Here is a 111,358-nt window from a genome sequence, read left to right as displayed (position 1 = left end):
TCGAAAGCCTGGCGGTCTTCATCCGCTTCTGGGTCAACACCACACCGGCCTTGCCTGAGCCGGCGGCAAAGGCCGCGAAGGCCAAATCAGCGGAGCGATACGAGGCGTTCATCACCGCGCTCGGTCGCCGCCTCGCACAGGGACCGAAGCTGCGGCAGGAGGTGTCGGAGGATGTGACGGATCAGAGAGTTGAATTTGGCCGCCTTAGTCGTTGACACGAGTTCCCGCTCCCGGTTGGCTGAGCAGTAACAAGGATCCGCCGGAAGCGGCCTTCGCGACTGTCGCGGTCTTTGGGATTTTCGCGAATTATCCTAAGGTGATGGCTGTATATTCACTCGACTTTGGAGGAACAGCCTTGAGACTTGCCATTGCCAGCCTGTTCGCCATCGGTCTCGCCGTCCCTGCCTTCGCCCAGACGGAACCGCCCGCAGATTTTGACGAAGCCGCATGGCAGGCCGAATGGGACGCGGGCGACACGGATGGCGACGGCAAGCTGAGCCGGGAAGAGGCGAAAGCCGGGAATCCGAACATGACCGATGAAGTCTTCGACCAGATCGACACCGATGGCGACGGTTTCATCAGCCCCGCGGAAGACAAGGCCGCGCTCTTCGAAGCACGCGGCAAAACCACAAATGAATAGGGTATGGGCGGGGGCTTTTGGCGCAACGGTGTTTGTCGCGGCAGCATCCGTGGCAGGCGCGGAGGCGCCCACGTCCGCCAGACCGGCCGGGTTGCCTGAGAACTATGTTCCTGAAATCCCCTCGCATGAGATGGAGCCGGACACCGGCCCGCTTTCGGCCGCCCTACAGGAGCGTTTCCGCGACCGTATCGCCGGTATCTTCATCGAGCGCGAGCCCGATTTCCATGTCGTCGTCAGGCTAACGGGAGACCGGGATGCGGGCACGCTTCAGTACCAATTGGGCGAAGATCGGGTGCGTGTCGAAGTCCTGACAGGCGCATCCCATACCGTCGATCAACTGGTCGCCGCGTTGGATGACCGCCAGATGATTACGCGCGTTCTTCCCGATGGCTACGGCGGATATGTCGATGAGCGCACCGGATATGTGGTTCTTACGGTTCTCCCCGGAACAGAGCTTGCCGGTGGCAGCGAAGCATCCCTTTCGGCTGCTTTGGGCGTGCCGATCCGCATCATCGAAGGGGAACCCGCTACAATCGGTCCAGCACCACAGCAGCGGGAAGAGCGGTAATCCATTGCGGCCCGGATTCCGGGCCGCGACGTGTCGCAAAAATCAGTCGCACAATTTTGACTTTCGCACGCGACATTTGCGACAGAAATTCCCCTGAAAATTCAACGTTGGCCTGACCTGCTACAAAAATCAGGGATCTTCGTGACGGCTTCTCAAAACTTATCGTTGCTTCCCGCTTCTCCTTTGATCGGCCCCCATAACAGCGCGACGAGGGCGAGATTGGCGATGGCGAGAGCTGCCAGCGCCACAAGAGTTTGATCGGTGCCCCCGACCGAAAGCAGGATCGCACCCACGGTTGGGCCGGCAGCTTGGGCGACGAGACTGGGCCGGGCAAGCCGCCCCATGATCGGCGCATAGCGGGAAGGTCCGAACAGGGCGAGCGGGAGCGCACCCTTGGCGATCGAGAAGATGCCATTGCCGGCCCCGTAGAGGATGAGCGACAGGCCGATGATGAGAAAACCTGCCGCGAGCATCGTCACCCCTGCCGCGCTCAGGACGGAGGCGGCCGCGAGTGTCCAGAAGGGATGATGCCTCCCCCCGCTCGCCATTTCGCCAATTCGGCCGGCGACTTGGGCCGGGCCTATCAGCGCGCCGAGGGCTACAGCTTCGCCCAGCGACAGCCCGCGTTGCTGCAACAGGGTCAGCAGATGCACCGATATGATGGTGACGCCCAATCCGGCCAGCACCACGATCGCCATCATGATCAGATAGGCCCGGCGCTCATGGTCGCGCAGCTTGATCGCAGGAGCTTGGTCTTTGCCACCGATCGGCCTGGGCTTGCCGTTGCTCGGAAGGACCAGCAGCACGAGCGGCAGGCAGATCGCGAGATGAATGCCGGCATAGGCCATGCAGGCCCCGCGCCATCCCAGATGCTCCAGAAACAAGGCCGAGAGCGGCCAGCAGACCGTGCTTGCGAAGCCGCCCCACAAGGTCAGTGTAGTGATGGCGGATCGCGCGGAACGGCCATAATAGCCCCCGAGCGTGGCAAATGCCGCATCATAAAGGCCGGCCCCCATGCCGATACCGAGCACGATCCATCCGGCGACGAATACCCATAGGGACGGCGCAGCCGCAAGGATGACGAGGCCGGCAGCGAACAGCAGGCAAGCCAGAGCAAGGATGGGACGCCCGCCGTGCTGGCCAATGGCGTCACCCACGCGCGGGGAAACGACGCCGGCCGCGAGCAGGCCAATGGAGAGAGCGCCGACGATCCATGAAAGCGGCCAACCCGTATCGGCCGCGATCGGGGCGGCGAGAACGGCGAGCAGGTAATAGGAGCTGCCCCATGCAAATATCTGTACGATGCCGAGCGCGGAGATGACGGGCCACCTTCTCGCGTCGGGAGACAGGCCCGTTTGAGCCGGCAGGTTTGTCGTCACCGGACGCGCTTGAGCGCCATACGCTCTTCCAGCTTTTGGGCGGTTTCCTTGCGCTCGCTGTAGCGGTCGGTGAGGTAAGGAGCGACGTCGCGGGTCAGAAGCGTGAACTTCACCAGTTCCTCCATCACATCGACCACCCGGTCGTAATAGGATGAAGGCTTCATTCGACCCGCTTCGTCGAACTCCTGATATGCCTTGGCGACCGAGGACTGGTTGGGGATGGTGATCATCCGCATCCAGCGGCCGAGGACGCGAAGTTGGTTGACGGCGTTGAAACTCTGCGAGCCGCCAGAGACTTGCATCACGGCCAATGTGCGGCCCTGGGTGGGGCGAACTGCGCCAACCGCGAGCGGTATCCAGTCGATTTGCGCCTTGAGGACTCCGCTCATGGCACCGTGACGTTCGGGGCTGGTCCAGACCTGCCCTTCGGACCATTCCGAAAGTTTCCGAAGCTCCTGCACCTTCGGATGATCAACGGGCGCACCATCAGGCAGCGGCAGGCCGTGCGGATCGAACACACGGGTTTCCGCGCCGAAGTGGTTGAGGAGCCGTTCGGCTTCGAGCGTGAGCAGCTTGCTATAGGAGCGTTCACGCAACGAGCCGTAGAGCAGGAGAATGCGCGGCGGATGAGCAGAGGGCGTCGTTCGTAGGCGTTCAGCCGATGGGCTGTCGAGCACCGCGCGGACCACATTAGGAAGGTCGGAAACCGTCATGGCTTGGCCTCGGCCGGAACGGCAACGGGCGTCCCTTTCTCGGGAAACCACTTCGCGCCGAGCCTGAGCGCGACATGAACGAGCAGGATCAGTGCGGGCACTTCCACGAGCGGGCCGATGACGGCGGCGAAGGCCACCGGCGATGCGAGACCGAATGCCGCGATGGCGACCGCGATGGCCAACTCGAAATTATTGCCGGCAGCGGTGAAGGCGATGGCCGTGGTGCGCGGATAATCCGCCTCGATCAGCCGGCCCATCGCGAAGCTGATGAGGAACTGGATGACGAAATAAAGCGCCAGGGGAATGGCTATGCGCAGGACATCGAGAGGCAGCGACACCACGTCCGCGCCCTTGAGGCTGAACATGGCGACAATGGTGAACAGCAGCGCGGCTAGCGTTATGGGGCTGATGCGCGGCAGAAATTCGTGCTCATACCAGCCCGCGCCTTTGCGAGCGATGAGGATGCGGCGCGTCAGGAACCCGGCGAGGAAGGGAATGCCGAGATAGATCAGCACCGCTTCGGTAATGGTCCAGAAGCTCACGTCTATGACGCTGCCCTCAAGGCCGAAGAGGGGTGGCAAGACGGAAAGGAAAAACCACGCATAGGTGGAGAAGAACAGAATCTGGAATATCGAGTTGAAGGCAACCAGACCGGCGACATATTGATTGTCGCCGCGCGCGAGTTGGTTCCAGACCAGCACCATAGCGATGCAGCGGGCGAGTCCGATCAGGATCAGTCCTGTCATGTATTCCGGGTGGTCGCGCAGGAAGATCACGGCCAGCGCGAACATCAGCGTCGGGCCGATGATCCAGTTTTGTACCAGCGAAAGGATCAGCACTCGCTTGTCGGAAAAGACCCGGTGCAGTTCTTCGTAGCGCACCTTGGCGAGCGGCGGATACATCATCAGGATCAGGCCGATGGCGATCGGTATGTTGGTGGTGCCGACCGACATGGCGTTGAGAGCTTCCGGCAAGCCGGTGAATATCGTGCCCAGCACGACGCCGAGTGCCATCGCGGCGAAAATCCACACCGTCAGATAGCGGTCGAGGAAACCAAGGCGGGAAGCTGGCTTGAGGGAAGCCATCAGTATTCTCCAATCGCAGGCTGAAAGTCAGGCGGAAGCAACGCGCCGTCCATGTTCGTCAATGATCCGCTCGCCATCCTCTTTGACGAACTCGCCCCGTTGTGGGGGCAGCAGATCAAGAACGGCTTCGGACGGTCGGCAGAGCTTGACCCCTTGGGGGGTGACGACGAGGGGGCGATTGATGAGGATCGGGTGCGCCATCATGGCGTCGAGCAATGCGTCATCGCTCAATTCTGGATCGCCAAGGCCGAGGTCGGCATAGGGCGTTCCTTTCTCCCGCAAGATCGAGCGGGCCGTCAGGCTGGCGCGCTCGATGAGTTGCGCGAGCAGCGCCCGTGAGGGCGGGGTTTTCAGATATTCGATGATATGCGGCTCGACGCCGGAATTGCGGATCAGGCCGAGCGTATTGCGCGAGGTGCCGCAATCGGGATTGTGGTAGACAATGACATCCATGGATTGCCTCACGCCGCGCCAGAGCGGGGCGAGGCTGCCCCTTCGGATTGACCGATTTCGTTGAGCTTCATATTGAGCGACGATTTATCGAGGCTGGCGACGGGCAAGGCCACGAAGACCGAAATCCGGGTTTTCATGTAGCGAAACGCCGTGACAAAAGCCGCCATGCGCTGAATCTCGGTGCCCTCGACGGTGGCGGGGTCTTCGATACCCCAATGCGCGGTCATCGGCTGGCCCGGCCAGACCGGACAGGCTTCGCCGGCCGCGTTGTCGCAGACGGTGAACACGAAATCCATCACCGGCGCGTCGGGGCCGGAGAATTCTTCCCATCCTTTCGATCGGAAGCCTTCAGCCGGGTAGTCGTAGCTTTCGAGTACCTTCAGGGCGAGCGGGTTCACTTCGCCTTTGGGCTGGCTTCCAGCCGAATAGGCCCGGAAGCGACCCGCACCATCCTTGTTCAAGATGCTTTCGGCAAGGATCGAGCGGGCGGAATTTCCGGTGCAAAGAAACAGCACGTTGAAGATTCTATCGGAGTGATTGGCCATAGGCTCAGGCATGGGTGACGCCTTTCGTCGGTTTGCAGCAGGACAGCGCGGCGACTGCCGGGTTGCACACGTCCGGGTGGCCTTGGCAGCAATCGCGCATGAGAAATTCGAGCAGGCCGGACAGCGCCGGATAGGAGGCGCTGTAGATGATCGAGCGCCCGTCGCGCCGCGACTCGATGAGGTCGGCTTGTTCAAGGTGGCTCAGGTGGAAGGACATGCGCGACGACGATGCGCCGTCCATCGCTTCCCCGATCGCGCCGGCCGGCATCCCTTCCGGGCCGGCCGTCACCAGCAGGCGCACGATGCGCAGCCGGGTTTCCTGCGAGAGCGCCGCGAAGGCAGAGAGGGCTTGCTTTTCGTTCATGTATGCCTCAACATCTCAAGAGTAGTTGAATCATGGATACACGGACATGAACGCTTACGCCAGCCCCTTAATCACAGAATTTCCTGATGTTGCCTCGCTCGGGGCGATCCTCGATATTTTGGAGGGCCATGCCGACAAGGTTCTTGTGCTCGCCTATGGCGACGGGCAGCAGGTGCAGGCCGGCTATCACATCACGGAGGTCAAGGCCGGTTCCTTCGTCACGCTCGATTGCGGCGGCAATCCCGATGCGTGGCGGGAGACGGTCTTGCAGGTCGAGGATATTCCCCCGACCGAAGGCAGCATGCCGATGACCGTCGCCAAGTTCCGGTCAATCTTGGGAAAGGTCGGCAGCAGGGTCCAGCTTGACACGGACGCGCGGTTGACATGGGAGGTGAGCCGGCCCGGTGAGCCGATGCAGGTCTATGACGGGGCCGGAATCGAGATCGAGAAAGACCGGACGATTGTGCGTCTCAGCCCGCGCCCCGCAATCTGCAAGCCGAGGCATCGCGCGCAGCAGACGAGAGCGTCTGCCTGCTGCGGCTAAGCCCGCCCGAGCCATTGCCATGTCGCACTACTTCTAAAGCCCGCTACGTTGCAGGTTCCGGGAATTTTGCGGCGATAGTTTCGGATAGCTGGCGAGGACTTCTGTTCATGCAGCCTTTGTTTTGCCTCGTGCCAGAACGCTCTCCACCAGCAAAAGCCCGACCCCACAGACAATCGCCACGTCGGCAAGGTTGAAGGCGGGCCAATGATAGCTGCCAATGTAAAAATCCAGGAAATCCGCCACCGCACCCTGCCGCAGCCGGTCGAGCAGATTGCCGAGCGCCCCCCCAACCACGAGCCCGAGGGCGGATGCCGTCAGGCGGCTGTCGCTTCGATGGATCCAGACAAGGAGGCCAGCGACTATAGCGAGCGTGAACGCCATCAGGAGCCAAGCCGGCGCCTGGCCGAACAATCCGAAGCTCACGCCGGTATTGAAGCCGAGCACGAGATTAAAGAAGCCGGTGACGGGGATGACCTGAGGCGGGTTCATAACATGGTTCAGGACCCACCACTTCGTCGCCTGATCAAGGAAAAATCCGCCAAGGGCGATGGGAAGGCCGAGCCTGAGCATGTCCAAATGTCCTTTAAACTCCGGCTTAGCCGATCCGGCCGAGGGCCGGGAAAGTCTGGAGCAGCCATATCGCAAAGCTGGTTAGATGGCCGGTGATCATGGCGATGCCCATCACCACCATCACCCCACCAGCGACGATTTTGAGCACCCGGCCAGTACGGCGCATCGACATCATCCGCGCCATGAACCCGCGCATGAACAAAGCGGCCAAGATGAAAGGGAGGCCAAGGCCGAGCGAGTAGACGGCGAGCAGCGTCGTTCCGCTTGCGACCGTGGCGTTGGCGGCGGACAGGGTCAGAATCGCGCCCAGCACTGGTCCGATGCAGGGAGTCCAGCCGAACGCGAAAGCGAGACCGAGGAGATAAGCCGCGCCGGCGCTTCCGCTGCCCGGATTGGCATGGAACCGCGCTTCACGATTGAGCCAGGGCATTGGTACGAGGCCTGTCGTGAACAGACCGAAGAGGACGACGATTACGCCTCCGATCAGGTTCGCTTCGAAAAGATACATGCGCAGGAGCCGGCTCAACACGGTTGCGCTGGCCCCAAGGAGGACGAACACGGTCGTAAAGCCGAGCACGAAGCAGAGGCTGAGGCCGAGAGTTCGGCTTGCCGCCTTGAATTCGGCATCGGCCGCAGTGCCATCCGGGCTAATCGTGCGGCCTGCGACGTAGGAGATATAGCCCGGCACCAGCGGAAGGACGCAGGGCGACAGGAAGGATACGACACCTGCGGCGAAAGCCGTCGCTATTCCGATACTGGAGAACTCCATCAGCCAATCTCGCCCGCCAGGCGGCGGAGCTTCTGCAATCGAATCTCACGCGGCTCGTGCATGTCGAGCGTGCCGACGAATTGGCTCTCGGCATCCATCAGGTAAACGCCGGCGGTATGATCCATTGTGTATTCGCCCCCTTCCAGAGGCACTTTTCGCGCATAGGCCGCAAAGGCCTTCACCACAGCGTCCGTTTCCTGTCGATTTCCCCGCAGTGCGAGGATGCGGTTATCAAAGGCTGTCATGTACTGAGCCAGCAATTCTTGTGTGTCCCGTTCGGGATCGACGGTGAAGAACAGGACGTTGAACTGGTCGGCCACCGGCCCGAGCTCGTTCATGAGATCGCTCAGTTCATAGAGCGTCGTCGGGCACACATCGGGACAATGGGTGAAGCCGAAGAAGGCGAGATAAGGCTTTCCGGCCAGCGCAGCATTGTCGATCGTTTCGCCTCGATGGGATGTGAGCTGGAACGGGCCGCCGATGGCTGCCGTGCCTGTCGAGGACGCGACCGCCACGGTTTGCTGTTGCCAAGGCTTGGATACGGACAGGCCGATGAAAAGCCCGCCGACAGCGGCGACGGCAACCCATGCAACAAGGCGGAAAAGTTTGACGCCGCTCATTGGACAGCCTCTCCGTGTCCGTCATGTTCGTTCGCAGATTCCGGACGAGCGCCCATGTTCTGCACAACGAACTCAACGTCGATCGCACCGGCCTGCTCGAACACAAGAGTCGCGGCAAACCGCTCCCCATCCTTCAAAGGGCGCGATGGCTTCAAGAACATGATGTGCATACCGCCAGGTTGAAGCTCGACGGTCTCGCCAGCTCCAATTTCGATGCCATTTTGCACAGGCCTCATGCTGGCAACCCCATCGCTCACGGTCGTCTCATGGATTTCCACCCGGTCTGACAGAGGTGATGAGATTGAAACCAGGCGATCGGCCATATCGCCATCGTTTGTCAGCGTCAGATAGCCGCCGGCTACCGGCGTGACCGGCGGAGTCGCGCGTGACCACGGGTGATTGATGGTGATCGAACCAGCTTGGAAGTCGTGACCCACAGCAGGAGAGATCGACACTGCAAGGGCAAGGAAGGCGGCGGATAGGGCTCGCAAACTAGTCATGTTCCTTTTCTCCTTTTCCAGCTTCGCCGGCCTTCTCAAGGATTTCGAAGCCGCTTCTGACAACGACTACAACCACACCCAAGCCAATGATCAGATCCGGATAAGGCGAATTGAAAAGAATTACTGCAAGACCAGAAACAGCGATCGCCGAGTTCACGAGCATATCGTTTGTCGTGAATATCCATGAGGCTTGCAGATGCACGCCACTTTCCCGATGTGATTTCAGGAACCACATGCAGATCATATTCGTAAGCGCGCTCGCGATTGCCACGGCGATCATGACCGGCCCGATCGGATCGGAGCCAGTGAAGAAGCGTCGGCCAACCTCAAACAGAAGCAAACCGGCGAATACTATCAGGAGCATACCCGACAGCCGCGCAACGCGAACCTTCGCCGCCAAACCGCGACCTACGACGAAAAGGCTGATGGCGTAGACACCGGCATCGCCAAGATTATCGAGTGCAGAGCCCATCAATCCTGTTGACTGAGCCCACCAACCTAATCCTCCCACAATGGCTGCCTGGGCAGTATTAATCGCAAGTACCCATGCGAGCGCCCATTGTTCGCTCTTCTCGGATGAATTGGCACTGCCCTGGGACTGATTACTCATAAATTATACCTCGGCTTTCTTGGCGAGAAGTGGAAGCCGCGACCTGCATGTGCGCACTGTTCAAGCTCATTTGTCGCGGGTGCCGCGCCAGGTCAGCAGGCGCAGCGCATTGGCCGTAACGAGGACAGTAGCGCCCGTATCGGCGAGGATGGCCATCCAGAGCGTGGTAATGCCGAATAGAGTCGTCACGAGGAAGACAGCCTTCAGACCAAGCGCTATTGCGATGTTCTGCCAGATATTGCCGAGCGTCGCCTGCGACAATCCGATGAGATCAGCGATACCCGTCACCCGGTTTCTGAGCAGCGCGGCATCAGCGGTTTCCAGCGCGACGTCGGTGCCCGCACCCATGGCAACGCCAACGGAGGCAGCAGCGAGCGCCGGAGCGTCGTTGATACCGTCTCCCACCATGGCAATCGGTCCATCAGCCCTGAGGCGGCCGATCTCGGCGAGCTTGGCGTCGGGCAGAAGTTCGGCGCTCGCCTCAAGGCCGAGATGAGCCGCAATGGCGTCGGCCGTGCGCTTGTTGTCGCCGGTCAGCATCAGAGGGCGCACGCCGCGATCTGTCAGCCGCTTCACACCTTCGATAGCGTCGTCGCGCGGCTCGTCGCGCAAGGCGATCAATCCCTCGATGGTCTTGCCCTTGATGAGCACGACGACCGTCTTGCCCTGGCTCTCCAGCCCGGTGATCGTGTCAACGATGCTCTCTTCGAGGCCCGTTTGTTCGGCGGCGTGACGGGGAGACCCGACCGAAGCGAAGCCGTCCTTCAACCGCGCTGTGACCGCTTTGCCGGGTGTGGCAACGCCGCCCCCGAAGGTGGCGGGCAGTTCGAGCCCCCGCACCTTTGCCGCCTCCACGATTGCAATCCCGAGAGGATGGCTGGTGCTGCGCTCGACGGCCGCCGCGATGGCAAGGACGGAGTTCTCATCACCATTGATCGGCACAATGTCCGTCACCTGGGGGTGGCCACGCGTCAGCGTTCCCGTCTTGTCGAAGGCAACGGTTACGACCTTGCCAAGTGTTTCCAGCGTCGCGCCGCCCTTGATCAACAGTCCCTGACGCGCACCGGCGGCAAGACCCGAAGCAATAGCCGCCGGTGTGGAAATCACGAGCGCGCAGGGACAAGCAATCAGCAACGTCGCGAGACCCCGATACACCCATGTCATCCAGTCACCGCCGAAGGCGAGCGGCGGCACGACAACGATCAGAGCCGCGACGACCATCGCGCCCGGCGTGTACCAGCGGCTGAAACGGTCGATCATACGCGCCGTCGGGGCCTTTGATTCCTGGGCTTCCTCGACCATGTGGATGATACGGGCGATGGTGTTGTCGGCCGCGACATGGCTGATCGACACCCGCAACTCGCCATTTGCATTGATGCTGCCGGCATAGACGTTTGCGCCGGCTTCTTTCAGCACGGGCACGGATTCGCCTGTCACCGGGGCCTCATCGACCTCAGAAACGCCGTCAATCACCGTGCCGTCAGACGGCACACGGTCACCAGGCCGAACAACGACAACATCACCGACGGCCAGATCTTCTGCGGCGACCTTCTCAACAACACCATCACGCTCGCGGAACGCGGCCCGAGGCACGAGATCGATCAGTGCTTCAATGCCAGCGCGCGCACGGCCGGCCGCCACGGTTTCAAGCAATTCGCCCACTGCGAACAGAAAGATCACGACAGCAGCTTCTTCGGCCTCGCCGATGGCGACCGCGCCGAGTGCCGCGACCGTCATCAGCGTCTCGATGGTGAAGGGGGAGCCGGACATCGCGCCGGCGACCGCCCGCCTCGCGAACGGGATGATGCTGATCAATGCAGCGCCCGAGTATAGCCATTGCTCCGATTCGGGCAGGACACGCGCGAGGGCGAAGGCAAGGATGAACAACGCGCCGGTAAGGAGCACAAGCCGACCCTTGCTGCCTTTCCACCACGCCTCCGTGCTGCGTTTCCGAGGTGGGCTCGCCTTTGCCTCGGTCTGCTCGATCACTGGTGTGTAGCCGAGCGCTCGGATCTTTTGCTCAATGGTGCCGAGAGCCGTACGGTCCTCATCCAGTTGCAATGCGAGCGTCTCGTTGGCGTAGCTGACATGAATGTCGCTAACGCCCGGCAGGCGTTGCATCACCGTTTCAATTTTCAACGCGCAGGAGGCGCAGTCCATGCCTTCTACACGCAGTCTGTAAGGGCTCGCTGCCGCCATGATGTCACCTCGACTTTCCCGATGTGACATTGTAGATAGACCCTGTAGTAACTATAGGGTCAAGAGATGAACGACAGAATTCTGATGATCGGCCAATTGGCTAGACGAACGGGGACCAAGGTCGAGACGATCCGGTTCTACGAGAAGAACGGTCTCCTGCCCGCACCCTCGCGTACCGATGGCAACTACCGTGCATATGAGCCGGGCCACCTCAACCGCCTCAGCTTCATCAGGCGTGCGCGCGAGCTTGGTTTCTCGCTCGATCAGATCAGGGAGTTTCTCAAGCTGGCCGACGATCGTTCGCAGTCCTGCGCGGCGATTGATGCGATTGCAAAGGAGCACCGGAAGGAAGTCGAGCGAAAAATCGAAGACCTAACTGCGCTCAAGTCGGAACTGGACAGGATGATAGACCAGTGTGGATGCGGGCTGGTCGCAGATTGTAGGATAATAGAGAGCCTGTCTCCGCTGCCAGCCAGAACCTAATGACTGCTCACCGCAGCGCCGGGCCTCTCGATGCCAAAATCTTTGCGGCGATCGGTGACGTAATCATCTGGATCACAGCGAAGAAGGCGGCAGGCACGGCGATTTCCGAGGGCAACCCGGACGCCGCTACGAACGCCGCCGCAATGGAGAACTCCTTTTTGCTCACCGTGAACAGGTAGGCGATCAGCTCTTGCCGGTCGGCCACAAAGACTTTTGCGATGGACCCGACCGCATAGCCGATCAGGTTCAGCGTGAGCGCGGCCAGCGCGATTAGGAGGGCGAACCAGCCATAGCCGAGGATTGTTTCGGCGTTTGGACCCACGACCGCCAGAAGCAGGAGCAGGTAGAGCACCGAACCAAGAGAGGGATAGAGGCCATCGTGTCGGCCGACCGCTTCCGGGTATCGCGTGCGTAGGTAGACCCCGATCACGGTCGGCAGCACCACGATCAGCACTAATTCCATGATGATCGCCCCGATGGGAACTTGCAGCTCGATTCCGGTGAGAAGCAGGAACAGGATCGGCACGATGAAGGGCGAAAGCACTGTGTTGACCGCATTGAGGACCGCCGCGAGGGCGACATTGCCGCGTGCGAGCAGGACCAGCAACGGAGCGGAAACGTCAGTCGGCAGAGTGCCGACAAGGGTTTGACCGGCGGCCAGCGGCCCAGAGCCGAAGAACAGCCGCCCGGTGAGCCATCCGGCGAGCGACATGGGACCATAGACGAGGCCAAGCGCCCAAAGCTGCCGGCTCGGCTTCCGGAAAACCAGCTTCACGGCGTGAGCGTCGAATGTCAGGCTGATGACCAGCATCAGCAATGCCAGAAGCGGGCTTATGCCGCTTTCAAGGACCATGCCGAGCGAAGGGACGAGCAGGCCAAGCGCGGCCGTTACAACGGCCAGCAGCAGGAGATTGTTTTCAACAAAGGCGAGGGCTTTCTGCATCGGCAGTCCTATTCGCAGCGGATCGTACCGGTTGGGCGGCCCTCGCATTTCGCGAACAGGGCAATCGCTTGATCGCAATATTTGCAGTGACCTTGGCAGCAGTCGTGCATGAGGAAGGCGACGAGATCGGAGAGCGCCGGCCAGTTGGCGCTGTAGATGATCGACTTGCCATCTCGCCGCCCCTGCACGAGTCCGGCACGCTCCAGTTCCTTGAGATGGAAGGAGACGCGCGACGGCGGCGCATCATCGAGCGCGCCGGCGATGGCACCAGCGGCCATGCCGTCAGCCCCCGCGACGACCAACATGCGGATTATCCGCAAGCGGTCCTTGTGAGAGAGCGCGGCGAAGCCCGCGAGCGCGTCGTTTTCGTCCATATCATTTCAACGTTTCATGTTTTGTTGAAATTATTGCTTATAGATGGAGCGCGCGCGCCTCAATCTCGCGCAATTCCTGAAACCCGCAATAGATCGGCTGCACCCGGAAAGTCGCGGCTATTCGTTTCACAAGACTTTATCGCAAGTGCTAAGCCACTTGCGACATGATTTCCGAGAGCGGACCACCTGGGGCGAACGTCGGCTCGGTCCCGGCGAGGCGGCCTGACGCCACGGGCCGGTCGAATCAGTCGAGAGCATGCCGGTGTGCCTGCAGATCATCCGACTGGTCAGGCACACCGCCGTTCTCCTGTAATTTTATCCCACACTACTACGACGACCGAAACTTGTTGAAACGACCTGTTTTGTGTCTCTTTTAGTGATCCCCATCCGGGGATCGTCTCTCGCCTCCCCGGTGGAACGGGGACGAGATGCCAGGCATCAACCACAAACAGGCAAATGTGGACCGCGGCGCGCGCATGCTCCGGACAGCGCTCGGGCCTGCCATCTCAACCCTGCTGCAAGACCCGTCTGTCGTCGAGGTCATGCTGAACCCGGACGGACGCATCTGGGTGGACCGGCTGTCCGAAGGGTTGGCCGATACGGGCGAAATACTGTCCGCCGCTGACGGTGAGCGCATCGTGCGGCTGGTCGCCCACCATGTCGGCGTCGAAGTCCATGCGCGCAGCCCGCGCGTCTCGGCCGAACTGCCCGAAACCGGCGAGCGCTTCGAGGGGTTGCTGCCGCCGGTCGTGTCCGCACCCGCCTTCGCCATCCGCAAGCCCGCGGTCGCAGTATTCACGCTAGACGACTATGTGGCCGCCGGCATCATGTCCGCCGATCAGGCGGAAACGCTCCGCGCGGCCGTCGCGTCCCGCGCCAACATCCTTGTCGCAGGCGGCACGTCCACCGGTAAAACGACGCTGACCAATGCGCTGCTCGCCGAGGTGGCGAAGACGCAGGATCGGGTCGTCATCATCGAGGACACCCGCGAACTGCAATGCGCAGCGTCGAATCTCGTGGCGATGCGCACCAAGGATGGTGTCGCCACCTTGTCGGAACTGGTGCGGTCTTCGCTGCGCCTGCGTCCGGACCGCATTCCGATCGGTGAGGTGCGCGGCGCCGAGGCGCTCGATCTCCTCAAAGCCTGGGGCACCGGCCATCCGGGCGGCATCGGCACCATCCATGCTGGTTCCGGCATCGGCGCCCTGCGCCGCCTCGAACAACTCATCCAGGAAGCCGTCGTCACTGTGCCGCGCGCGATGATCGCGGAGACCATCGACCTCGTGGCCGTCCTCGCTGGCCGCGGCTCCGCGCGCCGGCTGGCCGAACTTGCCTGCGTCGAAGGGCTCGGCCCCGACGGCGATTACCGGATTTCCCTCGCTTTTCCCGACACCTCAATCCCTCACGTTCCAGGAGAACCTGCATGATCCGTTGCGCCGTTCGTATCCGTCATCATCTGGCGACCGCCGCCGCCTTCACCTGGGCGAGCCTGATGACTGCCCCCGCCCAAGCGTCTGGCTCCTCCATGCCCTGGGAAGCGCCGCTGCAATCCATCCTTGAATCCGTCGAAGGCCCGGTGGCCAAGATCGTGGCAGTGATCATCATCATCGTCACCGGCCTGACGCTCGCATTCGGCGATACCGGCGGCGGCTTCCGTCGCCTCATCCAGATCGTCTTCGGTATCTCCATCGCCTTCGCGGCGTCCAGCTTCTTCCTCTCGTTCTTCAGCTTCGGCGGCGGAGCGCTGGTCTGATGGCGGTGAGTTTCGAGGCGCTCGACGCGGATCCGGGATTCAGTGTGCCGGTTCACCGCGCCCTGACCGAACCGATCCTGCTTGGCGGAGCGCCACGCTCCGTCGCGATCCTCAATGGCACGCTGGCCGGAGCCGTGGGCCTCGGCCTCCAGCTCTGGCTGGCCGGCATCCTGATCTGGGCCGTCGGTCACATCGCCGCCGTCTGGGCCGCCAAGCGCGATCCGCTCTTCGTCGAGGTCGCGCGCCGCCACCTCCGCATCCCCGGTCATCTTTCGGTGTGAGGAAGCCCATGATGAATCTCGCCGAATACCGCCGTACCGCATCCCGCCTCGCCGATTACCTTCCCTGGGTAGCGCTGGTCGGCTTCGGCGTTGTCCTCAACAAGGACGGCTCGTTCCAGCGCACCGCGAAGTTTCGCGGTCCCGATCTGGATTCCGCCGTCGCGGCCGAGCTGGTCGCGGTCGCTGGCCGCCTTAACAATGCCTTCCGTCGCCTCGGCTCCGGCTGGGCGATCTTCGTCGAAGCACAGCGGTCGGAAGCCGCCACCTATCCGGCGAGCCGCTTCCCCGATCCCGCATCGGCGCTGGTCGATGCCGAGCGCAAGGCCGATTTCGAGGAGAAAGGCAGCCATTTCGTCTCTGGCTATTTCCTGACCTTCCTCTGGCTTCCGCCCGCCGAGGATGCCGCCCGCTCCGAGTCCTGGCTTTACGAGGGCCGCGAAACGTCGAGCGTGAACCCTTGGGAACTGGTGCGCGGCTTTGCCGACCGCACCGACCGCGTGCTGGCGCTGCTCGACGGTTTTATGCCGGAATGCCGCTGGCTCGATGACGCCGGGACGCTGACTTACCTGCATTCGACGATTTCGATCAACCGGCATCGCGTCCGCGTGCCCGAAACCCCGACCTATCTCGATGCGCTGCTGGCCGATCAGCCGCTGACCGGCGGGCTGGAGCCGCGCCTGGGCAATCAGCATCTCCGGGTGCTGACGATCACCGGCTTTCCGGCAACCACCACCCCCGGCCTGCTCGACGAAATGAACCGGTTGGCCTTTCCCTATCGCTGGTCGACCCGCGCCATCCTCATGGACAAGACCGATGCGACCCGGCTGCTGACGAAGATCAGGCGCCAGTGGTTCGCCAAGCGCAAGTCGATTGCCGCCATCCTGAAAGAGGTGATGACCAACGAGCAATCCGCGCTCGTCGACACCGACGCCGCCAACAAGGCGGCCGATGCCGACATGGCCCTGCAGGAACTTGGCGCCGACATGGCGGGCATGGCCTATGTCACGGCGACCGTCACCGTTTGGGACGAGGACGCCCGCCGCGCCGACGAAAAGCTGCGGCTGGTCGAGAAGATCATCCAGTCCCGCGATTTCAGCGTCATGGTCGAAACGGTCAACGCCGTCGACGCCTGGCTCGGCAGCTTGCCCGGACATGCCTATGCGAATGTCCGGCAACCGCCGGTCTCGACGCTCAACCTTGCCCACATGGTCCCTTCGTCCGCCGTGTGGGCGGGACCGGAACGGGACGATCACTTCGGCGCGCCCCCGCTGCTGTATGGCAGGACCGAAGGATCGACCCCGTTCCGGTTTTCCCTCCATGTCGGCGATGTCGGCCATACGCTTGTCGTCGGGCCGACGGGTGCCGGCAAATCGGTGCTGCTGGCGCTAATGGCCTTGCAGTTCCGGCGCTACGCGCGCTCACAGGTCTTTGCCTTCGATTTCGGCGGCTCGATCCGGGCCTGCGCCCTCGCGATGCAAGGTGACTGGCACGATCTTGGTGGCGAGCTGACCGACGCTTCCGAAACATCCGTCTCGCTGCAACCTCTGGCGCGCATTCACGAGACGGCCGAACGCGCCTGGGCCGCCGACTGGATCGTGGCGATCCTGACGCGCGAGAACATCCAGATCACCCCGGAGGTGAAGGAGCACATCTGGACGGCCCTGACCTCGCTCGCCTCCGCCCCGGTCGGGGAACGCACCATCACCGGCCTCGCCGTGCTGCTCCAGTCGAATGATCTGAAACAGGCGCTCCGCGCCTATTGCGTCGGTGGTCCCTATGGCCGGCTGCTCGATGCGGAGACCGAACATCTTGGTTCAGCAGACGTGCAGGCATTCGAAATCGAGGGCCTTGTCGGGACCGGCGCGGCGCCCGCGGTCCTCTCTTATCTCTTCCACCGCATCGGCGACCGGCTAGACGGGTGGCCCACGCTGCTGATCATCGACGAGGGCTGGCTGGCGCTCGACGACGAAGGCTTCGCGGACCAACTCAGGGAATGGCTCAAAACCCTGCGAAAGAAGAACGCCAGCGTCATCTTCGCCACGCAGTCACTGTCCGACATCGACAATTCAGCCATCGCGCCGGCGATCATCGAAAGCTGCCCAACGCGGCTGTTGCTGCCCAACGAGCGCGCCATCGAACCCCAGATCACCGCGATCTATCGCCGTTTCGGCCTCAATGACAGGCAGATCGAGATCCTCGCACGGGCCACGCCCAAGCGGGACTACTACTGCCAGTCGCGGCGCGGCAACCGCCTGTTTGACCTCGGATTGTCGGAAGTCGGGCTGGCGCTTTGCGCCGCATCGGCCAAATCCGATCAGGCCCTGATCAGCGAAATCCTCACCGAGCATGGCCGCGACGGGTTCCTCGCCGCCTGGCTCAAGGCGCGTGGCGTCGAATGGGCCGCAGAACTGATCCCGGACCTCAGCAATCTCGCGACCGAAAGCGAGGATCTGCCGTCCGTCATTTTCGATGAGGACGCGTTCGAGCTCACCCTGGAAGAAGAGGAAAGTACCCCATGACGCGCACAAAGACCCGGATTTCCCGCATGGCCAGCGCTTCGGCGCTCGCCCTTTCGCTTGCCGCGCCGCTGGCGCTCGCGCCGGACTTCATCACCCCGGCCCATGCCTTCTTCGGCGGGTTCGGCCGGATCGTCTATGATCCGACCAACCACGCGGAGAATCTGCTGACCGCCGCCCGTACGCTGGAGCAGATCAACAACCAGATCACCTCGCTTCAGAACGAGGCGCAGATGCTGATCAACCAGGCACGCAATCTCGCGAGCCTGCCTCACAGCTCGCTTCAGGCGCTTCAGCAGAACGTCCAGCGGACCCAGCAGCTTCTCGGGCAGGCCCAGAACATTGCGTTCGACGTTCAGAACATCGATCAGATGTTCCAGCAGGACTACGGCAAGCTGTCTTTGACCGCGACCGACACCCAGATGATCGCCGATGCGCGCTCGCGCTGGGAAAACACCGTCGGCGGCCTGCAGGACGCCATGCGCGTCCAGGCCGGCGTCGTCGGCAATATCGACAGCAATCGCACGCAAATGTCGGAGCTTGTCGGCCAAAGCCAGGGGGCGACCGGCGCGCTTCAGGCGACCCAGGCTGGCAACCAGCTTCTCGCCCTCCAGTCGCAGCAGCTTTCGGACCTGATCGCTGTCATCTCGGCCAATGGCCGGGCGAATGCCTTGACCGAGGCCGAACGCGCCACGGCAGCCGAACAGGGACGCATTCAGCGCGAGCGTTTCCTGACGCCGGGGTCAGGCTATCAGCCCGGCAACGCGCGAATGTTCAACTGAGGAAAGGAGGCGGAGTATGGAGGGGAAGGTGCTGGCCCGGATCGCGGCCATTGTGTTCGTGGCCGTGGCCATCACGGCGGCGATCATCGAGATGTCGCGTGAGGAAGGCCCCGCGCCAGCACCTTCCGTCCCAGCGCTTCAGCCCGCCACCGATCCGCTGCGTCTGGAACAGCGGCGTTGCCAGGCATTGGGCGAGGCGGCGGCCAATGATGCCGACTGCCTCCGAACCTGGGCCGAGACCCGCGATCGCTTCCTCGGCAAGACACCCGCGCCAGCGACCCCCGCACAGAACGGGAGACCGTGAGCCATGGGCGGAACGGGGGTCATCGATAATTTTCTCGGCATCTTCACCAGCTATATCGACTCCGGCTTCGGCCTGCTCGGCGGCGAGGTGGCGTTTATCGCCACGACGCTGATCGTCATCGACGTGACGCTCGCCGCACTGTTCTGGGCCTGGGGCGCCGACGGCGACATCATTGCGCGGTTGGTGAAAAAGACGCTGTTCGTCGGCGTCTTCGCCTATCTCATCAGCAACTGGAACAATCTCGCACGGATCGTCTTCGAGAGCTTCGCCGGGCTCGGGCTCATGGCGTCCGGCACTGGCTTCTCGGTTGCCGATCTGCTGCGCCCCGGCCGCGTTGCCCAAACCGGGCTGGACGCCGGTCGCCCGCTGCTGGAATCTATTTCGGACCTGATGGGCTGGATCGCCTTCTTCGAGAACTTCATCCAGATCGCGTGCCTGTTGTTCGCCTGGGCGCTGGTGGTGCTGGCCTTTTTCATCCTGGCAATCCAGCTTTTCGTCACGCTGATCGAGTTCAAGCTGACCACGCTGGCCGGCTTCGTGCTGATTCCATTCGGCCTGTTCGGCAAGACCGCCTTCATGGCCGAGCGGGTGCTGGGCAATGTGATCTCCAGCGGTATCAAGGTGCTGGTCCTCGCCGTCATCATCGGCATCGGCTCCACGCTCTTCGGCCAGTTTACCGCAGGCTTCGGCGGTGCGACCCCGACAATCGACGACGCCATGGCGATCGTGCTGGCAGCCCTTTCCCTTCTCGGCCTCGGCATCTTCGGCCCCGGCATCGCCACCGGCCTCGTCTCCGGAGGCCCGCAACTCAGTGCCGGCGCCGCCGTCGGGACTGGCCTTGCGGTTGGCGGCGCTGCGATCGCAGCCGGTGGCGCGACCATGCTCGCGGCGCGGGGTGGCGCAGCCGCACTCTCGGGCGGGGCAGCACTTGCCCGCGGCGGTGCCTCGGCCGCCGGTGCGGCTTCGTCCGCCTATACCCTCGGCTCCTTGGGCGGGTCCGGCACGGCCGGGGTCGCCTCCGGCCTTGGCGGTGTGGCGCGCGCCGGAGCCTCCGCCGCCGTTTCACCACTCAAGCGCGCCGCCTCCCGCGCCAGCGACAGCCTGAAATCCAGCTATTCCGATGGTGCGAAAGCCGGATTCGCGGCATCCGGCGGCACGTCGACCATGGGCACCGTCGGCAGAGATTCGTCGCCTGCGCCGTCAACCCCCTCAACCCCTGATGGGCCGCCGGCCTGGGCGCAGCAGATGCGGCGTGGCCGGGCCATGAGCCACGGCGTCACGGCTGCTGCTCATGCTGTCCGATCCGGCGACAGCCACGGCGGCGGCTCCTCCGTCAGCCTTTCCGAAAGTGACCGCACATGAACATCTTCAAACGACCGACGACCCATTACGGCAAGGTGCCGGAACCCGAGACTCCCTATCAAAAAGCCGCACAGGTCTGGGACGAACGCATCGGCTCGGCCCGCGTGCAGGCGAAGAACTGGCGCTATATGGCGTTCGGCTGTCTGATCCTCTCGGCCGGCTTTGCCGCCGCGCTCGTCTGGCAATCGGCGCGTGGAACCGTCGTGCCCTGGGTGGTGCAGGTGGACAATCTCGGTCAGGCGCAGGCTGTCGCGCCCGCGAACGCCGATTATCGCCCGACCGATCCGCAGATCGCCTTCCATCTCGGCCGCTTCATCGAGCAGGTCCGCGCGATCCCGGCGGACGCGATCATCGTCCGGCAGAACTGGCTTCGGGCTTACGAGTTCACCACCGACCGGGGCGCGGCGGCCTTGAACGATTATGCGCGGGCCAACGATCCCTTCACCAAGGTCGGCCGCCAGCAGATCGCCGTCGAGGTGTCGAGCGTCATCCGGGCTTCGCCGGACAGTTTCCGCGTCGCCTGGACCGAACGCCATTTCGAGAACGGCCAGCTTTCCACGACCGAGCGATGGACCGCGATCCTGACTGTCGTGATCCAGCCCCCGCGCGATGCCGAACGATTACGCGCCAATCCGCTGGGAATCTACATCAACGCAATTTCATGGTCGCGGGAGATGAGCCAATGACCCGCACGACTTTCCGTAGAGCCGGTTTTCCGGTTTTCCGTAAACCCGCTTTCGCGGCTTTGCTGCTTTCCGCGACCATGTTGGCCGGCTGCGCGACCAACCGGACGCCGCAATTCAACTATGACGCCGACGTGCCGCCGCTGCCCACCGTGCAGACGGTCGCCACCGACGACCGGCCCCGGCCGCTTCACACGCCGCCGGCCTGGACGGTCGCGCGGGGCGGAACTGCTGCCAGCACTCCGGACGGCCGTGTCGAAAACGCCAATGCCGCCGCCCGTGTCGAACCTCGCCGTGAGGGCTATTACAACGCCATCCAGATTTATCCGTGGAGCGAAGGCGCGCTCTATCAGGTCTATGCGGCCCCCGGCCAGATCACAAATATCGCGCTGGCGCCGGGCGAAAGCCTGACCGGCGCGGGACCTATTGCGGCCGGGGATACGACACGATGGATCATTGGCGACACCGAATCCGGTTCGGGCGCGAACCGCCGCGTCCACATCCTCGTGAAGCCGACACGCCCGGACATTTCCACCAACCTTGTCGTGACCACCGACCGGCGCACCTACATGATCGAGCTGCGCGCGCGGGAATCGCTCTACATGCCTTCCGTCGCATGGGCCTATCCCGCGGCGCCGGCGGGAAGCCGTGCCACCACGCCCGCCGCGCCCATCATCCCCGCCGAGGCGGCGCGGAACTATCGCTACGGATTGCAGGTGCGGGGCGACAGCCCGCCATGGCGGCCGCTCTCCGTCTTCGACGATGGCCGCCGCGTCTATGTCATTTTCTCGCGCGGCATCGTGCAGGGCGAAATGCCGCCTTTGTTCGTCATCGGGTCGGACGGAGAAACGCAGATCGTCAACAGCCGTGTCCACCAGAATGTCCTGATCGTGGACCGCCTGTTCGGTGCGGCCGAACTGCGCCTTGGCAGCGGCGATCGGCAGCAAGTGGTCAGGATCGTCCGCATCAACCCGACGCAGGCCGCAGCAGAACCAGCCAGCACGACCACGGGAGGATCGTCGTCATGAGCGATACCGATACCGCCGCCCCCATGCGCCTGCGCGCCGAGCCGCCTCGTGTCACCCGCCTGTCCCGAAAGTTGCTGGCAAGCGTTGGCGCGGTCGCGCTTCTCGGCATCGCCGGAACCTTGATCTATGCGCTCCAGACCCGCGATGCGGGGCCGGGTGGCGGCGAACTCTATTCGACCGAAAACCGACCCACGGCTGACGGCCTCGCCGGTCTGCCGCGCGACTATACCGGCCCCGTCCTGGGACCGGCATTGCCGGGCGACCTTGGCCGTCCGATCCTCGACGCGCAGAACCGGGGGCAGCCAGTCGCGCCTCCGGCAATCACCACACCAGCCGTCGATCCCGAAGAGGAGCGCCGCCGCGCCGAGGAAGAGGCCGCGCGCTTGAGCAACGTGTTCTTCCAGTCCGGGTCGCGTTCTGGCGGGACAGCGGGAACGGCCATGCCAGGAATAGCCGGGATAGGCTTGCAGCCGGACGGCACAGGGCAGAACAGGCACGCGGCTTTCCTCAATAGCCCGGTCGACCGACAGACGGTTGCGCCAGATCGCGTCACGCCGCCGGCATCGCCCTACATCCTTCAGGCTGGAGCCGTCATTCCGGCCGCACTCATCACCGGAATCCGCTCCGATCTGCCGGGCCAGATCACCGCGCAGGTCACCGAAAACGTCTATGACAGCCCGACCGGCTCGCTGCTTCTGATCCCGCAGGGAACGCGCATCATCGGCCAATATGATGACGGCGTGACCTTCGGCCAGCGCCGCGTCCTGCTGGTGTGGAATCGCCTGATCCTGCCGGGCGGCCGCTCCATCGTTCTGGAGCGCCTGCCGGGCGCGGACGCTTCCGGTTACGCCGGGCTTGAGGATGGCGTCGATTATCACTGGTGGGATCTGATGAAAGCGGCAGGGCTTTCCACACTGCTCGCGGTCGGTACAGAGCTGGCGACCAGCGACGAGGACCGGTTGATCCGCGCCATTCGCGACGGCGCACAGGATACCGTCAATCAGGCCGGGCAGCAGATCGTCCAGCGCCAATTGCAGGTCGCGCCGACGCTCACCATCCGGCCCGGCTTTCCGGTCAGGATTATTGTGACCCGCGACCTGGTATTCGAGCCCGCAGGAGGTTGAGCATGACAAAACTGAAACTCGGTCCCATCGTCGAGGACAAGCCCGTCAAGGTTACGGTAGAGCTGCCGGGGCCGCTTCATCGCGATCTTGCGACCTATGCCGAGGTGCTGGCCCGCGAGACCGGCCAACCCGCCGCTGATCCTGTCAGGCTGATCGTGCCAATGTTGGAGCGCTTTATCGCCACTGACAGGGGGTTCACGAAAGCACGGCGCTCCGTCCTGTCTCCGAAGTCGCAGGTCTGACGGCCATTGCTTTCGCCAGACTGAGAAAGCGACGGAAGGCGGGATTGTCGTTGCTCGCCGACCAGACGGCCGAAAAGGGCAGAACCTCGCCGAGGATCGGTCGGTAAACCACACCCGGAAATTGTGCGACGGTGATGGCTTCGCTCACCAAAGTCAGCCCTCGGCCGAGGGCGACAAGCGGCACCAGATTATCCCGACCGACATATTGCACCTGGATCTCGGGATGCCTGCCGAGATCCGCCAGCCGCCGCACCAGATGATCGTAAATTTCCTGTCCCGGAGCAGTCTCGCTGACGATAAAGGACTCGTCGGCCAGATCGCGCCATACGACTTCCTCCCTGTTGGCTAAGGCATGATGGTCAGGCAAGACCACGAACACACGCTCCGACCACAAGAGGACGCGTTCGCAATCCGGCCAGTCTCGTGTTCCAGTGATGAAGGCGACGTCGAGATTGAGTTGCCGGATCGCTGCGACATGCTCTGCGGGGTTCCCGTCAGCCACTTCGATTCTCACCGCGCTATGTCGCCTGCCGTAAACTTCCAGCAACTCCGCCAAAAAGCCGGAAGCGATCGAGGAATAAATACCGATCCGGACACGTCCCTTTTCAGAACGACCTGCGGAGGCAACCTCTCGAGCGCCTTCTCCAACAGTCCTGATGACCCTGCGGGCGTGTACGAGGAATCGCTGGCCGGCATAGGTTTGCGATACGCCCCATGTATGCCGGTGAAACAAGGAGGCGCCAATCTCGTCTTCCAGCTTGGCAATGGACCGACTGATTGCAGCTTGCGACCGTCCAACCGCAGCTCCTGCTTTGCGAAAGCTGCCATGCTCGACCACAGCCACGAAATAGCGGAGATGGCGAAGCTCGACTTTATCCGAACACTTGACCCCTTTCCGCATTATGCGGCCACCTTGCTTCTGGTCGCCAACATCAATGTCTGGAGAAAGCCCAAACGAATCCGTATGTCGGCACCATCATCGAGGTCCGCGGCATCATCTGCATAAACGTACCCTTCCGCGATCAGCGAGCCGAATAATTTGTCGACGGACGAACGGTTCTTCGCTTGGTCCTTCATTTCTGCCGCCTTGCATTGACGAAACGGGTATCAAGCAAGATCGTGCAGCCTCCAACCATTGGAAGGTCAAGACCGAAATTGCTTAAGTCCCGGTCTTAACCGCAGCGTGAAGATTGCCGTGTCGGCGATAAGTGCTGCTGCCTGCTTCAACGAACGCATTAGCGGCCCGCTCTTCAGCGGTACAGGCATCACATCGCCAAGAAGCCTTGTTTGTCAGTCATCAAAGTGCTCCTCGTCGATGTGGGTTGCCATGTCGATCAGCATGTCGCTCACGTGACTGTCTGCCACTTCGTAGAAAACCTGCTTTGACCGACGCTCCCCCCTGACGAGCCGTGCACCTCTGAGCAGGCGTAAATGGTGGCTAACCAGTGTCTGCGACAGTCCCAGGCTCTCAACAATGTCGCCGACGGACTTTGGACCCGGCAGGCAAAAGAGCAGAATTCTCAGCCGTGTAGGATCGCCCAGCAGGCGAAAAGTCTCTGCCAGTACGGTTACGTCGTTCTGCGACAGGGACGGGGCTTGCTTCAACGTTCATGCTCCTGCTTGCTGTGGACATGCTCAGGCCCATGGTTGTGGTGATGCCCATCATGGTCGTGTCGATCCCCATGCGCGTGCCCCGTCAAGGCAGAGGCTTGCGACAGGCTGCACGCGTCCGCATCGTCATTCCAGTCGATGGCGATGGTCGGATGTTCGATCTTAAACTGTGACTTCAACTCACGCTCGACCGCGCGCATCACCGAGCGAGCATCGACATCGGCTTTCGGCCGCACATGTAGGGTGGCCAAGGTCCGCCCGGACGTGATCGACCAGACATGGATGTGGCTCACCGACGCCACGCCAGCGATGTTCTCGACAAGATGGCGTTCGATCTTCTCGGGCGTCGCGTTATCTGGCGCACCTTCAAGCAGGATATGTATCGACTTGCCGAGGAGATTCCACGCGGCGCGCAGGATCAGCAGGGAGACAAACACCGAGAGGATAGGATCGATCAGCGTCCAACCCGTGTACATGATCACGATGGCGGCTGAAACCGCTGCCACAGAGCCGAGGAGGTCGCCCAACACATGAAGGATGGCACCCTTGATGTTCACGTGCTCGGTATCTCCGCGCGTCAGAATCCAGAACACGAGAATATTGATGAGGAGCCCCGCAATGGCGACGCCAAGCATCGGACCCGCGAGGATAACATGCGGTTCCTGAAAGCGCTGCCAGGCTTCATAGACAATCCAGACGACGATCGCGAATAGCGTGATTGCGTTGATAAAACCGGCAAGGACCTCGAAACGCAGATAGCCAAAGGTCCGCTTGGAGTCTGCCGCCCGCCGTCCGAACCGAAAGGCGGCATAAGCTAGCGCCAGCGCAGCCGCGTCGCTCAGCATATGTCCAGCGTCGGCGAGCAGCGCCAGCGATCCTGAGATCAGACCGCCGATCACCTCCACGATCATGAACGTGAGGATCAGGAAGAACGAGAGAAGGACCTTGCGCTCATTATCGCTCGTGACGGTCGGCGCATGGGAGTGATCATGGGAATGGTCATCATGAGAATGACCATGGCTGTGTGAATGGGACATTTCAGGGCTCATGCGGTTGACATACAACACATGAATATGTGTTCATATGTTGTATGTCAACCGCTCCGCTTGCAATTCGTCCAAGCAGGCGTCTGCGCAAGGCCTACGGCGGGTAGCGCGCCACGGAACCGCGCCGTAGGCTTAATGACTATCCTGTCAATGGACAGCGATCGTGCCGGTAGAAACCTGTCCCCTCTTAGCGTTGACCAGAACCGCGGCAATGACTGCGGCAATCACGAGGGCAGCTCCAGCTCCCGCAAGCGCAAGACCATAACCGTGGATCAGCGCATCGCTGGCCGATCTCACTAGCCCGGCGTCACCCGTCTCCCGCCCGCGATAGAGGGCGGCGAGTGCACCCGGCAACCTGCCAGCCGTGGCAGAGACTGCGATGGTCGAAAGGACGGCCAGCCCCAAGGCGACGCCGATCTGTTGCGAGGCGTTGAAGAGCGCCGATGCGATGCCCGTCTCCTGTGTCTGCACGCCTTTGACGGCGGTCAGCGCCAGTGCAATCACGGCCCCCACGAAACCGAAAGCGGTGAGGAAGGCCGCGGGCATGAAGTGCCACATATAGTTGAGTTCCTGTCCGATATTGGCGAGCCAGAACAAGGCAGCGCCGCCTATTAGTGCGGCGGGCGCTGCCACCTCGCGCGGCGCAAACCGCGTGACAAGCTTGGAACTGACAATGGCCCCAACGATAATACCCGCACCGAATGGCAGGAACGCCAGCGCGGTCATGATCGGGCTGTAGCCGAGGATGTGCTGCAAATAGAGCGTCAGCAGATAGATCATCCCCATCGGACCGAAGCCCAGCAGCAGCATGGCGAGGTAGGAACCCGCCCGGTTGCGCTCCTTGAACAGACGTGGCGGCAGAAGCGGGTCTTTGCTGCGCGACTGCAAGATCAGGAACAGCGGCAGCAGGATCGCGGCGGTAGCGAACGAGGCGAGCGTGATGCTGTCCGTCCAGCCATGTTCGCCGCCACGGGTGATCCCATAGACGAGCGCGGCCATGCCCACAATGCTGGTGAGCGCGCCGGTGAAGTCCGGGCGGCCTTTGTGCAGTTCCGCCTCGACAAGCGTTCTTGACCCCGCCAGCACAGCCAGGCCGATGGGAATGTTGATGAAGAAGGCCCAGCGCCAGCCCAGCAGCCCCGTCAGCAGCCCGCCGAGGATCAGCCCGGCGATGATACCAAGGCCGGACATTGCTCCGTAAACGGCCATCGCTCCGTTGCGCGCCTTGCCTTCGGGGAAGGTCGTCGCGATCAAGGCAAGAGCATTGGGGGCCGTCAGCGCCGCACCCACGCCCTGTAGACCGCGTGACGCGATTATGCTCATGCTGTCCTGGGCAAGCCCGACGAACAGGGAAGCAATGGTGAAGATCGCCATGCCCGCCTGCAGCATGCGCCGCCGGCCATAGATATCGCCCAACCTGCCGCCGAACAGCAGCAGTCCACCAAAGGCGAGAACGTAGGCGTTGATCACCCAAGGCAGGCTCGCAGCCGACATTCCGAGTTCGTTCTGGAGTGTCGGCAGGGCGATGTTCGCGATGGTATCGTCAAGCACCACCATGAGCTGAGCCGTCGCAATGACGGCCAGCGGCAATGTCGTGCTTGCAGGTGACGAAGCCACCGGAGGCTTCGGCGTTTGGGGGGAGAGCGTAGACATCCGGAGTTCCTGTTATTTTTCATGGGGCGTTCAGATGTCGCAGACCCCTAATCCTTCCAACGGCTGGAAGGTCAAGAACAAATTGCTTCCCAAATCCGCTGAAACTTGATCTATAAGCCGATGAGCTGCACATCGCCCACATTTTGCATGCGAGAAGCGCCGATCAGGCAATGGCGATCAGTGGTCTAGCTGGCCATGACATGACCAGATTCGTCGTTCACGGACGGGCCGAGCGGCCTGGCGCGGCAGGAACGGGCGGCGGTCAGACGGTCCTAGCAGCAAATTCGCCGGAACAAGGTTCGTCTTGACATGCTTCCTTCCTGATCCATTGCACCCCAGATGGGGCTTCCAACAATGGGAAGGTCAAGGCCGCCTTGGCCGCGATATCATTTTTCCTCGTTGACCCTTGACCTTGCCAACGTGGCAAGGACCAGATTTGTCCGTGAACGCCCAACAGAGGAGAGTTCGCATGTTCCGATTCACTGCTCCCGACATGACTTGCGGCGGCTGCGCGCGCCGGGTCAACAACGCGCTTCTGAGCGTCGATCCGGCGGCTGATGTCACCACCAATCCACCCACCCGCGAAGTGACGGTCACCACGAAGGTGGACGAGCAGGTACTCCCCGCCGCCTTAACCGAGGCAGGCTATCCGGCCGAACGCAAGGACCAGTCGGCGGCCGCGTGAGGCTTCTGGGCGCGGTGGCGGCTCGGCTGCGCCCCTTCGTCTCCGCCATTCTCAACAGCTCGACTCGACGTGCAAGTACACTCAAGAACCGCTCCACCAGAGAAATGCGCCGGCGACAAAGAGATAGCGTGCCGCTTTGCCGATCGACACGAATATGAGAAAACGAGAAAGGTCAACTCGCAGTGCTCCTGCCACAACTGTCAGCGGATCGCCGATAATCGGCAGCCAGGACAAGAGTAGAGACCACACGCCATAACGTCCGTACCAATCTGATGCACGGCTAAATGACCTGTCGTCAATCGGAAACCAGCGATGGTCTCGAAACCCTGAGAGGAACCTGCCCAGCGCCCAGTTCACCAAGGAGCCGAGCACATTTCCTGCCGTTGCGACGCCCACTAGGGTGACGAGGTTGGCCTGTCCCATTGTTAGAAGAGTCAGGAGCGCTGCCTCGGACGACCCTGGTAGGAGGGTCGCCGACGTGAACGCGCTTACGAAAAGGGCGGCATATGCGACAAGATCAGTTCCGATGTCTGCAACCAATGCCGTGCTGCCTCGAAGTTCGTCATGCACGCCGGCTCTGCTCATCGACGCCAATAGCTATTCTCAATTCTCAAGTCTGGCGCCAGAGCTGTTTCGCTCCGGCGCCGCGCTGCTTACTGGTTCGATCCGGCGTAGACTATGCCGTTCGGGCGATCGCCGACCGGCACGGTCTTGAGCACTTCCTGGCTCGCCACGTCGATGATCGAAACGCTGTCATCGGCAATGTTCGTTACGAACACGAATGCCCCGTCAGCCGATGCCGAGACGCCGTGGGCGCCGCTCCCGGTGGTGATCGTCTCGATCACGTTTCCGGACTCAATCTCGATCACGGAGACCGTGTCGTTCGGTTCCGCCTCGGTGCCCTGATTGGCCACATAGACGTAGGCTCCATCCGGGGTGGCGAACATCTGGATCGGGTTCGGCCCGACGTCGATCCTGTTCGTCACCTCGCGGGATGCGGTGTCGATGACGGCCACCCGGTTCTCGTCTCGAAGAGAGACGTAGACCTGATCGCCCGAGGGCGTGAACCCGACCTGAACAGGCGCTGCGCCCACCGGAATGCGCGCAACCTCGGTCAGCTCCTGCGTGTCGATGACGGAGACCGAGCCGTCCTCGACATTGGCCACATAGAGCTCGCTCTCATCCGGGTTGAGGCGCAGCCCGTGCGGATAGGCTCCGGTCGTGATGTGCTCGATCACCGAAGCCGCTGCGAGATCAACGACCGCAATCTCGTTCCCGCCGGACAGCGAAACATAGGCGCGGCCGCTACGATCGGCGACGACATGCGCCGGATGCGCACCGACTTCTACAGTGCCGACGGGTTGTGACAGCTGCTGCGGATCGAGCACCACCAGAAGCCCGTTGCCGGCATCGGCATGTCCCTGGTCATCCGATCCGTGAGCGTGATCGGAGGCAGCGCTCCCGACGGCGAGCAACAGCCTCCCGTCCGGTGTCCGATCGACATTGTGCGGTGAGACTCCGATCTGCACCGTCTCGACCGAACCCGTGCCGAGTTCGATGGCGCTGATCGAATTGTCGCCCTCGTTGGCGGAGTACACGGTTCCGCCTGTCTCGACCAAGCCGGCAGGCTGCTGGCCGGCATTCCTGTCCAGCCACGCCTGCATTTCGGCGATCTCACGTTCCTGTGCTTCAATGATCTGAGACGCCCACTCTCTTGTCTGCGGGTCATCTCCGTATCGCTGCACGATCTTCGCCATGTCGACCGCACCCTGATGGTGCGGGATCATGCCCCGGATGAAAGCGACGTCCGGGTCCTCGGCCATGACGCCCTCCATCATCGGACCGTGCATCTCCTCCATCGCATCGACATAGGCCTTGGTGAAGTCGGCGACATCGGCGTCGGCTGGAGCCGACTCTCCGCCTTGGGGAGCGGCCATCCCACCGTGCATCATGCCGCCCTGCATCATCTGCTGCATGGCGTCCATGCACGCTTGGGGCATGGTCTCCATCATGGCCCGGCATTCCTTCGGCATGTCCTGCATCGAAGGCATCTGTCCTGAAGGGGACATGGAGGCAGGGGCCCGTTCCTCCTGGGCCTGCGGCGTCTGAGGGTGATGGGCGTCATGCTCTGCCTGCTGCGCCAGAGCAGCGCCGGAGACTCCCATCAAGAGACTGGCAGAAAGGGCAACTATTGTTCGGTACGTCATGGTTCATCCTTTGGCACCGGAGAGCCGCGTCTAATTTCTGGACGCGCGCCTACCGTGGCTTCGTCTGACTGTTTGCTGCTTGAGTGCCGAGAAGAACACCTCCCGGCCGATGCGTTCACTACGCAGGGGCGGTCAGACGCGGTGGTGTCAGGAGGACTGAAGGATTTCGGCCCAGATCGCTGGCCTGGAAACCGAGCAATGGCTCGCCGTCCGAGGATGGCATCACAGGCGGCGCCTCGGGTAGCAGGGCAACAATGGTGCAGAGCTGGCCGCAATCGCGGTCCGGCGCCGTTTCAGTGTGACAGCATCGTTCGTCCGCAGCCTTGCTTCGGTCGTCGGAGTAATTCGAATGGGCCTCATGCTGTGCACCCGCAACGGTCTGATCCTGATACGAGCCGTGTGTGCCCGGGCTGGCATGCGCCGCTGCCAGGAAAACAAAAGCGCTGAACGCAAGCAGCAGCAGGCCTGTCAGGAACTGGCGGAGCCAGTCGCCTTTCGATCCGAAAGCCGCAGTCGAGCTCCTGCTCATGGCTTGGCTTCTTTGTCGAGGTCGGGATGGAGAGTTGCCACGCACCAGATGACATCCTTGCGGCCGTCAGTATCCGAGCCCAGGCAACCAGAGCTCCTGACAAAGGCAGGGTCTGCCCCGCAGGCCCGGTTCTGGATCGGACTGATGGCGACCGGATGGATCATGAGCACCGTTCCACTCAGATCTCCCGCGCGCCGCGGAAACGCCCGAAGGTTTTCTGGACGGAAGGGCCGAACAGGAACACCTCGTATGGCTCGGGGACCACGCCGGGAAAGTCCATGCCGGGGGAGCCGGCGGGCATTCCGGGAACCGCAAGCCCTGTCGCGAGCGGGCGCGCGGCCAGGAGGCGGCGAAGCGCGGCGGCCGGCACATGTCCTTCGATGACATAGCCGTCCACTTCGGCCGTATGGCAGGAGTACAACGCCGCCGGGACGCCGAGCCGCTGCTTGAGGCTTTCGACCTCGCTCGATTCCACGACGCTCACCGGGAAGCCGGCCGCCTCGATATGCTCGACCCATGCGCCGCAGCACCCGCAATTCGTATCCTTGGTGACGGTCACCAGAGGCAGTCCTGCCGAGCGAACCGTTCCCGCCGTTGAGAGCAGGAGGGGGAACGCGGTGGCGCTGGCGAGGAAGGAGCGCCTGCTGATCATATGGATGGTTTGCATCTCAGTTCCTCCATCTGGGCCGCAACTTCGTCAAAGCTGGATCACCGGAAAAATACGTATTTGATCAAAGCGGCGGCGGTAAGGAGCACGAGCACCAGAAGAACGATGCCCCACATCATCCCGCCCGACATCATGACATTGCATCATGGCCTGTTCTGCCCTTCCGTCGCAAAGATACTCATAGCGGCCCCCTTCGCCGCAGACTTTGACTTAGCGCAAGGATGGGACGGTATCCGGGCTGTTGGCGCCACCATCGTCACCAATTTTTCCAGATGGAGGACCTTCGCCCACGTCAGCCTCCTACAATCTCGTGACCCGCAGCCGGGAGGCGTTCGCGATGACGCTCACCGACGACAGCGCCATGGCGGCGGCCGCGATGATCGGCGACAGCAGGATGTCGAAGAACGGGTAGAGCACCCCGGCCGCCACCGGCACGCCGAGCGCGTTGTAAATGAAGGCGAAGAATAGGTTCTGGCGGATGTTGCGCATGACAGCCTCCGAGAGCCGGCGCGCGCGGACGATGCCCGTGAGATCGCCCTTGAGCAATGTGACGCCTGCGCTTTCCATTGCCACATCGGTACCGGTGCCCATGGCGATGCCCACATCGGCCGCCGCCAGCGCCGGTGCGTCGTTCACGCCGTCGCCTGCCATCGCCACCACCTCGCCTGCCGCCTTGTGACGCTGCACGACCGCGCTTTTCTGGTCGGGCAGGACCTCGGCCTCGACCTCGTCGATGCCGAGCCGGCGGGCGACCGCCTTGGCCGTGGTCCAGTTATCACCCGTAAGCATGACAACGCGGATTCCCTGCGCCTTCAGCGCGGCAAGCGCCTCGGGCGTCGAGGGCTTGACCGGATCGGCGATGGCGAAGATGGCAGCGATGCGGTTGTCCACTCCCATGAAGATCGCGGTTGCCCCGTCCTCGCGCAGCCGGTCGGCCTCATCCGCCAGTGGGGCGACATCAACGCCTTGCTCGGCTAGGAACTTGGCATTTCCAAGGGGAATGCGCTTGCCTTCGACCGTGCCGTAGGCGCCTTTGCCGGTCGGCGAGTCGAAATCCGCGACCGGTGCGGTCACGATCCCCCGCTCCTCGGCAGCGCGAACGATGGCCAGCGCCAGCGGATGCTCGCTGGCCCGCTCCACGCTGGCGGCAAGCCGCAAAGCCTCGTCCTCGGTGAACCCCGGCGCCGGCACGATTGCGGTGACGGCGGGTCGTCCCTCGGTCAGCGTACCGGTCTTGTCGACTATGATGGTATCGACCTTCTCCATATGCTCCAGCGCCTCGGCGTTCTTGATCAGCACGCCCGCCTGTGCGCCACGCCCGACGCCGACCATGATCGACATCGGCGTTGCCAGCCCGAGCGCACAGGGACAGGCGATGATCAGCACGGAAACCGCCGCGATCAGACCGAAGGAGAAGCGCGGCTCCGGACCCCAGATCGACCAGGTTATGAAGGCAAGGATTGCGACCACGATCACCGCCGGCACGAACCAGCCCGACACCTGATCGGCGAGGCGCTGGATCGGCGCGCGACTACGCTGCGCCTCGGCGACGAGCTGGACGATCTGCGACAGCATGGTGTCGCGGCCGACCTTCTTCGCCTCGATCACCAGCGCGCCGGACTGGTTCATGGTGCCGCCGATGGCGGTGGCGCCGACCTCCTTGGTGACCGGCATCGACTCGCCAGTCACCATCGATTCATCGACGGCGCTGCGTCCTTCCAGAACTTCGCCATCGACCGGCACCTTCTCGCCGGGACGCACCCGCAGGCGGTCGCCGACCCGAACGGTGTCGAGTTGAACCTCCTCCTCGGTGCCGTCGTCACGAATGATCCGGGCGGTCTTGGGGGCGAGGTCGAGCAGCGCCCGGATCGCGCCGCTGGTGCTCTCGCGCGCCCGCAATTCCAACACCTGCCCGAGCAGCACGAGCACAGTGATGACCGCGGCCGCCTCGAAATAGACCGCGACCGAGCCGTCATGCTGGCGGAATGCATCTGGGAAGATGCCCGGCGCCAGCGTGGCGACGACGCTGTATATCCACGCCGTTCCCGTGCCCATGGCGATCAGTGTAAACATGTTGAGGCTGCGGTTGACGAGCGACTGCCAGCCACGCTGGAAGAACGGCCAGCCCGCCCAGAGAACGACCGGCGTTGCGAGGATCAGTTGCAGCCAGTTCGAGACCTGCTGCCCGATGGCATGAGTCAGCCCGAACAGATGCCCGCCCATCTCGAGAATGAACACCGGGATCGCCAGAACGAGGCCGATCCAGAAGCGGCGTGTCATGTCGATCAGTTCGACATTGGGCTCGGCCTCAAGGCTGACCAGTACCGGCTCCAGCGCCATGCCGCAGATCGGGCATGATCCGGGGCCGTCCTGCCGGATCTCAGGATGCATCGGGCAGGTATAGACCGTCCCCTCGAGAATCGGTACTACCTCCGCCGCCGCCGGATCGAGATAGCTTTCGGGCTCGGCCAGGAACTTCGCGCGGCACCCGGCCGAGCAGAAATAATAGGGCCGGCCCGCATGCTCGGCCTTGTGCTGGGCCGTGTGGGGATCGACAATCATGCCGCAGACCGGGTCCTTGACCTTGTGCGTGTCGTCCTGCGCGACGGCCCCGTGATCATGCGCATGACCTTGGGCGGAATGAGCGTGACTCTGATTCTGGTGATCGTGTTCGGTCTTGCTGGCCATTTTCACGCCTCCTCGGCGTCTTATCCTAAGCTTGCTCTTCGCCTATTCTGCGCCTTCCAACCGTTGGAAGGTCAAGAGGTGATCGGAATCCGGGGTTCCTGCCAATCAGTGATTGTCGTGGATCTTTCCGATGCTGGTCCGTTCTTGCCCCGTCTGAGACTGCATGATGTCAATCTCGGCCGCAGAGTCCTCGCCGTCGAGGCAGTATTCCTCGATCTGCAACGTCGAGAAGTAGATGTTGAAACGCTCGCGCAGGAGATTGCTTGCTTGTCGCAGCACCCGTTCGCCTTCCTGAAAGTCCCCAACGCAGACGTGGCTTGAGAATACATTGCGCCCGGATGTCAGACTCCAGGCATGGACGTGGTGCACGTCGGTAACCCCCTCTAGCTGCCGTATGGCCTCGATGGCGGCCTCCAAGTCGAGGTCTTCGGGCGTGCCTTGCAGCAGGATGTGCAATGCCTCGCGCATAATACCCCAGGAAGCCCAGAGCAGCAGCAGTCCGAAGGCCATGCCAAGCAGCGGATCGATGGCCACAAAGCCCGTGAATCGGATCACCAGCGCCGAGACGATGATGAGGAAGCTGCCGACGAAGGTCTGCAGGATGTGCCAATACGCACCCCGCATATTCAGGTTGTCCTTCTGGCGCTCGTACATGAGCCAGAGCGCGACAAGCTCGGTGGCGATGCCGCCCGCTGCGGCGATCAACATCGGCGTCGTGGCCAGTTCGATGGGCTCCATGAGGCGCATCGCGCCCATCCACAGCACGTAGAGAGCCATGGCGACGAGGAAGAGGCCGTTGAAGAGGGCCCCCAGGATCTCCGCCCGAATGTAGCCGAAGGTGCGCGAGGGGCTGGATTTTCGCTCACCCAGACGCATGGCGACCAGCGCAATGAGCACGCCGCCCACGGCCGAGAAGGTGTGGAAGGCATCCGACATGACGGCGACTGAGCCCGTCCAGATGCCGATCCCGAGTTCCACGATGAAGTAAAGGCCGGTAAGCCAGCCCGAAATGACGAGCGCTTTGCGATCACCACTCGCCGGCATGTGGCCGGCATGACCGCCGTGAGACATTGACATAGGGTTCACCTCCTTGTTGCACAGGAGGACGCCGGTGCCGGCGTCCTCCTGCCAGCACGCTGCCTATGCGCTGACCGCGAATTCGGTCATCATGCCTGTTTCAAGATGCGGCATGTGATGGCAATGCAGCATCCAGCGCGCGGCTTCTCCGGCATCGAGTGCCACGTCGACCATCGACATCGGCGGCACATACACCGTGTCCCGCTGCGCGCCCGTGACCGCACGTCCATTCAGCCCGACGACCTGGAACACATGGCCGTGGAGATGCATCGGGTGACCCATCATCGACATATTGTGGAAGGACAGCACGATCCGTTCGCCGCGCCTCGCGGTAACCGGGCGATGCTGGCCCCAGACGGCACCGTTGATCGTCCACACATAGGGCTGCATCGAGCCGCCCAGCATCACCATGTGGCTGCGGTCCACCGGCCGCTCCGGCAAGGATTCGGAAGCGATCAGGCGCGTCTCCTGCGCAAGGTCGGTGTCAAAGGCCGGTGCTTCGGTCTCTGCCAAAGCATCAATGTGCCGTATCTCGGCGCCCGGAGTGGCAAGGATCAGACCGGTGCGCTCCCGCGCGCCTTCTCGCAGCGCGAGGATCGGCCAGGCACCGCCCTCCGAAGGCAGGTCGATCTCAAGGTCGAGCCGTTGGCCCATGGCCAGACCGAACCTCGTGCCGGAGAGCGGCTGAACGGCATGGCCATCAACCGCGACGAGCCGGGCCTGCGCTTCGCCGGTGTCGAGCCAGAACACCGTCGCCGCAGCGGCGTTGATGACCCGCAGGCGGATACGCCCGCCGCGCTCGACCTGCACCACTTCCGGGTCCGAGAGCGTACGATCATTGGCAAGATAGGCGTCCCAGTCGTAGTCGTTGAGGTCCATCGTCATGCCGTCCATGGTCCCCATTCCCATCATGCCGCCCTTGGCGCCGTGATCCATGCCAGTCATCGGCATGTTTCCCATCGCGCCGTGGTTCATACCTGACATTCCGCCCGTGCCTGTGCCTGTGCCGCTTCCGTGATTGCCCGTGGCACCATGGCCGGACTTGATCTCCGCCATCACCTCTTCGGGTGCCTTGAATGAGAAATCATGCAGAAACAGTACCACCTCCTGCCGGTCAGCGGCGACATCCTCGGCGCTGCGCACGATCAGGGGCGCGGCCAGAAGGCGCATCTCGTGCAGCGGAACATGCGCGTGCATCCAATAGGTGCCGGGCAGCGGTGCGAAGTCATAGGCGCGAGTCTCGCCGGGGGCGAGCATCGGCAAGGGCATGTCGGGCACGCCATCCTGCGCATTGGGCGGGATCTGGCCGTGCCAGTGGATCAGTGTGGCGGTGTCGAGTTCGTTCGTTAGATCCACCCGGAACGGCATGCCGGGATCGAGTGTCAGGCCCTGTCCGGATGGCCCGGCAAGGCCCCAGACAGTGGCGGCGCGTCCGTCGATGTCGAGCGTGCGGCTGGCGGCGCGAAGCGATAGCGGCGTGGCGTCCTGCGCTGCCGCCATCCGGGGCACCTGAGCGTAGGCCAGCATGGCCGCGCCAGCGGCGAGAAAGCCGCGTCGTGAAAGGGTATTCATGGTCGTCTCCTCGGGACCGCAGTCCCGTTCCTCAAAGCTGTCGGAAGGCCGCGGGCCGAATGCCCGGGCGCGATCAGAGGAGACGGATCTTCGGAGGGCGTTCGTTCAGTCCGAGCGCCCGACCGGGAATGCTGGCATCAGGCGGCAGAACATAGGCGGTTGACGTGTATTGGTTTCCAGAACCACCGCTCGGTGATACGAGAAAGATTGAAAAACCTGCACAAACCAGTTCACAGGTTCCCGCATCCATGTCTGCCGATCCGCAGTGTTTGCTGGTGCATGCAGGCTCAATGCCGGCTGCAGAGTTTGTAATCTCGCCCACATGCACAGCCTGTTCCGGCGGTATGCTCATTCGTGCCGCGTGCGCGGAGAATGCCATCGTCATGACGGCGACGCCGATTATGGCAAGCATGGAGACAACGCGCGCAAACATACTGGAACGATAGGTACTACTCACCGGAATGTCTATTGCAAATGGTGTCGCACCACTGGCAAATCCTCCTTGCCATCTCGTGCGTTGCAATTCCTCGTTACTGAACATGCGTGCCATGCGAAAGAAGCTCCTAAATACATTCTGGGCAGGGTCGCTCCTCGCAGGTGCGATCGTGGCGACATTGGCTGGGTGGCATTACGCCCGTTCCGAATCCATCGCTGCGGCATCAGCGGAGGTCGTCGAGCAGGGCCGACAAGTCTATGCGGATCAATGCGCGTCTTGCCACGGTGCGAATCTCGAAGGGCAGCCGGACTGGCGCTCGCCGCCTCCCTCCGGTCGGCTGCCCGCACCGCCGCACGACGAGAGCGGCCACACCTGGCACCATGCCGATGAGATGCTGTTCCGCATCGTCAAGGAGGGTACAGCGGCCATCGTCGGAGGGAGCTATGAGAGCGACATGCCTGGTTTTGCCGATGCCCTGAGCGACGGCGAGATCCGGGCTGTCCTCGCTTTTATTAAGAGTACTTGGCCGGAACGAGAGCGCGGATATCAGGAGGAGGTCTCCCGCCGCCGCTGAGTTTCGGAGTCCCGCCTACGCGGGCAGTTGTTGACCTGCGAAGTCGGCATTGACCCGTCCCGTTTCCGGCTCATCCATCCTTGGGCCTCATTGAACGGATGATGTCCTAGTGATGCCGCTGACATTTTTTCGGAGGCACAGGAAGTTCTCCGATAGCCAGATAAGCTTGAGACAACGGCTTGTGCGAAGCTGCGACGCCGAGCCCTCGCGCATCAATCAGTTCAAGAGCCTGCAATAGCTTCTCGGCAACTTCCATGTCGCCGTCCGAACATGCCCGTTTGAACAGGTGCAGGATTTCGCCGGCAAGCGTCATGGCTATTGCTCCCTGGCACCGTGACCGCTTCTTTCCGCCTTCGCCGACACGACGGGCCTCGTGTGCTCGAACCTGTTCCCTGTCGCGCCGGAACGATCGCGGGTGTGTGTGGGGCTGGTCTCAGGGTCATCAGTCGTCGCCAACTCATCGATGATCGGGCAGTCCGGCCGGGCATTGCCCCGGCAGTTCTCGGCAAGGTGCTTGAGCGTCATGCTCATCTCCCTGAGTTCACGCGCCTTCCGTTCAAGTTCTTCGACATGCTCGAGCGCCACGCGCTTGACGTCCGCGCTCGCCCGGTCTCGGTCTCGCCAGAGCGCAAGCAGTTCCGTCATTTTCTCGACCGAGAAACCGAGATCGCGCGCACGCCTGATAAAACGCAACGTATGCACGTCCTTATCGGAGTAATCCCGGTATCCGCTATCCGTCCGCGACGCTTCCGCGATCAATCCGATCGATTCGTAGTAGCGGATCATCTTCGCCGAGACGCCTGATGCCGCCGCTGCTTTACCGATGTTCATCGCTGGTTCCTTTCTTCGACTTATGTAGGCGCTTCTTCGGGCGTAAAAAACACGTCCGCATGTATGTCCTCGCCGCGCAAGCCCAGTTCGCGAAGCATGATGCCGGAAGCATCGATCATGGCAGGCGGTCCGGCCATATATGCCTTCCAGCCATTGAGGTCCTGCACGTCACTCACGATCGCATCCGTTACCAGGCCGGTTCGGAAGTGATCGGATCGGCTCACCTCCGAAAGCACGGGCATGAAGGTGAGGTTGTCGTAGGTGCTCGCCAGAAGACTGAAATGATCGACGAGATAGAGATCACGTTCCGTCCGTGCCCCGAAATAGAGATGGATCGGCTGCCGCAGGCCGCTTGCCAGCGCCGTTTCGACAATCGACTTGATCGGCGCCAGTCCCGATCCGCCGGCGACCGCCAGAATTGGACCCGTATGCTGTTCGCGCAGAAACGAACTGCCGAGCGGCCCGCGAACCGAAACCTCGTCGCCGACCTTGAGTGACCTGGCGACGTGTTCGCTCGTCGCTCCACCGGGCACATGCCTGATGTGGAATTCGAGATGGTCTCGACCCGGCTGGTTCGCCATCGAATAGTCGCGCGCCGGAACGCCATCGAACGTCACCTGCGCATACTGGCCCGCCTTGAACGCGACGGCCTCTCCCGTTTCGACCTCCAGCCTGATTTGCCGGATGTCGTGGGTTGCGTCATCGATCGCGACAACCCGCGTGCGATAGGTGCGGACGGGAAGATCAAGCTGTTCTTCCTCCTCATCGAGCCATGCGACCGTGCAATCCGTGAGCGGCTGCGCGCGGCATGCAAGGATCAGTCCCTGAGACCGCTCATCGTCCGTCAGGGCAAAGCGCGTGTGCGGCAGAAGATCGACCTCGCCGCTGACCAGTCGGGACTTGCACGAGCCGCAGCGGCCCGAACGGCATCCATGAGGATATGCGATCCCTTCTTCTAGCGCTCTCTCCAGAATGGTTCGGCCATCCGGCACGTCGATGATGCGCCCCGCCTGCCGAATTTCGATTTGTCTTCCCATGACAATCTCCCTCAGGCGGCGCCCGATGACAGGGCTTCCGCCAGACGAGGTTTCTGGTCAGCAAAGGTGCCATAGAAGACCTGTTCGTTGACAATCGTGATCGGGGCAACGCGCACGCCGGTCCGCGCTTTCGCCTCTTCGGCGATCTGCGGATCTGACAGGTCACGCTCTTCGAATGGGACACCCTGGTCAGCAAGCCATCGCTTGACGGCATGGCAATCGGGGCAGGTTGGCGTGGTATACAGCACCACTGACGGAGTTCCCGTATTGGTCATCGCTTCATTCCTTTACATGTGGCGAGCCTGCCGAAGCAGGCTCGCCTGTTTCTCATTCCGCAGGCGCAAGTTCAGGCTGACGGGGCCGGACTGCGCCGCTTTCCGTCTGCGCGGGCGCGCGGAAGGTCTTGAGCCTCAGCGCGTTGCCGAGGACGAAGACGCTCGACAGGGCCATCGCGCCGGCGGCAAAGACCGGCGACAGCAGGATGCCGTAGGCCGGATAGAGCAGACCGGCGGCAACGGGGATCAGAGCCGTGTTGTAGGCAAAGGCCCAGAACAGGTTCTGCCGGATGTTGCCGATCGTCGCCTTGGACAGTGCGATCGCGTTCGGCACGCCTTGCAGGCTGCCCGACATCAGCACCACGTCGGCTGCCTCGATGGCAATGTCCGTACCCGTGCCGATGGCAAGGCCCACATCCGCTTCGGCCAGCGCCGGAGCGTCGTTGATGCCATCGCCGACGAAAGCGACCTTGCCATGCTGGGCTTTGAGGCGGCGTACAGCGTCGACCTTGCCGTCCGGCAGCACTTCCGCCACCACCTCGTCGATCCCCAGCCGAGCCGCGATGGCTTTTGCCGTGCGGGCATTGTCGCCGGTGATCATCGCGACCTTGAGGCCGAGATCGTGCAGCGCCTTGATCGCTGCGGGCGTCGTCTCCTTGATCGGATCGGCCACGGCGATAATCGCCGCGAGCTTGCCGTCGATGGCGGCATAGAGCGGTGACTTGCCCTCATTGCCGAGACGTTCGGCAATCTTGGCGAAGGCAGCTACGTCGTGGCCGAGGTCTGCCATGTAGCGGTCAGCGCCAATCTCGACTTGGCTGCCGCCGACCATGGCCTTGACGCCGAAACCCGTCACCGACTCGAAGTCCGACACGGCCGGCAGCGGGATGTCCTCCCCGGCGGCCGCATCCACGATCGCACGGGCGATCGGATGCTCCGACTTCGCTTCGACGGCCGCAACCAAACCGAGGACATTTGCCCGGTTGAATCCGATGGCCAGTTCCAGATCGGTGAGCGCAGGCTTGCCTTCGGTCAGTGTGCCCGTCTTGTCGACGGCGACGACCCTGGCGTCCTTGAGCAGCTGCAACGCTTCGCCCTTGCGGAAGAGCACGCCCAGTTCCGCACCGCGGCCCGTGCCCACCATGATCGAGGTCGGCGTCGCCAGACCCATGGCGCAGGGGCAGGCGATGATCAGGACGGCGACGGCATTGACCAGAGCGAAGGTCAGCGCGGGCGACGGGCCGAACCACATCCATGCGGCGAAGGTGAGGATCGCTACCGCAAACACCGCCGGCACAAAATACATCGTGACCTTGTCGACCAGCGCCTGGATCGGTAGCTTTGAGCCTTGCGCTTCCTCGACCATGCGGATGATCTGCGACAGCACCGTGTTGCCGCCGACCGCCGTCGCACGGATGGCAAAGGCGCCCTTCTGGTTCACCGTTCCGGCCACGACCTCGCTGCCATTCGTTTTGGACACCGGGATCGGTTCGCCCGTGATCATCGATTCGTCGACATAGCTCTGGCCTTCGATGACCTCGCCATCCACCGGGATGCGATCGCCGGGACGAACCTCGACGATGTCTCCCGACAGCACGGCGTCGATCGGCAGTTCGATCGTCTTGCCGTCCCTGCGCACGCGCGCCATCTTGGCCTGAAGGCCGACGAGACGCTTGATCGCCTCGGAGGTGCGTCCCTTGGCACGAGCCTCCAGCAAACGGCCGAGCAGGATCAGCGTAACGATGACGGCGGCAGCCTCGAAATAGACGTTCACCGTTCCGGCAGGCAGGAAACCGGGCGCGAAGGTCGCGACCAGCGAATAGCCATAGGCGGCGAGCGTGCCGACCGCGACCAGCGAGTTCATGTCGGGGGCGAGCCGCCACAGGGCGGGCAGCCCCTTGTCGTAAAAGCGGATACCCGGAACGAACAGGACGATGGTCGTCAACACGAACTGGATATACCAGTTCGTCTGCATGCCGATGGTTGAAGCGATCAGGTCATGCATGCCCGGAATGACGTGTGAGCCCATCTCCAGGATGAAGACAGGCACCGTCAGCACCGCCGCGATGGTGAAATCGCGGGTCAGTTCACGACGTTCCGCTTCCTTCTTTTCGGTACGATCATCCGTCTCGCCCTGGCTGGTTCCTGCCGCCGTGGCGATCACCCTGGCGTCGTATCCCGCGCCCTCGATGGCAGCCACCAAAGCCGCCGCATCGGCGCTGCCCTGGATCGTGGCCTTCTCGGTCGCGAGGTTGACGACGGCATTAGTGACGCCGGGTACGGCCTTGAGCGCCTTTTCGACGCGTCCCACGCAGGATGCGCAGGTCATGCCCTCGATCGCCACTTCAAGCGAGGCTGCCGTCGGCGCGGAGAAGCTTGCCGCAACCTCATAGCCTACATCCTCCACGGCCTTGACGAGAGTGGCAGGATCGACCGCAGCGTTCGTGGTGATGCTCGCCTTTTCGGTCGCCAGATTGACGACCGCATCGGCGACGCCAGGCACGGCCTTGAGGGCTCTTTCGACACGACCTACGCAGGATGCACAGGTCATCCCCTCAATGGGGAGTGATATCGTTCCAGACAGGTCTGTTGCTCGAACGGGGGCATTCATAGCCGCCTCCTTTTTTGTCCCGAAATTCCAGTTCGGACAGAAGATGGGATTTCCAACCATGGGAAGGTCAAGAGGACAAACAGAGAAAAATCGCCATTGACCTTCCCATGGTTGGAAGCCCCACATTTGGCAACGTGAGACCAAACAAGGAGAATTCTCATGGAACTCAGAATCGAGAACATGACCTGCGGTGGCTGCGCAAAATCCGTCACCAAGGCGATCCAGTCAGTCGACCCCACCGCCAGGGTGGAGACGAATCCGGAGGCGCGGGCGGTCAAGGTTGAGACGACTGCTAGTGCGGGGGCTATTCAGCAGGTTCTCGAAGAAGCCGGCTATCCTGCAACTGTAAACTGACCAGGAGCTGTGTCATGAACAAGCTCACCCCGATCTTCATTGCCGGCGCGTTCGTCATTGCTGGCGGACTCGCCTACGCACAGTCTCAGATGGACGAGCAAGGCCAAGGAGCGACCATGAATCACGGCGAACATGCCGGACACGGCGCCACCGCGCCTTCGGATAACCCTGTCATTCGCGCCTACCAGCAAGTCAACGACAAGATGCATGCCGATATGGCGATCGAGTTTACGGGCGATGCGGATGAGGATTTCATGCGCGGCATGATCCCCCATCACCAGGGCGCCATCGACATGGCTCGTGTCGTTCTCGAACACGGATCAGACCCCGAGGTGCGAGCACTTGCTGAGGAGGTCATCTCCGCCCAGGAGGCGGAAATCGCGCAGATGCAGGAATGGCTGGCCAAGCGCAGCCAATGAGACGGTGAAGGGCGGATCAATTCCGCCCTTTTCCTTTGCCGGTCATCAGCACGAGGACGGTTGCCACCGCGAAGGCGACAAGCGCCCCATCGGTGCGCCTTCGGTCAAGGCAAACGGCTCGCGTGGACGCTGAACCACGTCTGGAACCCTGTTTCGAAAATGGTGATGCGTCCGCGGGCCTCGACCAGGGATAACAGCGTATCGGCCAGATCCCTGACCGCAAGCAACCCGACCCGAAGCTCTCCAACTGCGGCGATCAGATTCTCGGCTCTGATCTTCATGTCCATCTCCTTCGTTTGGCCCTCCAAGATGAGGGTTCCAACCATTGGAAGGTCAACCCCACTGATGATCGCGACAATGGTGCAAAGCAGACAGAAAGCGCCGGCGAGATTTTTTGATCGGAGGGAACCAAGATGGCTCTCGAACCTTAAATATACCCATACGGGGTATTTTACGGCCATGTGCCAGAAGGACAACAAAGCCCTCCGCGCGAGGCTCAAGCGAATCGAAGGACAGGTGCGAGGGGTCAGCCAGATGGTGGCCGATGACCGTTACTGCATCGATATCCTGCATCAGATCCACGCCATCAAGGCGGCGCTGGCCAAGGTCGAGACCGAAATCCTCAAGACCCACGCCGCTTGCTGTGTCGAGGAAGCGATAGCGGCAGGTGATGCGGACGCGCAACGCCGCAAATTCAGCGAGTTGGTCGAGGTGTTCGCAAAAGCAAAACTCTGAAATCGAAGGACTGACGACATGGCCACTTCCACCGCAAAACGCGCCGACCTGCACAGGATGGTGACCCACGAACATACCTGTCCCTACGGTCTCAAATCGCTCGACCTCCTGAAACGGCAGGGCTACGAGGTCAACGATCATGAGCTGACGTCGCGCGCCGAGATCGATGCTTTCAAGAAAACGCACGGCGTCGACACCACACCGCAGACCTTTATCGGCGGCAATCGCATCGGCGGCTACGACGATCTTCTCGCCTTCTTCGGCAAGGAGGTAAAGGACAAGGACGCCACCACCTATACGCCGGTGATCGCGTTGTTCGCGATGGCTGCGTTGATGGCGCTAGCGACGAGTTGGGCCGCGTTCGGTACCCTTGCGACCGTTGCGGCGGCAGAATGGTTCATTGCCATCGCCATGTGTCTGCTCGCCCTGCAGAAGCTCAAGGACGTGGAAAGCTTCGCTACCATGTTCCTCAACTACGATCTGTTCGCCCAGCGCTGGGTGCGCTACTCCTACGTCTATCCGTTCGCCGAAGCGCTGGCGGGCATCCTGATGATGGCCGGCGCGCTGATGTGGCTGTCGATCCCCGTTGCCCTCTTCATCGGCACTGTCGGAGCCGTATCGGTCTTCAAGGCGGTCTATATCGACAAGCGCGAACTCAAATGCGCCTGCGTTGGCGGTGACAGCAACGTTCCGCTCGGCTTCGTCTCGCTGACGGAGAACCTGATGATGGTCGGAATGGCGATCTGGATGCTACTCAAGCCCATGGGCATCGGTCTCGGACATTAAGCGAAAACCAAGGAGCCACGAGATGACCCAATCGTCCCATAATGGCAAGCACGAACACGCCGATCACGGCGAAGGACGTCCCTACCTGATGTTCTGGATCAACATGGCGCTCGGCCTGATCGTCATGTACGTCGTCATGTTCTCGATGATCGACGGATTTCAAGATTTCCGAAACAATCTCAACATGTTCTACATGGCCGTGACCATGTGGGCGCCGATGGGCATCTTCATGCTGGCAACGATGCCCGGCATGTTTCCGCGAAAAGGGCTCAATATCACCCTCTACGCCGTCTTCCTCGTCTTGACGATCGCCTCATTCGCAGCCACACGAAGCCAAACCCTGATCGGTGACGGGCAGTTCATCGATTCGATGATCCCGCACCACTCGGGCGCGATCCTCATGTGCCGGGAAGCAGACCTGCGCGATGCTGAATTGCTGACGCTTTGCGAAGAAATCATCGCAGCCCAGCGCAGCGAGATCGAGCAGATGGAGACAATTAAGGCTCGTCTCGATCAAAGGCCCTAAGACCTGTTGCCTTGCCCAATAGCGTCCGAGAGTGGCAGGCTCAATGAGGATTGCATGACAAAACATCATGAGGATGGTCGCAGCTTCGTCACGGTCGTCAGCAAAAGCCAGCCGTGCCGGACCTGCGGCGGCTATTCGAGACCTTGAATGCCGCTCACGAGGGCTTCTCTTGAGATCTCGCCCATGTGTACCGATTGCAGCGTCCCGTCGCTCTTGAGGAACAACGTAGCCGGCAGGCCCGGTACCTCGTAATGACGACCGAACTCACCGAGTCCGTCGAGCACCACATGCTCAAGCTCAAGATTCTCGGCTGTGAGGTAGCGCTGAATGATCTCCTGGCCTTCACCTTGGTTGACGAAGACAAGTTCGGCAGCGTCCGTATTTGCGGCAACGTCCGCCATCATCGGCATTTCACGGCGGCAGGGCGGGCACCACGTCGCCCACAGGTTGATGACCACAGGTTGACCTTCGAGTTCACTTGGATTGAACCGTTCTCCGGCCAGCGTGCGGTAGATGTCTCCGGTCGGCAGCGGTGTCGCCGGCACGCCGGCGCTGAGCTGCAGTACGAAGAACGCGACATAGGCCGCAGCGGCGCTCGGCAGGGCCGTCCACAATGTGAGCCGCAATTCGCGCCGGAAGCGAAAGAACGTGTAGGCGAACGCCAGCGCAATGCCGGCTTCGATCATGAAGCCGCCCTGCCACATGTAGAATACGCGCAGCGGCTCGGCGAGGAAACTGCTCGCGTGCTGGATGACGTGCCCGACGCGCGCGCCGACCACGAAAGCGACGGTCGCGCCCCAGGCCCAGGACGAAAAGCGCTGATCGACCTTGCGGGCGAGGATCTCGCTCAGCAGGAGAAAGGCGGCGATGGCGAGGATCGCGGCGAAGCGGTCGGGTGCGAAGACGAAAGGCCCGATGGCGACTGCGTTCATCTCACTGCCTCGCCTGAGAGACCGATGTCAGCAACGTATCGGTTGTCACATCGCCGATGAGGCGGGAGCCGTTTGCCTCCGAGGCATTTCGGTTGAAGAAGATCATGGTCGGTGGGCCGACCACAGCAAGATCGCGCATCAGACCCTGACTGGCCTCATCCAGTCCGGTCAGATCCACCTTGACACGCTGGAAGTCGTTCAGTGCGGCAACGATTTCCGTGCTCGAAAAGACGTCGCGTTCGATCGTCTTGCAGATGACGCACCAGTCGGCCGTGAAATAGACCAATGTCGGACGTCCGTTGGCAGAGGCAATCGCTTGCTCGACCTGCGGCGTCGAGTTTGCCTCGATGAATGTCATCTCGGACTGGGCGATCTGCTGGCCCGAACCGGTCATGACGAAGTGGGCGAGCGGACGTAGCGGGTCGGTCCCGCCCGACGCCGCCCCGATCGCCAGGATGACGCCGCCGAGGGAAACCCCAAGTCCGGCGGCTTTGCGGAAACGTGGCCAGGCACCCGCATCGGCCAGGAGCCGATCAGCGACGCCGATGAAGACCGCAACAATCAAGAGGAGGCCCGCCCAAAGCGCCAGCGTCACTTGCGGCGGCAGGATTCGGGAGACCATCCAGATCGCCGCGCCGAGAAAGACGAAGCCGAACGCGTATTTGACCTGCACCATCCACGCCCCCGCACGCGGCAGAGCGCGGCTCCCCATCGTGCCAAAGGCGATCAGCGGAATGCCTTGGCCGAGCCCGAGGGCAAACAGCGCACTCGCGCCGATCCAGGCATCGCCCGTATGTGCGATATAGAGAAGTGCCGCGGCGAGCGGCGCGGTGACGCAGGGACCGACGATCAGCGCGGAAAGGAAGCCCATTCCGGCGGCTCCGCCCACCGAGCCGCGCGTGCCGGCCTGTACCCCTGCCATCCGGCTGACCCAGGTGGTCGGCAGTTGCAGTTCGAACAGGCCGAACATCGCCGTCGCCAGCACGACGAACAGCGCTGCGACGGCGCCAATGGCGTAGGGCGATTGCAGCACCATCTGGAGGTTTTGGCCGGACCACGCGGCAACCACGCCAAGCAGGCCAAACGCTGCGGCCATTGCCAGCACATAGGCCAAAGACAGGATGAAGCCGCGCCGGGCCGTCAATGCCTCGCCCTCGCGCGCCAGGGTCGCGCTCAGGATCGGATACATGGGCAGCACGCAGGGCGTGAAGGCGAGCAACAGCCCGAAGGCGAGGAAACTCACGATCACCCAGATCGCACCGCCGCTGGCGAGAAGCGAGCCGACCATGCCGCCGTCCTGCGTGTCCTCAGCCAGGCTGAAGCCGCCGTTTCCCGTCCCTCCGGCAGGGGCGGCCGGAGTTGGACCTATGCCAAAGCCGACAACGGGTTCGGAAACCTGAAGGTTTGCCGTGTTGACCGTCAGGGTCAGCGGCGGATAGCAGATCGAATCCTTCTTGCAGCCCTGATAGGTGACTGCGACCTGCCCGGGCGCTTCAGTGCCGAGACGTGCCACCGCTTCAAGATAATAGACCTCCGAAGGACCGAAGTTGGCATCCTCTGTCTCCACGACGCCCGGTCCAGTCGACAGCGGGATCGGCTCGCCGGTCGCGGCATCCTTCGCTTCCAGATGATCGCGATAGAGGTAATAGCCTTCCTCGATTTCCCACCGGAGTTGGATCTGCTGATCCGCATTCCGCTCAACCGAGAAACGGAAGGCTTCCTCGGCTTGCAGGAGATCCTCCTGTTGCGCCGCGGCGGGCAGCGACAGGAAGACGAAGAACAGGCCAGCAAGGAGGCGGAGTATGGGCATTGAGGACATGAAATTACTCGGATGATCGCGATCGGGATGCATCAAGACGCTTCGCGAGCGTCTGCGACAACCTGGCGGAAGCCGTCCTCGTCGAGGGCGGAGGCGACGAGAAACCGACCGATCAGAAACACGGGCGTGCCACGCAGACCGAGCCCCTCGGCCTGCGCGTTATTGCGCTGAAGCAAGGCGGTGATCTCGGCGTCGCGGCGGTTGGCTTCGGTCTCGAGACCCGCCGTGTCGAAGCCGGCACCTTCCAATGCCTGTCGCATCTGCTCTTCTGGCACCCGCGACCCTTCGATACCCATCAACGCCAGATAGGCTTCCTCGTAGCGGTTCTGATACCCGGCCGCCAACGCCAGCTTTGCGCCATAGACCGAAGACTGCGCGAGGATCGGCCAGTCCTTGTAGACGTGACGCACATTGCCGTCCGATTCCAGCACCGTATTCAGCGGCTCGACGGTGCGCTTGCAGAAAGGACAGTTATAGTCAAAGAACGAGACGATCGTCAGGTCGCCGTTCGGGTTGCCGCCGACCGGCGCCTCCGGGTCGTTCAGGATCATCTCGGCTGACATGTCGTCGGCACGCACGGGCATGGCAAAGCCGGCGGCAGCGAGCGCCGCCAGGCCCGAGAGCAAGGTCCGCCGACTCAATGCACCGCGGAACGGCGGCCTACCCATAGCGAAAGGATGAGGTCTACGTGTGCAGAGGCGCCGATCGTGCATGGTCTCAAAGCTCCAGATCATGGATATTGAAGCGAGCGCACTCTCCCGAGCTTAAGACAGTCTTAAGGACCGCATTGAGCCGAAGATGCGACGGCAGTTTATCCTGACTCCGGACTATCGGGTGAACGGCCGCAACCGCCGCATGAGATCGCGCCTGCTGAACGGTCCGACCGAACGGGTGCCGTTGTATTCCTGTCCGGTGGCTGCATCCACGACGAAGAATGTCGGCGGGCCGCTCGCTCGAAGGTGGGAGAGGAGCTGGCGGTTTCCCTCGTCCATCGCCGTGACGTCCACCTTGACGAGAGGGACAGCCTCAAGGTGTTGCAGCACAGCAGGGTGGGCGAGGATTTCCCGCTCAATGCGGTGGCACACCGCGCACCAATCCGCACGGATGTCGATGAGCGCGAAGCTATGTGTTCGTGCGATCTGCTCCAGTCTCTCCCGGTAGGAAGCGACGTCCGTGACCATTGCAGCCGGATTGGCGGCGGCCATCCCGCTGGGAGTCGCCAACAATCCTACCGGCACCACCAGGCCCCCGAGCAGAAGCTCGCGGCGGGTCCATTGGTCATTCTTGCGTCGAGCATCAGCATCGATGCCGCATCCAACACCTTCCGCGGACGCTACGGCGTTGTTTCTTAAAAGTCGCGTCCGCATCCTCGTCTCCTTCACAGGACCGGCGGCAAAGCGGGCGTTCCTTAAGGCCCGCTTAAGGGCGGAAAAGTGCTCCTCGCCTGCGACGCAAGCCCGCGTTTCCAACAAAGTGCCCCCACCCAATCGAAAACCTGTTCGGCCGGATCACTTGAGCCGCAGGCCGGCGCCTGAAGTCCCCGCCGCTTCGCTATCTTCGGCCGCGCTTACCTTAAGCTGCTCTTAAGATGGGCATCGTGCTGTGCGGCCTGATTGATCGCAAAGCAGAGAGCGTACGAAACGTGAGCAAGCTACCGACACCCGCAATCGCGCGACGCGCTTTCCTCATTGGCGCCAGCGCAATGACTCTCGCCGGATGCGTTTCCACGAGGCAAACACCGCAAGTCGCGCAGCCGGTCTCGATGCCTCCTCCGCCGCCGACGCCCCCGATGTACTACGCACTGCCGAACGAGCGCTTCCCGATCCCGGAAGTCGACGTTTCCAAGGTCGATCCGAAATGGTGGCGGACGGAAGTCGACTATCCAACCGATGAACGAGCCGGAATCGTCATCGTCGATACGCCAAACCGTTACCTCTACCACGTTCAGCCTCACGGCCGCGCAACCCGATACGGTGTGGGTGTCGGCAGGGACGGTTTTTCGTGGGCTGGTCGAGGGCGTCATATCGCATACAAGCGGGAATGGCCGCGCTGGACACCTCCCGATGAAATGGTTGCGCGCCAACCCGAGTTAGAGCCCTACTCAATCGCCAATGGCGGCATGGACCCGGGGCTGAAAAATCCACTTGGAGCACGCGCCCTCTACATTCATGAAGGAAACCGGGACACGATCTATCGCATCCACGGAAACCCGGAATTCTGGACCATCGGCCAGGCCGTTTCATCAGGATGCATCCGGATGATCAATCAGGATGTCATCCACCTCGCCGACAACGTTCGCGACGGGAGCCCGCTGGTTGTGATAGCAGATCCGGCTATGGGGCATCTTTTGGTGGGATAGCTTCGTCGCGCGGCGAGAAGATCACTCCCTGCGTTGGCGCATCCTGCTGGCACTCCATCTTCTTGAAGATGAGTTGGCTGCGCCCCGCACCATGTATGTGCAACGGGTCACGCGGCGTTCGCCATCACCGCTTGCAGCCCTCCGCAATCGCGATTCTGAAGTCGTAGGTGCCAACCACTCCGCCCGAGCGCCAGTTCGACGATCGCGAGACCGAGACCGCTGCCGACCGGTACTTTGTTGCGGCCGCGAAAGAAGCGTTCGGTGACGCGGGCCAACTCCTCCTCGGGGATACCGGGACCATCATCCTCGATGATCATCTGGCCCTCTTCGGCGGGGCCGGCCACACGACACCTGACGACGCCTCCGGGCGGCGAATGGTTCACAGCGTTCTCCATCAGATTCCGGGCAGCAAGAGCGAACAGATCCGGCTCGATGTCCAGCTCGATGCGGTCAAGATCAGGGGAAACCTCGACCGCAACGCCCCTGGTCGGATCTGCTAATTCGTCCGCGAGCGCTCTCAGTATACTCCCGGGCCATACCTTCCCACTACGCTCGCCCTGGTCGAGCGCCTCAACCGCCGACATATCCAGCAATTGCCGAACGAGCCGGCCGGTGCGGTCTACGCCAACCATGATCTGACGCAATGCCTGCTCGCGGATCGTGCCATCGCCGCTTGCAAGCGCGACCTGCGCCTGCGTCTTGAGGCCGGCCAACGGCGTGCGCAGTTCGTGGGCGGCAAAGGCGGTGAAGTTGCGCTCGCGTTCCCGAAGCCCGGCCACGCGTGCAAACAATCCGTTGAGCGACTGCAAGACCGGCGCAATCTCCTTCGCGGTCTGCACGTCCTCGATCGGGCTGAGGTCGGAGGCGGGTCGTGCTTCCAGGTCGCCTGCGATCTTCCTTAGCGGCTCAAGGCCGCGCCTGACGCTGAGCCAGATCAGGACAGCAAGAACCGGCAACATCAGCAGGACCGGCAGGAGAAGACCGCGGATGACGTCGTTCACCAACCCGTTACGGATACTCAGATTGTCGCCGACCAGAACGCGAACACCGCGCTCGGTATTGGTGATTGCATAAACCCGCCACCGCTCACCATTTATCACGGTTTCGGAGATCCCGTCGGTGTGCTCCGACATTGCTTGATCGGGCGCCGCATCCGATCGCCCGATCAATGTCCCCTGCAGCGACCAGATCTGGCACGAAAGCTGGCGGTCATAGGCGCTGTGGCCGCGCACCGGCAGATCGGACGTGATCGTTTGCGTCGGATCGATGGCGATCTCCTGGCTGACGATCAATGAGGAAACCATCCGGCCGGCTTCCATCAGCCGCGCGTCGAGAACCCGTTCCACCTCCGCGCGCGTGGAAAGGAAAATCCAGACGACCGCCGACAGCCAGACGAGACCGGTGGTCAGGGCGAGGATCAGGAACAGCCGTTTGGAGATCGACGGCATCACGGTTCGTCTCCGAGGCGATAGCCGATCCCACGGACGGTCTGGATCATGCCCGGTCCCAGCTTGCCGCGAAGATGATGGATGTGGACCTCGACAGCATTGCTCTCGACCTCCTCCTGCCAGCCGTAAAGCTTCTCCTCGATCTGGCTCCGCGACAGGATCCGGCCGGGATGGATCATGAGGGCATGCAAAATCGAGTATTCGCGCCGCGACAGGCGGATGGGTTCGCCTTGGTGTTCGACATTCTGGTTTGCAGGATCGAGCCGCAGGCCGCGCCATTCGATAAGCGCCTGCGGCCGGCCAGCGGCACGGCGGACGAGCGCGCGCAGCCGCGCCGCGACCTCGTCGAGGTCGAACGGCTTGCCGAGATAGTCGTCGGCCCCCGCATCCAGTCCGTGAATCCGGTCGGCGACCTGATCACGCGCAGTCAGGAGGAGGACGGGCGTGGCGTCCTGCCGTTCCCGCAGGGATTTCAGCACGTCGAGGCCGGAACCGTCGGGAAGCATCAGGTCAAGCACCAGCGCATCGAACTCATGGTTCGTGAGAGCTGCGCCGGCTTCTTCGCAGGTTTTGACCGCATCGGCGGTGAAGCCGCCAATCGAAAGGCCCACCGTCAATCCGTCTCTGAGGACGGCATCATCTTCGACTATCAGCACGCGCATGGTTATCACCCGAGGTTCCAGGTCGCATTTCTATACGAGGCTTAAGGCAGCCTTAAGGATCGAACTTGAGCGCGCTCGATATCGTTCGGGGATTGGGCGCCTGTGATGTACCTCATCTTACCTGAGCCAAGAGTCGGACGTCTTCGAGACTTGGAATCGCGCCGGCAAAAACGCCGTTCTCGCCCTGATCCTTATGGGCATCTCCAGCCCAGCGCCGAAACAAAACGCTGGCATGGCGGCAGTGTACCCGTCATTCCGGCCCTCCTGTCCATCGGGCTGTTGCTGGTCGCGGTGAAGGAACTCGCCCGGCCTGAAACGATACGCGGGTCCACTTGTCTGCCCGAGCCAGTTGGGCAATGCGCATTGGAGACGGACTCGAATCAGTTCGGCTCGCCGAGGCATCGTCCGGCTGGTGTTCAGGCGATCATCCCGTCCTGCCTGCTCAGGCGTCATTCGTGTTGACCAGGTGTTGGCCAAGCCCAAAAAGGGAAGGGCCACCCGAAGATGGCCCTTACTCAATCCTTTGATTTCCTTTAGAAATCTGAAGAGAGCGAAGGGATTCGAACCCTTGACTCCAACCTTGGCAAGGTTGCTATGCGGCGGCCCGAAACAGCAAGTTATGATGGGTGCGCCCTCCCGCAACCATCTTTACCGGCGTCGATCGCAAGTTATGATCGACGCCGGCCCCCGCAACCAAATTCCCACGAAAATACATAAATCTCTCGATCATATCCGATGTTCGTATCTTTGCGAGCTGGCTCCGGCTTCTCGCAGAAGACCGTTCGACCTAATATCGATGCACGGAAGCGAGTTCTATACGCACGCACCGCAGCGCGCTCATAACCCCAAGGGTGGGCAGCAAAAAGAAACGATCCAGCGTAACAATCCCCCGACAACGCAACCAGGCACCAGCCAAAAACCAAATCAAAACCCGCCGCAACGCGGGCTTTTTTTGACCAAAGCAGCCTAGGCAGCTGCAAAACCTCCCCGTCCCAACCATAACGACAAACTGATCTGCTTAAGCTATCAAACAGCCTCGTTATCAAAGGAAGACAATCGTGAACCTCGATCGCTCCGCGCTGGCTGATCTCAACATATTCGTGACAATCGTACGCCGCAAAAGCATGAAAATGGCTGCAATCGAGCTCGGCGTAACAACCTCAGCTATCAGTCATCGTATGAAAAAACTGGAGGCGGACTTGGGCGTGCGATTGCTCAACCGTACCAGCCGCTCCCTCACGCCGACTGAAGCCGGTGCGGCACTCGCGACACAACTTGAAAGCGGACTGCGGACGATAGGGGAGGCCTTGGAAGCTCTGACCAGTCAGCGCGACTTTCCATCGGGGCGCATAAGGCTCAACGCGCTGCGCGATGCTGCACGACTGATCATCGCGCCCATCTTACCGCGCTATACGCAAACCTATCCCGATATGCATCTCGACATCACTATAGATGACCAGATGGTTGATATCGTCGCTGAGGGCTTCGATGCGGGGATCCGTTATGGTGATCGGGTGCCGCAGGATATGATTGGCGTTGCGCTGACCGGTCCCTTGCAATGGATTGTGGTCGGATCTCCGGCATTGATATCAAGGGCAGGGTGCCCCGAAACGCCGGACGATCTGCTCCGCTTGCCGTGTATAGAGACGAGGCTCGGGGACAATTCCCGATATGCATGGGAATTGGGGAACGGTGCTTCCTTGCGCCGGGTCGATGTGAAAGGACCGATTTGCGCCAATGAAACCGAACAGGCTGTGGAAGCCGCTTTGGGCGGGATCGGCTTTGCCTATTGTCTGGAGCCATTGGTCAAGAACTACCTGGACGCAGGTGCACTTGAAGCCGTGCTACCGGACTGGGCTTCGGAAGGTCCGCCCCTGACCATGTATTATCCGAGCAGACGACAGGTTCCATCTGGTTTGCGACGGCTGATTGATCTCATCCGCGAAAATCAGGGCCTCGCGAAATTGGTGGTCGCTGAGGAAGTCGGATCACGTTAAGAGCCGTTGTTGATTATTCGTCATTCTTTCGTTGAGTAACACTCAGCAGATTAGCATTGCCTCGGCTCCCCTTCGGGATCAAATATGCGTCACACCTGTTATGCATGGGATCGGCGCTGTCTTCCATGCGTGGTCAAACCATTTCACTCATGGAGATGCGTTATGCATTATTCTGCAGCGGCTGATCGCTATCAGTCAGATATGATCTATCGCCGCACCGGTCGGAGCGGTATCGACCTGCCAGCGATATCGCTTGGCCTCTGGCACAATTTCGGTGGCCGGGATGTCTACGAAAACGGTCGCGCGATTCTCCGTCGCGCCTTCGATCTGGGCGTGACCCATTTCGATCTAGCGAACAATTATGGCCCGCCTCCCGGATCTGCCGAAGAAAACTTCGGTCGCATCATGACCAGCGATTTTCGACCTTATCGCGATGAGATGATTATCTCATCGAAAGCCGGTTGGGACATGTGGCCGGGGCCTTACGGTGGCATTGGCGGCAGCCGCAAATATCTGATTGCCAGTCTCGACCAGTCGCTGCAGCGGATGGGTCTCGACTATGTCGACATCTTCTATTCGCACCGTGTCGATGCCACGACGCCTCTGGAAGAGACGATGGGAGCGCTCGCGCATCTGCATCGCCAGGGCAAGGCGCTTTATGTCGGTATTTCGAGCTATTCGCCGGAACTGACGCTGAAGGCGGCGGCGATCCTGAAGGAAGAGCGCGTGCCGCTTTTCATTCACCAGCCGAATTACAACATGTTCAATCGCTGGATCGAGAATGGGCTTCTCGATACGCTGGATGAACTGGGCACCGGTTGCATCGTGTTTTCGCCGCTGGCTCAGGGTTTGCTGACATCGCGCTATCTGAACGGCATTCCGGAAGGTGCGCGGGCGAATCAGGGCGGCTCCCTGAAAGCCAGCGCAGAGAACGAAGAACTGCTGGGGCGCATCCGGGCATTGAACGTCATTGCGGAGCGTCGTGGACAGACTTTGGCCCAGATGGCAATTGCGTGGACGCTTCGCGATCCGCACGTCACCTCTTCGCTCATCGGGGCAAGCTCGGTCGCGCAGCTTGAAAACTCTTTGGGTGCTTTGAAGGGACTGGAATTCAGTGCCGAGGAACTGGCTGAAATTGACCAGTATGCGCATGATGGCGGAACCGACTGGTGGAAGAGCTCGACTTCGCTTTGAGCGTTAAGTTTAACGAACAAAATGATAAAAGGCCGTACGCTTTGCGTGCGGCCTTTTTGCTGGAGCGCATCCCGAAAAGTGTGAAACGGTTTTCGGGATGCGCTCCAAAACAAATATTGAGAGCGCCGATCTGATTCAATCAGATCGAAATGCGCTCTAGGAATAAGATGCGGCGAAAGCAATTCACGTGGCGAGATGAAATTGCTATAGGCGAGAGGGGTTCACGGCTGGCGCACGATCCCGCGCCAAGTCTGGCCTTCGGGGGAAGTATATTCGAGAAGATGTCGCTGCGGTCTATTAAGGGCAGTTTGAAATATCCGCTGATCCGTGCGGGGCTGGAGGCTATTGCCTTTTCCGGTGCGTCGGCGCTTTTCCCTTCTGCCGGTGGGCGCGGTGTCGTCTTCACGATGCATCACGTCAAACCGGAAGATGCGACAGATCGGTCAGACCCCAACGCCATTCTTTCGATTACGCCGCAAACGCTTGAAATGGCGATAGAAGCGGCATTGGAAGCGGGCCTTGTGCCGGTGCATTTGCATGACTTGCCGAGGCTGCTTTCCGAACAAGGCAGCACCCGGAAATATGTCGCCTTCACGCTGGACGACGGTTATCGGAACAATGCAGACTTCGCGGCCCCTGTGTTTGCCAGATACAGCATTCCCTACACGATTTTCATCACGACGGGTTTCGTGGAACGCAAGCGATCCATGTGGTGGCGGACCATTGCGGCTCTGGTGACGGAGGCCGACAGTTTCCAGTTCGACTTTGGCGGCGGTGTTCTCGATGTGCGCGCAGCAACTCCGGCCCAGAAATCAGCGGCCTTTGCCCAGCTTGTGCAGTTCATGCAGTGTTTCGACGAAGACGAGGCAGTAGCCCGCATAGATGCAGCTGCACAGACGGTCGGGATCGACGCAATTTCCCTTGTCGATGAATCGGTGATGAACCCATCGGAATTGCGCGCTCTTGCGCTCGATCCGCTTGTGCATCTTGGCGCGCACACTGTCACTCATGTCAATTTACGTCGTGTCGACGACGAAAGACTGGCCAAGGAAATCGCTGACTCGACCGAATCAGTAGGAGGCTATGCTGGTTACAGGCCGCGATCCTTTGCCTATCCATATGGATGGAAGGCGGCCGTTGGCGAACGCGAGATCAGGGCGGTTTCAGAAGGCGGGTTCGATGTGGGCGTGACCACCCAGCCCGGTGTGCTGCAGCAAACAGGTGTTATGCCAGCCGCAGCGATTCCGCGTATTTCACTCAACGGCTATTTTCAGAAGAAACGCTATATAAAGGTGCTTGTTTCAGGCCTGCCGTTCAAGCTGCTCTAGCAATAGTCCATTTCCAGAAATACTGCCCTGAAACACGAAAGGCCGCCTGTCGGCAGCCTTCGTAAAACCTGAACTAAAGAAAAACTGGAGCGGGCGAAGGGATTCGAACCCTCGACCCCAACCTTGGCAAGGTTGTGCTCTACCCCTGAGCTACACCCGCTCGCGCCAGTCATTCCGGAAACCGTTCGTTTCCGTCAGGCAGGCGCTATATGGACCAACGCTCCGGAGATTGCAACAGGGAAATTTGCTTCTTTGTGCAAGATATTTTCCGGTTCCCTCCAAAGCTGTGGATGAAGTCAACGCCCGAGACGTGTGACGCTGATCAGCGAGGCAAACAGCGCGAAGCCGGACGCGAAGAAGAGAATATAGGGTGTCCCTTCCACTCCCCATTGCGACAGCAGAAAGGCGACGAAAGCCGCCCCCAGCGATTGGCCGAGAAGGCGCGCCGTGCCCAGCATGCCGCTGGCGGCCCCGCTGCGTGAGCGCGGTGTCGAGGTAATCATCATGCGATTGTTCGGTGCCTGAAAGAGGCCGAAACCAATTCCGCAAATTGCCATGCGCCAGCATATATCCGGGATCGACGGATGTTCCGGCAGCATGCCGACCAGAGCAAGGCCGATGGCGAATATGATGAGCCCAAGCAGGCCCAGAATTGCCGGTGAATGCTTGTCGGACAGTTTTCCCGAAAGCGGTGCGACGATGGCAAGCGCAATGGGCCAGGGCATCATCAGGAAACCAACCTCGATCGGCCTGAAGCCAAAGACGACCTGAAAGAGGAACGGCAGTGAGATGAATGCCATCATCTGCGCCAGAAACGACATGATCGAAGTGCAGATGGAAAGCGTAAAGACGGGAATGCGCAAGAGGTCGAGCGGCAGCAGCGGATCGGCCATGCGCAGCGACCGCCGTGTGAGAAGAACAGCTGCGGTTACGCAGCCCACCGCCTGCAACAGTACGACGAAGGAACCGATTTCGTTGCCTGCACTGTCAATAGTCGTGACCAGAAGGCCGAAGGTGAGCGCTGACAGGATGGCGCTGACCACGTCGAACTTGCGTGCGGAGCGCTCATTCTCGGGCAGGCTTTTGAGGCCCATCAGGACGGCAGCAACGCCGAGTGGAATATTGATGACGAAAAGCCACGGCCAGCTCAGGGACGATAGCATGACACCGGCAAGCGTCGGCCCGATGGTCGATGAAACGGCGACGAAGAGTGCATTGAGGCCGATGGCTGTACCGAATTTCGCCTGCGGCACCGTATAGCGCAAAAGGGCGGTGTTGACGCTCATCAGGCCTGCTGCACCCAGTCCCTGTATGATGCGGGCGAAAGTGAGCGCTTCCAGTGAGCGTGAGAAAACGCAGGCGACGGAAGCGACGGTGAATAATGCCACGCCGCCAAGATAGACACGCCTGTAGCCATAGATTTCGCCAAGTGCTGCAAGCGGAAGCAGGGTGACCACAATTGCAAGCTGGTAGCCGTTGACGATCCAGATTGAGGCTGCAGGACCGGCCGAAAAATCGGCGGCAATCGTCGGGAGGGCGACATTTGCGATAGTGCCATCGATGACGGCAAGCGTCAGGCCCACCATCAGGGTTGCCCATGCCCAATAGATTCTCGGCTTGGGCAAACCGTCCGGAGCGACGGACGTGCCTTGATGGATCGCGGTTTCGTGCTTCATATTATGACCAGTATTCGGATTAATATGGCTGGCGCTTCCATGTTCGCCGGAACCGCTTCAAATGCCAAAAATAAAAACAGGTTTCCTATAACCTTAACCCTATTGGGAAGGTCAGCAAGCTATCTAGCCGAAAATTGCCTGCCGAAAACCGTTTTCGGGCCATAAACTGGCCGGGTAACGCTATTGTGTGCCACTTTCCGCTGGAACCGGCAGTTTCATCACATGCGCATATTTGTGCGGATTGAAGCTCAGATAGAGCGGGCAGATGCTTGCGACCAGAACGAGGTGCAAGATCCAGCCGGAAGCAAAAGAGCCGGTCAGCCCATGCAGGAAAGCGGTTGCGACGGGACCGAGAGCTGCGATCAGAAAGCCACCGCCCTGCATCATGGCAGCCAGTGCGCCTGCTTCTTCCGGTTTGGGCAGGTGATCGAGCGATGTAATCATGGCGAGTGCGAAGCTGCCGCCGAGACCTGCGCCGCAGATCGCAGACCAGAAGAAAGGCGAAAGCTGGGGTGCCAAGGCAAGGCCTGCAAAGCCAACTGCCTGCATAGCCAATGTCAACAGCAGCCACGGGCGGCGGTCGGTACTGTGGCGGGCGACGAGCGGCAGTCCGAAAGCCGCTAGCGCCTGTGCAACAGCCATCGCCGCGACGAGATTGCCGGTGGTGGAGGCAGCAAGCCCTAGCGATTGATAATAGGGCGCGAGCCAGGCGACCATGGACGAGTAGCCCGCATTGACGAGACCGAAAGCAGCCATCAGCACCCAGGTGCGAGGGCGCTGCAGCAGGTGCCCGGTTATTCCGGATTTTTTGCCCGACGATGACGTTTCGCGAAGAATGGGCAGTGCCGTTAGCAAGGCCAGCACTGCGGGAATTGCAAGGACGGAAAGGGCGAAGCGCCAGTTATGCTGGCTGCCTGCAAGCCATGGTGTCAGCCGCGCGCCGAGAGCTCCGCCGCCCATTATCATGGCAGAATAGAGCCCTGTCACGGTGGCGATGCTTGACGGGAAATTGGCCTTGATGAGGCCGGGCATCAAGGCCTGAATCATTGCAACGCCAGCACCGCACAGAACGGCGGTTAGCACCAGCGAAACGCCGTCCGGCACAAAACCGCGCAGGAGGGAGCCTGCTGCAAGGATGGTAAGTGCTGCGAACATGCTGCGCCGGGTGCCGAACAGCGACTGGATGCGCGGGGCGGCGAAAGCGCCAAGCCCCATCAGCATCATTGGCAGGAAGGTGAGCAGGGAAAGCGCACCAAAGCCCATTCCGGTATCGGCTGCGATATTCGAAAGTACCGGCCCCGGCGCGGTCAGGAACGGACGCAGGTTGAGGCCGATCAGGACGACGAGCGTGATGAGGGCGAGGCTTGCTGTGTTCTTGCTGCCGGTCGCCGGATGAATGGTAGTCTGCATGTTTCAGGCGCCAGTCTTCTTCTTGCTTTCCCATACTTGGTAGAGGTCAGGATCGTTTTCCGGTGGGGAATGTTCGAAACTGATGCTGGTCTGCGCGCCGAGGGGCTTGGCGAGTTCAGCGGCGATTTTTGCGGTTGAAAGGCCGAAGGGTTCGGCCTGCTCATTGGAATAGGCGAAGCGGATTTTTTCAATACCCGCCATGCGCATCGCGGCAAAGCACATGGGGCAGGGCTGGCCGCTGGCATAGACTTCACAGCCGTCGAGACGTGGCGATTGCAGCGTCTTGCCCGCCGCGCGCAGTGCCAGCATTTCGGCATGGGCGGTGGGATCGCAATCGGCCTGCATGCGATTGACGCCTGTGGCGATGACCTTGCCGCCCTTGACGACCACGGCGCCGAACGGGCGTCCGCCTTGTTCGACATTGTCGAAGGCGAGCCTTATGGCCTGATCGAGATATGTGCGGTCGTTGCTCATTTCGCGCCAGCCTTTTCCAGCATGGTCACCATCGGCGCAAAGCCGCGGCTGCGGGCATGCTGAAGCGGCGTGACGCCGTCATTATCTGCCAGATTGACGTCGGCCCCTGCATCAATGAGAAGCTTCACGATATCGACGTGGCGCTGGCCGCCGTCGCCGAGCATGATGGTTTCGAGGAGCGCCGTCCAGCCAAGATTATTGACGTGATCGACCTTGACGCCCGCCTCGATCAGCGTGCGCACCGTTTCGACATGGCCGCGTTCGGAGGCGGGAATGAGTGCAGTTCCGCCATAGCGATTGGTGCTCTTCAGGTCCGCACCGTGCGCAAGCGTCATCTTGAGGATTTCGAGGTGTCCGCGCGCGCCAGCATAAAGATAGGGGCTGTCCTTGATGGCATCCTTGGCATTGACGTCGGCGCCAGCATCAATGAGCGCATGGGCGACATCGACATGATTGGCATGGGTGGCCGCCAGAAGCGCCGTCTCGCCATTCTTGCCGTGCGCTTCGAGGTCCGCTCCGGTCTTGATGGCTGCATTGACCGCAGCCAGATCGCCAGCTGCTGCGGCCTGAAGAAGAGACGTTTCGGTCTGTGCATGGGCTTGGGCTGCCGCGTGGTGGCCCGGCAATGTCGGTTCGGTCATAACTATCGTCCCTGCAATCAATGCCAAGGCACTCAAGCTGAATATTGTTTGACGCATCGGCTGGTTCTCCTGCTTGTTGCGTTCATACAAGCAGGGTGTCATATTTGGAAATTAAATGTTGAACTGATATCCAGTGGGTTCATGAATACTTCTTTCAATCTCGATCTTTTGCGGGCCTTTGTGGCTGTTGTCGACAGCCGTAGTTTTACGGCTGCGGCCTTGCAGCTGCACTCGACCCAATCGACCATAAGCCAGAAGATCATGCGGCTGGAGGAAGCTGTTGGACAGGCGCTTCTGGAACGTGCCCGGCATGATGTGCGCCCGACGGATGCAGGCGAAAAGTTGCTGGGCTATGCGCGCCGTATTCTGCACTTGCATGACGAGGCGGCAGCCGCGATGACCGGCACAGCACTTGCTGCCGTGTTCCGCCTCGGCCTGCCGGAGGATTTCGCCTCACGGCTGGTTACGCCTGCGCTGGCGCGTTTCATGCGCACACATCCCAACACGAAACTCGAAGTGACGAGCGGTCTCAGCCGTGACTTGCAGAAAGGTTTCGAAACCGGTGAGTTTGACCTTGTCATGGTGAAACAAAAACGTGGCGAAACGGTTGGGACCATGCACTGGCCGGAGCCGCTGTCCTGGCTCGATAGCGCCGATTTTCCCGTTTCCCACGTTGATCCGCTGCCACTCGTCGTGTTTCCACCGAACGGGCTTTATCGCAGCGACATGACGGAGGCTCTCGATCGGGTGGGCAGGCGCTGGCATGTGGTTTTCACCAGCTCCAGTCTGGCGAGTATTCAAAGTGCGGTCGCCGAGGGGCTGGGTGTCAGCCTGCTGCCGACGCGTGTTGCGCTTCCCGGTCATCAGGTGGTGCCTGCCGCAGCAGGATTGCCGTTCGTCGAGCCGATGGAAATTGTCATCCGGCACATGGACAACGGCCCCGACCAGATCCGTCAGCTTGCCGAAATGCTGGCGGAGATTGTCGGAGACTGAGAAGGTTTCAGACAGGCCGCCGACCCGTGCTTTCCCTCGACAATTGCTTGCTCTGATTGATTGTATCGTTTCGAGTGCCTTTCACGAAATTTCCGGTCTTTCATTCTCTGTTTAATTTCTGAAAAGCACATCCGTTTTCAGATTGACTGATTTTGTATCCAGGATATTGTTTCCAGAAAAGTTGGGAGGCTTTTCTATTGGCGGCTTTTGAATGGCGCAGTCAGACCCGTTTGCTGGACGAAGTGGCAGAGGCACTTCGTGAGCGAATCTATGCTGGTGACTATGCGCCGGGCGCGATACTCAGGCAGGAACATATAGCGGCTGAGTTCGGCATCAGCCGGACGCCCTTGCGTGAAGCCTTGCGCGTTCTGGAGCGTGACGGGCTCGTCATTCACCTGCCAGGTCGGGGGGTGCGTGTCGCTTCCGCCGATCTCACCCGTCTGATCGATGCTTATGCCGTGCGCGAAGTGCTGGACGGTGTGGCCGCGCGCTTTGCCGCCGAGCGGGCGAGCGATGCGGATATTGCAAAACTGCGTGCGCATGTTGCGGGACAGGGCACGGTCGTCGATCCATGGGATGCGAAAGCCTATACCCAGTCCAATGTTGATTTCCATATGGCGGTGATGAACACCGCGGGCAATGCCTCGCTGATCGCCTTCGTGCCGCTTCTGCGGATGACATCGCAGGTTTTTGCGCCTTCGTTCTCGTTGTCCGTCGACAGGGCGCGCGATGCGATCCGCGAACATGGAGCCATTGTCGAAGCCATCGCTTCGCGCGACGGCGAAGAAGCCGAGCGGCGGGCGCGGGCGCATATCCGCGCCACAACCGCGAGACTTGAGGCGGAAATGCCTCTTCGGGAGAATGAAAATGAAACATGAGAACAAGACGGGAGGAGCCGGCTTGCTCCGTTATGGCAATTTCATCGCAGGCGAATGGCAGGATGCCGTTGGCGGCGAGCATATCACGCTCCGAAATCCTTCCGACGGCAGCGATCTTGCGCTGATTGCGCGCGGCACCAAGGCTGATATCGATCTGGCGGTGGCTGCAGCCCGTAACGCGCTTTCCGGCGATTGGGGCAAGCTGACGGCGACCGAGCGCGGTCGTGTGCTGCACCGCATTTCAGAAGAGGTGTTGAAGAACATTGATCTTCTCACCGATCTGGAATCGAAAGATGTCGGCAAGCCGGTCACACAGGCGCGTGCCGATGTGGTGGCGCTGGCGCGTTACCTCGAATTTTATGGCGCTTCTGCCGACAAGGTGCATGGCGACACGCTGCCTTATCAGAATGGTTTTACGGTTCTGTCGATTTATGAGCCGCATGGCGTCACGGGGCACATCATTCCGTGGAACTACCCGATGCAGATTCTGGGCCGCAGCCTTGGCGCAGCGCTTGCCATGGGCAATGCAGCCGTGGTCAAACCTGCTGAAGAAGCCTGCCTGACCATTCTGGAATTTGCGAAAATTGCCGAAAAGGCCGGTCTGCCGAAGGGCGCGCTCAATGTCGTGACCGGACTTGGTGTAGAAGCGGGTGCGGCGCTCTCCGAACATCCAGACGTCAATCATATTTCCTTCACGGGGTCAGTGCGTACTGGCGAGCTCATTCAGGCAGCGGCTGCGAAGAACACCGTGCCGGTGACGCTGGAACTTGGTGGCAAGTCTCCGCAGATCGTTTTCGCTGATGCCGATCTCGACCGCGCTTTGCCGTTTCTGGTCAATGCAGGCATTCAGAATGCCGGTCAGACCTGCTCGGCGTCGTCGCGTATTCTCGTCGAGCGCAGCATTTATGAAGAAATCGTGGCTCGTATGAGCGAGCGTTATCGCGCATTGAAGGTTGGCCCGGCAGGCGACGATTTGTCAGTTGGTCCGGTTGTCTCGCAGCGCCAGAAAGCAATTATCGAAGGCTATCTAGATCTTGCGAAAGAGAGCGGTCTGGCGATTGCTGCGCAAGGCGTTTTGGCAGAAGACGCGCCGGAAGGTGGCGCCTATGTCCTGCCGACCCTGATCCGTGACGTGCCTGCCAATCATCGTCTGGCGCAGGAAGAAATCTTCGGTCCGGTGCAGGTCATCCTGCCTTTTGATACCGAAGAAGAAGCCATCGCGATTGCCAATGGCACATCCTATGGCCTCGTCTGCGGCATCTGGACCAATGACGGCGGACGCCAATTCCGCCTCGCGCATGCCATCCATGCCGGTCAGGTGTTCATCAATAATTACGGCGCTGGCGGCGGTATCGAACTGCCGTTCGGCGGCGTCAAGAAATCCGGCCATGGCCGTGAAAAGGGTTTTGAGGCGCTTTACGGATTTGCCTCGCTGAAGACGATTTCCGTGTATCACGGTTAAGGAGAAGCATAGTGTCGCTTGAAGGTAAGGTCGCGCTCATCACGGGAGCAGGTTCGGGGTTTGGCGAAGGCATGGCAAAGCGCTTCGCTGATGGTGGCGCGAAAGTCGTCATCGTTGACCGCGACAAGGCGGGAGCCGAGCGCGTCGCAGGCGAAATCGGCGATGCGGCGCTGGCCGTGGCGGCCGATATTTCCAGGGAAGCCGATGTCGATGCGGCGGTAGAGGCTGCTCTGTCGAAATTCGGCAAGGTCGATATTCTGATCAACAATGCCGGTATCGGTCACAAGCCGCAAAATGCCGAACTGGTGGAGCCGGAAGAGTTCGACCGCATTCTCGGCGTCAATGTGCGCGGCGTTTATCTGATGACGCGCAAGCTCATTCCGCATTTCAAGGGCAATGGTGCCAAGGGCGAAGACTGCGTTATTCTGAATGTCGCTTCGACCGGCGCTGGGCGCCCGCGCCCGAACCTCGCCTGGTACAATGCCACCAAGGGCTGGGTCGTTTCCGTGACCAAGGCGCTGGCTATCGAGCTTGCTCCAGCAAAGATTCGCGTGGTTGCACTGAACCCGGTTGCCGGTGAAACGCCGCTTCTCACCACCTTCATGGGCGAAGACACCGAGGAAATCCGTAAAAAATTCCGCGATTCCATCCCGATGGGCCGCCTGTTGAAACCCGACGATCTGGCTGAAGCGGCGGCTTTCCTTTGCTCGCCCGCTGCCTCTATGATTACCGGGGTTGCGCTCGACGTGGATGGCGGGCGTTCGATTTAAAAAAGAGACGAGGGGAGCCAAAGAGGAACAATGGGTAAACTGCTGAAAGCCGGGCTGATAACAGCCGCGATGCTGGCATCGATCAACGGTGCATTTGCGAAAGATACGCTGGTGGTCGGCGAAGTGCTTGAGCCGCCGGGCCTCGATCCGACCGCCAATGCCGCCGCCGGTATCCGGCAGGTTACCTATGCCAACCTTTATGAAGGTCTGGTGCGCATCGTCGAAGACGGCACGGTGAAGCCGCTTCTGGCCGAAAGCTGGACTGTCTCCGATGACAAGAAAATCTATACGTTCAAGCTGCGTCAGGGCGTGAAGTTTCATGACGGCACGCCATTCGACTGCTCGGTGGTGAAATTCTCCTATGAGCGCGCTGTCGCTCCAGATTCCACCAATGCGCAGAAGGGCCTGTTTGCGCCGATTGAAAGCACGCAATGCCCTGACCCGGCGACCGCCGTTGTCACGCTGAAGCGCCCGACCTCGAATTTCCTGTTCAATATGGGCTGGGGTGACGCGGTCATGGTCGCGCCGAATTCGGCTGCCGACAACAAGACCAAGCCTGTGGGCACGGGTCCGTTCAAGTTCAAGCGCTGGGTGCAGGGCGACCGCGTCGAGCTGGAACGCAACGCGGATTATTGGGGTGAGCCTGCAAAGCTCTCTGCCGTCACATTCCGCTTCGTCAGCGATCCGTCGGCTGCTGCGGCTGCCATCCTTGCCGGTGACATCGACGTGTTCCCGATGTTTCAGGCGCCGGAGCTTATCAGCCGCTTCAAGAGCGACGACAAGCTGCAGGTCGAAGTGGGCGATACGGCAGGCAAGGTGCTGCTGTCGCTCAACAATGCCAAGGCGCCTTTCGATAATGTGAAGGTGCGTCAGGCGCTGGCTCATGCCATCGACAGCAAGGCGCTGATCGAAGGCGTTTATTCAGGTTTCGGTACGCCCATTGGCTCGCATTATGCGCCGGTCGATCCGGGCTATGTCGATCTGTCGGAAACCTATCCGTATGATCCGGCCAAGGCGAAGCAGTTGCTGGAAGAGGCTGGCGTTCCGACTGGCACATCGATCACCATCACGCTTCCACCTCCGGCCTATGCACGTCGCGGCGGTGAGATCATTGCGGCCATGTTGGCGGAAGTTGGCATTCAGGCCAATCTCGTACCGATCGAGTTTGCACAATGGCTGGATCAGGTGTTCAAGCGCTCGGATTTCGATGCGACGATCATCGCGCACACCGAAGCGCGCGATCTCGATATCTATGCCCGCGACAAATACTACTTCAACTATAACAACCCGGAATATAAGGCGCTCTACAAGGCCTATGCCGAGGCCGGAAGCGACGAGGAACAGCTCGAACTCGTGAAAAAGTTGCAGGAAAAACTTGCTGCTGACGAGCCGAACATCTTCCTCTATGCGCTGCCGAAAATCGGTGTGTGGAACAAGAACGTGAAGGGTCTGTGGAAGAACATGCCGATCCCGGCTGACGATCTGACGCAAGCCTATTGGGCTGAATAAAAAGAACTCCGCCCCGGCGCGCAGGCAAAGGGGCGGGAAACAACACGAATGGCCGTGCACCCCATAAAGATAAGGGGAGGGCGTGCGGTGAGTTGGAATGTGGAAAGCGGGTATCCGTCTTTTCAAGGAGGTCGCTTTGCTGGCTTACATATCCGGGCGGTTGGTTTCGCTCCTGCTGACGACGCTTGCGGCTTCCGTCATCGTCTTTCTGCTGATGCAGGTGCTGCCGGGTGATCCGGCGGCGGTTATCCTCGGCATCAATGCGCAGCCTGAAACGCTGGCAGCCCTTCACAAGCAGCTCGGCCTCGATCAGCCGCTCTGGTGGCGCTATCTTTCGTGGATTGGCGGTTTTCTGAAAGGTGATTTCGGCACGAGCTACACATACTCCGTGCCGATCAGCGAATTGCTCGGACCTCGCGTCATGGTCACGCTGCCGCTGGCTTTGCTTTCCATGATCCTGTCCGTTGCTGTTGCTATTCCGGTTGGCGTCTATGCGGCATCCAAGCGCGGCAAGACCGGCGATGTGCTTTCCATGGGCGTGGCGCAGGTCGGCGTCGCCATCCCGAATTTCTGGCTTGGCCTGCTCTTGATCCTCCTGTTTGCCTTGCAGCTCGGCTGGTTTCCGGCCTCGGGCTTTGCGGGGTGGGAAGGCGGCTTCTGGAACGGTATCCGCTCGCTGTTCCTGCCTGCGCTGGCCCTTGCCTTGCCGCTTGCTGCAATTCTTGCTCGCGTGACACGCTCCGCCGTTATTGAAACACTCGGCGAAGACTTCGTGCGTACTGCACGCGCCAAGGGGCTCACACGCAACGCTGCACTCTGGCGTCACGCAGTGCCCAATGCACTGATCCCGGTTGTCACCATCATCGGCCTGCAATTCTCCTTTCTGCTGGCGGGAACCATCATCATCGAAAACGTCTTCAATCTGCCCGGCCTTGGAAGGCTGGTATTTCAGGCCATCGCGCAGCGCGATCTCGTCACCGTGCAGTCGCTGGTGACGCTGCTCGCCGCTTCCGTGATCGCGGTCAATTTCATTGTCGATCTTGTCTATGGCTTCATCGATCCGCGCCTTTCGACGGGAGGCAGCCGATGAGTGAAACGCAGACTCTCCCGAAACCGGGTGTGTTCAAAACAGTGCTGCTGAGCCGCAGCCTGGCTGTCGGTACACTGATCACAGTCATCCTCGTCGCGATGGCCGTCATCTCCTATGTCTGGACGCCATATTCGCCGACCGCCATGAACTTCCGTGACAAATTGCAAGGTCCGAGTTTCAGCCATCTGTTCGGCACGGATAATTTCGGGCGCGACGTGTTTTCCATGATTATGGTCGGCGCGCGCAATTCCATCGCGGTGTCAATCATCGCCGTGCTGGTCGGTGCCGGTATCGGTATTCCGCTTGGTGCCTTCGCGGCTGCACGTGGCGGCATGGTGGACGGCTTTGTCATGCGCATGACCGATCTCGCCTTTGCGTTTCCGGCGCTTCTTACCGCCGTCATCATCACCGCTATTTTCGGGCCCGGCGCCGTCAATGCGATGATCGCCATCGGCATTTTCAATATCCCGGTGTTTGCGCGTGTCACACGTGGCGCATCACTGGGCCTGTGGAAGCGGGAATATGTGCAGGCTGCGCGTTGCGCCGGGCGTGGCGATGTGTCGATCACGCTTTTGCATGTGCTGCCCAATATCAACCATGTGCTGATCGTGCAGGCGACGATCCAGTTCGCACTCGCCATCGTTGCCGAGGCGGGCCTTTCCTATGTCGGGCTTGGCACCCAGCCGCCAATGCCAAGCTGGGGCAAGATGCTCAACGATGCACAGACCTTTATCTATGATGCGCCATGGCTCGCCATTTTCCCCGGCCTTGCTATCACGCTCGCCGTGCTTGGTCTCAACATGCTGGGCGACGGATTGCGCGATGTGCTCGACCCGCGCGTCAGGAGGCAGAGATGACAGCACCCCTGCTCGAAATGGACAATATGTCCGTTGAATTGCCTATCGGTCTCAAGGTTGCGGATATCGTGTCCGATATTACACTGACGCTCAATCGCGGCGAACGCCTTGGCGTGGTGGGTGAGTCCGGCAGCGGTAAGTCGATTACCGCCCTTGCCGCCATGGGGCTGTTGCCTGACCGGATGCGCGTGCGCGGCACGCTGCGTTTCGACGGTGAGGATCTGGCAAGCAAGCCGGAAGCGGAACTGTGCAGGATGCGCGGACGGCGCATGGCGATGATCTTTCAGGAACCGATGACCGCGCTCAATCCGGTCAAGACCATCGGCGCACAGATTGCCGAAGGTCGCCGTCTGCACTTAAGCGAAAGCCGGGCCGATGCGGAGCGTAAGGCGCGCGAGCTTCTGGATCGCGTGGGGCTGCCTGCGCCGCGCTTCAATCTTGATCTTTACCCGCACCAGCTTTCCGGCGGACAACGCCAGCGCGTGATGATCGCCATGGCGATTGCCTGCGAGCCTGATTTGCTGATCGCCGATGAGCCGACCACCGCGCTCGATGTGACTGTACAGGCGCAGATCCTCGATCTCATGGATGAACTGATCGACGAAACCGGCACGGCCCTGATGCTGATCACCCATGATCTCGGCGTCGTTTCGGAAATGACTGATCGGATTGCGGTCATGTATGCGGGCCGCATCGTTGAGACCGGGCGCACGGAAGCCGTCTTCCATCGTATGGCGCATCCTTATGCTAGGGGGCTGTTCCAGGCTTCTCCACATGGGGCGGCACTTGTGCGCAGCCATGGCACGGGACGCCAGCGCCTTGCGGCCATCCCCGGCGTGGTGCCTGATCCGCTGGCGCGTCCGCCCTATTGCACCTTTGCTGACCGCTGCGCCTTCGTGCAGGACGATTGTCGAAAGGCGATACCGGGGCTGGATTTCATCGCCGAGAATGACGGCATCGCGCATCGCGCCGCCTGTATTCACCCGCGAGACGGCGAGGTGGTGTTATGAGCAACATGATCTTGCAGGTGCGCGATGTGGTGCGCGAATATCAATTGCCGCGAGCATCCTTCTTTTCACGAACGAGCGCGTTGCGCGTTCTGCATGGTGTGAATGTGGAGATTGAAGCAGGGCAAAGCCTTGGCATTGTCGGCGAAAGCGGTTCCGGAAAATCCACGCTGGCTCGCGCCGTGATGGGGTTGGAACGCCCGCAATCGGGGCAGATTCTCATCAACGGTCAGGATATCTACGCGCTGGATCGCTCGGGCCTGCGTGAGGCACGCAAGGGCTTTCAGGCGATTTTTCAGGACCCTTATGGGTCGCTTGATCCACGCCATACGGTCAAACGCATCATCTCCGAGCCGATTGTTTCGCTGGAGCGTGGCACAAACGCCAAAGAACGTGACGACCGCGTGGCTGAAGTGCTGGAAGCGGTTGGGCTGCCCAAGGCTTCGGCGGAAAAATATCCGCATGAGTTTTCCGGTGGGCAGCGCCAGCGCATTGCCATCGCGCGCGCCCTGATCACCAAGCCGGCGCTGATCGTTGCCGACGAGCCGGTTTCCGCGCTCGATGTTTCCATTCAGGCGCAGGTGTTGAACTTGATGATGGATTTGCAGGAAAAGTTTGGCCTGTCGTATCTTTTCATCAGCCACGATTTAGGCGTCGTGCGCGCCATCACCGACCGCGTGGCTGTCATCTATCGCGGGAATATCGTTGAGCAGGGGCCAACGAATGAGGTCTTCGACAATCCGCGGCATGAGTATACGCGCGCGCTGGTCGATGCCGTGCCAAAGCCTTTCTCCGGTCGCCGCAAGCGCGTGCGGCGATCCGATGCCACACTGAAATTGCCTGAGTGATTTGAGGAAATATCCAATGTCGAATCTCGCCGATTTGTCAGCTGTTGAACTCGTGTCCGCCTATAAGACGAAGTCGCTTTCGCCGGTCGAGGTCACGGAAGCCGTCATCACCCGTATCGAAGCCTATGAGCCGAAGCTCAATGCACTCTGGGCTTACGATCCGGATGCGGCGCGGGTTTCGGCAAAGGCTTCGGAAGCGCGCTGGTCGAAGGGGGAGCCCGCCGGACCCATCGACGGGGTGCCGCTGACGATCAAGGAAAATATCGCGACCGAGGGAACGGCGGTTCCGCTTGGCTGCGCAGCGCTGCCGCTGAAGCCTGCCGTCGCCGATGCCCCGCCTGCGGCGCGCACCCGCGAGGCTGGCGGCGTGCTGCTCGCCAAGACCACCATGCCCGATCTCGGAATGTTGTCGTCGGGCCTGTCGAGCTTCCACAAGCTTGCGCGCAATCCGTGGGATTTGAACACCAATCCGGGTGGATCGAGCGCTGGTGCGGGCAGCGCCGGTGCGGCCGGTTATGGTCCGTTGCATATCGGCACTGATATTGGTGGCTCCATCCGCCTGCCTGCGGGTTGGTGCGGTCTTGTTGGCCTGAAGCCGTCCTTCGGGCGTATCCCGATCGATCCGGCCTTTCTTGGTCGCGTTGCGGGGCCTATGACCCGCACGGTTGCCGATAGCGCGCTTTATATGTCGGTTCTGTCGAGACCGGATCGCCGCGACGGCATGAGCCTGCCCCCGCAGGATATCGACTGGATGAACCTCGGTATCGATGTAAAGGGCTTGAAGATCGGCCTTTGGTTGGATGCCGGTTTTGGCGAAGAAGTTGGCGAAGAAACGAAAGCTGCCGTGGAAGCATCGGCAAAGCTTTTTGCCGATGCTGGTGCGATCATCGAGCCGGTTGCACCATTCCTCAATCGCACCATGATCGACGGTCTTGATCGTTTCTGGCGCGCACGTTCCTGGTCGGACATCAAGAAGATGACGCCGGAAAACCGTGCGAAAATCCTGCCTTATATCTATCAGTGGACAGAGACGGCGGAAGGGCTTTCCGGCGAGGAAGTCTATCTCGGCTTTGCCCAGATGGACGCCATGCGCAATGCAGCACTTGCAGCTTCCAAGGGCTTCGACTTTATCATTTCGCCAACGGCACCCATGCCAACCTATCCGGCGGAATGGGCATCGCCGGTCAATGATCCGCAGCGCCCGTTCGAACATATCGCCTTCACCGTGGCGATGAACATGTCGGAACAACCCGCGATCTCGATCAATTGCGGCTATACATCGACGGGGCTGCCAATCGGCCTGCAGATTTTCGGCCAGCGTTTCGACGATCTCGGCGTGCTGCGGTTGGCAAAGGCTTATGAAGAGATGCGGCCAGCGCAGAAGCCGTGGCCAGTTATTGCATGATTGCCAAATCCTGCCCCTCATCCTGAGGAGGCGCGAAGCGCCGTCTCGAAGGGCGAGGGGCCATCTCCTATCCTTCGAAACGGTGATCTTCGACAAGCTCAGGTCACCTCCTCAGGATGAGGGAGATGGGGCGGGCGCTTGAGATGTGGGCGCGGTTATTTCTTCGGGCGAAGCGGCGCGCGTTCCTTGTAACGGTCCATGGCGGTGAGCTTCTGAATCAGCGGATCGGCGTCGCGCCATCCATAGATCTCGGTGCGCAGATATTCGAGTTCGGCTTCGAGTTCCTCTTCGCCGATTTCCGTCCACCACGATTTCGGACGTCCATCTGTGCCATCCGACCAACGATAGCCACGCGTCTTCAGGTGGTCTTTCATTTCGAACGGGCTGTTTTCTGCATAGACACGCATCCGCGCGTGCTGGCTTGCTTTCAGCAATTCGGCAAAGGGCGTGGTGTCGCCCGACTGTTCTTTCAGTACCGCGAGCAGGGCCTGACAGTCATCTTCGGCCCGATGGCCATTATGGAAATAGCCGCTCTGGCCGATCAGGTAGCCAAGCTTGGTGCCTTCAAAACCGCGTGCGGTCCAGTCGATTTCCTTGACCGAGCAGGCCCAAGGCTTGTTGGCGAAAGCGATTGAGAAACGCTCGAGAAACGGGCGGTCAAAACCGGCATTATGCGCGATGATGATATCGGCTTCGGCGATGAGTGCGTCCAGCTTCTCACGCGGGATCGTCTGGCCTTTCACCATGTCGTCGGTAATGCCGGTGATACGGGTAATGTCAGCGGGTATTGGCTTAGATGGCTGCTGCAGCGCACCGAACGTGGCGCAAACATCGCCGATGGAGCCGTCGTCCGCATAGCGGAAAGCAACGGCACCGATCTCGATGATTTCTTCCTGCGCGGGATTGAGGCCGGTCGTTTCCGTGTCGACGACGACGCCCAGTCGCGGAAAGGCGATCCGGTCGGCATCCGGTACTGTCGGTGGTGGATCGAGCCGCTGCAGGATGCGGTAACGTCCGCTGTCTTTCAGGCGCTGCACCATTTCCGCTTCATCGATGCCGGTCGTCTTGCCGGGCTTGGCGCGGGCAGGGCGCAGTTCTGCCCGTTCCTCTCCTTCCGCAGGGGAAAGAGCAAAAAGGTCGAACTGATGGCGCATGGAACTTCTCCGCATGGGGGAACGGGTTTGGCAAAGAATGCCATTTTGCGGTGCTGCAACCAAGGCCGCAATCGTATAAGTAACAGGTAATCATCCTGTCGAGCGGTAGCAAGGCGGGGCGCTGCGCCGGGAAAGGCATGAGGAGGGACTTCGTGGCAGATTATGATTATTGCGTCATCGGCGGCGGCATTGTCGGGCTTGCGACAGCAAAAGCCATGCAGGAAGCGGAGCCGGGCGCAAGGATCATCCTGCTGGAGAAGGAAAGCGATTTCGCGCGCCACCAGACAGGACACAATAGTGGCGTCATCCATGCCGGTATCTATTACCAACCGGGTTCATTGAAGGCGCAATTGTGCCGGGCAGGTGCGGAAGCCACGAAAGCCTTCTGCAAGCAATATTCCATTCCTTTTGAAACATGCGGCAAGCTTCTGGTCGCGACCTCTCAGCAAGAAGTCGACCGCATGGAGGCGCTCGCCAAGCGCGCGGTCCAGAACGACATCACCTTCCAGCATGTGGACCAGCAGGCTTTGCGCAAGGTCGAGCCTGCGGTTGCAGGCCTCGGGGCACTGCTCGTTCCGGCGACGGGCATTGTTGATTATGCGAAAGTATCGCGGGCGATGGCTGCGGAAATCATTGAGCGCGGCGGTGTCGTGCGGCTCAATGCGCCGGTTACGGCAATCCGGGAGGATGGCAAGGGCGTTACGGTAATGGCAAATGGCGAGACCTTGCGCGCTTCCAAGCTGGTCGCTTGCGCCGGGTTGCAGTCAGACCGCATTGCGCGGCTTGCCGGGTTGGATATCAGCCATCGCATCGTTCCTTTTCGCGGTGAATACTACACCTTGCCGAAATCGAAGGCGAATATCGTCAAGCATTTGATCTATCCGATCCCCGATCCCGACCTGCCATTTCTCGGCATTCACCTGACTCGTACGATTGACGGCGGTGTCACGGTCGGCCCGAACGCAGTTCTGGGTTTTTCGCGAGAAGGCTACGACAAAGGCAGTTTCCGTGCAGGCGATGTCGCGGATATGTCGACATTTCCCGGCTTCTGGAAGATGGCGATGAAGAACTGGCGCTCGGCTCTAGCCGAATTCAGCAATTCCGCGTCTCGCACACGCTATCTGAAAGAGTGCCGCAAATATTGCCCGACGCTGGAGCTTGCCGACCTTGGTGCGCCGGGCGCCGGAATCCGGGCGCAAGCCGTTCTTGATGACGGTACGCTGGTGCATGATTTTCTCTTCAAGGAAACGGAGAGAATGCTGCATGTGTGTAATGCGCCGTCACCGGCCGCGACGTCTTCCATACCCATCGGCCGCATGATCGCCGAAAAGCTTCTGGGGATAAATCTGAAGGTAAAAACGACATAAAAAGAGATCGTCGCCGAAGGATGTTGTTTTCAATTTATTTTTAGCAATCGCTTATTCTCAGTGTTGCTCTTTTAGGTTTTAGTGTTCATCAATATTGCAAGCTTACAACTTGACTTTGACGCTGGTTTGTAATTGCACATTGGGTTCAATTTGAAATAGCGTTTTAGCATTCTCATTTTCAACCGATTTAGGGCCTGTTCGTGAAGTTTGTGCCGCCGCTGGTAGTATTGCTGTTTGCTGCGACGATGTTAGGCATTTGGATGCTCGACACGAAGCGCAGGCATCTTTTGCTTTTCGGCCTGAGCTTCGCCAGTTTTGCTTTCGGGCTTCTGGTTCCTATCTCGCTGGTCTCGGACCGCCTGGCCCTGACCTCGCCGATTGCCACGACTTTCCATTTTCTGGGCGGCTGGCTGCTTTGCGAGGGTGTAATGATACGCATGGGCGGACGTTATTCCCGCCTTGCATCAGGCCTGATCGGGCTCGGTCTTCTTGGAGCCATGGCCTATTTCATTGCGAATGATACGAGCTATTCGCGGATTGCGCCCACTGTCCAACTGGCTCTGGGCAGTCTGGTGGCCGTGCTTTGCATTCAGGCGCGCAATCTTGCACGCCGAAGCTGGATTGAGCGCGTGCTGTTTGGTGCATTGTTGTTGTTGATGGTGCATTTCTATGCACAGGCTGGAATGGCGCTTGGGCTCCCCGCCGACATCACGCGGCCGTCAGAACTCATTCATTCGCGCTATTGGCAGGGCATCATGATATTCGGTGCCTTTGCGGGTGTCTTTGCCGGTCTGGTTCTTCTGGTGGTGACGACTTCGGATGTGGTCAAGGAATTGCAGGCAGAGCGTGACTCCGATCCGCTGACCGGTGTTCTCAATCGTCGCGGCCTTGAGCGTCATGCGACTATGCGTTTGGCCGAGGCCCAGCGTGGTGATCATGGGGTCATTATCGCGGATATAGATCACTTCAAGTCGATCAATGACGAGCTGGGTCATGCAACTGGCGATCAGGTGCTGGTTGAGTTTGCCTGCATTCTGCAAACAGTGGCAGCAAATACAACGATTGTCGGTCGCGTCGGTGGCGAAGAATTTGTTCTTCTGGTCCAGGGGGATGCCGAAACATGTGAGCGACTGGGCGATAGGCTTTGCGGGCGCGTGGCCCGACACAGTTTTCCCATGTTGCCTGCAGACCGCCGGATGACATGCAGTTTCGGCATCGCCATGGTGCGCGGCGCTGAAACATTATGGGAAACAGCAGCACGTGCCGATCTTGCCCTGATGCGGGTAAAGCACCGTGGACGCAATCGCGTTGCGGTGGAGGGGCTGGAATTCCCGAGCGCCAAACAGGGCGCTTATCTGCTGACCGCTTGAGTTGGTTTCCGAAGCCAGCTGAACCGGATTTTTTCATTCCGTAAAGGATTTGGTTACCATAATTGACGATGCTGGAGACGACCTTCCAGTCACCGCTTTGCCATGTCTTGTTCGTCTTTTTGCCGAACTGACATGCAAAGCGGTGCCGCGAAAGTTGATTTCCACTCGGATTTTGTATCATGGCGTGTGTAACAGAAGTGTATGGCTACGCAGCTCCGCGCAGCAACGGCATCAGACTTCCGCTCGGTTTCAAAGGTTTTACGCGCGTTGCGATTTTCGCTGCGACGGGACTTGTGGCCGGAAGCTGGATGATGACCGCGCTCGGCACGCTGGAAACGGTCGTGCCGGCCTTTGCGCCTGTCGCCCCGATCATGCGCCGTGTTTCCCTGACCGCGCCGCAGGCACTTGCCGTCGTTGATCACAAGATCGCGCCATCGCGGCGGATCAGGCAGAGCTTCATCGATGCCTACACTGCTGATGCGGCCTATTCCAACCTCGACTGGCACCGGGCCAAAAACGTAAACGATCAGCCGATCATTGCTGACATCGGTCCCGATTCCGTGATCGAGGACAAGCCTGTCGATACGGCATCCCTCATCGAATTGCGTGCTGATCGCGTCAGGCGCGACGAGCCTGTTGTGGCGAGTGTCGAGCAAGAGCAACCTGCCGCGACGGCTGGCGTGACTGTGGCTGCCTATGCGCCAGTGCCGACTGCACCGAACACTGCGGCGGCCTTCAACAAGATTGATCCGCTTTCGCAAGCTGAAGAAATGGATGCCGCTGAAAGGCAGGCACATCTTCCTACCGGCAATGCGGTTCCCGTTCCGCAGCTTGCTCCGGATCAGAAAACCGACATGGCCGCAGAGGATGAAGCCAGCCGGGATGCATTCCTGCCCGATGATGTGCCGCTGCCGGGCGCGAAGCCGTCGCTGCGCCGCTCCCGCATGCATGAGAAGACCGAACTCGCCTATGCGCCGGAAAGCGGTGCAACCGAAGAACCGCGCCCCGGCCTGTTCAGCCCACTTCTCAATCAGGCTGCACGCAGCAAGGTTGCTATCTACGATATTTCTGCAGCCACTGTTTACCTGCCGAGCGGCGAGCGCCTTGAAGCCCATTCCGGTCTCGGTCCGATGCGCGACAATCCGCGTTATGTGAACCAGAAAAACCGCGGGCCAACGCCGCCACATACCTATGATCTGCGCATGCGCGAGGCCTTGTTCCATGGCGTCGAGGCGATCCGCCTCACGCCTGTCGACGGCAACAACCGCTATAATCGCGATGGCCTTCTGGCGCATACTTTCATGCTGGGGCGCCGTGGTGATTCCAATGGTTGTGTCGTGTTCAAGGACTATCCGCGCTTCCTGCGCGCCTTCAAGCGCGGCGAGTTCAACAAGATGGTTGTGGTGACACGAATGCAGTCTTCGAAGCCTGCGCGGATCGCATCGCTTTTCTGATAAATTGTCCGTCAAAACAAACAGCTAGAGCGCCGATCTGATTCAGTCTGATCGAAACATGCTCCAATGCAACTACGCAAGGAATTGTGATCCCCAATTCCTTGCGGGGCACACCAGAATTGATAGAGGTCTTTCATCGAAACTGATGGGAGATTTTTATGAAGCTTTACTACAAGGTCGGCGCTTGTTCGCTCGCACCCCACATCATTCTGAGCGAGGCGGGCCTGCCTTATGAGCTGGAGGCCGTGGATCTCAAGGCCAAGAAGACAGCGGACGGTGGCGACTATTTTGCAGTCAATCCGCGCGGCGCGGTTCCGGCGCTGGAAGTGAAGCCCGGCACTGTCATCACGCAGAACGCGGCAATTCTCCAATATATCGGTGATCATTCCGACGTTGCGGCATTCAAGCCCGCCTATGGTTCAATCGAACGCGCACGCCTGCAGGAAGCGCTGGGCTTCTGTTCGGATTTGCATGCGGCCTTTAGCGGCCTGTTCGCGCCCAACCTGAGCGAGGAAGCGAGGGCGGGCGTCATCGTCAACATCAATCGTCGTCTGGGTCAGTTCGAAGCCATGCTGTCGGACAAGAACCCCTACTGGCTTGGCGATGACTTCACTCAACCAGATGCTTATGCGTCGGTGATCATCGGTTGGGGCGTTGGTCAAAAGCTCGATTTGAGCGCCTATCCCAAGGCGCTGAAACTGCGCGAACGTGTGCTGGCCCGCCCAAACGTGCAGAAGGCATTCAAGGAAGAAGGCCTGAACTAAAAATCACAGCCGGAGGTCCAAACCTCCGGCTGTTTTATTGCCTGGGTTGCGGATGCGGTAACCAGTCTACCGTCTTGAAAGAGGTAACTCGCGTCTGTTGTGGGGAAAATCAAATGGCGGAGAGAGAGGGATTCGAACCCTCGATACGGTTTCCCGTATACACGCGTTCCAGGCGTGCGCCTTCAACCACTCGGCCACCTCTCCGTCTGCCTTGCTGTCGGGAAACCGTGTCTCACGGTGAAAACTGACTGCAAACGTGACACCGCTTTTCGAAACAGGCGCTGGTTAATCGCCAACTAGCGGGTGCGGCGCGAATATAGCCAGAAAATGCATATGTTCAACAGCTATTTGCAAGTTTTTGCGTCTAAATCGCAGAGCCTGTGCAAAGAGCGATATCAACGAGATAACTGTCTGAAATTATTATATTTTATTTTAATCGTGCAATAGTGTTCCAGCTTGGCTTTGAGCCTGACGGGTTCTGTGTGCTATGCTTTAGCAACATCAAAAAGACAAATCTTCGGGAGACCGGTCAGAAAACCGGCGTCGAAATCAAGGTAGGAAATCCGGGGCAGAGAATCGTGATCCGATTTGTATTGCGTAGTTTTGCGGTTGTTTTTCTGGCTTTGGCGGTGATTTTCGCGGTCCTTGATGGCGCGCGTTCCGTCGGCGCGTCGCAGTTCATAGCGAAGCCGCTTTTTTCCATGTGGTCGCGCAACGCGCCCGAGACATTGGCCGATGCAGAAACGTTCGTGACACACTATATAGGGGCAGGAGTCTGGAATGCCGTCTGCATCCCTTTGCTTGAGCGACCGGGTTGGCTTCTTTTCGGCATTCTCGCCCTTTTATTCTATGCAATCGGTCATCGTCGGGAGCGCCCTCTGGGACGCTTCACCGCTCGATAATCAGGAGGTGGATACCATGAGTTTCTTGGACAGCTATCGCAAGAAGACGCAGATGCCTTCGACGGATGAAGCTTTGCCGGGACGCGCGCAACCGATCCCGACATCTACGACCCACTTCGTCAATGGTCGTCCGCTGAAAGGACCATGGCCGGAAGGCTATAAGCAGGTTCTGTTCGGAATGGGCTGCTTCTGGGGTGCCGAGCGCCTGTTCTGGCAGGTGCCAGGCGTATATGTAACGGCTGTCGGTTATGCGGGCGGGGTCACACCCAACCCCACCTATGAGGAAACCTGCACGGGGCTGACCGGCCATGCGGAAGTTGTGCTGGTCGTTTACGATCCGAAGGTGGTGAGCCTTGACGAGCTGCTGACCCTTTTCTGGGAGGAGCATGATCCGACGCAGGGCATGCGGCAGGGCAACGATATCGGTACGACCTATCGTTCAGTCATCTATACTTTCGACAAGACAGATCGTGATGTGGCGGAAAAGAGCCGGGAAGCCTATTCGCAGGCGCTTGCCGGTCGTGGTCTCGGTCCGATCACCACGGAAATCGAGGATGCGCCGGAGCTCTATTATGCCGAGGATTATCACCAGCAATATCTGGCGAAGAACCCGAACGGTTATTGCGGATTGCGCGGCACTGGCGTGAGCTGCCCGATCCCGCTGGCACAATAAGCGGGCTGTAATCAACAGATCGCGCGGTCCTTACCGCGCGATTTTCTTTTTCATGATCAGCATCCCGGCATAGTCGCCTTCCAGATGCTCGAAATCGCTCCAGCCGATCTGGCGGTAAAGGTCGGGCTTGTCTGTGTAAAGATAAGCTTCCGCATAGCCGAGTTCCCGCGCGGCATCCTCGATGGCGTCAACCAAACCTTTGGCAATGCCTTTACTGCGATAGTCAGGCGCGACGAACACACTTGCCACCCATGGCTTCAGATGCGGATGTGTTTCCAGATCGTTGTGGATCAGAAGGGCAAGACCGGCGGGTTGTTCGTTCCAGAGGGCAACTCGCGCCACCTGTCCATCGTCTTCGCGGGAGATGTCGTTAAAAGCCTTGACGGTCTGTTCGAGGGTGGAGCCGCTAAATTCACCCCATTCCGCATGGTTCCACGCGGCACAAATGGGCACGAGATCGGGGCGGTCGGCGAGGGAGGCAATCTGAAGCATGGTGTTACCAGTGCGGTGGTTTGGTGACCGGTACGTCCGGAGCAGTCTGTTCTTCCAGTTCCAGAAAGCGGTCGGTCAACGCGCCGAGCTTCTTGGAAAGCCGGTCTATGGTTTTCCATTGTTCGGCCAGAACGGATGACAACTCGTCGATTGTCTTTTCCTGTTCGGCTACGCGAATTTCGAGCTCGGTCAGGCGCTGGTCCGGTGTCATGGCTGGCTTCCATTGGTATTTGGGCGTCGGTGGTCAGCGGGGTTTAGCCGCTTTCGATCCATATCGGAAGTACGGTATCACATCATTGCGTCAGCACGAGTACGCCGTTTGAAACTTCATAGTGACGCAGACGTTTCAGAAAGCTCATGCCGAGAAGCGTATCGGACAGGGCATCGTCGCGCAGAACCATGGCCTCCACATCCTCTACACGAATACGCCCGATTTCGATGCTGGGCAGGATGGCGGATGCAGCGACGGTTTCGCCATTGGCGGTCGAAACGCGATACTTGAAATCATCGGGTTTGAGCGACAGGCCGATGCGTCGTGCAGCGTTTGCGTTGATCGCAACCACGCTCGCCCCCGTGTCCACCATTGCACGAAGGGATTGCCCGGCAATTTTTATGTCCGTGATGAAATGGCCACGACTGTCCGGTGTGATCTGCGTGCGGCGTCCGCTATAGGCGGCGGGGTTTTGCGAAGGAGCAGTTGAAGCTGTGGCTGACGTGCCTGAACCGGATTCTGGCTGTTGCCTGAATTTTTCAAACAGAAGCGGGAAGGCAATTGCCAGTCCCGCAAATACCAGAAGGATCGTAAAAACCCGCGCCATACTGCCCCCGTTTCCAGGTACATTAGCAGGCGCGGGTTAATGCTTACTTCGTACCGTACATACGGTCGCCGGCATCGCCGAGACCGGGAACGATATAGCCCTTTTCGTCGAGGCGTTCGTCGATGGAGGCCGTGAACACGTCGACATCCGGGTGGGCTTCGGTAAAGCGCTTGATGCCTTCCGGTGCAGCCAGCAGACAGAGGAAGCGGATATTGGTCGCGCCGCGTTCCTTCAGCTTGTCGATGGCTGCAATTGCCGAATGTCCGGTGGCGAGCATCGGGTCGACCACGATGATGAGGCGGTTGACGATGTCTTCCGGCGCCTTGAAGTAATATTCGACCGGCTGCAGCGTATCGTGATCACGATAAAGGCCGATATGGGCGACGCGCGCGGCGGGCACCAGATCGAGCATGCCTTCGAGAAGACCATTGCCTGCGCGGAGGATCGAGGCGAAGACAAGCTTCTTGCCTTCAAGGACCGGCGCATCCATTGGCATCAACGGGGTTTCGATCGGCATCGTGGTCAGTTCGAGATCGCGTGTCACTTCATAGCAGAGCAACAGCGATATTTCCTTCAGCAGCCGCCGAAAGCTGGCTGTGGACGTTTCCTTCTTGCGCATGATGGTGAGCTTGTGCTGGACAAGCGGATGGCTGACGACTGTAACGCCCATGATCTTTCCACTTTTCTTGTTATCTTTTTGACTTTAGCGGCAGTTTGCGCCGGAGAAAACGCCGGGCCAAGCGCGCGCACACAGTTTTATGTCTCTTTGGCCATTTTTAAACGCTAACGCAAGACAGTTCACAAGTGCCGGATCACAAAAGGGGTAGTGGAGGACGGTCTCTGCTTGTATCGTCTGGCACAAGCTTTATATGCATTACGGAAATCGTTTTCGTCTTAATATTCAAAAGCAGGATGAGCTATGAGCCAGCAGAACGGCAATGCGGACCGCGTGGGCGCACAAGGTGGCATGGAGCATTCATTCGGCTTCAAGGCGGTTGACGAAAGCGAAAAGCAGGGTCTGGTCAACGACGTTTTCCATAAGGTCGCCAGCAAGTACGACGTGATGAACGATCTCATGTCGGCGGGCATGCACCGCGTTTGGAAAGATGCGATGATCGCATGGCTGGCACCATCGAAGCGCCCAGGCTGGACCTCGCTCGACGTTGCAGGCGGCACCGGCGATATTGCTTTCCGCATTGTGGAGGCTTCCGGTCGTCAGGCCCATGTCACCATTCTTGATATCAATGGCTCGATGCTCGGCGTCGGTCGTGAACGGGCGATCAAGAAGGGCCTTGCCGACAATCTTGAATTTGTTGAAGCCAGTGCCGAAGAGCTGCCATTTGAAGATGCGAGCTTCGATGCTTACACGATTTCGTTCGGCATTCGCAATGTTCCACATATCGACAAGGCGCTATCCGAAGCTTATCGCGTGTTGAAGCCGGGCGGTCGTTTCCTTTGCCTCGAATTCTCCGAGGTTGAACTGCCGGTTCTCGACAAGGTTTACGACCAGTGGTCGTTCCACGCCATTCCGCGTATCGGCAAGATGATTACCGGCGATGCCGATTCCTACAGCTATCTGGTCGAATCGATCCGCAAATTCCCCAAGCAGCAGGATTTTGCCGCGATGATCGAGAAGGCTGGTTTCGAGCGCGTGAGCTATCGCAATTTCACTGGTGGCATTGCCGCGCTGCATTCCGGCTGGAAGCTTTGATTGTGCCTGTGGTGAGTTGGGGTCAGGAACGGGGCATCGGGGCATGAGTAATCTATCCGCCGCTTTCCGGCTGATGCGGGCCGGATGGGTTTTGACACGTGAAGGCGTTATCAGCGCCTTGCCGGTGGAAGGGCTCTCTGGCCTTCCGGCATTCGGACACAAGATTGCCGGTCTTCTGGCGCGTCCGCGCGCACGCCACATGCAGCGTTCCGAGCGTATGTCGCGGGCCATGAACAAGCTTGGTCCGTCCTATGTGAAGCTCGGCCAGTTTCTTGCAACACGGCCCGATATTGTCGGGCGCGATGTCGCTGCCGATCTCGAACTTTTGCAGGACAGGCTCGACTTCTTCCCGCAGGTCGACGCAGTTGCTGCTATCGAAGGTTCGCTTGGCCGCAAGATTGACGATCTTTACCTGCATTTCGATGCGCCGATAGCAGCGGCGTCGATGGCGCAGGTTCACCCGGCTGAAATCATGAAAGACGGAACGCGCCAGAAGGTTGCGGTCAAGGTCATTCGTCCGGGCGTGCGCCAGCGTTTCGTCCGCGACCTTGAAGGTTTCTACATGGTCGCGCGCATGCAGGAGCGTCATGTTCCGTTTACGCGCCGCCTGCGCCCGGTTCAGGTTGTCGAGACGCTGCAGCAGACAACCCGCATCGAGATGGATCTGCGTCTTGAAGCGGCAGCGCTGTCCGAGATTGCCGAGAATATCAAGGGCGATGCTGGGTTCCGCGTTCCACAGGTGGACTGGGAGCGCACCGGTCGCGATGTGCTGACGCTCGAATGGATCGACGGCACCAAGATGTCGGATATTTCGGCGCTGGCCGCTGCCGGTTTTGATCTCAAGAAACTGGCCGAAACGTTGATCCAGTCTTTCCTGCGCCATACGCTGCGCGATGGCTTTTTCCATGCCGACATGCATCCGGGCAATCTGTTCGTCGATCCGCAAGGCATTATCGTTGCGGTCGATTTCGGCATCACCGGGCGGCTCAACAAGCAGCAGCGGCGTTTCCTTGCCGAAATTCTCTATGGCTTCATCACGCGTGATTATATGCGCGTGGCGGAAGTGCATTTCGAAGCAGGCTACGTGCCGCACACCCACGATGTGGCAAGCTTTGCGCAGGCCATCCGCGCCATTGGCGAGCCGATCCATGGTCAGCCGGCGGAAACCATTTCCATGGCCAAGCTGCTCACGCTGCTGTTCGAAGTGACCGAGCTTTTCGACATGGAGACCCGACCGGAACTTCTGATGCTCCAGAAAACAATGGTCGTCGTGGAAGGGGTGTCGCGTACGCTCGATCCGCATTTCAACATGTGGAAGGCTGCGGAACCGGTGGTGGGCGACTGGATCGCCAAGAATCTCGGACCGCAAGGTATGCTTGCCGATGCGAAGGACAGCGCTTATTCGCTGCTGCATTTCACGCGCAAGACGCCGGAACTTGTTGCGCGTGTGGAACGGGTTTCCGTTGCTCTGGACGATATGGCAGCGAACGGATTGCGCTTTGACGAAGCGACGGCAGAAGCTATCGGCCGGGCTGAAGCGCGCCACTCACGTTGGGGTCGCATCGCGCAGGTGGTGATTGCGGTCTCGCTCGCAGCGATAGCGATTAAGCTTTATATTTGGCTGTAGGATCAATTTTAAGGTGACATCTACCTTCTAAAGTGATTTCAATGATTGCACTTGTAACAAGCAGGTGCAATCAAATGGCCAGCATTACCATCCGTAATCTCGATGATGACGCCAAGGAACGGCTGCGTATCAGGGCAGCGCAGAACGGGCGCTCCATGGAAGAGGAAGCGCGCATTCTGTTGGCGGGGCAGGATATAGCTCCACAGGCTGTTGCAGTGTCTCCCGGCGCGGGTGCGTCGCTGGCCGGGCAGCGCATTCTTCTCATTATCGGTGGTGGCATTGCCGCCTATAAGACGCCGGACCTCATCCGCCGTCTGCGTGAACGTGGCGCGCATGTGCGCCCGTTGATGACGGCTGCAGCGCAGCAATTCGTGACACCGCTGACCATTGGCGCCGTTTCTGCCGATCATGTCTTCACCGATCTGTTCTCGCGTGAGGACGAGCAGGATGTCGGGCATATCCGGCTTGCCCGCGATGCGGACCTGATCGTCGTCGCGCCCGCGACCGCTGACCTGATGGCGAAGATGGCGAACGGGCTTGCCGATGATCTGGCCAGTGCGGTGCTGCTTGCTCGCAAAGTTCCAGTGCTTGTTGCGCCTGCCATGAACCCGGCCATGTGGGACAATCCCGCGACGAGACGCAATCGTCTGACGCTCGAAAAAGACGGCGTTCGCTTCATCGGCCCGGAGGGGGGGGAGATGGCGGAAAGCGGTGAAGCCGGAACCGGACGAATGAGCGAGCCACTGGCGATTGTCGCGGCGATCGAGAACCTGCTTGCTCCGCAGGCAAAGCCGCTTGCAGGCAAAACCATTGTCATGACGTCCGGCCCGACGCACGAGCCAATTGATCCGGTGCGCTATATCGCCAACCGTTCGTCGGGCAAGCAGGGCCACGCTATTGCGGCGGCGCTGGCGCGGCTTGGTGCGACGGTGCATCTGGTGTCCGGCCCGGTCACCATTCCTGACCCCGAAGGCGTCGATGTCATTCATGTCGAGACGGCGCGTGAAATGAAGGCTGCTGTGGAGCGGCATCTTCCTGCCGATGCGGCAATTATGGTTGCAGCGGTTGCCGACTGGCGCACGGCCAATGAAGCCGGACAGAAGATCAAGAAGAAACCCGGTGAAAGCGCGCCGACGCTTGCCATGGTCGAGAACCCGGACATTCTGGCCGGTGTCGGCCATAGCGACAAGCGTCCCGGCCTCGTCGTCGGCTTTGCAGCAGAAACGCAGGACGTGGCCGAAAACGCGAGAGCCAAGCTTGAAAAGAAGGGCGCGGACTGGATCGTCGCCAACGATGTTTCGCATGCGCCGGATGGCAGTAGCGTCATGGGCGGCGACCGCAATCGTGTCCGCATTCTAAGCCGTTCCGGCATCGAGGAATGGCCGGAAATGAGCAAGGAACAAGTGGCTGAAAAACTGGCGGAGAAGATTGCTGAGCGGCTTTTGGAAACGAAAGGCTAAGCGTTTTTGGGCGATGCCGGTTTAGAAAAACTCGTCCAGCAAACGGTAATAGGCAATTTTCGTTTCGTCGATTGCCGGGCCGCCATAAATGTCGAGAAAAGGCTGTACCCATTCGTCGCCCAGATTGTAGCGAATGCTCCAGCAGGCTAGTGCGAGATCCTGATGGCGGTCTGCACGGCCGAGCCTGCCACAGTCGATAAAGCCGGTGAATGCACATTCGCTGGCCATGAAATTTGGCAAGCAAGCATCGCCGTGAGTCACGACCACATCTTCCTGTGACGGTTTCAGGCGGCAAAGTTCGGTGAACAGGTCTTCGGCGCTGCGGCCTTCGCGCTCGTCATCGAAATCATCTTCATCGACGGCACCGGCTTCGACCCGCTTGCGCGCGTCTTCAATGCGACGGTCCAGCCGGTGGTCGTAGGGACAAGCGGCGGGATCGACGCTGTGCAGCGCCTTCAAGGCTGTCGCGAGAATGGAGACGATGCTGTCCGCCGGGAGAGTGCCGACAGATGAGGCGAGGTCCGATCCGGCAAGGCGCGTCATCAAAAGAAAGTGGTGGTCGGCCTGCGTCTCGTAAGCGACGACCTTGGGGCAAGGCAATCCCTGCCTTGCGAGCCATTCGAGCCGGGCGCCTTCACCGGCAAGTTCGCTGACGGTGCTGGCCGGTTCGATTTTCAGAACGAGCGGTTCATGTTCGTCATGATCGAGAAGCAGGACATTGGCGGTCGAGCGGCCAAGCTCATCCTGCTGGCTGCTATAACCGGCAAGCCGATGCAGCAACGCATCGGGCAAATCGAGAGCAGCCAGAACAGGATCGGTCATATCACCATACCGTATCAGGCCTTGTCGCGGACCTGATAGTCCTTGACGGTGGCAAAGCGAATATCCTTCCAGCGTTCGGCTTCGTAATTGAGAGAGAAGCCGTTCTGGGCAAGGAAGACCGGATCGTGATCGAGGTCATGGGCGATATCGGCACGATGCGAGGCGATGAAACGGTCGAGTTCGGCCGGATCATCTGCCGTAATCCACCGGCAGACCGAGAAGCGCGACATTTCAAAGCCGACCGGCAGCGAATATTCCACTTTCAGGCGTTCGGTCAGAACGTCGATCTGAAGAGCGCCGACAACGCCGACAATGGCTGGAGAACCGTCATCAGGCACGAAGAGCTGTACAACGCCTTCTTCAGCCATCTGCTGCAGCGCTTCACGCAGCTTCTTGGCTTTCATGGCGTCGTCCAGACGCACGCGGCGCAGGATTTCCGGCGCGAAGTTCGGCACGCCACGGAACAGGATATCTTCACCCTCGGTCAGCGTGTCGCCGATGCGCAGCGTGCCGTGGTTCGGAATGCCGACCACGTCGCCCGCAAAGGCTTCGTCGGCAATCTGGCGCGAACGTGCGAAGAAAAATTGCGGCGCAGACAGGCTCATTGGCTTGCCGGTGCGCACCAGCTTTGCTTTCATGCCGCGCGACAGCTTGCCCGAGCAGACGCGCAGGAATGCGATGCGGTCGCGGTGGTTCGGGTCCATATTGGCCTGAATCTTGAACACGAAACCGGTCATCTTGTCTTCGGTAGAGCCAACCATGCGCGTGTCGGCCTGCTGGTCGCGGGGTGAGGGGCCGAAATCGCAGAAAGCTTCGATGAGGTCGCGCACGCCGTAATTCTTCAGCGCCGAACCGAAATAAACCGGCGTCATATGACCTTCGCGGAAGGAGGCGAGGTCGAACGGACGGCAGACGCCGCGTGCCAGTTCCACACCTTCCAGCCATGCCTCGCGTTCGTTTTCAGGCAGCAGTGCGGCGGCTTCTTCCGGGCCGCTGACCTTGGTTGGCTGCTCTTCATTGTCCTGACGACGCATCGTGTCGTTATGCAGGTCGAAGGTGCCTGCAAAGCTCTTGCCTGAGCCGATAGGCCAGGTGATCGGGGCCGTGTCGAGTGCCAGCTTTTCTTCGATCTCATCGAGGATTTCGAGCGGGTCGCGCGCTTCGCGGTCCATCTTGTTGACGAAAGTGACGATGGGAATGTCGCGCATACGACAGACTTCGAACAGCTTCAGCGTGCGCGGCTCAATACCCTTGGCGGCGTCAATGACCATGACGGCGGAATCCACGGCAGTCAGCGTGCGGTAGGTATCGTCCGCAAAGTCTTCGTGGCCCGGTGTATCGAGCAGGTTGAAGATGCAGTCCTTGTATTCGAAGGTCATCACCGAGGTGACGACCGAGATGCCGCGGTCGCGCTCGATGTTCATCCAGTCCGACCGGGTCTGGATGCGGTCCTTCTTGGCCTTCACCTCACCGGCGAGCTGGATGGCGCCGCCGAACAGCAGCAGCTTTTCGGTCAGCGTGGTCTTACCGGCGTCCGGGTGCGCGATGATCGCGAATGTGCGGCGCTTGGAAACGGGATGGTCAGCGGGCATGAAGAAACTCGTGATGGCGAAACGTTGGGCTGCGCGTGAAAGCGCGCCGCGAAGATGTTGGGGAGCATCTAGCAGGACTTGGCCGAAAGGTCGAGTTCAAATGAAAAAGCGGCGCAGTGCGCGCCGCTTTGCCAGTGATCTGTGATGTTTATCGGCTCTTGATGCCAAGGCCGAAGGCAATAAAGGACCAGCCCTGGAAGATCAGGTCTATCGCCAGGAAAAGACCAAGAATGAACAGGCTGTTGACCGGCCATTGCATGGCGATGATAAGACCGAGCAGCATGGTGATGACACCGGCTGCGACGATCCAGCCCCAACCGGCGGACGGTTTCGATTTGAAGCCTAGCCAGATGCGGAAAGCACCGGAACCGAGAAGGGCTGCCGCCAGAAGGAAGGTCATCACGCCAGCCGCTAGCACCGGATTGATGAAGGCGACGATACCGGCTGCCGTGTAGAGCAGGCCGCTCAGGAGCCAGAAGAAGAAGCTGCCCCATGTTTTGACGCCGAAGGCGTGAATGATCTCGATGACGCCGCCAATCAGCATCATCAGGCCGACATAGTAGACCGAGACCACGGTGGCCAGAACGAGATTACCGAAGGCGATGCCTCCGAGGATCAGCAGTGCGACCCCAAGGGCGACGAACCACCCCCATTTGCTGGAAAGTTCCTTTGGAAAGGTCGGGCGGTCGAAATCATTATGAGCTGTTGCCATGAGACGTCCCTCAAATTGTCATGCCTCGGGAACAATATAAGGCATGTCCGGGATTTGACCAGCTTTTGTGCGAGGCGGGTGGGATCATCGTTGTCTACTCTGTTCGTTCGCTCGACCGCGCATTATATCTCTTTGCTATTGCAGTCGTTTTCCGCTTAAAGTTCATGTGATGTTCGATCTCGTTTCCCACTACTGGCCGCATATCCTGTTCGTTCTGTCGGGCGTTCTGGGCGCGATTGCCGCCATTCACGCGACGATGACGAAGGACGAGGTACGCACGGCCATCGGCTGGGTAGGCGTGATCGTGCTGTCGCCCATCGTCGGGGCGGTGGTCTATGCCATTGCGGGCGTGAACCGTATCCGGCGGTCGACGCTCACCCACCAGCGCGCCAATATGGGCAAGATCGCGCTCTATCACCTGTCGCATTTCGATACGACGAACGACCTCGTGCGCGCCGCCTTCGGACGCCAGTTCGGGGCGATGAAGATATTGGGCGATGCCGTCAGCCTCTATGATTTCACCAGCGGCAACAGCATCGAGATGCTGGAAACGGGGGACGAAGCCTACGCCGCTATGCTCGACGCGATAAGCAGAGCCGAGCGCAGCATCATGCTGGAAACCTATATTTTCGACCGGGATGCCATTGGCGAAAAATTTGCCGATGCTCTGGGTGATGCGGTCAAGCGTGGTGTGGAAGTGCGGGTGCTGGTCGACGCTGTCGGCGCGCGCTATTCCTTTCCGAGCATCGTGAAGCTTTTGAAGGACAAGGGTGTTGCCGTCGATGTGTTCAACGGCAACATCATCATCGGGTTGCGCCTGCCTTATGCGAACCTGCGCACCCACCGCAAAATTCTCATTGTTGACGGCAAGATCGCCTTTACCGGCGGCATGAATATCAGAGCGGGTTTCGTGCGTGCGATCGCGGGCAAAGCGGTTGCCTTCGATACGCATTTCAAGCTTGAAGGCCCGGCGATTGCCGATCTCTTCCATATTGCATCCGAAGACTGGCGCTTTGCGACCGGCGAACTTCTGACCGGCGAGGCATGGAAGATAGCGCCGCCGGAAAACCCGCCGGGAACGGGAACGCTGGTGCGTGTCGTCGGGTCAGGCCCCGACAAGAATGTGGAAACCAACCAGCGCATGATGATGGGCGCTTTCTCGATTGCCGAGCAGCATATTCTCATCATGACGCCTTATCTTCTGCCGGACCGTGAACTGATCAGCGCGCTGGTGACGGCGGCGCGGCGCGGCGTGTCAGTCGATATCGTCGTGCCGGGCGTCAACAATCTGAAGCTGGTGGATCGCGCCATGCGTGCGCAGTTCGACCAGCTGTTGAAGGATGGTTGCCGCATCTGGCGGGCAGGCGGCGCTTTCAATCATTCGAAACTGATGACCATCGACGGTGCTTGGTCTTATGTCGGATCGTCCAATATTGATCCGCGCTCGTTGCGACTGAATTTCGAGGTCGATCTTGAAATTCTCGACCGCGACGTGGCGCGTCAGGTGGAAGAACGCATCGGCAAGGTGATCGAGGGTAGCCGCGAGGTCAATCTTGCGCGTCTCAAGAACAGGCCATTTCTGGAGCGGCTTCTGGACCGGATTATATGGCTGGGTTCGCCCTATCTCTGAGAGTTATCCCGTCCTGCTCGTGAATATTTCCGGGCTGAATTCTTCCAGCAGGTTCGTTGCCGATTTGAGGTCAAGATGCGCCTTGATGGGCAGGTGATCGGATGCCAGGCGCGCCAGTGGCGTGTTGTGTACTTCAACCGATGTGACGAGATTGTGCGGTGCTCCGAGCACGCGATCCAGCGCAAAAACCGGGAACCGCGACGGGAAACTCGGGACTGCTGTGGCGACATGGTTGAATGTCGGCATGAGGGCAGCGAGCGACGAGCGCTTGCCGATGCGCCATTCGTTGAGGTCGCCGATGAGCAGGGTCGGCACCGTATCGGCTTCCTGCAAGGCGGTAAGAATACTTTCGGCCTGCTGCTCACGGGAGCGTTTCAGAAGACCAAGATGCGCGGCAATCACGCGCAGGGGGCCTGCCGGAAACTGCAGGTCCGCAACCAGTGCACCGCGCGGTTCGACACCGGGAAGCTTGAGCTGCTGCACATTGCGCACCACACCTTCACGGAACAGAAGCACATTGCCGTGCCAGCCGTGGCCCTTGGGCATTGTTGCGGTAATGGGGACTGGAACGAGCCCATGGCGGCGCTCAAGCAGGCCGAGATCAAGCAGGCCGGAACGCTCGCCGAAACGCCTGTCGGCTTCCTGCAGGGCAATCACATCCGCGTCGATTTCACTGATGACTTCAGCCGTTCGTTGCGGGTTGAACTGTTTGTCGATACCGATGCATTTGTGGACATTGTAGGATGCAATGACGATATCACCGCCGGTAATATTGGCGTTGAGCGGCCTGAAACCCGGCCTGTTCCGGATAGCAGTCAGGATGGACTTCGATATCCGGTTTGGTTCTTTCTTTTTCAGCACCCGTTTTTCACCTGTCAGGTATTCTGTTCTGAAAGACTATGACTATACCGGAGGAATGAACCGGCGATCAGTCTTTATATAGTCAGATTGTATCTCTGTTTGAATAGCAATCCCCTACACAATCAGGCGATCTCAATATCCGAACGCGGAGGATGTTGGCATAGTTCCTAACCTCATCTTGCAATGAAACGGATCAGCCTGTCAGTGAGGCCGGTATAGGGCGGCTTGATGAGGTCGCTCGGAGCCGGGGCATATTTGGTCAGGACGGGCATTGCCTTGGAAAAGGTCAGAAAACCGTCATGGCCATGATACTGGCCCATACCGCTTGCACCCACCCCGCCGAATGGCAGGCTGCTGCAGGCGAAATGGTAAAGCGTGTCGTTGACGCAGACGCCACCCGCAACGATACGAATGAGCATCATTTCAATTTCTGCAGTGTTATCGCTGAAGCAGTAAAGCGCCAGCGGACGGTCAAGCTTGAGAACAAAGCCGATTGCATCGTCGAGCAGGCGATAGCTGATGATCGGCAGATGTGGACCGAAAATCTCCTCCTGCATGATCGCGCTGTCTGTGGCGGGTTCCAGCACGAGCGCAGGCGCCATTGATCGCGGCTGTTCGGAACCTGCCGGAAGCTCAATGACGGCCTCGCTCCTGTTTGCGGCATCGGCCAGGAGTTTCGACAGCCGCGCTTCCTGAGCATCGTTGATGATCGTCGTGCGGTCTTTTTCCGCTGATACGCTGCCGTAACGTGCCTGCATTTCGCCACGCAGAAGGTTCACGAATTCGTCGCGCTTGCTGTGATGGATCAGAACATAGTCAGGCGCGATGCAGGTCTGCCCCGCGTTGAAGAATTTTCCCGTCGCGATCGCTCGGGCGGCGCGTTTGAGATTAGCGTTTTCGCTGACGATGGCAGGTGACTTGCCGCCAAGCTCAAGCGTCACCGGGGTCAGGTTTGGTGCCGCCGCCGCCATGATCTTGCGCCCGACAGCAGTGGAGCCGGTGAAAAAGAGATGGTCGAATGGCAGCGATGCAAATTGTGCTGACAGGGAAGCATCGCCAAGCGCCACGGTAACACGATCCTCCGGGAACACATCGGCAAGCAGGCTTTGCAGGAATTCGGCGGTGCGTGGCGTGTGTTCTGATGGTTTCAGGAAAACGTGGTTCCCGGCTGCAATTGCCGCGACAAGCGGCGCCAATGCCAGATTGACCGGATAATTCCACGGCGCGATGATCCCCACCACGCCGAGCGGAACATAACGGATTTCGGCCTTGGCGGGCCACATTTTCCAGCCTGCCTTACGGCGTTTCGGTTTCATCCAGCGCTTGAGATTGTGCAGGGCATCATCAATTTCGGAAAAGACGACACTGGCTTCACCGAGCAGGGTTTCGTGCAGCGAGCGATTCCCAAAATCCGCGCTGATGGCCTTCGCCATTTCATCCAGTCTTGCTTCGAGCCGCTCGCGCAGGCGCTTCAGGTCGTCCAGACGCTGCTCATAGGCAGGGCGGTCTTCAAGCCATGCGTGACGCAGGCGCTCGAATGAGAGCTGCAATGCCTGTTCTTCAGTTGTCATAGGCAAAATCCTCCGTTGAACGGGCAAAGAGGAATTGCGCAGCATAATAGGTTGCAAGCACCCACAGACCGTTCAGCGGAATGTCGAGGCTGAAGCGTCCATAAGCAAGCAGCGTGTCGCTTGCCATGAAGAAGAGGCCGCCTGCTGCCGCGAGCCATGCGGCATAGCGCTGTGGCGTTTCCGGCTCGGTGCCGAGCGCGCGGCTCATCGCCTGCGCCGCCATGATGCCGAGCGCTGCGGCATAGATGACGACCGGGATTTTCATCGACGTCGGCAGCGACGACCAAAGGCCTGCTATGATGGCCAAGGCCGCGATGGCAAAAAGGACGAAAACGCCTTTATGCGCGGCAAAGCGCGTATGGCGGCAAAGCGCATAGATATAGGCGCAATGGGTGATGAGAAAGCAGATCAGGCCCGCCATGAAATAATCGCCGGGCAACATCAGGAAAAAGTCCCCGAGTGCTGCAAAAGCCAGGCCAAAGGCGACGGCAAAGCCATAGGATTTCGATTTGGGGCGTTCGGCGCAAAGGACGGCGGCGAGCAGCAGCAGGGTTGCGGTTGGCTTGGTCAGATAGTGCAGCCAGCGCCAGGCGGAATCCTCGCCACTATAGCCCATGAGACTGCCCGCAATGGCGCAGATCGCGCAGAACAGAAACAGGCCGTAAAGCGTTCTGTTTCTCCCGAATTCCAGCAAGCCTTTACGGCGCATATTCGCTCCCCGTTATTATATTTGTAAGCAAATGAATTTGAGCAAAGGACGTCGGATTGTGCCGCCAATTGCGAGATCAGCGCAATAGGCACAATTCATAGGGCTGTTGACAAAGCCTTGCCGAAGGGGCGGGTTCTCTACTCCAATGGTTCGGGAAGCCCGGCTGGAATCAGGAAAGGTTCTTACGTCGCTCGATTTCTTCTTCCGATGGGTGGTCCATCGCAAAAGATCCGGTCTTGAGTTCGCCTGAACGCTGATAATTGGCAATGATGACGCCGCTGGGCGATGTGGTGGAGCTGACCAGCTTGAAGGCTGATGGCACGGATTGCCCGTCGAAGAGACGCTTACCTTTGCCAAGGATGACCGGATAGATCAACAGCCGCAACTCATCGACCAGATCGCTGGCAAGTAACTGATGGACCAGTTCGCTGCTGCCCGAGACTGACAGGTCAGGGCCTTCGGTGGCCTTGATGGCTCTCAATGAGGCGATGATATCGTCGCCCAGCAGTTCACTGTTCTGCCAGTTCAGGCTTTCCGGCCTGTGCGTCGCGACATATTTCGTTACATCATTGAACATTCTGGCGATCTCGCCTTCGCCGGATACGAAGCCGGGGTCGTTGGGGTCTGTTACCTGATGCGGCCAGTGGGCAGCAAAAATATCGTAGGTACGTCTGCCCAAAAGCAGGTCGAACGGCTTGGAAAAGCTTTCACCCATGGCTCCGGCAACCACATCGTCCCAATAGGGCACTGTCCAGCCGCCATATTCGAATTGGCCGGTACGATCTTCCTCCGGCCCACCCGGCGCCTGCATCACGCCGTCGAGGCTCAGGAACGTTCCAACAATGATCCGTCGCATGATTTTCCTCCCAGAAAGCCCGCCACGCGGGGCCTACCTTACAAGGTAGGGGCGGATCAGGATAGATGCGGGCTGTCAGGAGGTATTTCTGCTGCCTTGCGCCTCTTGCCCTCTAGAAACGATGCCAGATCGTCGCTTTGTTTTTCTGCCAGCCGTTTCGGTGCAGCAGGGGTGTGTCGTCATCAGCCAGTGGCCAGCCGATGCACAGATAGAGGCTGAAGTGCCAGCTGGGCGGAGTCTTGAAAAGCGTTTCCATTGCATGTGGACCGAGAATGGAAACCATACCGACGCCAAGCCCGAACGATCTTGCCGCCAGATTGAGATTCTGGACCGCCATTGCCGTGCTGTGCTCCAGGGTAATGGCCATGGATTGTCTGCCGAGGCCTTGCCCTTCGACGGGCGCAGTCTCGGTAAAAATGGCAAGCTGCACTGGAGCAACGCTGATGCCTTCCAGTTTCAAATCGCGGTAATGCTCTGCGCGCGCCCCTTCATAGATTTGTGCGGCCGACCGGTTGGCTTCCAGAAAGTTGTCATACACCGCTGCACGTATTGCAGCAGTTTCAACTGAAATCACGCGCCAGGGGCGGGCATTGCCGACGGAGGGAGCATAATCCATCGCTTCGTGCAAAGCATCGATGATTCCGCCGTCTATGGCTCTATCGCTGAAGTGACGGACATCGCGCCGCCATTTCAGCAATTCGAAGAAAGCGTCGCGTTCGGAGGGAGAAAACTGCATCGACTGCCAAATCTGTTGGTCGGATTAACCGGCTTGAAGCTTGATCCTGTCGGGACGACAATCCAGAAACAAAAAAGCCCGCTTGCGCGGGCTTTTTGAGGTGCTTCTGGACCTTGGTAGTGGTCTGAAGACTTGGAAATGGTGCCCAGAAGAGGACTCGAACCTCCACGCCCTTGCGAGCGCCAGCACCTGAAGCTGGTGCGTCTACCAATTCCGCCATCTGGGCGACGAGGACCCATCTAAGGGGTCGACCTGTCTCTGTCAATCGCGTTTTCGACATTCAGCCAGCTTTTTTTCAGCCAATGCTTTTTTCGCGTTGAAATGAGGGACGAGCGCGCTGGCGCGCCCGACGAATTCACAGCCAAACAGCTATCAGGCTTCGAGAATTTCCTTCGAAGCGACAGTCGAATCGGCATTGAGCCGATAAACGACCGGAACACCGGTGTTGAGCTCCTGCTTGAGAATCTGTTCCGGTGTCAGACCATCGAGCGCCATGATCAGTGCGCGGAGCGAATTGCCGTGGGCTGCAACCAGAACGGTTTCGCCGCGCAGCACGTGTGGCTGCACCGTGTGCAGATAGTACGGCCAAACGCGCGCGCCGGTATCCTTCAGGCTTTCGCCGCCCGGAGGCGGGACGTCGTAGGAACGGCGCCAGATATGGACCTGTTCCTCGCCCCACTTGGCGCGGGCATCATCCTTGTTGAGGCCGGACAGATCGCCATAGTCGCGCTCGTTCAGGGCCTGATCGCGGATCGTCTTGAGATCAGACTGACCGAGCTGGTCCAGAATGTGCTGGCAGGTCACCTGCGCACGCGACAGCGCAGACGTATAGGCGATGTCGAACTTCAGACCGGCAGCTTTCAGGCGCTGGCCTGCGGCCTTGGCCTCGGCATGGCCCTGTTCGGTCAGGCCCGGATCGCGCCATCCGGTGAAGAGGTTCTTGAGGTTCCACTCGCTTTGACCGTGGCGGACCAGGACGAGAGTACGAGACATATGCAACGCTCCGTTAGAGAGCGCATCCCGAAAAGTGTGAAGCGGTTTTCGGATAAGATGCGCGATAAGACAAAACTCTGGAGAGCTGATCTGAACAGGTCGGATCGGCGCTCCGGTGGAAACGATCAGTCGTTCAGCCCGAGAACATCGAGCATCGAATAGAGACCGGGCTTTTTGCCATGGGCCCAGAGTGCAGCCTTGATGGCACCACGTGCAAACACCGACCGGTCTTCGGCATGATGGGAGAGAACGACGCGTTCACCGGGACCGGCCAGAATCACCGAATGATCGCCGATGACCGAACCGCCGCGCAATGTTGCAAAGCCGATGGAGCCGGTTTCGCGCGGGCCGGTATAACCGTCACGCACGCGCACGCTGTTTTCCGCCAATGCAATGTCGCGCCCCTTCGCTGCCGCTTCGCCGAGAAGCAGCGCGGTGCCGGACGGTGCATCGACCTTGTGCTTGTGATGCATCTCGAGAATTTCGATGTCGAAATCCGCAGGATCGAGCGCTTGGGCTGCTTTCTGCACCAGAACGGACAGAAGATTGACGCCGAGGCTCATATTGCCGGATTTGACGATGGTGGCATGGCGGGCGGCGGCGCGGATTTTCTCGTCGTCTTCAGCCGAGCAGCCCGTCGTGCCGATGACGTGCACGATGCGCGCTTGCGCAGCAAGCCCTGCAAATTCCACGCTTGCCGCAGGGCTTGTGAAATCGAGGACGCCCTGCGCCTTGGCAAAGACCGGCAACGGATCGTCGGTGATTGTCACGCCGAGCGGGCCAATGCCGGTGACTTCGCCCGCATCCCTGCCGAGAAGTGGCGAGCTGGAGCGTTCGATGGCACCGACCAGTTTCGCGCCTTCGATGGTCTGGATGGTCCGGATCAACGTCTGGCCCATGCGTCCGCCAGCGCCGACGACGACGAGGCCCACTTCGCTGTTCTGCGTTTCTCCGCTCATCGGGGTTCTCCTGTCCGCAATTCTTCTGCCGTTTTTTCGGTGATGATATCGCCGTTGCCGCTCTGCAATTGATAAAAGCGGGCATAAACGCCGTTCTGGATGCCGATCAGATCGTCGTGACGCCCTTCTTCCACCACACGACCAGCTTCCATCACCACGATGCGATTTGCATTGACCACCGTGGAAAGACGATGGGCAATCACGATTGTGGTGCGGTTCTGCATGATGCCTTCCAGCGCTTGCTGGACCCGCTTCTCCGATTCGTTGTCGAGGGCGGAAGTCGCTTCGTCGAGCAGGAGAACCGGCGCATTGCGCACGATGGCGCGAGCGATCGAGACGCGCTGGCGCTGGCCGCCAGAAAGCGTCACGCCGTTTTCGCCGACCGGCGTGTCGTAGCCCTGCGGCTGTTGCAGGATGAATTCATGCGCATGGGCAAGTTTCGCCGCCTCGATGATTTCCTCATCCGTCGCGTCCGGGCGGCCATAGCGGATATTGTCGGCAATGGTGCCTTCAAACAGATAGGGCTGCTGCGAGACATAGGCGATGGCATGGCGCAGCGACTGCTTCTTGACCTGTGCGATATCCTGTCCGTCGAACAGGATCTTGCCGCTGTCGAGATCGTAGAAGCGCTGGACAAGATTGATGAGCGTCGATTTGCCCGCGCCTGACGCGCCGACCACGGCAGTGGTTTCGCCCGCCTTGGCGACGAAGCTGACGCCGTGAAGCACCGGCGCGGTCTCGTTATAGGAGAAATAGATATCCTCGAAGCGGATTTCGCCAGGACCGGCTTTCAGTTCCACGGCGTTTGGAAGATCGCGCTGGCGCGGCTCTATATCCAGCACTTCATAGATCATGCGCGCATTGACGAGCGCCTTTTCCAGCCCGACCTGAAGGCGGGCGAGGCGGCGAGCCGGATCGTAGGCAAGCAGCATTGCGGTGATGAAGGCAAAGGTCGCGCCGGGAGGCTGCTGTTCGAGAATTGCGCGATAGCCGCTATAGGCCAGCACGCCGGAGACGGCAAAACCTGCCAGCATTTCAGAAATGGGCGTCGTGCGCTCGGAGACCTTGGCGATCTTGTTGCTGCGGCCTTCGGACTGGTCGATGAGCTTGCCGATCTTGGCGCGTAGCTGATCTTCCATCGTAAAGGCTTTGACGATGGCGATGCCCTGAATCGATTCCTGCATCGCACCCAGCAAATGGGAATTGAGATGCACGAGATCACGGGTGACGGAGCGAATGCGGCGTGAAATATAGGCAACGGCGAGAATAAGCGGCGGTCCGATCAGGAAAATCGCAACGGACAGAACCGGGTCCATGTAGAACATCATGCCGACGAGACCGACGAGTGAGATGAAATCGCGCGCGATCGACGAAATCGTCATGTTGAGCAGATCGCGAATGCCGGAAACGTTCTGATTGATCTGCGCTGCCAGATGACCGGAACGGGTGTCGTTATAGAAATCGAGACCGAGCTTCATCAGATGGTCGAAAATGCGCTTTTGGTAGCGCGCGACCAGATTGTTACCGATCTTGGCCAGTTCCACAGCCTGTATATAGCCGGAAATGCCACGCAATACGAAGATGGCCAGCAATGTGCCACAAATGACCCAGACCAGAGCGAGATTTTGCTCATAGAAGATCTTGTCGATCATCGGCTTCATCATATAGGCCAATGCGCCATTCGATCCGCCGACGATGAGCGATGCCAGAATGGCGATAATGTAATTCTTTTTATATTCGCGGACGTTTTCCGACATCATGCGCCGGATTACGCGGGTGGCTTCGCCCGTATCGATCTTCTTGTTTTTCTTCTTAAATAGACTCACGTGCAAAAGCGCTTTTTGTCTCTTAGCCCTCCGGCAGGTCCGGCGGCTATCGTTGAAAAATACGACTTCCCATACGGAAACGCTGCACTGAAAAAGCCATCGGCAATTTCAGTGCAGCGTTTCTATAACGTTATCCGTGCGGCTTGACCATCCTCAAGCTTTGCCGGTCAGAGCGGGATGTTTTTAAGCTGAACCATCATCCCGCTCTAAGTTTTTGTTTGAGCATGATTTTACCCGAAAACCGGTTCCCACTTTTCGGAATCATGCTCTAATGCGCCAGCGGCGTCCTTCGGTCGAAACTTCGAAACGGGCGGGGGCCTGCGCAAAGGCGGAAAGCCCTGTGAGGGCTGCAAGCTGGTGCGTGATCACGCGGACAGGAATGTCGCGCATGATGGCCTTGTGCGGGGCTTTGTCTTCGAATGCTTCGCGAAAAGCGCCGGACTTGAGCGCAGAAAGGATGCGCTGCGGAATGCCGCCGGAAAGATAGACACCGCCATGCGCCATGAAGATCAGCGCCAGATCGCCTGCAACGCGTCCGAGATAGGTGACGAACAGATGCAGGGTTTCTTCCGCCTGCGCATTGCTGCCATCGAGCCCTGCTGAAGTGATGTCGGCAGGTGTTTCCAGCGTTGGCGTCACCTTGTCGGCGGCGCATATGGCAAGATAGAGATTGCGCAGGCCGCGGCCGCACAGGATCTGTTCGCCAGCGACGCGGCCGTCGATGCGTTCGATATGCGGGAAGACCTGATAATCGCGTTCCGTGCGTGGGCCGATATCGATATGGCCGCCTTCGCCAGGCACCGGCACCCATGCATGGCGCGTGCGGACAAGACCGGCAACGCCAAGCCCCGTGCCCGGTCCGAGTACGACGCGGGTGGCAACCACTTCTTCCGGCTTGCCGCCAATCTGTTCCAGATGATCGCTGCCGAGAGACACGACGGCAAGCGCCTGCGCCTCGAAATCGTTCAGCACGGTCACGTCCTCGAAACCGAGATCGGCGATCATCTTCTTCGGGCGCACGACCCAGTCGCAATTGGTGAGGTCGATTTCGTCACCGTCGACGGGACCGGCCACGGCGAGAATTGCGGAGCGTGGCCGGATCGAAGTGTGATCAAGAATGGCGCTCTGTATCGCCTCATCGATGGTTGCATAATCCGCCGTCTGGAGAACGGGAAACTCCTTCGGCTCTGCATTGGAATCCACCAGGATAGCAAAGCGGGCATTGGTGCCGCCGATATCGCCGACGAGTACTGGAAACCGGAACCCCTGTTCGACCAGCTCTATCTCTTTGTTTTCATGCATGTCTTTGTCCCAAAGCCGGTTCCCACTTTTGGGAGACATGCTGTAGTCGCCAGCATGCCCTCTCCCTGGTCATGTCTTCCGCCCGCGGTGGTCTTCCGCGGGCGAGCCTGTCTTGTGCAGGATTAGAGCGCGTTTCGATCTGATTGGATCAGATCGGCGCTCTAATCATCTGTTTTTACGCGCATCTTTTCCGAAAACCATTTCACACTTTTCGGGATGCGCTCTAATCAAGCGCCTTGATCAGCTTTTCCGCTGTCGCGCGATTGAGCGCCATTGGAATATCGTAGACGCTGCCAAGGCGTGTCAGCGCCTTCACATCGACATCGTGCGGAAGCGGGGACAGCGGGTCGATGAAGAAGATGAGCACTTCCACCGTGCCTTCTGCGATCATCGCGCCGATCTGCTGGTCTCCGCCGAGCGGCCCACTTTTCACACGCTGAATGCTGAGTGAAGGACAGGCATCCAGAATGAGGCTGCCAGTTGTCCCCGTCGCCACGATGTCAAAGCGGGCCAAAGCCTGCTCATGCGCTTTGGCGAAGGCGACCATGTCATCCTTCTTCTGGTCGTGGGCGATCAATGCGATGCGCAGGCGTTCCGTCATGAATGAGCAACCTTACGAGTTGATAACCTTGTCATTAGCATTCTAAATCGTTTTAAATCTATAGCGAAGTGCCAAAGACCTGAAAAGCGCTAAAAGCCGTTACTGCACGCCGTAGGTGACATCCGCAACCGAATTCGGCGCAGGGCCGTTGAGGACGGCGGCACAGGCCTTCGGCAGATCGGAAACCATCACCGGACGCGGCTTTTTCGGCGGTTCCTTCGACGGTTTTGCAGGTTTCCATGGCTCGTCGGTAAACCACCAGGCGAGCGACTTGTCACAACCGTCGCCAGCAGCCACTTTCGGCTGTCCCTTGCATTGAGGCGAACCGGGCTGGCAGGTCAGGCGCACATGGAAATGGTAGAAGTGCCCCCAATAGGGGCGAACCTTGCCGAGCCAGCTTCGGTCGCCCGTCACTGTGTCGCAAAGCTGCTTCTTGATGCCCGGATGCACGAAGATGCGCTCGACTTCCGGATAGCTTGCGGCATGCTTGATGAGGGCCGTGCGGGCAGGGGTCCATTTTTTCGGGTCCACATAAAGCGAATCCGGCTTCAGCATCGAAACGGCGGAAACGCTCTCGCGTTCGGCATCGGAAAACCGCTTTTTCGGCATCGGTGTCAGCCAGATATCTGCATCGAGGCCGACCTGATGCGAGGCATGACCGGTGAGCATCGGGCCGCCGCGCGGCTGCGAGATGTCACCGACGAGCAGGCCGGGCCAGCCGTCCTGTGCTGCATCGCGGGACAGTTTTTCCAGAAGACCGATCATGCGCGGATGACCCCAGCGGCGATTGCGCGAAAGGCGCATGACCTGCCAGTTCGGTCCATCCGTCGGCAATGCCACAGCACCGGCGAGGCATCCTTTGGCATAAAAGCCGATGGACTGCGGCTGCTGCGCCAGCACAGGAAGCCTTTCACCGCCGAAAGCCTGTTTGGCCGGCATGTCTTCCGCCATGGCCATTGGCGCGAAGTCGGGTGCGATCATTGCGGCCAGCGAAGCTGCGAGAATGATCTTCTTCAATCTGTTTGCGATCATGGGGCAGTTCCATGTTTTGCCTACAGCATCGTCTTTCCGAAAATCGATTTCGATTTTCGGAAAGACGATGCGTAGATTCGATCGGTTAGAGCATCCTTTGTGCGTCCATATGGACGCATGGCGCTCTAGGGGCTGCGGCTGCGAATCAAGGCAACCGGATTGCGGGTATTATGCTGTGTCCACGGCAGGGCTTCAATGGCGGTCGACAGTTTGTGCTGCCGACCGCCATTTCCCTCAGCTCTTTCGTAGCCTTGCAAGCATGGCCAGAACCAGCAACGGCATGAAGGTGCAGAAGGTGATCAATGGCCAGGCAGTATCGCCAGGCAGGAAAATGACCAGTGCGGTTCCTGCGAGACTGACGATCAGGCTCTGAACACAGAAATAGACAGCGACCGCCATGCCCGCATTGTCGTCAAAAGCTGCAAGCGCACCATTTGCCGTCATCGATGCGGTGAGAACGATCCCGATAGCGGCAAGCCACATCGGGACGATGAGGCTTGTGAATGATGGTTGCAGCAGTGTCTCTCCCGCCAGAAGCAGGAGCGCGCTGGCAAGGAGCACGACCATGCCAAGGGCCACGCTAGTACGGGCACCCCATTTCTGCGTCTGGCGCGGCAGGATGCGCGTGGCGGCGATCATGACGCCGGCAACGCTTGCGAAGGCAAGGCTGAATCCTGTTTCACCGAAGCCGCTGCGTTCGATCAGAATGCGCGGTGCGGTAGAAAAGAATACGAAGAACGTGCCCATCGCCGTGGCAAAGCCGAGCGTGTAGGTCCAGAAGCGGAAATCCTTTATGATCCGCCCCAGACTGCCGGCGTTTGGCGCATCGCCGGTCGGTCGTGTCTCGTGCCAGTGGCGCAAGGCGCGCCATGTTGCGATGAGACCGAACAGGCCCAGCAATGCGAAGATTGTCCGCCATCCGAAACCCTTTGCAATCAGTGCACCGGCAATCGGGCCAAGCGCAGGGACGAAGGAAAGCATGGCGCTGAAAAGGCCGTAGATCGTCGCGCCTTCGGGACGCGTCGCATAGACGTCGCGCACCGTTGCGAAAGTGGCGACAAGTGCCGCCGAGGCGCCCGTTGCCTGTACGAAGCGAAGCGCCACGAATAGCGCGGCATTGTCGGTAATCGCCAGCGCGAAGGACGAAAGGGCGAAAACCAATCCGCCACCAAGCAGGATGGGCCTGCGTCCGAAGCGGTCCGACAACGGGCCGAACAGCAGTTGCCCGACACCCAGCATCACCATGTAGAGGCTGAGCGTCAGCTGCACCATGGCGGGTGTCGTTTGCAGGATGGCGGGCATGGACGGCACGACCGGCAGGTAGATGTCCATGGCCAGCGAGGCGAGAATGTCGAAAGGGGCCATCAGCGCGAGCGCAAATGGCAGGGAGTAGCTCCAGCGTGGAGTTTGTTTGTTATCAAAAGGCATGACGAAGCATCCGCTCGAGAAAGAATTCGGGGGCGGCGATCTGCCTTCTTTACAACGCGTGTCTTATCCGAAAATCATTACACACTTTTCGGGATGCGCTTTAAGGGAAATTGGTCCGGGGCAGATGCCGCAACAGGTCGGAAAGGCTGTTGCGGCTTATCTGGTTGCGAGTTCGGTGCTGCTCATTCTGTTTTGTCCCGGTTCAATTGCGGACGCATTTTTAACAGCCGCATCTGAACAATGCAAATCAGTGCCAGCTATCGTCGCGCCACATCGCCGAAAAGGCGGTCTTGTAGTCGGGATAGGCAAATTCATAACCGAGATCCCTGATGCGCTGGTTGGAGACACGCTTGTTCTCGCCATAGAAGGAGCGCGCCATCGGCGTCATGTCGGCTTCCGCGAAGGGGACTTCCGGTGGCGGCGTCACGCCCATCAGTTCGGCTGCATAGGTGACGACATCCTGTGGCGGGCTTGGTTCATTGTCGGTGATATTGAAGATGCCGCCCGTGTTGGTCCCCGCCAGAAAACGCAGGCTACCGGCGATGTCATCTACGTGGATGCGGTTGAAGACCTGATTGTCTTTGATGATACGCCGTGCAGTACCGCGTTCCAGATTAATGAAGGCGTTGCGGCCCGGCCCGTAAATGCCGGAAAGACGCAAGATTGCGAGCGGCGTTCCGTGCCGTTCGCTCAATTGTCCCCATGCTTCTTCGGCTTCCACCCGCTCCAGACTGCGGCGGGACGCAGGCTTGCAGGGAGCAGTCTCGTCCACCCATTGGCCCTGATGGTCGCCATAGACGCCGACCGTCGACAGATAGCCGATCCAGCGAATGGTGTTGTCGGGGCGACGAAGCGCTTCTTCTACAACGGCGACCGCCGGGTCGCCGCTTTCGCCGGGCGAAATCGAAACGACCACATGGGTCGATTGGGCAAGCCGGTCCAGAAGGTCGGGCGAAGGTGTTTCACCGTCAAAGAGCATTGGCTTTATGCCCGCCTTTTCAAGGAGCGGGAATTTCTGCTCGTGCCGCGTTGTCCCGTCGATGCGTTCCGCCTCACCTGTCATCCTTTGAGCAAAGGCCTGGGCAGAATAACCGGCTCCGAACAGAAAAACGCGCATCAAACTTCCTCCATAGAGCGCCGTGCGCCCGTTGGGACGCACAAAGGACACTCTAATCCATTGAATCTACGCATCGTGCTTTCCCAAAATCGCTTCCGATTTTCGGGTCGATGCGGTGGTCCACTCTGCTTGCACCGTAGCATCCTCTTCCGATGAGGCCAGACGTTTCTGCATTTCAGCCACACGGTCGGGATTGGCCAATTGCTTCAAGGCCCATATTGCTGCGCCGCGCACGACAGGCGCTTCGTCTTCCAGCAGTCGTTCGACATCTGGCAGAAGCGTTTTATCACCGGAATTACCGGTGGCGATCAGCACATTGCGGAGGAAGCGGTCGCGCCCGATCCGTTTCACCGGGGAACCCGAAAACAAAGTGCGGAAAGCGGGGTCATCCAGTGTCAACAGGTCGGCCAGACGCGGCGCTTTCAGATCGTCGCGGGCTTTCAGCTTCATTTCGCTGGTTGCCTGCGCAAACTTGTTCCAAGGGCAGACGGAAAGGCAGTCATCGCAGCCATAGATGCGGTTGCCCATGACTTTACGGAATTCGTGCGGGATCGGCCCCTTGTTCTCGATGGTGAGATAGGAAATGCAGCGCCTTGCGTCGATGCGATAGGGCGAGGGGAAGGCCTTGGTCGGACAAGCGTCGAGGCAGGCGCGGCAGGAGCCGCAATGGTCGCGGTCAGGCGCGTCGGGCGGAATTTCCGCCGTTGTGAAGATGGAGCCGAGGAATAGCCACGAGCCAAGCTCGCGGCTTACCAGATTGGTGTGCTTTCCCTGCCAGCCGAGCCCCGCGGCCTCAGCCAGCGGCTTTTCCATGACGGGCGCGGTGTCGACGAAGACTTTGACATCCTGTCCGGCGCGCGCGGCAAAACGGCTCGCCACATGCTTGAGCTTGCCCTTGATGATGTCGTGATAGTCGCGGTTTTGCGCGTAGACCGATATGGCCGCGCGATCCTGTTGCTCCAGAATGGCGAGCGGGTTGGCATCCGGCCCGTAATTCATCGCCAGCATCATGATGGAACGGACTTCCGGCCACAGCACGCTTGGATCGCTGCGGCGCGCCTCGGTTTCCTCCATCCATTCCATGTCGGCGTGGTGGCCATCGGCAATATATTGGCGCAGCCGTTCGGGCGCTTGCGGAATTGCATCCGGCGTAGTGAAGGCGACGGCATCGAAACCGACCGCCTTCGCCTCTTCGATCAGGAAGCGCTTCAGCTTTTCGGTTTTCGAATTAGAAGTCGAGGTCGCCATAATGGGCCACCGGGGCAAGCCCGCGCACGCGGTCAGAAAGCAATGGGCGGAAGGCCGGACGCGATTTCATGCGTGCATACCAGTCACGCGCCGCTTTGGTTTCGCCCCACTCGATTTCGCCGAGATAGTCCAGCACGGAAATGCATGCTGCAGCAGCCATGTCGGCATAGCTTGGATGCGCGCCACCCAGCCAGTCGCGTGTCGCGGCCAGCCAGTCGATATATTTCATGTGCTGGCGGATATTGGTGCGGGCGGCGCGGATAGCGGTCGAATCCGGCGCGCTACCGCCCATTTCGGCGGCCATCTGCAGCTTGAACACACGTTCGCGCGCGATGTGGCGTGTGACTTCATTTTCGAATTTCAGCAGAAACCAGTCAACGAGGCGGCGCACTTCGGCGCGCTCCATCGGGCTTTCCGGCAGAAGGCGGCGGCTGCGTTTCAAAGCGCCACGGGTTTCGTCCAGATATTCGGCAATCACCGTCGCGCCGACGACCGGAAGGTCATTTTCAGCCAGAAGAACGGGCAGGGTGCCCGCCGGGTTCAGCGCCAGAAATTCTTTGCGACGTGACCACGGTCGTTCCTCGATCAACTCCGCTTCAACGCCATACTCGCCGAGGATGAGCCGCACATAGCGCGAACCCGAAGACATGGGATGATGAAAAAGCGTAAGCATGATCGACGCGATACTCTCGACTGAAGCTTGAATTGAACGTCCGGAGATAGCACGGCGGCTGGCGTTTGCGCATGCAGCAGGCTATTCCTGCTACCGAGCGATTCGACACCGCCTCAACGGAATATAAAGTCTATAAGGGCTATGTCTGCGTGAGACAAGCAATCGCTGGAAGTGCTCGTTTTTGCCTCGGCAACCGCAATCGCGGCCCGGTCTTGCTGCCATCATGGTGCCCAATATTCTAAGGTGCTGACTTCATGGATGTTTTTAATCTGCTGGAAGCCGCGTTTCTCGGTCTTATCGAAGGCTTGACCGAATTTATCCCGGTTTCCTCCACCGGGCATTTGCTGCTGATCGGCCATTTTCTTGGTTTTGAATCCACAGGAAAAACCTTCGAGGTTCTGATCCAGCTTGGTGCCATTCTGGCCATCTTGACCGTCTATTCGGCAAAACTTTTGAAAATCCTGACCGATTTTCCCCGCGATGCCCGCACGCGGCGCTTCGTCTTTGGCATTCTGGTTGCCTTCCTGCCCGCTGCCGTCATCGGCGCGCTGGCGCACGGCTTCATCAAAAGCGTGCTGTTTGAAACGCCGATGCTTGTCTGCATCATGCTCATCATCGGCGGTTTCATCCTGCTCTGGGTGGACCAGCTCAATCTGCGTCCGCGCTATCATGATGTGATGGATTATCCGCTGCCCATGTGCCTCGCCATCGGCTTCATCCAGTGCCTGGCCATGATACCAGGCGTGTCGCGCTCCGGCTCCACCATTGTCGGCTCGCTTCTGCTGGGGGCCGACAAGCGCTCGGCGGCGGAGTTTTCGTTCTTCCTCGCTATGCCGACCATGGCAGGCGCTTTTGCCTATGACCTCTACAAGAGCCGCAATATCCTGTCGCTCAACGACGGTGCGCTGATCGGGGTCGGCTTCGTAATGGCTTTCATCTCGGGCGTTTTCGTCGTGCGCTATCTGCTGGACTATGTGTCCCGCCACGGCTTCAAGCTGTTCGGCTGGTGGCGCCTGATCGTCGGGTCGGTGGGGTTGGCTGCGCTTCTCGTCTGGGGATGAACGTCGTCAAATTCAGACAAAGTTCGGCGTATAAAAAGTCGGGCAAAAGAAAAGGGGCCTTTCGGCCCCTTGTTCATTTTCCGATGAGCGGAATGTCTCACGCAAAACCGGTTTTGGTGTACTGGCCGGCAACGCGGTAGCGCCACAGATAGGATGGCAGCACGGCGTCGACGCCTTCCGGCGTGATGCCCATGCCTTCCAGCGTGCGGCCTTCCTTGATCGCCTTTTCGGAAACGACATTGTCGAATTTCAACAGCGTCACCTGATCGTTGGTGAGCATCGGGTTCGGCAGCAGGCCGAGGATCGATGCCTGCAAACGGGCAACCCACCAGGGCATGGAAATGATGAGGCGCTTGCGGGCGATAACGCCGAGCATGTCCTTCATCCAGTTCTTGAACGGCTGCACATCCGGGCCGCCGAGTTCATAGACGCCACCCGGCATCAGCTTGCCATCGACGGCGCGGGCGACGGCTTCCGCAACGTCACCGACATAGACCGGCTGGAGCTTCGTTTCGCCGCCGCCGATAGCTGGCAGGAACGGCGAGAAGCGCGCCATGTTGGCGAAGCGGTTGAAGAAGCGGTCTTCAGGACCGAAAATGATCGAAGGGCGCAGGATGACGCTTTCCGGCAGAACGGAAAGAACTGCGTTTTCGCCTTCGCCCTTGGTGCGTGCGTAATCCGATGGCGAATTGACGTCGGCTGCGAGCGAGGACAGATGCGTCATGCGAATACCTGCGGCCTTGGCGGCTTCGGCGATGTTCTTCGCGCCCAGCACCTGAACGGTGTTGAAACGCTGGCGACCGCTTTCAGCAAGGATGCCGACGAGGTTCACGACATGGTCGGAACCCTTGACGACATGTTCGACCGAAGCGCGGTTGCGGACATTGGCCTGCACCATCTGTATCTGGCCGACGTTGCCGAGCGGAGCCATGTAATAGGCAACTTCCGGCTTGCGCACGGCAACGCGCACGCGATAGCCGCGCTTGGTAAGACTTGCGACGACCGCGCGCCCGACAAAGCCGGAGCCGCCGAAAACGGTGACCAGTTTCGGCCTGTTGTGGACTTCGTTCGGTTCGGTCTTCATCCTAAACTCCTGCATGAAAGCCAGCTGCGCCGCTTGCAATGAGCGGCGGCGATGCGTCTATATTGCCGGTGATTTATCGCCTTTTGGCCACAAGGCAAAGGGGACTTGTTGTCACGATCATGATAGCAGGACTTTTTCCCGTGTTCGTTTTTTTGTTTCAGCGTGATCTTATCCGAAAACCGCTTTGAGATTCCGCTTCTTGCTGTTAAATCGCGCGCATGAGCACACCACTTGACCATATTCGCAATTTTTCGATCGTCGCCCATATCGACCACGGCAAATCGACGCTGGCCGACCGCCTCATTCAGTTGACCGGCGGGCTGGACACGCGCGAGATGAAGGATCAGGTTCTCGACTCGATGGATATCGAGCGCGAGCGCGGCATCACCATCAAGGCGCAGACCGTCCGTCTCAGCTACAAGGCGAAGAACGGCGAAGATTATGTGCTGAACCTGATCGACACGCCCGGACACGTCGACTTTGCCTATGAAGTCTCGCGCTCGCTGGCTGCGTGCGAAGGTTCACTTCTGGTGGTGGACGCCTCTCAGGGCGTGGAAGCGCAGACGCTGGCCAATGTCTATCAGGCCATCGACAACAACCATGAAATCGTGGTTGTGCTGAACAAGATCGACCTGCCCGCTGCCGAGCCTGAGCGCGTCAAGCAGCAGATCGAGGAAGTGATCGGCATTGATGCGGCGCAGGCCGTGCACATTTCTGCCAAGACCGGCATCGGCATTGAGGATGTGCTGGAAGCCATCGTCACGCAATTGCCCGCGCCGAAGGAAGGCGACCGCAATGCGCCGCTCAAGGCCATGCTGGTCGATAGCTGGTATGACAGCTATCTTGGCGTTATCGTTCTGGTGCGCATCATTGATGGCGTCCTGAAAAAGGGCCAGACCATCCGCATGATGGGCACGGGCGCGAAATATCCGGTGGAACGCACCGGCGTGTTCACGCCGAAGATGGTTCAGGTGGACGAACTCGGTCCCGGCGAGCTTGGTTTCATCACCGCTTCGATCAAGGAAGTGGCCGACACCCGCGTCGGCGATACGATCACCGAAGATCGCCGCCCGACGAACAAGATGCTGTCTGGCTTCAAGCCCGCGCAGCCGGTCGTGTTCTGCGGCCTGTTCCCGGTCGATGCGGCGGATTTCGAGGACCTGCGCGCCGCCATGGGCAAGCTGCGCCTCAACGATGCGTCGTTCTCGTTCGAAATGGAAACCTCTGCTGCGCTTGGTTTCGGCTTCCGCTGCGGGTTCCTTGGCCTGCTGCATCTGGAAATCATCCAGGAACGTCTTGAGCGCGAGTTCAATCTCGACCTCATCACGACCGCGCCTTCGGTTGTCTACCGCCTGAACATGCAGGACGGATCGCAGAAAGAGCTGCACAACCCGGCCGATATGCCGGATGTGGTGAAGATCAATGCGATTGAAGAGCCATGGATTCGCGCGACCATCATGACGCCGGATGATTATCTCGGCGCGATCATGAAGCTCTGCCAGGAGCGCCGTGGTCTGCAGATTGATCTGACCTATGTTGGTCCCCGCGCCATGATCACCTATGATCTGCCGCTCAACGAAGTGGTGTTCGATTTCTACGACCGTCTGAAGTCGATCTCGAAGGGCTACGCTTCGTTCGACTACAATCTTTCGGATTACCGCGAGGGCGATCTGGTCAAGATGTCGATCCTCGTGAACGAGGAGCCGGTCGACGCGCTTTCGATGCTGGTGCACCGCTCGGCGGCGGAAAAGCGTGGCCGCGCGCTGTGCGAAAAGCTGAAGGAACTGATCCCGCAGCACATGTTCAAGATCCCGATCCAGGCGGCCATCGGCGGTCGTATTGTGGCGCGTGAGACGATCTCGGCGCTGCGCAAGGACGTGACGGCCAAGTGCTACGGCGGCGACGTGACGCGCAAGCGCAAACTTCTGGAAAAGCAGAAGGAAGGCAAGAAGCGCATGCGCCAGTTCGGCAAGGTCGAAATCCCGCAGGAGGCCTTCATTCAGGCGCTCAAGATGGGCGATGATTGATCTCAAGTTGTTTTAGGGGCGCTTCGGCGCCCTTTCTTTTTGAACTTTGACGATGCCAATTTCGTCCTCATCCTGAGGAGCCTTCTGAGCTTGCGAAGGAGGTGTCTCGAAGGACGAGGGCGACAGCGCTCCCTCAGCCCTTCGAGACGGCTCCCATGAGCTACGCTCAGGGTGGACTTGCCCTTATTTAGTGGAGAGGTTCTGTCACTAATTT

116 protein-coding genes and 4 tRNA genes (1 of these 120 cut by a window edge) are annotated in these 111,358 nt (G+C 60.0%); 49 read left to right on the top strand and 71 right to left on the bottom strand.

Annotated elements, in window-relative coordinates:
- From CES86_RS08345 to CES86_RS08335, 3 genes are all read left to right on the top strand, one after another.
- A protein-coding gene (locus CES86_RS08345) for a ribbon-helix-helix domain-containing protein (RefSeq protein WP_012092637.1) crosses the window boundary here: on the top strand, positions 1-215 show its 3' portion. The gene continues 235 nt to the left of window position 1, outside the view; 215 of the gene's 450 nt are visible here — the last part of the coding sequence; its start codon lies off the left edge, out of view; its stop codon occupies positions 213-215.
- Between the two features lie 140 nt (positions 216-355).
- Positions 356-640: an EF-hand domain-containing protein gene (locus tag CES86_RS08340; RefSeq protein WP_036749074.1), complete on the top strand. Its 285-nt coding sequence runs from the start codon at positions 356-358 to the stop codon at positions 638-640.
- Positions 633-1,208, top strand: coding sequence for a hypothetical protein (locus tag CES86_RS08335; protein ID WP_028034399.1), 576 nt, complete (start codon positions 633-635; stop codon positions 1,206-1,208). The genes CES86_RS08340 and CES86_RS08335 overlap by 8 nt, the downstream gene beginning before the upstream one ends.
- 152 nt (positions 1,209-1,360) lie before the next feature.
- Here CES86_RS08335 and CES86_RS08330 read toward each other — a convergent pair whose 3' ends face one another.
- Genes CES86_RS08330 through CES86_RS08305 form a run of 6 tightly spaced genes read right to left on the bottom strand, consistent with a single transcriptional unit; the run spans position 1,361 to position 5,747 of the window.
- Positions 1,361-2,557: an MFS transporter gene (locus CES86_RS08330; RefSeq protein ID WP_049768451.1), complete on the bottom strand. Its 1,197-nt coding sequence runs from the start codon at positions 2,555-2,557 to the stop codon at positions 1,361-1,363.
- A gap of 26 nt (positions 2,558-2,583) precedes the next feature.
- Positions 2,584-3,300: an arsenical resistance protein ArsH gene (gene arsH / locus CES86_RS08325; RefSeq protein WP_012092640.1), complete on the bottom strand. Its 717-nt coding sequence runs from the start codon at positions 3,298-3,300 to the stop codon at positions 2,584-2,586.
- Positions 3,297-4,385: an ACR3 family arsenite efflux transporter gene (arsB, locus tag CES86_RS08320; RefSeq protein ID WP_012092641.1), complete on the bottom strand. Its 1,089-nt coding sequence runs from the start codon at positions 4,383-4,385 to the stop codon at positions 3,297-3,299. The genes arsH and arsB overlap by 4 nt, the downstream gene beginning before the upstream one ends.
- A 27-nt stretch (positions 4,386-4,412) precedes the next feature.
- The gene (gene arsC, locus CES86_RS08315; protein WP_012092642.1) at positions 4,413-4,838 is read right to left on the bottom strand and encodes an arsenate reductase (glutaredoxin); all 426 of its coding nucleotides are present in this window, start codon (positions 4,836-4,838) and stop codon (positions 4,413-4,415) included.
- Positions 4,839-4,846: 8 nt separating this feature from the next.
- Positions 4,847-5,395, bottom strand: coding sequence for an arsenate reductase ArsC (locus CES86_RS08310; RefSeq protein WP_012092643.1), 549 nt, complete (start codon positions 5,393-5,395; stop codon positions 4,847-4,849).
- A complete protein-coding gene (locus tag CES86_RS08305) occupies positions 5,388-5,747 on the bottom strand; it encodes an ArsR/SmtB family transcription factor (RefSeq protein WP_012092644.1) in 360 nt (119 codons plus the stop codon). The genes CES86_RS08310 and CES86_RS08305 overlap by 8 nt, the downstream gene beginning before the upstream one ends.
- Before the next feature lie 46 nt (positions 5,748-5,793).
- Here CES86_RS08305 and CES86_RS08300 point away from each other — a divergent pair, with 46 nt between their 5' ends.
- Positions 5,794-6,291, top strand: a complete 498-nt coding sequence (locus CES86_RS08300; RefSeq protein ID WP_012092645.1) for a DUF6428 family protein — start codon at positions 5,794-5,796, stop codon at positions 6,289-6,291.
- Between the two features lie 105 nt (positions 6,292-6,396).
- Here the strand turns inward: CES86_RS08300 and lspA are convergent, their stop codons facing one another.
- From lspA to CES86_RS08270, 6 genes are all read right to left on the bottom strand, one after another.
- The gene (lspA, locus tag CES86_RS08295; RefSeq protein WP_012092646.1) at positions 6,397-6,861 is read right to left on the bottom strand and encodes a signal peptidase II; all 465 of its coding nucleotides are present in this window, start codon (positions 6,859-6,861) and stop codon (positions 6,397-6,399) included.
- 25 nt (positions 6,862-6,886) lie between these two features.
- Complete coding sequence (locus CES86_RS08290; protein ID WP_012092647.1) at positions 6,887-7,630, bottom strand: cytochrome c biogenesis CcdA family protein; 744 nt, start codon at positions 7,628-7,630, stop codon at positions 6,887-6,889.
- Positions 7,630-8,250 carry an SCO family protein gene (locus CES86_RS08285; protein WP_012092648.1) on the bottom strand — a complete coding sequence of 207 codons (621 nt, stop codon included), beginning with the start codon at positions 8,248-8,250 and terminating at the stop codon, positions 7,630-7,632. Before CES86_RS08285 ends, CES86_RS08290 begins: the two co-directional genes overlap by 1 nt.
- Complete coding sequence (locus CES86_RS08280; RefSeq protein ID WP_094514154.1) at positions 8,247-8,750, bottom strand: copper chaperone PCu(A)C; 504 nt, start codon at positions 8,748-8,750, stop codon at positions 8,247-8,249. The genes CES86_RS08285 and CES86_RS08280 overlap by 4 nt, the downstream gene beginning before the upstream one ends.
- Positions 8,743-9,360 (bottom strand): cation transporter, encoded by a 618-nt coding sequence (locus CES86_RS08275; RefSeq protein WP_012092650.1) that lies wholly within the window; start codon positions 9,358-9,360, stop codon positions 8,743-8,745. Before CES86_RS08275 ends, CES86_RS08280 begins: the two co-directional genes overlap by 8 nt.
- A gap of 66 nt (positions 9,361-9,426) precedes the next feature.
- Positions 9,427-11,559, bottom strand: a complete 2,133-nt coding sequence (locus CES86_RS08270) for a heavy metal translocating P-type ATPase (protein WP_028034401.1) — start codon at positions 11,557-11,559, stop codon at positions 9,427-9,429.
- 66 nt (positions 11,560-11,625) lie between these two features.
- Between CES86_RS08270 and CES86_RS08265 the strand changes: the two genes are divergently transcribed.
- Complete coding sequence (locus CES86_RS08265) at positions 11,626-12,042, top strand: MerR family transcriptional regulator (RefSeq protein WP_012092652.1); 417 nt, start codon at positions 11,626-11,628, stop codon at positions 12,040-12,042.
- A 7-nt stretch (positions 12,043-12,049) separates the two neighbouring features.
- On the opposite strand, the gene CES86_RS08260 is transcribed toward CES86_RS08265, so the two are convergent.
- Together CES86_RS08260 and CES86_RS08255 are read right to left on the bottom strand one after the other, a co-directional pair.
- Positions 12,050-12,985 carry a bile acid:sodium symporter family protein gene (locus tag CES86_RS08260; protein WP_012092653.1) on the bottom strand — a complete coding sequence of 312 codons (936 nt, stop codon included), beginning with the start codon at positions 12,983-12,985 and terminating at the stop codon, positions 12,050-12,052.
- Between the two features lie 8 nt (positions 12,986-12,993).
- Positions 12,994-13,359 carry an ArsR/SmtB family transcription factor gene (locus tag CES86_RS08255; RefSeq protein WP_012092654.1) on the bottom strand — a complete coding sequence of 122 codons (366 nt, stop codon included), beginning with the start codon at positions 13,357-13,359 and terminating at the stop codon, positions 12,994-12,996.
- Between the two features lie 428 nt (positions 13,360-13,787).
- Here CES86_RS08255 and trbB point away from each other — a divergent pair, with 428 nt between their 5' ends.
- Genes trbB through CES86_RS08200 form a run of 11 tightly spaced genes read left to right on the top strand, consistent with a single transcriptional unit; the run spans position 13,788 to position 23,434 of the window.
- Positions 13,788-14,786, top strand: coding sequence for a P-type conjugative transfer ATPase TrbB (trbB, locus tag CES86_RS08250; protein ID WP_012092655.1), 999 nt, complete (start codon positions 13,788-13,790; stop codon positions 14,784-14,786).
- Positions 14,783-15,112 (top strand): TrbC/VirB2 family protein, encoded by a 330-nt coding sequence (locus CES86_RS08245; protein WP_012092656.1) that lies wholly within the window; start codon positions 14,783-14,785, stop codon positions 15,110-15,112. The genes trbB and CES86_RS08245 overlap by 4 nt, the downstream gene beginning before the upstream one ends.
- A complete protein-coding gene (locus tag CES86_RS08240) occupies positions 15,112-15,393 on the top strand; it encodes a VirB3 family type IV secretion system protein (protein ID WP_094514152.1) in 282 nt (93 codons plus the stop codon). Before CES86_RS08245 ends, CES86_RS08240 begins: the two co-directional genes overlap by 1 nt.
- Positions 15,394-15,401: 8 nt before the next feature.
- Positions 15,402-17,912: a conjugal transfer protein TrbE gene (gene trbE / locus CES86_RS08235; RefSeq protein WP_012092658.1), complete on the top strand. Its 2,511-nt coding sequence runs from the start codon at positions 15,402-15,404 to the stop codon at positions 17,910-17,912.
- Positions 17,909-18,691 carry a P-type conjugative transfer protein TrbJ gene (trbJ, locus tag CES86_RS08230; RefSeq protein WP_012092659.1) on the top strand — a complete coding sequence of 261 codons (783 nt, stop codon included), beginning with the start codon at positions 17,909-17,911 and terminating at the stop codon, positions 18,689-18,691. Before trbE ends, trbJ begins: the two co-directional genes overlap by 4 nt.
- Before the next feature lie 16 nt (positions 18,692-18,707).
- Positions 18,708-18,995, top strand: a complete 288-nt coding sequence (gene trbK-alt / locus CES86_RS08225; RefSeq protein WP_012092660.1) for a putative entry exclusion protein TrbK-alt — start codon at positions 18,708-18,710, stop codon at positions 18,993-18,995.
- Positions 18,996-18,998: 3 nt separating this feature from the next.
- Positions 18,999-20,357, top strand: a complete 1,359-nt coding sequence (trbL, locus tag CES86_RS08220) for a P-type conjugative transfer protein TrbL (protein ID WP_012092661.1) — start codon at positions 18,999-19,001, stop codon at positions 20,355-20,357.
- Positions 20,354-21,043: a conjugal transfer protein TrbF gene (gene trbF, locus CES86_RS08215; RefSeq protein WP_012092662.1), complete on the top strand. Its 690-nt coding sequence runs from the start codon at positions 20,354-20,356 to the stop codon at positions 21,041-21,043. The genes trbL and trbF overlap by 4 nt, the downstream gene beginning before the upstream one ends.
- Positions 21,040-22,068, top strand: a complete 1,029-nt coding sequence (trbG, locus tag CES86_RS08210; protein ID WP_012092663.1) for a P-type conjugative transfer protein TrbG — start codon at positions 21,040-21,042, stop codon at positions 22,066-22,068. Before trbF ends, trbG begins: the two co-directional genes overlap by 4 nt.
- Entirely contained in the window at positions 22,065-23,192 is a 1,128-nt protein-coding gene (locus CES86_RS08205; RefSeq protein ID WP_012092664.1) for a TrbI/VirB10 family protein, read from the top strand. Before trbG ends, CES86_RS08205 begins: the two co-directional genes overlap by 4 nt.
- 2 nt (positions 23,193-23,194) lie before the next feature.
- Positions 23,195-23,434 (top strand): DUF2274 domain-containing protein, encoded by a 240-nt coding sequence (locus CES86_RS08200; protein WP_012092665.1) that lies wholly within the window; start codon positions 23,195-23,197, stop codon positions 23,432-23,434.
- Here the strand turns inward: CES86_RS08200 and CES86_RS08195 are convergent.
- The 5 genes from CES86_RS08195 to CES86_RS08180 form a co-directional block, all read right to left on the bottom strand.
- Positions 23,388-24,335 carry a LysR family transcriptional regulator gene (locus CES86_RS08195; RefSeq protein ID WP_012092666.1) on the bottom strand — a complete coding sequence of 316 codons (948 nt, stop codon included), beginning with the start codon at positions 24,333-24,335 and terminating at the stop codon, positions 23,388-23,390. The two genes, CES86_RS08200 and CES86_RS08195, sit on opposite strands and share 47 nt — an antisense overlap.
- Positions 24,335-24,511 (bottom strand): hypothetical protein, encoded by a 177-nt coding sequence (locus tag CES86_RS27480; protein WP_012092667.1) that lies wholly within the window; start codon positions 24,509-24,511, stop codon positions 24,335-24,337. The genes CES86_RS08195 and CES86_RS27480 overlap by 1 nt, the downstream gene beginning before the upstream one ends.
- A 213-nt stretch (positions 24,512-24,724) precedes the next feature.
- Complete coding sequence (locus tag CES86_RS08190; RefSeq protein WP_012092668.1) at positions 24,725-25,039, bottom strand: ArsR/SmtB family transcription factor; 315 nt, start codon at positions 25,037-25,039, stop codon at positions 24,725-24,727.
- Positions 25,036-26,082: a cation diffusion facilitator family transporter gene (locus tag CES86_RS08185; RefSeq protein ID WP_034658511.1), complete on the bottom strand. Its 1,047-nt coding sequence runs from the start codon at positions 26,080-26,082 to the stop codon at positions 25,036-25,038. Before CES86_RS08185 ends, CES86_RS08190 begins: the two co-directional genes overlap by 4 nt.
- A gap of 156 nt (positions 26,083-26,238) precedes the next feature.
- Positions 26,239-27,744 (bottom strand): MFS transporter, encoded by a 1,506-nt coding sequence (locus CES86_RS08180; protein WP_012092670.1) that lies wholly within the window; start codon positions 27,742-27,744, stop codon positions 26,239-26,241.
- 469 nt (positions 27,745-28,213) lie between these two features.
- Between CES86_RS08180 and CES86_RS08175 the strand changes: the two genes are divergently transcribed.
- Positions 28,214-28,429: a heavy-metal-associated domain-containing protein gene (locus CES86_RS08175; RefSeq protein WP_012092671.1), complete on the top strand. Its 216-nt coding sequence runs from the start codon at positions 28,214-28,216 to the stop codon at positions 28,427-28,429.
- Between the two features lie 81 nt (positions 28,430-28,510).
- Here the strand turns inward: CES86_RS08175 and CES86_RS08170 are convergent, their stop codons facing one another.
- The 8 genes from CES86_RS08170 to CES86_RS08135 form a co-directional block, all read right to left on the bottom strand.
- Complete coding sequence (locus tag CES86_RS08170; RefSeq protein WP_012092672.1) at positions 28,511-29,014, bottom strand: YqaA family protein; 504 nt, start codon at positions 29,012-29,014, stop codon at positions 28,511-28,513.
- Between the two features lie 68 nt (positions 29,015-29,082).
- Positions 29,083-30,471, bottom strand: coding sequence for a CopM family metallochaperone (gene copM, locus CES86_RS08165; RefSeq protein ID WP_197465310.1), 1,389 nt, complete (start codon positions 30,469-30,471; stop codon positions 29,083-29,085).
- Between the two features lie 283 nt (positions 30,472-30,754).
- Positions 30,755-31,165, bottom strand: a complete 411-nt coding sequence (locus CES86_RS08160) for a hypothetical protein (RefSeq protein ID WP_028034404.1) — start codon at positions 31,163-31,165, stop codon at positions 30,755-30,757.
- A gap of 178 nt (positions 31,166-31,343) precedes the next feature.
- A complete protein-coding gene (locus tag CES86_RS08155) occupies positions 31,344-31,832 on the bottom strand; it encodes a DUF411 domain-containing protein (protein ID WP_012092675.1) in 489 nt (162 codons plus the stop codon).
- 300 nt (positions 31,833-32,132) lie between these two features.
- Positions 32,133-34,520, bottom strand: coding sequence for a heavy metal translocating P-type ATPase (locus CES86_RS08150; RefSeq protein WP_012092676.1), 2,388 nt, complete (start codon positions 34,518-34,520; stop codon positions 32,133-32,135).
- 105 nt (positions 34,521-34,625) lie between these two features.
- Positions 34,626-35,597 (bottom strand): cation diffusion facilitator family transporter, encoded by a 972-nt coding sequence (locus tag CES86_RS08145; protein WP_012092677.1) that lies wholly within the window; start codon positions 35,595-35,597, stop codon positions 34,626-34,628.
- 63 nt (positions 35,598-35,660) lie between these two features.
- On the bottom strand, positions 35,661-37,169 hold the full coding sequence (locus CES86_RS08140) for a multicopper oxidase family protein (RefSeq protein WP_012092678.1): 1,509 nt from the start codon (positions 37,167-37,169) through the stop codon (positions 35,661-35,663).
- A gap of 73 nt (positions 37,170-37,242) precedes the next feature.
- A complete protein-coding gene (locus CES86_RS08135; protein ID WP_197057541.1) occupies positions 37,243-37,719 on the bottom strand; it encodes a hypothetical protein in 477 nt (158 codons plus the stop codon).
- Between CES86_RS08135 and CES86_RS08130 the strand changes: the two genes are divergently transcribed.
- Entirely contained in the window at positions 37,718-38,179 is a 462-nt protein-coding gene (locus CES86_RS08130) for a c-type cytochrome (protein WP_028034407.1), read from the top strand. The genes CES86_RS08135 and CES86_RS08130 overlap by 2 nt on opposite strands.
- A 106-nt stretch (positions 38,180-38,285) precedes the next feature.
- Here CES86_RS08130 and CES86_RS08125 read toward each other — a convergent pair whose 3' ends face one another.
- From CES86_RS08125 to CES86_RS08105, 5 genes are read right to left on the bottom strand one after another with little or no spacing between them, the layout of a single operon-like run.
- Positions 38,286-38,492, bottom strand: a complete 207-nt coding sequence (locus CES86_RS08125) for a hypothetical protein (RefSeq protein WP_028034408.1) — start codon at positions 38,490-38,492, stop codon at positions 38,286-38,288.
- 2 nt (positions 38,493-38,494) lie between these two features.
- A complete protein-coding gene (gene cueR / locus CES86_RS08120) occupies positions 38,495-39,010 on the bottom strand; it encodes a Cu(I)-responsive transcriptional regulator (protein ID WP_012092680.1) in 516 nt (171 codons plus the stop codon).
- 20 nt (positions 39,011-39,030) lie between these two features.
- Entirely contained in the window at positions 39,031-40,047 is a 1,017-nt protein-coding gene (locus CES86_RS08115; RefSeq protein WP_012092681.1) for a 2Fe-2S iron-sulfur cluster-binding protein, read from the bottom strand.
- An 11-nt stretch (positions 40,048-40,058) separates the two neighbouring features.
- On the bottom strand, positions 40,059-40,322 hold the full coding sequence (locus CES86_RS08110) for a glutaredoxin family protein (protein ID WP_012092682.1): 264 nt from the start codon (positions 40,320-40,322) through the stop codon (positions 40,059-40,061).
- 52 nt (positions 40,323-40,374) lie between these two features.
- On the bottom strand, positions 40,375-42,933 hold the full coding sequence (locus CES86_RS08105) for a heavy metal translocating P-type ATPase (protein WP_094514151.1): 2,559 nt from the start codon (positions 42,931-42,933) through the stop codon (positions 40,375-40,377).
- 159 nt (positions 42,934-43,092) lie between these two features.
- Between CES86_RS08105 and CES86_RS08100 the strand changes: the two genes are divergently transcribed.
- Both CES86_RS08100 and copM (CES86_RS08095) read left to right on the top strand, forming a co-directional pair.
- Complete coding sequence (locus tag CES86_RS08100; RefSeq protein ID WP_012092684.1) at positions 43,093-43,287, top strand: heavy-metal-associated domain-containing protein; 195 nt, start codon at positions 43,093-43,095, stop codon at positions 43,285-43,287.
- A gap of 14 nt (positions 43,288-43,301) precedes the next feature.
- A complete protein-coding gene (copM, locus tag CES86_RS08095) occupies positions 43,302-43,706 on the top strand; it encodes a CopM family metallochaperone (RefSeq protein WP_012092685.1) in 405 nt (134 codons plus the stop codon).
- Positions 43,707-43,810: 104 nt separating this feature from the next.
- On the opposite strand, the gene CES86_RS27475 is transcribed toward copM (CES86_RS08095), so the two are convergent.
- Complete coding sequence (locus tag CES86_RS27475) at positions 43,811-43,987, bottom strand: hypothetical protein (RefSeq protein WP_156122387.1); 177 nt, start codon at positions 43,985-43,987, stop codon at positions 43,811-43,813.
- Positions 43,988-44,165: 178 nt separating this feature from the next.
- Here CES86_RS27475 and CES86_RS08085 point away from each other — a divergent pair, with 178 nt between their 5' ends.
- Genes CES86_RS08085 through CES86_RS08075 form a run of 3 tightly spaced genes read left to right on the top strand, consistent with a single transcriptional unit; the run spans position 44,166 to position 45,753 of the window.
- Complete coding sequence (locus CES86_RS08085; protein WP_028034411.1) at positions 44,166-44,441, top strand: metal-sensitive transcriptional regulator; 276 nt, start codon at positions 44,166-44,168, stop codon at positions 44,439-44,441.
- Positions 44,442-44,459: 18 nt separating this feature from the next.
- Positions 44,460-45,227 carry a glutaredoxin family protein gene (locus CES86_RS08080; RefSeq protein ID WP_012092687.1) on the top strand — a complete coding sequence of 256 codons (768 nt, stop codon included), beginning with the start codon at positions 44,460-44,462 and terminating at the stop codon, positions 45,225-45,227.
- A gap of 22 nt (positions 45,228-45,249) precedes the next feature.
- Positions 45,250-45,753: a DUF305 domain-containing protein gene (locus CES86_RS08075; RefSeq protein WP_012092688.1), complete on the top strand. Its 504-nt coding sequence runs from the start codon at positions 45,250-45,252 to the stop codon at positions 45,751-45,753.
- A 131-nt stretch (positions 45,754-45,884) separates the two neighbouring features.
- Here the strand turns inward: CES86_RS08075 and CES86_RS08070 are convergent, their stop codons facing one another.
- The 4 genes from CES86_RS08070 to CES86_RS08055 all read right to left on the bottom strand — a co-directional run bounded on the left by CES86_RS08070 (position 45,885) and on the right by CES86_RS08055 (position 49,871).
- Positions 45,885-46,685 (bottom strand): TlpA disulfide reductase family protein, encoded by an 801-nt coding sequence (locus CES86_RS08070; RefSeq protein ID WP_012092689.1) that lies wholly within the window; start codon positions 46,683-46,685, stop codon positions 45,885-45,887.
- Between the two features lies 1 nt (position 46,686).
- Positions 46,687-48,504 carry a protein-disulfide reductase DsbD gene (gene dsbD, locus CES86_RS08065; protein WP_034658536.1) on the bottom strand — a complete coding sequence of 606 codons (1,818 nt, stop codon included), beginning with the start codon at positions 48,502-48,504 and terminating at the stop codon, positions 46,687-46,689.
- 32 nt (positions 48,505-48,536) lie between these two features.
- Positions 48,537-49,145 carry a DsbA family protein gene (locus tag CES86_RS08060; RefSeq protein ID WP_037092232.1) on the bottom strand — a complete coding sequence of 203 codons (609 nt, stop codon included), beginning with the start codon at positions 49,143-49,145 and terminating at the stop codon, positions 48,537-48,539.
- A 186-nt stretch (positions 49,146-49,331) separates the two neighbouring features.
- On the bottom strand, positions 49,332-49,871 hold the full coding sequence (locus tag CES86_RS08055) for a thioredoxin family protein (RefSeq protein ID WP_012092692.1): 540 nt from the start codon (positions 49,869-49,871) through the stop codon (positions 49,332-49,334).
- A 335-nt stretch (positions 49,872-50,206) separates the two neighbouring features.
- On the opposite strand from CES86_RS08055, the gene CES86_RS08050 reads away from it, so the two are divergent.
- Positions 50,207-50,863, top strand: coding sequence for a L,D-transpeptidase (locus tag CES86_RS08050; protein WP_109707754.1), 657 nt, complete (start codon positions 50,207-50,209; stop codon positions 50,861-50,863).
- Positions 50,864-50,970: 107 nt separating this feature from the next.
- Here CES86_RS08050 and CES86_RS08045 read toward each other — a convergent pair whose 3' ends face one another.
- The 3 genes from CES86_RS08045 to CES86_RS27470 all read right to left on the bottom strand — a co-directional run bounded on the left by CES86_RS08045 (position 50,971) and on the right by CES86_RS27470 (position 53,609).
- Positions 50,971-52,311 (bottom strand): ATP-binding protein, encoded by a 1,341-nt coding sequence (locus tag CES86_RS08045; RefSeq protein ID WP_012092694.1) that lies wholly within the window; start codon positions 52,309-52,311, stop codon positions 50,971-50,973.
- On the bottom strand, positions 52,311-52,973 hold the full coding sequence (locus CES86_RS08040) for a response regulator (protein WP_012092695.1): 663 nt from the start codon (positions 52,971-52,973) through the stop codon (positions 52,311-52,313). Before CES86_RS08040 ends, CES86_RS08045 begins: the two co-directional genes overlap by 1 nt.
- A 545-nt stretch (positions 52,974-53,518) precedes the next feature.
- Positions 53,519-53,609 (bottom strand) — tRNA-OTHER (locus CES86_RS27470).
- 422 nt (positions 53,610-54,031) lie between these two features.
- On the opposite strand from CES86_RS27470, the gene CES86_RS08030 reads away from it, so the two are divergent.
- From CES86_RS08030 to CES86_RS08020, 3 genes are all read left to right on the top strand, one after another.
- A complete protein-coding gene (locus CES86_RS08030) occupies positions 54,032-54,970 on the top strand; it encodes a LysR family transcriptional regulator (protein WP_094514150.1) in 939 nt (312 codons plus the stop codon).
- A 162-nt stretch (positions 54,971-55,132) separates the two neighbouring features.
- The gene (mgrA, locus tag CES86_RS08025) at positions 55,133-56,164 is read left to right on the top strand and encodes an L-glyceraldehyde 3-phosphate reductase (RefSeq protein ID WP_094514148.1); all 1,032 of its coding nucleotides are present in this window, start codon (positions 55,133-55,135) and stop codon (positions 56,162-56,164) included.
- A gap of 281 nt (positions 56,165-56,445) precedes the next feature.
- Positions 56,446-57,492, top strand: coding sequence for a polysaccharide deacetylase family protein (locus CES86_RS08020; protein ID WP_094514147.1), 1,047 nt, complete (start codon positions 56,446-56,448; stop codon positions 57,490-57,492).
- Positions 57,493-57,577: 85 nt separating this feature from the next.
- On the opposite strand, the gene CES86_RS08015 is transcribed toward CES86_RS08020, so the two are convergent.
- From CES86_RS08015 to CES86_RS07995, 5 genes are all read right to left on the bottom strand, one after another.
- Positions 57,578-57,652, bottom strand: a tRNA-Gly gene (locus CES86_RS08015).
- Positions 57,653-57,788: 136 nt separating this feature from the next.
- Complete coding sequence (locus CES86_RS08010) at positions 57,789-59,168, bottom strand: MFS transporter (RefSeq protein WP_094514145.1); 1,380 nt, start codon at positions 59,166-59,168, stop codon at positions 57,789-57,791.
- 180 nt (positions 59,169-59,348) lie between these two features.
- The gene (locus CES86_RS08005; RefSeq protein WP_094514144.1) at positions 59,349-60,578 is read right to left on the bottom strand and encodes a cyanate transporter; all 1,230 of its coding nucleotides are present in this window, start codon (positions 60,576-60,578) and stop codon (positions 59,349-59,351) included.
- Positions 60,579-60,581: 3 nt separating this feature from the next.
- Entirely contained in the window at positions 60,582-61,052 is a 471-nt protein-coding gene (locus CES86_RS08000) for a nucleoside deaminase (protein WP_094514143.1), read from the bottom strand.
- A complete protein-coding gene (locus CES86_RS07995) occupies positions 61,049-61,693 on the bottom strand; it encodes an ankyrin repeat domain-containing protein (protein ID WP_235819893.1) in 645 nt (214 codons plus the stop codon). Before CES86_RS07995 ends, CES86_RS08000 begins: the two co-directional genes overlap by 4 nt.
- Positions 61,694-61,834: 141 nt before the next feature.
- Between CES86_RS07995 and CES86_RS07990 the strand changes: the two genes are divergently transcribed.
- The 10 genes from CES86_RS07990 (at position 61,835) to CES86_RS07945 (ending at position 72,512) form a co-directional block, all read left to right on the top strand.
- Positions 61,835-62,686: a LysR family transcriptional regulator gene (locus CES86_RS07990; protein WP_012091388.1), complete on the top strand. Its 852-nt coding sequence runs from the start codon at positions 61,835-61,837 to the stop codon at positions 62,684-62,686.
- A gap of 197 nt (positions 62,687-62,883) precedes the next feature.
- Positions 62,884-63,564 carry a GntR family transcriptional regulator gene (locus tag CES86_RS07985; protein ID WP_094514141.1) on the top strand — a complete coding sequence of 227 codons (681 nt, stop codon included), beginning with the start codon at positions 62,884-62,886 and terminating at the stop codon, positions 63,562-63,564.
- Positions 63,554-65,026 carry an aldehyde dehydrogenase family protein gene (locus tag CES86_RS07980; RefSeq protein WP_094514139.1) on the top strand — a complete coding sequence of 491 codons (1,473 nt, stop codon included), beginning with the start codon at positions 63,554-63,556 and terminating at the stop codon, positions 65,024-65,026. The genes CES86_RS07985 and CES86_RS07980 overlap by 11 nt, the downstream gene beginning before the upstream one ends.
- 11 nt (positions 65,027-65,037) lie before the next feature.
- Entirely contained in the window at positions 65,038-65,796 is a 759-nt protein-coding gene (locus CES86_RS07975) for a glucose 1-dehydrogenase (RefSeq protein ID WP_094514138.1), read from the top strand.
- Between the two features lie 30 nt (positions 65,797-65,826).
- Entirely contained in the window at positions 65,827-67,305 is a 1,479-nt protein-coding gene (locus tag CES86_RS07970) for an ABC transporter substrate-binding protein (RefSeq protein ID WP_094514136.1), read from the top strand.
- Positions 67,306-67,441: 136 nt separating this feature from the next.
- Complete coding sequence (locus CES86_RS07965; protein WP_094514156.1) at positions 67,442-68,395, top strand: ABC transporter permease; 954 nt, start codon at positions 67,442-67,444, stop codon at positions 68,393-68,395.
- Positions 68,392-69,252, top strand: coding sequence for an ABC transporter permease (locus CES86_RS07960; protein ID WP_094514135.1), 861 nt, complete (start codon positions 68,392-68,394; stop codon positions 69,250-69,252). The genes CES86_RS07965 and CES86_RS07960 overlap by 4 nt, the downstream gene beginning before the upstream one ends.
- Entirely contained in the window at positions 69,249-70,262 is a 1,014-nt protein-coding gene (locus CES86_RS07955) for an ABC transporter ATP-binding protein (RefSeq protein WP_094514133.1), read from the top strand. The genes CES86_RS07960 and CES86_RS07955 overlap by 4 nt, the downstream gene beginning before the upstream one ends.
- A complete protein-coding gene (locus tag CES86_RS07950; RefSeq protein ID WP_094514132.1) occupies positions 70,259-71,107 on the top strand; it encodes an ATP-binding cassette domain-containing protein in 849 nt (282 codons plus the stop codon). The genes CES86_RS07955 and CES86_RS07950 overlap by 4 nt, the downstream gene beginning before the upstream one ends.
- A 16-nt stretch (positions 71,108-71,123) precedes the next feature.
- Positions 71,124-72,512, top strand: a complete 1,389-nt coding sequence (locus tag CES86_RS07945; protein WP_094514130.1) for an amidase — start codon at positions 71,124-71,126, stop codon at positions 72,510-72,512.
- 155 nt (positions 72,513-72,667) lie between these two features.
- On the opposite strand, the gene CES86_RS07940 is transcribed toward CES86_RS07945, so the two are convergent.
- Positions 72,668-73,666: a 3'-5' exonuclease gene (locus tag CES86_RS07940; RefSeq protein ID WP_094514129.1), complete on the bottom strand. Its 999-nt coding sequence runs from the start codon at positions 73,664-73,666 to the stop codon at positions 72,668-72,670.
- A gap of 152 nt (positions 73,667-73,818) precedes the next feature.
- Here CES86_RS07940 and lhgO point away from each other — a divergent pair, with 152 nt between their 5' ends.
- The 4 genes from lhgO to gst all read left to right on the top strand — a co-directional run bounded on the left by lhgO (position 73,819) and on the right by gst (position 78,621).
- Positions 73,819-75,033, top strand: coding sequence for an L-2-hydroxyglutarate oxidase (gene lhgO / locus CES86_RS07935; RefSeq protein ID WP_040129106.1), 1,215 nt, complete (start codon positions 73,819-73,821; stop codon positions 75,031-75,033).
- 200 nt (positions 75,034-75,233) lie between these two features.
- Positions 75,234-76,403: a GGDEF domain-containing protein gene (locus CES86_RS07930; protein ID WP_012091400.1), complete on the top strand. Its 1,170-nt coding sequence runs from the start codon at positions 75,234-75,236 to the stop codon at positions 76,401-76,403.
- Positions 76,404-76,582: 179 nt separating this feature from the next.
- Complete coding sequence (locus CES86_RS07925) at positions 76,583-77,857, top strand: DUF2778 domain-containing protein (protein ID WP_012091401.1); 1,275 nt, start codon at positions 76,583-76,585, stop codon at positions 77,855-77,857.
- 158 nt (positions 77,858-78,015) lie between these two features.
- A complete protein-coding gene (gene gst, locus CES86_RS07920) occupies positions 78,016-78,621 on the top strand; it encodes a glutathione transferase (protein ID WP_012091402.1) in 606 nt (201 codons plus the stop codon).
- A gap of 114 nt (positions 78,622-78,735) precedes the next feature.
- On the opposite strand, the gene CES86_RS07915 is transcribed toward gst, so the two are convergent.
- Positions 78,736-78,825 (bottom strand) — tRNA-Ser (locus CES86_RS07915).
- A gap of 374 nt (positions 78,826-79,199) precedes the next feature.
- On the opposite strand from CES86_RS07915, the gene CES86_RS07910 reads away from it, so the two are divergent.
- Both CES86_RS07910 and msrA read left to right on the top strand, forming a co-directional pair.
- Positions 79,200-79,523 (top strand): hypothetical protein, encoded by a 324-nt coding sequence (locus CES86_RS07910; protein WP_012091415.1) that lies wholly within the window; start codon positions 79,200-79,202, stop codon positions 79,521-79,523.
- A gap of 16 nt (positions 79,524-79,539) precedes the next feature.
- The gene (gene msrA / locus CES86_RS07905) at positions 79,540-80,196 is read left to right on the top strand and encodes a peptide-methionine (S)-S-oxide reductase MsrA (RefSeq protein WP_012091416.1); all 657 of its coding nucleotides are present in this window, start codon (positions 79,540-79,542) and stop codon (positions 80,194-80,196) included.
- A 30-nt stretch (positions 80,197-80,226) separates the two neighbouring features.
- On the opposite strand, the gene CES86_RS07900 is transcribed toward msrA, so the two are convergent.
- The 4 genes from CES86_RS07900 to upp all read right to left on the bottom strand — a co-directional run bounded on the left by CES86_RS07900 (position 80,227) and on the right by upp (position 82,176).
- Positions 80,227-80,688, bottom strand: a complete 462-nt coding sequence (locus tag CES86_RS07900) for a GNAT family N-acetyltransferase (protein ID WP_012091417.1) — start codon at positions 80,686-80,688, stop codon at positions 80,227-80,229.
- 4 nt (positions 80,689-80,692) lie between these two features.
- Positions 80,693-80,899 carry a SlyX family protein gene (locus CES86_RS07895; protein ID WP_010659381.1) on the bottom strand — a complete coding sequence of 69 codons (207 nt, stop codon included), beginning with the start codon at positions 80,897-80,899 and terminating at the stop codon, positions 80,693-80,695.
- Between the two features lie 82 nt (positions 80,900-80,981).
- Positions 80,982-81,506 (bottom strand): retropepsin-like aspartic protease family protein, encoded by a 525-nt coding sequence (locus CES86_RS07890; protein WP_012091418.1) that lies wholly within the window; start codon positions 81,504-81,506, stop codon positions 80,982-80,984.
- A 43-nt stretch (positions 81,507-81,549) separates the two neighbouring features.
- Complete coding sequence (gene upp, locus CES86_RS07885; RefSeq protein WP_006467614.1) at positions 81,550-82,176, bottom strand: uracil phosphoribosyltransferase; 627 nt, start codon at positions 82,174-82,176, stop codon at positions 81,550-81,552.
- 249 nt (positions 82,177-82,425) lie between these two features.
- Here upp and ubiE point away from each other — a divergent pair, with 249 nt between their 5' ends.
- From ubiE to coaBC, 3 genes are all read left to right on the top strand, one after another.
- Entirely contained in the window at positions 82,426-83,217 is a 792-nt protein-coding gene (ubiE, locus tag CES86_RS07880; RefSeq protein ID WP_010659383.1) for a bifunctional demethylmenaquinone methyltransferase/2-methoxy-6-polyprenyl-1,4-benzoquinol methylase UbiE, read from the top strand.
- Positions 83,218-83,260: 43 nt separating this feature from the next.
- Entirely contained in the window at positions 83,261-84,844 is a 1,584-nt protein-coding gene (gene ubiB, locus CES86_RS07875) for a 2-polyprenylphenol 6-hydroxylase (RefSeq protein ID WP_029929369.1), read from the top strand.
- A gap of 74 nt (positions 84,845-84,918) precedes the next feature.
- Positions 84,919-86,304, top strand: coding sequence for a bifunctional phosphopantothenoylcysteine decarboxylase/phosphopantothenate--cysteine ligase CoaBC (gene coaBC / locus CES86_RS07870; protein ID WP_235819892.1), 1,386 nt, complete (start codon positions 84,919-84,921; stop codon positions 86,302-86,304).
- Between the two features lie 21 nt (positions 86,305-86,325).
- Here the strand turns inward: coaBC and CES86_RS07865 are convergent, their stop codons facing one another.
- The 3 genes from CES86_RS07865 to CES86_RS07855 all read right to left on the bottom strand — a co-directional run bounded on the left by CES86_RS07865 (position 86,326) and on the right by CES86_RS07855 (position 89,430).
- Positions 86,326-87,126 carry an APH(3')-II family aminoglycoside O-phosphotransferase gene (locus tag CES86_RS07865; protein WP_094514127.1) on the bottom strand — a complete coding sequence of 267 codons (801 nt, stop codon included), beginning with the start codon at positions 87,124-87,126 and terminating at the stop codon, positions 86,326-86,328.
- 14 nt (positions 87,127-87,140) lie between these two features.
- On the bottom strand, positions 87,141-88,718 hold the full coding sequence (locus CES86_RS07860; RefSeq protein WP_010659387.1) for a peptide chain release factor 3: 1,578 nt from the start codon (positions 88,716-88,718) through the stop codon (positions 87,141-87,143).
- Between the two features lie 148 nt (positions 88,719-88,866).
- Positions 88,867-89,430, bottom strand: a complete 564-nt coding sequence (locus CES86_RS07855; protein ID WP_010659388.1) for an HdeD family acid-resistance protein — start codon at positions 89,428-89,430, stop codon at positions 88,867-88,869.
- A gap of 169 nt (positions 89,431-89,599) precedes the next feature.
- Here CES86_RS07855 and cls point away from each other — a divergent pair, with 169 nt between their 5' ends.
- Entirely contained in the window at positions 89,600-91,060 is a 1,461-nt protein-coding gene (gene cls / locus CES86_RS07850) for a cardiolipin synthase (RefSeq protein ID WP_010659389.1), read from the top strand.
- A gap of 3 nt (positions 91,061-91,063) precedes the next feature.
- On the opposite strand, the gene CES86_RS07845 is transcribed toward cls, so the two are convergent.
- The 16 genes from CES86_RS07845 to CES86_RS07770 form a co-directional block, all read right to left on the bottom strand.
- Positions 91,064-91,921, bottom strand: a complete 858-nt coding sequence (locus CES86_RS07845) for an endonuclease/exonuclease/phosphatase family protein (RefSeq protein WP_010659390.1) — start codon at positions 91,919-91,921, stop codon at positions 91,064-91,066.
- Between the two features lie 173 nt (positions 91,922-92,094).
- Positions 92,095-93,492 carry a coniferyl aldehyde dehydrogenase gene (locus CES86_RS07840; RefSeq protein WP_094514126.1) on the bottom strand — a complete coding sequence of 466 codons (1,398 nt, stop codon included), beginning with the start codon at positions 93,490-93,492 and terminating at the stop codon, positions 92,095-92,097.
- On the bottom strand, positions 93,482-94,201 hold the full coding sequence (locus tag CES86_RS07835; RefSeq protein ID WP_012091423.1) for a lysoplasmalogenase: 720 nt from the start codon (positions 94,199-94,201) through the stop codon (positions 93,482-93,484). The genes CES86_RS07840 and CES86_RS07835 overlap by 11 nt, the downstream gene beginning before the upstream one ends.
- A gap of 169 nt (positions 94,202-94,370) precedes the next feature.
- Positions 94,371-95,057 carry a dihydrofolate reductase family protein gene (locus CES86_RS07830; RefSeq protein WP_094514124.1) on the bottom strand — a complete coding sequence of 229 codons (687 nt, stop codon included), beginning with the start codon at positions 95,055-95,057 and terminating at the stop codon, positions 94,371-94,373.
- 112 nt (positions 95,058-95,169) lie between these two features.
- Positions 95,170-95,793, bottom strand: coding sequence for a 5,6-dimethylbenzimidazole synthase (gene bluB, locus CES86_RS07825; RefSeq protein WP_094514123.1), 624 nt, complete (start codon positions 95,791-95,793; stop codon positions 95,170-95,172).
- A gap of 139 nt (positions 95,794-95,932) precedes the next feature.
- A tRNA-Leu gene (locus CES86_RS07820) sits at positions 95,933-96,019 on the bottom strand.
- 146 nt (positions 96,020-96,165) lie between these two features.
- Positions 96,166-96,786, bottom strand: a complete 621-nt coding sequence (locus tag CES86_RS07815) for a 2,3-bisphosphoglycerate-dependent phosphoglycerate mutase (protein WP_010659395.1) — start codon at positions 96,784-96,786, stop codon at positions 96,166-96,168.
- A gap of 125 nt (positions 96,787-96,911) precedes the next feature.
- On the bottom strand, positions 96,912-97,745 hold the full coding sequence (gene dapB / locus CES86_RS07810) for a 4-hydroxy-tetrahydrodipicolinate reductase (RefSeq protein WP_012091426.1): 834 nt from the start codon (positions 97,743-97,745) through the stop codon (positions 96,912-96,914).
- Positions 97,742-99,571 carry an ABC transporter ATP-binding protein gene (locus tag CES86_RS07805; protein ID WP_094514121.1) on the bottom strand — a complete coding sequence of 610 codons (1,830 nt, stop codon included), beginning with the start codon at positions 99,569-99,571 and terminating at the stop codon, positions 97,742-97,744. Before CES86_RS07805 ends, dapB begins: the two co-directional genes overlap by 4 nt.
- A gap of 261 nt (positions 99,572-99,832) precedes the next feature.
- Positions 99,833-100,873 (bottom strand): glucokinase, encoded by a 1,041-nt coding sequence (locus tag CES86_RS07800; RefSeq protein WP_094514119.1) that lies wholly within the window; start codon positions 100,871-100,873, stop codon positions 99,833-99,835.
- Between the two features lie 223 nt (positions 100,874-101,096).
- Complete coding sequence (locus tag CES86_RS07795; RefSeq protein ID WP_010659399.1) at positions 101,097-101,474, bottom strand: methylglyoxal synthase; 378 nt, start codon at positions 101,472-101,474, stop codon at positions 101,097-101,099.
- A gap of 99 nt (positions 101,475-101,573) precedes the next feature.
- The gene (mepA, locus tag CES86_RS07790) at positions 101,574-102,506 is read right to left on the bottom strand and encodes a penicillin-insensitive murein endopeptidase (protein WP_094514117.1); all 933 of its coding nucleotides are present in this window, start codon (positions 102,504-102,506) and stop codon (positions 101,574-101,576) included.
- A gap of 234 nt (positions 102,507-102,740) precedes the next feature.
- Positions 102,741-103,934: a CmlA/FloR family chloramphenicol efflux MFS transporter gene (cml, locus tag CES86_RS07785; protein WP_094514116.1), complete on the bottom strand. Its 1,194-nt coding sequence runs from the start codon at positions 103,932-103,934 to the stop codon at positions 102,741-102,743.
- A 247-nt stretch (positions 103,935-104,181) separates the two neighbouring features.
- Complete coding sequence (locus tag CES86_RS07780) at positions 104,182-105,051, bottom strand: SDR family oxidoreductase (RefSeq protein ID WP_071632557.1); 870 nt, start codon at positions 105,049-105,051, stop codon at positions 104,182-104,184.
- A gap of 66 nt (positions 105,052-105,117) precedes the next feature.
- Positions 105,118-106,299 (bottom strand): tRNA epoxyqueuosine(34) reductase QueG, encoded by a 1,182-nt coding sequence (gene queG / locus CES86_RS07775; RefSeq protein WP_094514114.1) that lies wholly within the window; start codon positions 106,297-106,299, stop codon positions 105,118-105,120.
- The gene (locus CES86_RS07770; protein WP_010659404.1) at positions 106,280-106,972 is read right to left on the bottom strand and encodes a glutathione S-transferase family protein; all 693 of its coding nucleotides are present in this window, start codon (positions 106,970-106,972) and stop codon (positions 106,280-106,282) included. Before CES86_RS07770 ends, queG begins: the two co-directional genes overlap by 20 nt.
- Positions 106,973-107,226: 254 nt before the next feature.
- Between CES86_RS07770 and CES86_RS07765 the strand changes: the two genes are divergently transcribed.
- The gene (locus CES86_RS07765) at positions 107,227-108,033 is read left to right on the top strand and encodes an undecaprenyl-diphosphate phosphatase (RefSeq protein ID WP_010659405.1); all 807 of its coding nucleotides are present in this window, start codon (positions 107,227-107,229) and stop codon (positions 108,031-108,033) included.
- A gap of 97 nt (positions 108,034-108,130) precedes the next feature.
- Here the strand turns inward: CES86_RS07765 and CES86_RS07760 are convergent, their stop codons facing one another.
- Positions 108,131-109,117 carry a complex I NDUFA9 subunit family protein gene (locus tag CES86_RS07760; protein WP_029929346.1) on the bottom strand — a complete coding sequence of 329 codons (987 nt, stop codon included), beginning with the start codon at positions 109,115-109,117 and terminating at the stop codon, positions 108,131-108,133.
- 218 nt (positions 109,118-109,335) lie between these two features.
- Here CES86_RS07760 and lepA point away from each other — a divergent pair, with 218 nt between their 5' ends.
- Positions 109,336-111,144: a translation elongation factor 4 gene (gene lepA / locus CES86_RS07755; protein WP_010659407.1), complete on the top strand. Its 1,809-nt coding sequence runs from the start codon at positions 109,336-109,338 to the stop codon at positions 111,142-111,144.
- Positions 111,145-111,358 lie beyond the last annotated feature (214 nt).

This window comes from Brucella lupini, assembly GCF_002252535.1.
GTDB lineage: Bacteria > Pseudomonadota > Alphaproteobacteria > Rhizobiales > Rhizobiaceae > Brucella > Brucella anthropi.
Note: the sequence above shows the minus strand (reverse complement) of the source record. Positions and strands in the feature narration are given on the sequence as shown.

Excerpts from the sequence above, each read along its gene's own strand:
- dsbD (WP_034658536.1), bottom strand. The coding sequence starts at position 48,504 with ATGTCCTCAATGCCCATACTCCGCCTCCTTGCTGGCCTGTTCTTCGTC.
- cls (WP_010659389.1), top strand. The coding sequence starts at position 89,600 with ATGTTCGATCTCGTTTCCCACTACTGGCCGCATATCCTGTTCGTTCTG.
- mgrA (WP_094514148.1), top strand. The coding sequence starts at position 55,133 with ATGCATTATTCTGCAGCGGCTGATCGCTATCAGTCAGATATGATCTAT.
- gst (WP_012091402.1), top strand. The coding sequence starts at position 78,016 with ATGAAGCTTTACTACAAGGTCGGCGCTTGTTCGCTCGCACCCCACATC.
- dapB (WP_012091426.1), bottom strand. The coding sequence starts at position 97,745 with ATGAGCGGAGAAACGCAGAACAGCGAAGTGGGCCTCGTCGTCGTCGGC.
- coaBC (WP_235819892.1), top strand. The coding sequence starts at position 84,919 with ATGGCCAGCATTACCATCCGTAATCTCGATGATGACGCCAAGGAACGG.
- CES86_RS07860 (WP_010659387.1), bottom strand. The coding sequence starts at position 88,718 with ATGCCCGCTGACCATCCCGTTTCCAAGCGCCGCACATTCGCGATCATC.
- CES86_RS08300 (WP_012092645.1), top strand. The coding sequence starts at position 5,794 with ATGAACGCTTACGCCAGCCCCTTAATCACAGAATTTCCTGATGTTGCC.
- copM (WP_012092685.1), top strand. The coding sequence starts at position 43,302 with ATGAACAAGCTCACCCCGATCTTCATTGCCGGCGCGTTCGTCATTGCT.
- CES86_RS08290 (WP_012092647.1), bottom strand. The coding sequence starts at position 7,630 with ATGGAGTTCTCCAGTATCGGAATAGCGACGGCTTTCGCCGCAGGTGTC.
- CES86_RS08170 (WP_012092672.1), bottom strand. The coding sequence starts at position 29,014 with ATGAGCAGAGCCGGCGTGCATGACGAACTTCGAGGCAGCACGGCATTG.
- CES86_RS08275 (WP_012092650.1), bottom strand. The coding sequence starts at position 9,360 with ATGAGTAATCAGTCCCAGGGCAGTGCCAATTCATCCGAGAAGAGCGAA.
- CES86_RS07995 (WP_235819893.1), bottom strand. The coding sequence starts at position 61,693 with ATGACCGAACCGACATTGCCGGGCCACCACGCGGCAGCCCAAGCCCAT.
- lepA (WP_010659407.1), top strand. The coding sequence starts at position 109,336 with ATGAGCACACCACTTGACCATATTCGCAATTTTTCGATCGTCGCCCAT.
- queG (WP_094514114.1), bottom strand. The coding sequence starts at position 106,299 with ATGGCGACCTCGACTTCTAATTCGAAAACCGAAAAGCTGAAGCGCTTC.
- CES86_RS27480 (WP_012092667.1), bottom strand. The coding sequence starts at position 24,511 with ATGAAGGACCAAGCGAAGAACCGTTCGTCCGTCGACAAATTATTCGGC.
- CES86_RS07970 (WP_094514136.1), top strand. The coding sequence starts at position 65,827 with ATGGGTAAACTGCTGAAAGCCGGGCTGATAACAGCCGCGATGCTGGCA.
- CES86_RS08040 (WP_012092695.1), bottom strand. The coding sequence starts at position 52,973 with ATGCGCGTGCTGATAGTCGAAGATGATGCCGTCCTCAGAGACGGATTG.
- CES86_RS07980 (WP_094514139.1), top strand. The coding sequence starts at position 63,554 with ATGAAACATGAGAACAAGACGGGAGGAGCCGGCTTGCTCCGTTATGGC.
- CES86_RS08335 (WP_028034399.1), top strand. The coding sequence starts at position 633 with ATGAATAGGGTATGGGCGGGGGCTTTTGGCGCAACGGTGTTTGTCGCG.
- CES86_RS08145 (WP_012092677.1), bottom strand. The coding sequence starts at position 35,597 with ATGTCAATGTCTCACGGCGGTCATGCCGGCCACATGCCGGCGAGTGGT.
- CES86_RS08115 (WP_012092681.1), bottom strand. The coding sequence starts at position 40,047 with ATGGGAAGACAAATCGAAATTCGGCAGGCGGGGCGCATCATCGACGTG.
- CES86_RS07950 (WP_094514132.1), top strand. The coding sequence starts at position 70,259 with ATGAGCAACATGATCTTGCAGGTGCGCGATGTGGTGCGCGAATATCAA.
- bluB (WP_094514123.1), bottom strand. The coding sequence starts at position 95,793 with ATGCAGTTTTCTCCCTCCGAACGCGACGCTTTCTTCGAATTGCTGAAA.
- upp (WP_006467614.1), bottom strand. The coding sequence starts at position 82,176 with ATGGGCGTTACAGTCGTCAGCCATCCGCTTGTCCAGCACAAGCTCACC.
- lspA (WP_012092646.1), bottom strand. The coding sequence starts at position 6,861 with ATGCTCAGGCTCGGCCTTCCCATCGCCCTTGGCGGATTTTTCCTTGAT.
- mepA (WP_094514117.1), bottom strand. The coding sequence starts at position 102,506 with ATGATCGCAAACAGATTGAAGAAGATCATTCTCGCAGCTTCGCTGGCC.
- CES86_RS08075 (WP_012092688.1), top strand. The coding sequence starts at position 45,250 with ATGACCCAATCGTCCCATAATGGCAAGCACGAACACGCCGATCACGGC.
- CES86_RS07840 (WP_094514126.1), bottom strand. The coding sequence starts at position 93,492 with ATGACAACTGAAGAACAGGCATTGCAGCTCTCATTCGAGCGCCTGCGT.
- CES86_RS08245 (WP_012092656.1), top strand. The coding sequence starts at position 14,783 with ATGATCCGTTGCGCCGTTCGTATCCGTCATCATCTGGCGACCGCCGCC.
- CES86_RS08110 (WP_012092682.1), bottom strand. The coding sequence starts at position 40,322 with ATGACCAATACGGGAACTCCGTCAGTGGTGCTGTATACCACGCCAACC.
- CES86_RS08020 (WP_094514147.1), top strand. The coding sequence starts at position 56,446 with ATGTCGCTGCGGTCTATTAAGGGCAGTTTGAAATATCCGCTGATCCGT.
- CES86_RS07925 (WP_012091401.1), top strand. The coding sequence starts at position 76,583 with ATGGCGTGTGTAACAGAAGTGTATGGCTACGCAGCTCCGCGCAGCAAC.
- CES86_RS07800 (WP_094514119.1), bottom strand. The coding sequence starts at position 100,873 with ATGCATGAAAACAAAGAGATAGAGCTGGTCGAACAGGGGTTCCGGTTT.
- CES86_RS07890 (WP_012091418.1), bottom strand. The coding sequence starts at position 81,506 with ATGGCGCGGGTTTTTACGATCCTTCTGGTATTTGCGGGACTGGCAATT.
- arsC (WP_012092642.1), bottom strand. The coding sequence starts at position 4,838 with ATGGATGTCATTGTCTACCACAATCCCGATTGCGGCACCTCGCGCAAT.
- arsB (WP_012092641.1), bottom strand. The coding sequence starts at position 4,385 with ATGGCTTCCCTCAAGCCAGCTTCCCGCCTTGGTTTCCTCGACCGCTAT.
- CES86_RS07855 (WP_010659388.1), bottom strand. The coding sequence starts at position 89,430 with ATGGCAACAGCTCATAATGATTTCGACCGCCCGACCTTTCCAAAGGAA.
- CES86_RS08105 (WP_094514151.1), bottom strand. The coding sequence starts at position 42,933 with ATGAATGCCCCCGTTCGAGCAACAGACCTGTCTGGAACGATATCACTC.
- copM (WP_197465310.1), bottom strand. The coding sequence starts at position 30,471 with ATGCAGGACATGCCGAAGGAATGCCGGGCCATGATGGAGACCATGCCC.
- trbK-alt (WP_012092660.1), top strand. The coding sequence starts at position 18,708 with ATGGAGGGGAAGGTGCTGGCCCGGATCGCGGCCATTGTGTTCGTGGCC.
- CES86_RS08155 (WP_012092675.1), bottom strand. The coding sequence starts at position 31,832 with ATGCAAACCATCCATATGATCAGCAGGCGCTCCTTCCTCGCCAGCGCC.
- CES86_RS08130 (WP_028034407.1), top strand. The coding sequence starts at position 37,718 with ATGCGAAAGAAGCTCCTAAATACATTCTGGGCAGGGTCGCTCCTCGCA.
- trbG (WP_012092663.1), top strand. The coding sequence starts at position 21,040 with ATGACCCGCACGACTTTCCGTAGAGCCGGTTTTCCGGTTTTCCGTAAA.
- CES86_RS08285 (WP_012092648.1), bottom strand. The coding sequence starts at position 8,250 with ATGAGCGGCGTCAAACTTTTCCGCCTTGTTGCATGGGTTGCCGTCGCC.
- CES86_RS07990 (WP_012091388.1), top strand. The coding sequence starts at position 61,835 with ATGAATACTTCTTTCAATCTCGATCTTTTGCGGGCCTTTGTGGCTGTT.
- CES86_RS08050 (WP_109707754.1), top strand. The coding sequence starts at position 50,207 with ATGACTCTCGCCGGATGCGTTTCCACGAGGCAAACACCGCAAGTCGCG.
- CES86_RS08205 (WP_012092664.1), top strand. The coding sequence starts at position 22,065 with ATGAGCGATACCGATACCGCCGCCCCCATGCGCCTGCGCGCCGAGCCG.
- CES86_RS08010 (WP_094514145.1), bottom strand. The coding sequence starts at position 59,168 with ATGAAGCACGAAACCGCGATCCATCAAGGCACGTCCGTCGCTCCGGAC.
- CES86_RS08005 (WP_094514144.1), bottom strand. The coding sequence starts at position 60,578 with ATGCAGACTACCATTCATCCGGCGACCGGCAGCAAGAACACAGCAAGC.
- CES86_RS08310 (WP_012092643.1), bottom strand. The coding sequence starts at position 5,395 with ATGCCTGAGCCTATGGCCAATCACTCCGATAGAATCTTCAACGTGCTG.
- CES86_RS08055 (WP_012092692.1), bottom strand. The coding sequence starts at position 49,871 with ATGCGGACGCGACTTTTAAGAAACAACGCCGTAGCGTCCGCGGAAGGT.
- CES86_RS08265 (WP_012092652.1), top strand. The coding sequence starts at position 11,626 with ATGAACGACAGAATTCTGATGATCGGCCAATTGGCTAGACGAACGGGG.
- msrA (WP_012091416.1), top strand. The coding sequence starts at position 79,540 with ATGAGTTTCTTGGACAGCTATCGCAAGAAGACGCAGATGCCTTCGACG.
- CES86_RS07780 (WP_071632557.1), bottom strand. The coding sequence starts at position 105,051 with ATGCGCGTTTTTCTGTTCGGAGCCGGTTATTCTGCCCAGGCCTTTGCT.
- CES86_RS08070 (WP_012092689.1), bottom strand. The coding sequence starts at position 46,685 with ATGAACGCAGTCGCCATCGGGCCTTTCGTCTTCGCACCCGACCGCTTC.
- cueR (WP_012092680.1), bottom strand. The coding sequence starts at position 39,010 with ATGAACATCGGTAAAGCAGCGGCGGCATCAGGCGTCTCGGCGAAGATG.
- CES86_RS08000 (WP_094514143.1), bottom strand. The coding sequence starts at position 61,052 with ATGAGCAACGACCGCACATATCTCGATCAGGCCATAAGGCTCGCCTTC.
- CES86_RS07815 (WP_010659395.1), bottom strand. The coding sequence starts at position 96,786 with ATGTCTCGTACTCTCGTCCTGGTCCGCCACGGTCAAAGCGAGTGGAAC.
- CES86_RS07940 (WP_094514129.1), bottom strand. The coding sequence starts at position 73,666 with ATGCGCCATCAGTTCGACCTTTTTGCTCTTTCCCCTGCGGAAGGAGAG.
- CES86_RS08080 (WP_012092687.1), top strand. The coding sequence starts at position 44,460 with ATGGCCACTTCCACCGCAAAACGCGCCGACCTGCACAGGATGGTGACC.
- CES86_RS08180 (WP_012092670.1), bottom strand. The coding sequence starts at position 27,744 with ATGTCTACGCTCTCCCCCCAAACGCCGAAGCCTCCGGTGGCTTCGTCA.
- CES86_RS07900 (WP_012091417.1), bottom strand. The coding sequence starts at position 80,688 with ATGCTTCAGATTGCCTCCCTCGCCGACCGCCCCGATCTCGTGCCCATT.
- trbL (WP_012092661.1), top strand. The coding sequence starts at position 18,999 with ATGGGCGGAACGGGGGTCATCGATAATTTTCTCGGCATCTTCACCAGC.
- CES86_RS07830 (WP_094514124.1), bottom strand. The coding sequence starts at position 95,057 with ATGCGACGGATCATTGTTGGAACGTTCCTGAGCCTCGACGGCGTGATG.
- CES86_RS07945 (WP_094514130.1), top strand. The coding sequence starts at position 71,124 with ATGTCGAATCTCGCCGATTTGTCAGCTGTTGAACTCGTGTCCGCCTAT.
- CES86_RS27475 (WP_156122387.1), bottom strand. The coding sequence starts at position 43,987 with ATGAAGATCAGAGCCGAGAATCTGATCGCCGCAGTTGGAGAGCTTCGG.
- CES86_RS07960 (WP_094514135.1), top strand. The coding sequence starts at position 68,392 with ATGAGTGAAACGCAGACTCTCCCGAAACCGGGTGTGTTCAAAACAGTG.
- ubiE (WP_010659383.1), top strand. The coding sequence starts at position 82,426 with ATGAGCCAGCAGAACGGCAATGCGGACCGCGTGGGCGCACAAGGTGGC.
- CES86_RS08045 (WP_012092694.1), bottom strand. The coding sequence starts at position 52,311 with ATGCCGTCGATCTCCAAACGGCTGTTCCTGATCCTCGCCCTGACCACC.
- CES86_RS07895 (WP_010659381.1), bottom strand. The coding sequence starts at position 80,899 with ATGACACCGGACCAGCGCCTGACCGAGCTCGAAATTCGCGTAGCCGAA.
- CES86_RS08140 (WP_012092678.1), bottom strand. The coding sequence starts at position 37,169 with ATGAATACCCTTTCACGACGCGGCTTTCTCGCCGCTGGCGCGGCCATG.
- CES86_RS08100 (WP_012092684.1), top strand. The coding sequence starts at position 43,093 with ATGGAACTCAGAATCGAGAACATGACCTGCGGTGGCTGCGCAAAATCC.
- CES86_RS07795 (WP_010659399.1), bottom strand. The coding sequence starts at position 101,474 with ATGACGGAACGCCTGCGCATCGCATTGATCGCCCACGACCAGAAGAAG.
- CES86_RS08160 (WP_028034404.1), bottom strand. The coding sequence starts at position 31,165 with ATGAGCAGGAGCTCGACTGCGGCTTTCGGATCGAAAGGCGACTGGCTC.
- trbB (WP_012092655.1), top strand. The coding sequence starts at position 13,788 with ATGCCAGGCATCAACCACAAACAGGCAAATGTGGACCGCGGCGCGCGC.
- CES86_RS08125 (WP_028034408.1), bottom strand. The coding sequence starts at position 38,492 with ATGACGCTTGCCGGCGAAATCCTGCACCTGTTCAAACGGGCATGTTCG.
- CES86_RS08135 (WP_197057541.1), bottom strand. The coding sequence starts at position 37,719 with ATGGCACGCATGTTCAGTAACGAGGAATTGCAACGCACGAGATGGCAA.
- CES86_RS08260 (WP_012092653.1), bottom strand. The coding sequence starts at position 12,985 with ATGCAGAAAGCCCTCGCCTTTGTTGAAAACAATCTCCTGCTGCTGGCC.
- CES86_RS07865 (WP_094514127.1), bottom strand. The coding sequence starts at position 87,126 with ATGACCGATCCTGTTCTGGCTGCTCTCGATTTGCCCGATGCGTTGCTG.
- CES86_RS07835 (WP_012091423.1), bottom strand. The coding sequence starts at position 94,201 with ATGCGCCGTAAAGGCTTGCTGGAATTCGGGAGAAACAGAACGCTTTAC.
- CES86_RS08255 (WP_012092654.1), bottom strand. The coding sequence starts at position 13,359 with ATGGACGAAAACGACGCGCTCGCGGGCTTCGCCGCGCTCTCTCACAAG.
- ubiB (WP_029929369.1), top strand. The coding sequence starts at position 83,261 with ATGAGTAATCTATCCGCCGCTTTCCGGCTGATGCGGGCCGGATGGGTT.
- CES86_RS08085 (WP_028034411.1), top strand. The coding sequence starts at position 44,166 with ATGTGCCAGAAGGACAACAAAGCCCTCCGCGCGAGGCTCAAGCGAATC.
- trbF (WP_012092662.1), top strand. The coding sequence starts at position 20,354 with ATGAACATCTTCAAACGACCGACGACCCATTACGGCAAGGTGCCGGAA.
- CES86_RS07955 (WP_094514133.1), top strand. The coding sequence starts at position 69,249 with ATGACAGCACCCCTGCTCGAAATGGACAATATGTCCGTTGAATTGCCT.
- trbE (WP_012092658.1), top strand. The coding sequence starts at position 15,402 with ATGATGAATCTCGCCGAATACCGCCGTACCGCATCCCGCCTCGCCGAT.
- CES86_RS08200 (WP_012092665.1), top strand. The coding sequence starts at position 23,195 with ATGACAAAACTGAAACTCGGTCCCATCGTCGAGGACAAGCCCGTCAAG.
- cml (WP_094514116.1), bottom strand. The coding sequence starts at position 103,934 with ATGCCTTTTGATAACAAACAAACTCCACGCTGGAGCTACTCCCTGCCA.
- arsH (WP_012092640.1), bottom strand. The coding sequence starts at position 3,300 with ATGACGGTTTCCGACCTTCCTAATGTGGTCCGCGCGGTGCTCGACAGC.
- CES86_RS08280 (WP_094514154.1), bottom strand. The coding sequence starts at position 8,750 with ATGACTAGTTTGCGAGCCCTATCCGCCGCCTTCCTTGCCCTTGCAGTG.
- CES86_RS08185 (WP_034658511.1), bottom strand. The coding sequence starts at position 26,082 with ATGTCCCATTCACACAGCCATGGTCATTCTCATGATGACCATTCCCAT.
- CES86_RS07765 (WP_010659405.1), top strand. The coding sequence starts at position 107,227 with ATGGATGTTTTTAATCTGCTGGAAGCCGCGTTTCTCGGTCTTATCGAA.
- CES86_RS07760 (WP_029929346.1), bottom strand. The coding sequence starts at position 109,117 with ATGAAGACCGAACCGAACGAAGTCCACAACAGGCCGAAACTGGTCACC.
- CES86_RS08175 (WP_012092671.1), top strand. The coding sequence starts at position 28,214 with ATGTTCCGATTCACTGCTCCCGACATGACTTGCGGCGGCTGCGCGCGC.
- CES86_RS08240 (WP_094514152.1), top strand. The coding sequence starts at position 15,112 with ATGGCGGTGAGTTTCGAGGCGCTCGACGCGGATCCGGGATTCAGTGTG.
- CES86_RS08195 (WP_012092666.1), bottom strand. The coding sequence starts at position 24,335 with ATGCGGAAAGGGGTCAAGTGTTCGGATAAAGTCGAGCTTCGCCATCTC.
- CES86_RS08305 (WP_012092644.1), bottom strand. The coding sequence starts at position 5,747 with ATGAACGAAAAGCAAGCCCTCTCTGCCTTCGCGGCGCTCTCGCAGGAA.
- trbJ (WP_012092659.1), top strand. The coding sequence starts at position 17,909 with ATGACGCGCACAAAGACCCGGATTTCCCGCATGGCCAGCGCTTCGGCG.
- CES86_RS08270 (WP_028034401.1), bottom strand. The coding sequence starts at position 11,559 with ATGGCGGCAGCGAGCCCTTACAGACTGCGTGTAGAAGGCATGGACTGC.
- CES86_RS07770 (WP_010659404.1), bottom strand. The coding sequence starts at position 106,972 with ATGCTTACGCTTTTTCATCATCCCATGTCTTCGGGTTCGCGCTATGTG.
- CES86_RS08150 (WP_012092676.1), bottom strand. The coding sequence starts at position 34,520 with ATGGCCAGCAAGACCGAACACGATCACCAGAATCAGAGTCACGCTCAT.